General features: G+C 69.5%; 126 protein-coding genes and 1 tRNA gene (2 of these 127 only partly in view). 93 read left to right on the top strand and 34 right to left on the bottom strand.

Annotated elements, in window-relative coordinates; translation table 11 throughout:
- Positions 1–103 carry the end of a VOC family protein gene (locus OG194_RS30050; RefSeq protein WP_327403908.1) on the top strand. The gene continues 680 nt to the left of window position 1, outside the view, so the window shows 103 of its 783 coding nt (coding positions 681–783); its start codon lies beyond the left edge, outside the window; the stop codon is at positions 101–103.
- Between the two features lie 70 nt (positions 104–173).
- Here the strand turns inward: OG194_RS30050 and OG194_RS30045 are convergent, their stop codons facing one another.
- The 3 genes from OG194_RS30045 to OG194_RS30035 all read right to left on the bottom strand — a co-directional run bounded on the left by OG194_RS30045 (position 174) and on the right by OG194_RS30035 (position 4,364).
- Positions 174–1,859 carry a thiamine pyrophosphate-binding protein gene (locus tag OG194_RS30045; RefSeq protein ID WP_327403907.1) on the bottom strand — a complete coding sequence of 562 codons (1,686 nt, stop codon included), beginning with the start codon at positions 1,857–1,859 and terminating at the stop codon, positions 174–176.
- A complete protein-coding gene (speB, locus tag OG194_RS30040) occupies positions 1,856–2,824 on the bottom strand; it encodes an agmatinase (protein WP_327403906.1) in 969 nt (322 codons plus the stop codon). The genes OG194_RS30045 and speB overlap by 4 nt, the downstream gene beginning before the upstream one ends.
- Before the next feature lie 73 nt (positions 2,825–2,897).
- Positions 2,898–4,364 carry a sodium:solute symporter gene (locus tag OG194_RS30035; RefSeq protein ID WP_327403905.1) on the bottom strand — a complete coding sequence of 489 codons (1,467 nt, stop codon included), beginning with the start codon at positions 4,362–4,364 and terminating at the stop codon, positions 2,898–2,900.
- Positions 4,365–4,498: 134 nt separating this feature from the next.
- Between OG194_RS30035 and OG194_RS30030 the strand changes: the two genes are divergently transcribed.
- Entirely contained in the window at positions 4,499–6,052 is a 1,554-nt protein-coding gene (locus OG194_RS30030; RefSeq protein ID WP_327403904.1) for a PucR family transcriptional regulator, read from the top strand.
- A gap of 80 nt (positions 6,053–6,132) precedes the next feature.
- Positions 6,133–6,921 carry a phosphatase gene (locus OG194_RS30025; protein ID WP_327403903.1) on the top strand — a complete coding sequence of 263 codons (789 nt, stop codon included), beginning with the start codon at positions 6,133–6,135 and terminating at the stop codon, positions 6,919–6,921.
- Positions 6,922–6,970: 49 nt separating this feature from the next.
- Here OG194_RS30025 and OG194_RS30020 read toward each other — a convergent pair whose 3' ends face one another.
- From OG194_RS30020 to OG194_RS30005, 4 genes are all read right to left on the bottom strand, one after another.
- Complete coding sequence (locus tag OG194_RS30020; protein WP_327403902.1) at positions 6,971–7,942, bottom strand: cation diffusion facilitator family transporter; 972 nt, start codon at positions 7,940–7,942, stop codon at positions 6,971–6,973.
- A gap of 4 nt (positions 7,943–7,946) precedes the next feature.
- A complete protein-coding gene (locus OG194_RS30015) occupies positions 7,947–8,828 on the bottom strand; it encodes an acyl-CoA thioesterase (RefSeq protein ID WP_327403901.1) in 882 nt (293 codons plus the stop codon).
- A 35-nt stretch (positions 8,829–8,863) separates the two neighbouring features.
- Positions 8,864–10,021, bottom strand: coding sequence for an acyl-CoA dehydrogenase family protein (locus OG194_RS30010; RefSeq protein WP_327403900.1), 1,158 nt, complete (start codon positions 10,019–10,021; stop codon positions 8,864–8,866).
- Between the two features lie 107 nt (positions 10,022–10,128).
- Complete coding sequence (locus tag OG194_RS30005) at positions 10,129–10,725, bottom strand: SACE_7040 family transcriptional regulator (RefSeq protein ID WP_327403899.1); 597 nt, start codon at positions 10,723–10,725, stop codon at positions 10,129–10,131.
- 106 nt (positions 10,726–10,831) lie between these two features.
- Between OG194_RS30005 and OG194_RS30000 the strand changes: the two genes are divergently transcribed.
- From OG194_RS30000 to OG194_RS29985, 4 genes are all read left to right on the top strand, one after another.
- The gene (locus OG194_RS30000) at positions 10,832–12,448 is read left to right on the top strand and encodes a carboxyl transferase domain-containing protein (protein WP_327403898.1); all 1,617 of its coding nucleotides are present in this window, start codon (positions 10,832–10,834) and stop codon (positions 12,446–12,448) included.
- Positions 12,449–12,516: 68 nt separating this feature from the next.
- Positions 12,517–14,520 carry an ATP-binding protein gene (locus tag OG194_RS29995; RefSeq protein WP_327407251.1) on the top strand — a complete coding sequence of 668 codons (2,004 nt, stop codon included), beginning with the start codon at positions 12,517–12,519 and terminating at the stop codon, positions 14,518–14,520.
- Positions 14,521–14,543: 23 nt separating this feature from the next.
- Entirely contained in the window at positions 14,544–15,482 is a 939-nt protein-coding gene (locus OG194_RS29990) for a hydroxymethylglutaryl-CoA lyase (protein WP_327407250.1), read from the top strand.
- Between the two features lie 4 nt (positions 15,483–15,486).
- Positions 15,487–16,647, top strand: a complete 1,161-nt coding sequence (locus OG194_RS29985) for an acyl-CoA dehydrogenase family protein (protein WP_327403897.1) — start codon at positions 15,487–15,489, stop codon at positions 16,645–16,647.
- Positions 16,648–16,654: 7 nt separating this feature from the next.
- On the opposite strand, the gene OG194_RS29980 is transcribed toward OG194_RS29985, so the two are convergent.
- Together OG194_RS29980 and OG194_RS29975 are read right to left on the bottom strand one after the other, a co-directional pair.
- The gene (locus OG194_RS29980) at positions 16,655–17,323 is read right to left on the bottom strand and encodes a biliverdin-producing heme oxygenase (RefSeq protein WP_327403896.1); all 669 of its coding nucleotides are present in this window, start codon (positions 17,321–17,323) and stop codon (positions 16,655–16,657) included.
- Entirely contained in the window at positions 17,320–18,483 is a 1,164-nt protein-coding gene (locus OG194_RS29975) for a polyprenyl synthetase family protein (RefSeq protein WP_327403895.1), read from the bottom strand. Before OG194_RS29975 ends, OG194_RS29980 begins: the two co-directional genes overlap by 4 nt.
- Positions 18,484–18,739: 256 nt before the next feature.
- Between OG194_RS29975 and OG194_RS29970 the strand changes: the two genes are divergently transcribed.
- The 6 genes from OG194_RS29970 to OG194_RS29945 all read left to right on the top strand — a co-directional run bounded on the left by OG194_RS29970 (position 18,740) and on the right by OG194_RS29945 (position 25,926).
- Positions 18,740–19,789 carry an ABC transporter substrate-binding protein gene (locus OG194_RS29970; protein WP_327403894.1) on the top strand — a complete coding sequence of 350 codons (1,050 nt, stop codon included), beginning with the start codon at positions 18,740–18,742 and terminating at the stop codon, positions 19,787–19,789.
- Between the two features lie 109 nt (positions 19,790–19,898).
- Positions 19,899–20,732 (top strand): siderophore-interacting protein, encoded by an 834-nt coding sequence (locus tag OG194_RS29965; RefSeq protein WP_327403893.1) that lies wholly within the window; start codon positions 19,899–19,901, stop codon positions 20,730–20,732.
- A gap of 152 nt (positions 20,733–20,884) precedes the next feature.
- Complete coding sequence (gene desA / locus OG194_RS29960; protein WP_327403892.1) at positions 20,885–22,327, top strand: lysine decarboxylase DesA; 1,443 nt, start codon at positions 20,885–20,887, stop codon at positions 22,325–22,327.
- Complete coding sequence (locus tag OG194_RS29955) at positions 22,311–23,594, top strand: lysine N(6)-hydroxylase/L-ornithine N(5)-oxygenase family protein (protein WP_327403891.1); 1,284 nt, start codon at positions 22,311–22,313, stop codon at positions 23,592–23,594. The genes desA and OG194_RS29955 overlap by 17 nt, the downstream gene beginning before the upstream one ends.
- Positions 23,591–24,151, top strand: coding sequence for a GNAT family N-acetyltransferase (locus OG194_RS29950; protein WP_327403890.1), 561 nt, complete (start codon positions 23,591–23,593; stop codon positions 24,149–24,151). The genes OG194_RS29955 and OG194_RS29950 overlap by 4 nt, the downstream gene beginning before the upstream one ends.
- Complete coding sequence (locus tag OG194_RS29945) at positions 24,148–25,926, top strand: IucA/IucC family protein (protein WP_327403889.1); 1,779 nt, start codon at positions 24,148–24,150, stop codon at positions 25,924–25,926. The genes OG194_RS29950 and OG194_RS29945 overlap by 4 nt, the downstream gene beginning before the upstream one ends.
- A 71-nt stretch (positions 25,927–25,997) precedes the next feature.
- Here OG194_RS29945 and OG194_RS29940 read toward each other — a convergent pair whose 3' ends face one another.
- Entirely contained in the window at positions 25,998–27,587 is a 1,590-nt protein-coding gene (locus OG194_RS29940) for a beta-N-acetylhexosaminidase (RefSeq protein ID WP_327407249.1), read from the bottom strand.
- A gap of 95 nt (positions 27,588–27,682) precedes the next feature.
- On the opposite strand from OG194_RS29940, the gene OG194_RS29935 reads away from it, so the two are divergent.
- Positions 27,683–28,561 carry a DUF4429 domain-containing protein gene (locus OG194_RS29935; RefSeq protein WP_327403888.1) on the top strand — a complete coding sequence of 293 codons (879 nt, stop codon included), beginning with the start codon at positions 27,683–27,685 and terminating at the stop codon, positions 28,559–28,561.
- A gap of 75 nt (positions 28,562–28,636) precedes the next feature.
- On the opposite strand, the gene OG194_RS29930 is transcribed toward OG194_RS29935, so the two are convergent.
- Positions 28,637–30,217, bottom strand: coding sequence for a purple acid phosphatase family protein (locus OG194_RS29930; protein ID WP_327403887.1), 1,581 nt, complete (start codon positions 30,215–30,217; stop codon positions 28,637–28,639).
- 165 nt (positions 30,218–30,382) lie between these two features.
- On the opposite strand from OG194_RS29930, the gene OG194_RS29925 reads away from it, so the two are divergent.
- Together OG194_RS29925 and glmS are read left to right on the top strand one after the other, a co-directional pair.
- Positions 30,383–30,640 (top strand): hypothetical protein, encoded by a 258-nt coding sequence (locus OG194_RS29925; RefSeq protein WP_327403886.1) that lies wholly within the window; start codon positions 30,383–30,385, stop codon positions 30,638–30,640.
- A 12-nt stretch (positions 30,641–30,652) separates the two neighbouring features.
- Positions 30,653–32,470, top strand: coding sequence for a glutamine--fructose-6-phosphate transaminase (isomerizing) (gene glmS, locus OG194_RS29920; RefSeq protein ID WP_327403885.1), 1,818 nt, complete (start codon positions 30,653–30,655; stop codon positions 32,468–32,470).
- 118 nt (positions 32,471–32,588) lie between these two features.
- Here glmS and OG194_RS29915 read toward each other — a convergent pair whose 3' ends face one another.
- On the bottom strand, positions 32,589–33,152 hold the full coding sequence (locus OG194_RS29915) for a GPR1/FUN34/YaaH family transporter (RefSeq protein ID WP_327403884.1): 564 nt from the start codon (positions 33,150–33,152) through the stop codon (positions 32,589–32,591).
- A 117-nt stretch (positions 33,153–33,269) separates the two neighbouring features.
- Positions 33,270–33,797, bottom strand: a complete 528-nt coding sequence (locus tag OG194_RS29910) for a universal stress protein (RefSeq protein WP_019065779.1) — start codon at positions 33,795–33,797, stop codon at positions 33,270–33,272.
- Positions 33,798–34,118: 321 nt separating this feature from the next.
- On the opposite strand from OG194_RS29910, the gene OG194_RS29905 reads away from it, so the two are divergent.
- The 5 genes from OG194_RS29905 (at position 34,119) to OG194_RS29885 (ending at position 38,404) form a co-directional block, all read left to right on the top strand.
- Positions 34,119–34,463 (top strand): hypothetical protein, encoded by a 345-nt coding sequence (locus tag OG194_RS29905; protein ID WP_327403883.1) that lies wholly within the window; start codon positions 34,119–34,121, stop codon positions 34,461–34,463.
- A 386-nt stretch (positions 34,464–34,849) separates the two neighbouring features.
- Positions 34,850–36,112 (top strand): GlxA family transcriptional regulator, encoded by a 1,263-nt coding sequence (locus tag OG194_RS29900; RefSeq protein WP_327403882.1) that lies wholly within the window; start codon positions 34,850–34,852, stop codon positions 36,110–36,112.
- A 120-nt stretch (positions 36,113–36,232) separates the two neighbouring features.
- Positions 36,233–36,835 (top strand): oligoribonuclease, encoded by a 603-nt coding sequence (gene orn / locus OG194_RS29895; protein WP_327403881.1) that lies wholly within the window; start codon positions 36,233–36,235, stop codon positions 36,833–36,835.
- 82 nt (positions 36,836–36,917) lie between these two features.
- Positions 36,918–36,990 (top strand) — tRNA-His (locus tag OG194_RS29890).
- A gap of 121 nt (positions 36,991–37,111) precedes the next feature.
- On the top strand, positions 37,112–38,404 hold the full coding sequence (locus OG194_RS29885) for a site-specific integrase (protein WP_327403880.1): 1,293 nt from the start codon (positions 37,112–37,114) through the stop codon (positions 38,402–38,404).
- A 2-nt stretch (positions 38,405–38,406) separates the two neighbouring features.
- Here the strand turns inward: OG194_RS29885 and OG194_RS29880 are convergent, their stop codons facing one another.
- The gene (locus OG194_RS29880) at positions 38,407–38,685 is read right to left on the bottom strand and encodes a hypothetical protein (protein WP_327403879.1); all 279 of its coding nucleotides are present in this window, start codon (positions 38,683–38,685) and stop codon (positions 38,407–38,409) included.
- 892 nt (positions 38,686–39,577) lie between these two features.
- Positions 39,578–39,976 carry an XRE family transcriptional regulator gene (locus OG194_RS29875; RefSeq protein ID WP_327403878.1) on the bottom strand — a complete coding sequence of 133 codons (399 nt, stop codon included), beginning with the start codon at positions 39,974–39,976 and terminating at the stop codon, positions 39,578–39,580.
- Between the two features lie 266 nt (positions 39,977–40,242).
- Between OG194_RS29875 and OG194_RS29870 the strand changes: the two genes are divergently transcribed.
- From OG194_RS29870 to OG194_RS29755, 24 genes are all read left to right on the top strand, one after another.
- Positions 40,243–40,548: a helix-turn-helix domain-containing protein gene (locus tag OG194_RS29870; protein WP_327403877.1), complete on the top strand. Its 306-nt coding sequence runs from the start codon at positions 40,243–40,245 to the stop codon at positions 40,546–40,548.
- Positions 40,545–40,823 (top strand): helix-turn-helix domain-containing protein, encoded by a 279-nt coding sequence (locus OG194_RS29865; protein ID WP_327403876.1) that lies wholly within the window; start codon positions 40,545–40,547, stop codon positions 40,821–40,823. Before OG194_RS29870 ends, OG194_RS29865 begins: the two co-directional genes overlap by 4 nt.
- Positions 40,824–40,904: 81 nt before the next feature.
- Positions 40,905–41,369 carry a hypothetical protein gene (locus tag OG194_RS29860; protein ID WP_327403875.1) on the top strand — a complete coding sequence of 155 codons (465 nt, stop codon included), beginning with the start codon at positions 40,905–40,907 and terminating at the stop codon, positions 41,367–41,369.
- Positions 41,366–41,956 carry a hypothetical protein gene (locus OG194_RS29855; protein ID WP_327403874.1) on the top strand — a complete coding sequence of 197 codons (591 nt, stop codon included), beginning with the start codon at positions 41,366–41,368 and terminating at the stop codon, positions 41,954–41,956. Before OG194_RS29860 ends, OG194_RS29855 begins: the two co-directional genes overlap by 4 nt.
- A complete protein-coding gene (locus OG194_RS29850) occupies positions 41,953–42,237 on the top strand; it encodes a hypothetical protein (RefSeq protein ID WP_327403873.1) in 285 nt (94 codons plus the stop codon). The genes OG194_RS29855 and OG194_RS29850 overlap by 4 nt, the downstream gene beginning before the upstream one ends.
- A complete protein-coding gene (locus OG194_RS29845; RefSeq protein ID WP_327403872.1) occupies positions 42,237–42,842 on the top strand; it encodes a hypothetical protein in 606 nt (201 codons plus the stop codon). The genes OG194_RS29850 and OG194_RS29845 overlap by 1 nt, the downstream gene beginning before the upstream one ends.
- Entirely contained in the window at positions 42,842–43,228 is a 387-nt protein-coding gene (locus OG194_RS29840; protein ID WP_327403871.1) for a hypothetical protein, read from the top strand. The genes OG194_RS29845 and OG194_RS29840 overlap by 1 nt, the downstream gene beginning before the upstream one ends.
- 94 nt (positions 43,229–43,322) lie before the next feature.
- A complete protein-coding gene (locus tag OG194_RS29835) occupies positions 43,323–43,691 on the top strand; it encodes a hypothetical protein (RefSeq protein ID WP_327403870.1) in 369 nt (122 codons plus the stop codon).
- A gap of 6 nt (positions 43,692–43,697) precedes the next feature.
- Positions 43,698–44,150: a hypothetical protein gene (locus OG194_RS29830; RefSeq protein WP_327403869.1), complete on the top strand. Its 453-nt coding sequence runs from the start codon at positions 43,698–43,700 to the stop codon at positions 44,148–44,150.
- Positions 44,147–44,977 carry a hypothetical protein gene (locus OG194_RS29825; protein WP_327403868.1) on the top strand — a complete coding sequence of 277 codons (831 nt, stop codon included), beginning with the start codon at positions 44,147–44,149 and terminating at the stop codon, positions 44,975–44,977. The genes OG194_RS29830 and OG194_RS29825 overlap by 4 nt, the downstream gene beginning before the upstream one ends.
- A 229-nt stretch (positions 44,978–45,206) precedes the next feature.
- Positions 45,207–45,722, top strand: coding sequence for a hypothetical protein (locus OG194_RS29820; RefSeq protein WP_327403867.1), 516 nt, complete (start codon positions 45,207–45,209; stop codon positions 45,720–45,722).
- A gap of 51 nt (positions 45,723–45,773) precedes the next feature.
- Entirely contained in the window at positions 45,774–47,411 is a 1,638-nt protein-coding gene (locus OG194_RS29815) for a hypothetical protein (protein WP_327403866.1), read from the top strand.
- Positions 47,401–47,715 carry a hypothetical protein gene (locus OG194_RS29810; RefSeq protein WP_327403865.1) on the top strand — a complete coding sequence of 105 codons (315 nt, stop codon included), beginning with the start codon at positions 47,401–47,403 and terminating at the stop codon, positions 47,713–47,715. The genes OG194_RS29815 and OG194_RS29810 overlap by 11 nt, the downstream gene beginning before the upstream one ends.
- Positions 47,712–49,058 carry a hypothetical protein gene (locus OG194_RS29805; protein ID WP_327403864.1) on the top strand — a complete coding sequence of 449 codons (1,347 nt, stop codon included), beginning with the start codon at positions 47,712–47,714 and terminating at the stop codon, positions 49,056–49,058. Before OG194_RS29810 ends, OG194_RS29805 begins: the two co-directional genes overlap by 4 nt.
- Positions 49,055–49,267, top strand: a complete 213-nt coding sequence (locus OG194_RS29800) for a hypothetical protein (protein WP_327403863.1) — start codon at positions 49,055–49,057, stop codon at positions 49,265–49,267. Before OG194_RS29805 ends, OG194_RS29800 begins: the two co-directional genes overlap by 4 nt.
- A complete protein-coding gene (locus OG194_RS29795; protein WP_327403862.1) occupies positions 49,264–49,743 on the top strand; it encodes a hypothetical protein in 480 nt (159 codons plus the stop codon). The genes OG194_RS29800 and OG194_RS29795 overlap by 4 nt, the downstream gene beginning before the upstream one ends.
- Positions 49,740–50,054, top strand: coding sequence for a hypothetical protein (locus tag OG194_RS29790; RefSeq protein WP_327403861.1), 315 nt, complete (start codon positions 49,740–49,742; stop codon positions 50,052–50,054). The genes OG194_RS29795 and OG194_RS29790 overlap by 4 nt, the downstream gene beginning before the upstream one ends.
- A 99-nt stretch (positions 50,055–50,153) precedes the next feature.
- The gene (locus OG194_RS29785) at positions 50,154–50,432 is read left to right on the top strand and encodes a hypothetical protein (protein ID WP_327403860.1); all 279 of its coding nucleotides are present in this window, start codon (positions 50,154–50,156) and stop codon (positions 50,430–50,432) included.
- Positions 50,429–50,818, top strand: coding sequence for a hypothetical protein (locus OG194_RS29780; RefSeq protein WP_327403859.1), 390 nt, complete (start codon positions 50,429–50,431; stop codon positions 50,816–50,818). Before OG194_RS29785 ends, OG194_RS29780 begins: the two co-directional genes overlap by 4 nt.
- On the top strand, positions 50,815–52,212 hold the full coding sequence (locus OG194_RS29775; protein ID WP_327403858.1) for a hypothetical protein: 1,398 nt from the start codon (positions 50,815–50,817) through the stop codon (positions 52,210–52,212). Before OG194_RS29780 ends, OG194_RS29775 begins: the two co-directional genes overlap by 4 nt.
- The gene (locus OG194_RS29770) at positions 52,209–52,448 is read left to right on the top strand and encodes a hypothetical protein (protein WP_327403857.1); all 240 of its coding nucleotides are present in this window, start codon (positions 52,209–52,211) and stop codon (positions 52,446–52,448) included. The genes OG194_RS29775 and OG194_RS29770 overlap by 4 nt, the downstream gene beginning before the upstream one ends.
- Positions 52,445–53,284 carry a hypothetical protein gene (locus OG194_RS29765; RefSeq protein ID WP_327403856.1) on the top strand — a complete coding sequence of 280 codons (840 nt, stop codon included), beginning with the start codon at positions 52,445–52,447 and terminating at the stop codon, positions 53,282–53,284. Before OG194_RS29770 ends, OG194_RS29765 begins: the two co-directional genes overlap by 4 nt.
- A gap of 93 nt (positions 53,285–53,377) precedes the next feature.
- The gene (locus OG194_RS29760) at positions 53,378–53,581 is read left to right on the top strand and encodes a hypothetical protein (protein ID WP_327403855.1); all 204 of its coding nucleotides are present in this window, start codon (positions 53,378–53,380) and stop codon (positions 53,579–53,581) included.
- Positions 53,582–53,993: 412 nt separating this feature from the next.
- A complete protein-coding gene (locus OG194_RS29755; RefSeq protein ID WP_327403854.1) occupies positions 53,994–54,581 on the top strand; it encodes a hypothetical protein in 588 nt (195 codons plus the stop codon).
- A gap of 189 nt (positions 54,582–54,770) precedes the next feature.
- Here the strand turns inward: OG194_RS29755 and OG194_RS29750 are convergent, their stop codons facing one another.
- The 3 genes from OG194_RS29750 to OG194_RS29740 form a co-directional block, all read right to left on the bottom strand.
- Entirely contained in the window at positions 54,771–54,968 is a 198-nt protein-coding gene (locus OG194_RS29750) for a hypothetical protein (RefSeq protein ID WP_327403853.1), read from the bottom strand.
- Positions 54,969–55,018: 50 nt separating this feature from the next.
- Positions 55,019–55,255 carry a hypothetical protein gene (locus OG194_RS29745; protein WP_327403852.1) on the bottom strand — a complete coding sequence of 79 codons (237 nt, stop codon included), beginning with the start codon at positions 55,253–55,255 and terminating at the stop codon, positions 55,019–55,021.
- 74 nt (positions 55,256–55,329) lie between these two features.
- Positions 55,330–55,605 (bottom strand): helix-turn-helix domain-containing protein, encoded by a 276-nt coding sequence (locus OG194_RS29740; RefSeq protein WP_327403851.1) that lies wholly within the window; start codon positions 55,603–55,605, stop codon positions 55,330–55,332.
- A gap of 187 nt (positions 55,606–55,792) precedes the next feature.
- Between OG194_RS29740 and OG194_RS29735 the strand changes: the two genes are divergently transcribed.
- From OG194_RS29735 to OG194_RS29540, 40 genes are all read left to right on the top strand, one after another.
- Entirely contained in the window at positions 55,793–56,287 is a 495-nt protein-coding gene (locus OG194_RS29735) for a hypothetical protein (RefSeq protein ID WP_327403850.1), read from the top strand.
- Complete coding sequence (locus OG194_RS29730; protein WP_327403849.1) at positions 56,287–56,493, top strand: hypothetical protein; 207 nt, start codon at positions 56,287–56,289, stop codon at positions 56,491–56,493. The genes OG194_RS29735 and OG194_RS29730 overlap by 1 nt, the downstream gene beginning before the upstream one ends.
- Positions 56,494–56,646: 153 nt before the next feature.
- A complete protein-coding gene (locus tag OG194_RS29725; RefSeq protein WP_327403848.1) occupies positions 56,647–57,867 on the top strand; it encodes a DUF2637 domain-containing protein in 1,221 nt (406 codons plus the stop codon).
- On the top strand, positions 57,864–58,514 hold the full coding sequence (locus OG194_RS29720) for a hypothetical protein (protein ID WP_327403847.1): 651 nt from the start codon (positions 57,864–57,866) through the stop codon (positions 58,512–58,514). The genes OG194_RS29725 and OG194_RS29720 overlap by 4 nt, the downstream gene beginning before the upstream one ends.
- Positions 58,511–59,023 (top strand): hypothetical protein, encoded by a 513-nt coding sequence (locus OG194_RS29715; protein ID WP_327403846.1) that lies wholly within the window; start codon positions 58,511–58,513, stop codon positions 59,021–59,023. Before OG194_RS29720 ends, OG194_RS29715 begins: the two co-directional genes overlap by 4 nt.
- Positions 59,020–59,607: a hypothetical protein gene (locus OG194_RS29710; RefSeq protein ID WP_327403845.1), complete on the top strand. Its 588-nt coding sequence runs from the start codon at positions 59,020–59,022 to the stop codon at positions 59,605–59,607. The genes OG194_RS29715 and OG194_RS29710 overlap by 4 nt, the downstream gene beginning before the upstream one ends.
- A gap of 224 nt (positions 59,608–59,831) precedes the next feature.
- On the top strand, positions 59,832–60,251 hold the full coding sequence (locus tag OG194_RS29705; RefSeq protein ID WP_327403844.1) for a hypothetical protein: 420 nt from the start codon (positions 59,832–59,834) through the stop codon (positions 60,249–60,251).
- A gap of 23 nt (positions 60,252–60,274) precedes the next feature.
- Positions 60,275–60,736, top strand: coding sequence for a hypothetical protein (locus OG194_RS29700; protein WP_327403843.1), 462 nt, complete (start codon positions 60,275–60,277; stop codon positions 60,734–60,736).
- Positions 60,733–61,176, top strand: a complete 444-nt coding sequence (locus OG194_RS29695) for a DUF6941 family protein (RefSeq protein WP_327403842.1) — start codon at positions 60,733–60,735, stop codon at positions 61,174–61,176. Before OG194_RS29700 ends, OG194_RS29695 begins: the two co-directional genes overlap by 4 nt.
- Before the next feature lie 242 nt (positions 61,177–61,418).
- Complete coding sequence (locus tag OG194_RS29690) at positions 61,419–61,907, top strand: hypothetical protein (RefSeq protein WP_327403841.1); 489 nt, start codon at positions 61,419–61,421, stop codon at positions 61,905–61,907.
- Positions 61,908–61,973: 66 nt separating this feature from the next.
- On the top strand, positions 61,974–62,189 hold the full coding sequence (locus OG194_RS29685) for a helix-turn-helix domain-containing protein (protein WP_327403840.1): 216 nt from the start codon (positions 61,974–61,976) through the stop codon (positions 62,187–62,189).
- Between the two features lie 224 nt (positions 62,190–62,413).
- Positions 62,414–62,773 (top strand): hypothetical protein, encoded by a 360-nt coding sequence (locus OG194_RS29680; protein ID WP_327403839.1) that lies wholly within the window; start codon positions 62,414–62,416, stop codon positions 62,771–62,773.
- Positions 62,774–62,775: 2 nt separating this feature from the next.
- Positions 62,776–63,066: an HNH endonuclease gene (locus OG194_RS29675; RefSeq protein ID WP_327403838.1), complete on the top strand. Its 291-nt coding sequence runs from the start codon at positions 62,776–62,778 to the stop codon at positions 63,064–63,066.
- A 98-nt stretch (positions 63,067–63,164) separates the two neighbouring features.
- On the top strand, positions 63,165–64,301 hold the full coding sequence (locus OG194_RS29670; RefSeq protein ID WP_327403837.1) for a hypothetical protein: 1,137 nt from the start codon (positions 63,165–63,167) through the stop codon (positions 64,299–64,301).
- A gap of 43 nt (positions 64,302–64,344) precedes the next feature.
- A complete protein-coding gene (locus OG194_RS29665; protein ID WP_327403836.1) occupies positions 64,345–64,785 on the top strand; it encodes an AAA family ATPase in 441 nt (146 codons plus the stop codon).
- Between the two features lie 301 nt (positions 64,786–65,086).
- Positions 65,087–65,368 (top strand): hypothetical protein, encoded by a 282-nt coding sequence (locus OG194_RS29660; RefSeq protein WP_327403835.1) that lies wholly within the window; start codon positions 65,087–65,089, stop codon positions 65,366–65,368.
- Positions 65,331–66,920, top strand: a complete 1,590-nt coding sequence (locus tag OG194_RS29655) for a terminase (RefSeq protein ID WP_327403834.1) — start codon at positions 65,331–65,333, stop codon at positions 66,918–66,920. The genes OG194_RS29660 and OG194_RS29655 overlap by 38 nt, the downstream gene beginning before the upstream one ends.
- Entirely contained in the window at positions 66,914–67,153 is a 240-nt protein-coding gene (locus tag OG194_RS29650) for a hypothetical protein (RefSeq protein ID WP_327403833.1), read from the top strand. Before OG194_RS29655 ends, OG194_RS29650 begins: the two co-directional genes overlap by 7 nt.
- The gene (locus OG194_RS29645) at positions 67,150–68,478 is read left to right on the top strand and encodes a phage portal protein (protein WP_327403832.1); all 1,329 of its coding nucleotides are present in this window, start codon (positions 67,150–67,152) and stop codon (positions 68,476–68,478) included. Before OG194_RS29650 ends, OG194_RS29645 begins: the two co-directional genes overlap by 4 nt.
- Positions 68,478–69,365: an HK97 family phage prohead protease gene (locus OG194_RS29640; protein WP_327403831.1), complete on the top strand. Its 888-nt coding sequence runs from the start codon at positions 68,478–68,480 to the stop codon at positions 69,363–69,365. Before OG194_RS29645 ends, OG194_RS29640 begins: the two co-directional genes overlap by 1 nt.
- Before the next feature lie 66 nt (positions 69,366–69,431).
- A complete protein-coding gene (locus OG194_RS29635) occupies positions 69,432–70,676 on the top strand; it encodes a phage major capsid protein (RefSeq protein WP_327403830.1) in 1,245 nt (414 codons plus the stop codon).
- Positions 70,677–70,743: 67 nt separating this feature from the next.
- Positions 70,744–71,148 (top strand): hypothetical protein, encoded by a 405-nt coding sequence (locus OG194_RS29630; protein WP_327403829.1) that lies wholly within the window; start codon positions 70,744–70,746, stop codon positions 71,146–71,148.
- Positions 71,148–71,825, top strand: coding sequence for a hypothetical protein (locus OG194_RS29625; RefSeq protein WP_327403828.1), 678 nt, complete (start codon positions 71,148–71,150; stop codon positions 71,823–71,825). The genes OG194_RS29630 and OG194_RS29625 overlap by 1 nt, the downstream gene beginning before the upstream one ends.
- A gap of 12 nt (positions 71,826–71,837) precedes the next feature.
- Complete coding sequence (locus tag OG194_RS29620) at positions 71,838–72,653, top strand: hypothetical protein (RefSeq protein WP_327403827.1); 816 nt, start codon at positions 71,838–71,840, stop codon at positions 72,651–72,653.
- Positions 72,653–73,120: a hypothetical protein gene (locus tag OG194_RS29615; RefSeq protein WP_327403826.1), complete on the top strand. Its 468-nt coding sequence runs from the start codon at positions 72,653–72,655 to the stop codon at positions 73,118–73,120. Before OG194_RS29620 ends, OG194_RS29615 begins: the two co-directional genes overlap by 1 nt.
- A gap of 13 nt (positions 73,121–73,133) precedes the next feature.
- Complete coding sequence (locus OG194_RS29610) at positions 73,134–73,337, top strand: hypothetical protein (protein WP_327403825.1); 204 nt, start codon at positions 73,134–73,136, stop codon at positions 73,335–73,337.
- 3 nt (positions 73,338–73,340) lie between these two features.
- Positions 73,341–74,327, top strand: coding sequence for a phage tail tube protein (locus tag OG194_RS29605; protein ID WP_327403824.1), 987 nt, complete (start codon positions 73,341–73,343; stop codon positions 74,325–74,327).
- Positions 74,328–74,334: 7 nt separating this feature from the next.
- Positions 74,335–74,850, top strand: coding sequence for a hypothetical protein (locus OG194_RS29600; RefSeq protein ID WP_327403823.1), 516 nt, complete (start codon positions 74,335–74,337; stop codon positions 74,848–74,850).
- 11 nt (positions 74,851–74,861) lie between these two features.
- A complete protein-coding gene (locus OG194_RS29595; protein ID WP_327403822.1) occupies positions 74,862–75,422 on the top strand; it encodes a hypothetical protein in 561 nt (186 codons plus the stop codon).
- An 83-nt stretch (positions 75,423–75,505) separates the two neighbouring features.
- On the top strand, positions 75,506–79,315 hold the full coding sequence (locus OG194_RS29590) for a hypothetical protein (protein WP_327403821.1): 3,810 nt from the start codon (positions 75,506–75,508) through the stop codon (positions 79,313–79,315).
- Positions 79,316–79,319: 4 nt separating this feature from the next.
- Complete coding sequence (locus OG194_RS29585; protein ID WP_327403820.1) at positions 79,320–81,773, top strand: hypothetical protein; 2,454 nt, start codon at positions 79,320–79,322, stop codon at positions 81,771–81,773.
- 8 nt (positions 81,774–81,781) lie between these two features.
- Complete coding sequence (locus tag OG194_RS29580) at positions 81,782–82,288, top strand: hypothetical protein (protein WP_327403819.1); 507 nt, start codon at positions 81,782–81,784, stop codon at positions 82,286–82,288.
- On the top strand, positions 82,285–82,782 hold the full coding sequence (locus tag OG194_RS29575) for a hypothetical protein (RefSeq protein WP_327403818.1): 498 nt from the start codon (positions 82,285–82,287) through the stop codon (positions 82,780–82,782). The genes OG194_RS29580 and OG194_RS29575 overlap by 4 nt, the downstream gene beginning before the upstream one ends.
- A 10-nt stretch (positions 82,783–82,792) precedes the next feature.
- Positions 82,793–83,035: a hypothetical protein gene (locus tag OG194_RS29570; protein WP_327403817.1), complete on the top strand. Its 243-nt coding sequence runs from the start codon at positions 82,793–82,795 to the stop codon at positions 83,033–83,035.
- Between the two features lie 74 nt (positions 83,036–83,109).
- Entirely contained in the window at positions 83,110–84,033 is a 924-nt protein-coding gene (locus OG194_RS29565) for an N-acetylmuramoyl-L-alanine amidase (protein WP_327403816.1), read from the top strand.
- Positions 84,030–84,338 carry a hypothetical protein gene (locus tag OG194_RS29560; RefSeq protein WP_327403815.1) on the top strand — a complete coding sequence of 103 codons (309 nt, stop codon included), beginning with the start codon at positions 84,030–84,032 and terminating at the stop codon, positions 84,336–84,338. Before OG194_RS29565 ends, OG194_RS29560 begins: the two co-directional genes overlap by 4 nt.
- A gap of 59 nt (positions 84,339–84,397) precedes the next feature.
- Entirely contained in the window at positions 84,398–84,718 is a 321-nt protein-coding gene (locus OG194_RS29555; protein WP_327403814.1) for a hypothetical protein, read from the top strand.
- The gene (locus OG194_RS29550) at positions 84,718–85,185 is read left to right on the top strand and encodes a hypothetical protein (RefSeq protein WP_327403813.1); all 468 of its coding nucleotides are present in this window, start codon (positions 84,718–84,720) and stop codon (positions 85,183–85,185) included. The genes OG194_RS29555 and OG194_RS29550 overlap by 1 nt, the downstream gene beginning before the upstream one ends.
- The gene (locus OG194_RS29545; RefSeq protein WP_327403812.1) at positions 85,185–85,553 is read left to right on the top strand and encodes a hypothetical protein; all 369 of its coding nucleotides are present in this window, start codon (positions 85,185–85,187) and stop codon (positions 85,551–85,553) included. Before OG194_RS29550 ends, OG194_RS29545 begins: the two co-directional genes overlap by 1 nt.
- 89 nt (positions 85,554–85,642) lie before the next feature.
- Positions 85,643–86,305, top strand: coding sequence for an HAD family hydrolase (locus tag OG194_RS29540; RefSeq protein WP_327403811.1), 663 nt, complete (start codon positions 85,643–85,645; stop codon positions 86,303–86,305).
- Here the strand turns inward: OG194_RS29540 and OG194_RS29535 are convergent.
- Positions 86,286–87,512 carry a helix-turn-helix domain-containing protein gene (locus OG194_RS29535; RefSeq protein ID WP_327403810.1) on the bottom strand — a complete coding sequence of 409 codons (1,227 nt, stop codon included), beginning with the start codon at positions 87,510–87,512 and terminating at the stop codon, positions 86,286–86,288. The two genes, OG194_RS29540 and OG194_RS29535, sit on opposite strands and share 20 nt — an antisense overlap.
- A 187-nt stretch (positions 87,513–87,699) precedes the next feature.
- On the opposite strand from OG194_RS29535, the gene OG194_RS29530 reads away from it, so the two are divergent.
- Genes OG194_RS29530 through OG194_RS29520 form a run of 3 tightly spaced genes read left to right on the top strand, consistent with a single transcriptional unit; the run spans position 87,700 to position 89,263 of the window.
- A complete protein-coding gene (locus OG194_RS29530) occupies positions 87,700–88,089 on the top strand; it encodes a hypothetical protein (RefSeq protein WP_327403809.1) in 390 nt (129 codons plus the stop codon).
- Positions 88,086–88,484, top strand: a complete 399-nt coding sequence (locus tag OG194_RS29525; protein ID WP_327403808.1) for a DUF6415 family natural product biosynthesis protein — start codon at positions 88,086–88,088, stop codon at positions 88,482–88,484. The genes OG194_RS29530 and OG194_RS29525 overlap by 4 nt, the downstream gene beginning before the upstream one ends.
- Positions 88,481–89,263 carry a hypothetical protein gene (locus OG194_RS29520; RefSeq protein ID WP_327403807.1) on the top strand — a complete coding sequence of 261 codons (783 nt, stop codon included), beginning with the start codon at positions 88,481–88,483 and terminating at the stop codon, positions 89,261–89,263. Before OG194_RS29525 ends, OG194_RS29520 begins: the two co-directional genes overlap by 4 nt.
- A gap of 277 nt (positions 89,264–89,540) precedes the next feature.
- On the opposite strand, the gene OG194_RS29515 is transcribed toward OG194_RS29520, so the two are convergent.
- Positions 89,541–89,816 carry a helix-turn-helix domain-containing protein gene (locus OG194_RS29515; RefSeq protein WP_327403806.1) on the bottom strand — a complete coding sequence of 92 codons (276 nt, stop codon included), beginning with the start codon at positions 89,814–89,816 and terminating at the stop codon, positions 89,541–89,543.
- A gap of 463 nt (positions 89,817–90,279) precedes the next feature.
- Here OG194_RS29515 and OG194_RS29510 point away from each other — a divergent pair, with 463 nt between their 5' ends.
- The gene (locus OG194_RS29510; RefSeq protein WP_327403805.1) at positions 90,280–90,783 is read left to right on the top strand and encodes a GNAT family N-acetyltransferase; all 504 of its coding nucleotides are present in this window, start codon (positions 90,280–90,282) and stop codon (positions 90,781–90,783) included.
- Here OG194_RS29510 and OG194_RS29505 read toward each other — a convergent pair.
- From OG194_RS29505 to OG194_RS29480, 6 genes are all read right to left on the bottom strand, one after another.
- Complete coding sequence (locus OG194_RS29505) at positions 90,755–91,531, bottom strand: serine/threonine protein kinase (RefSeq protein ID WP_327403804.1); 777 nt, start codon at positions 91,529–91,531, stop codon at positions 90,755–90,757. The genes OG194_RS29510 and OG194_RS29505 overlap by 29 nt on opposite strands.
- Positions 91,528–92,583: a LacI family DNA-binding transcriptional regulator gene (locus OG194_RS29500; RefSeq protein WP_327403803.1), complete on the bottom strand. Its 1,056-nt coding sequence runs from the start codon at positions 92,581–92,583 to the stop codon at positions 91,528–91,530. The genes OG194_RS29505 and OG194_RS29500 overlap by 4 nt, the downstream gene beginning before the upstream one ends.
- 107 nt (positions 92,584–92,690) lie before the next feature.
- A complete protein-coding gene (locus OG194_RS29495) occupies positions 92,691–94,145 on the bottom strand; it encodes a GH1 family beta-glucosidase (protein WP_327403802.1) in 1,455 nt (484 codons plus the stop codon).
- A gap of 167 nt (positions 94,146–94,312) precedes the next feature.
- Positions 94,313–95,233, bottom strand: coding sequence for a carbohydrate ABC transporter permease (locus OG194_RS29490; protein ID WP_327403801.1), 921 nt, complete (start codon positions 95,231–95,233; stop codon positions 94,313–94,315).
- A 14-nt stretch (positions 95,234–95,247) separates the two neighbouring features.
- The gene (locus tag OG194_RS29485) at positions 95,248–96,240 is read right to left on the bottom strand and encodes a carbohydrate ABC transporter permease (RefSeq protein ID WP_327403800.1); all 993 of its coding nucleotides are present in this window, start codon (positions 96,238–96,240) and stop codon (positions 95,248–95,250) included.
- A gap of 281 nt (positions 96,241–96,521) precedes the next feature.
- Entirely contained in the window at positions 96,522–97,844 is a 1,323-nt protein-coding gene (locus OG194_RS29480) for an ABC transporter substrate-binding protein (RefSeq protein WP_327403799.1), read from the bottom strand.
- 492 nt (positions 97,845–98,336) lie between these two features.
- Between OG194_RS29480 and OG194_RS29475 the strand changes: the two genes are divergently transcribed.
- Together OG194_RS29475 and OG194_RS29470 are read left to right on the top strand one after the other, a co-directional pair.
- The gene (locus OG194_RS29475; RefSeq protein ID WP_327403798.1) at positions 98,337–99,404 is read left to right on the top strand and encodes a LacI family DNA-binding transcriptional regulator; all 1,068 of its coding nucleotides are present in this window, start codon (positions 98,337–98,339) and stop codon (positions 99,402–99,404) included.
- Positions 99,405–99,528: 124 nt separating this feature from the next.
- On the top strand, positions 99,529–100,953 hold the full coding sequence (locus OG194_RS29470; RefSeq protein ID WP_327403797.1) for a GH1 family beta-glucosidase: 1,425 nt from the start codon (positions 99,529–99,531) through the stop codon (positions 100,951–100,953).
- Positions 100,954–101,040: 87 nt separating this feature from the next.
- On the opposite strand, the gene OG194_RS29465 is transcribed toward OG194_RS29470, so the two are convergent.
- Positions 101,041–101,460, bottom strand: coding sequence for a PIN domain nuclease (locus OG194_RS29465; RefSeq protein WP_327403796.1), 420 nt, complete (start codon positions 101,458–101,460; stop codon positions 101,041–101,043).
- Positions 101,457–101,666: a type II toxin-antitoxin system VapB family antitoxin gene (locus tag OG194_RS29460; RefSeq protein ID WP_327403795.1), complete on the bottom strand. Its 210-nt coding sequence runs from the start codon at positions 101,664–101,666 to the stop codon at positions 101,457–101,459. The genes OG194_RS29465 and OG194_RS29460 overlap by 4 nt, the downstream gene beginning before the upstream one ends.
- A 17-nt stretch (positions 101,667–101,683) precedes the next feature.
- On the opposite strand from OG194_RS29460, the gene OG194_RS29455 reads away from it, so the two are divergent.
- Positions 101,684–102,436, top strand: coding sequence for an aromatic amino acid lyase (locus OG194_RS29455; RefSeq protein ID WP_327403794.1), 753 nt, complete (start codon positions 101,684–101,686; stop codon positions 102,434–102,436).
- A gap of 135 nt (positions 102,437–102,571) precedes the next feature.
- On the top strand, positions 102,572–103,276 hold the full coding sequence (locus tag OG194_RS29450; protein WP_327403793.1) for a hypothetical protein: 705 nt from the start codon (positions 102,572–102,574) through the stop codon (positions 103,274–103,276).
- A gap of 36 nt (positions 103,277–103,312) precedes the next feature.
- Here OG194_RS29450 and OG194_RS29445 read toward each other — a convergent pair whose 3' ends face one another.
- From OG194_RS29445 to OG194_RS29420, 6 genes are all read right to left on the bottom strand, one after another.
- Positions 103,313–104,206 carry a carbohydrate ABC transporter permease gene (locus tag OG194_RS29445; protein WP_327403792.1) on the bottom strand — a complete coding sequence of 298 codons (894 nt, stop codon included), beginning with the start codon at positions 104,204–104,206 and terminating at the stop codon, positions 103,313–103,315.
- Positions 104,203–105,183: a carbohydrate ABC transporter permease gene (locus tag OG194_RS29440; RefSeq protein ID WP_327403791.1), complete on the bottom strand. Its 981-nt coding sequence runs from the start codon at positions 105,181–105,183 to the stop codon at positions 104,203–104,205. The genes OG194_RS29445 and OG194_RS29440 overlap by 4 nt, the downstream gene beginning before the upstream one ends.
- Positions 105,180–106,478 (bottom strand): ABC transporter substrate-binding protein, encoded by a 1,299-nt coding sequence (locus OG194_RS29435; RefSeq protein ID WP_327403790.1) that lies wholly within the window; start codon positions 106,476–106,478, stop codon positions 105,180–105,182. The genes OG194_RS29440 and OG194_RS29435 overlap by 4 nt, the downstream gene beginning before the upstream one ends.
- 266 nt (positions 106,479–106,744) lie before the next feature.
- Positions 106,745–108,223: a glycoside hydrolase family 18 protein gene (locus OG194_RS29430; RefSeq protein ID WP_327403789.1), complete on the bottom strand. Its 1,479-nt coding sequence runs from the start codon at positions 108,221–108,223 to the stop codon at positions 106,745–106,747.
- Positions 108,224–108,330: 107 nt separating this feature from the next.
- On the bottom strand, positions 108,331–109,734 hold the full coding sequence (locus OG194_RS29425) for a sensor histidine kinase (RefSeq protein ID WP_327403788.1): 1,404 nt from the start codon (positions 109,732–109,734) through the stop codon (positions 108,331–108,333).
- Positions 109,731–110,267 carry the 3' portion of a response regulator transcription factor gene (locus OG194_RS29420; RefSeq protein ID WP_327403787.1) on the bottom strand. Its footprint extends 168 nt past the window's final position, so only the last 537 of its 705 coding nucleotides appear in the window; the start codon falls outside the window, past its right edge — the gene reads right to left on this strand; the stop codon is at positions 109,731–109,733. The genes OG194_RS29425 and OG194_RS29420 overlap by 4 nt, the downstream gene beginning before the upstream one ends.

The raw sequence follows: 110,267 nt of genomic DNA, 5'->3' as shown, positions 1-110,267 counted from the left end.
ACTCATGCCGGCGACGGATGTGCCCGAGGTCGGCCGGATGGCCTGGCTCGGGGACCCGTTCGGCGCGGTGTTCGCGCTGCTGAAGCCGGATCCGCGGATGTGAGGCCAGGGGGTGCGCCGCGAAAGTGTGACACTCTGCAGCGAAGTGTCACACTTTCGCAGAGAGGGTCCCGTCACCCCAGGTGCGTAGCCGCGAACATCCGCAGCACGGCAGGGAGTACGACCACCGAAGGCCCGGGCGCCGCAAGAGACTTCGCGAGGTCCTCCTCCAGCGCCTCCGGTGAGGTCCGCACCCCCCGCACCCCGAACGACTCCGCCAACGCCACGTAATCCGGGCGGGTCAGCTCCGTCGCCGTCGCCTCCCCGAACGTGTCCGTCATGTACTCGCGGAGGATGCCGTAGCCGCCGTCGTCGACGATGAGCCAGGTGACGTTCAGGTCGTACTGCTTGGCCGTGGCCAACTCCGCGATGGAGTACAGCGCGCCGCCGTCCCCCGACACCGCCAGCACCGGACGCGTCGGGTCCGCGGCGGCCGCGCCGAGCGCCGCGGGGAAGCCGTAGCCGAGGCCGCCGGCGCCCTGGGCGGAGTGGAGGTGGTTGGGGCCCTTCGCATCGAAGGCCGACCAGGCCCAGTACGCGAGGATCGTCATGTCCCAGAAAGAGGGGGAGTTGGCCGGTAGGGCCCTGCGGACGGACTCCAACACGCCCTGTTCCAGGGTCAGTTCCTGTGCGGCGATCCGCTCCCGCACGCGGCCGAGCAGCTCGGCCACCCGCCCCTCCGCCGTCGGATCCGCCCGCTCCGTCACCGTCTCCAGCAGCGCCTGCAACCCGTGCCACGCGTCCGCGTGGATGCCCAGCGCCGGGTGGTTCGACTCCAACTTGCCGAGGTCCGCCTCGATTTGGATGACCCGGCCTCGCGGTTTGAACGTGTGGTAGTTCGAGGAGAGTTCGCCGAGGCCCGAGCCCACCACCAGTACTACGTCCGCGTCCTCCAGGAAGTCCGTCGTATGGCGGTCCTCCAGCCAGGACTGGAGGGACAAGGGGTGCGTCCACGGGAACGCGCCCTTGCCGCCCGGCGTCGTCACCACCGGGGCCCGGAGTTTCTCCGCGAGCTGCCGCAGCTTCTTCGACGCGTCCGAACGGACCACTCCCCCGCCCGCGATGATCGCCGGGCGGGCCGCGCGCGACAGCAAGTCGGCTGCCACGGCGGTCAGTTCGGGGCGTGGCAGGACGTCCTCCGGTGTCGCGTCCACCGCCGTCACCACCGGGAGGAGGGTCGGAGCCAGCAGCACGTCCTGGGGGATCTCCACCCACACCGGGCCGTGCGGAGCCGTGAGCGCCGACTTCCATGCCTCCGCGATCGCGGACGGGATCTGTGACTGGGCGCGGACCGTGTGGACGGACTTCACCACACCCCTGAACGAGGCCGACTGGTCGGGCAGTTCATGCAAATACCCATGCCTGCCACCGCCCAGGCCCGCCGTCGGGATCTGGCTGCTGATCGCCAGGACGGGAGCCGAGGCCGCCCTCGCCTCCTGGAGCGCCGCCAGCGACGTCAGCGCGCCCGGGCCCGTGGACAGCAGCAGCGGTGCCGCCTCGCCCGTGATCCGGCCGTACGCGTCCGCCGCGAACCCGGCGTTGTTCTCCACCCGTAGGCCGATGTAGCGCAGGTCGGAACGGCGCAGCGCGTCGAACATGCCGAGCGCGTGCTGGCCCGGCAGGCCGAACACCGTCGTTGCGCCGAGGCCCGCCAGGGTCTCCACGACCAGGTCACCGCCGTTGCGGCCGGGGGGAGGATTCAGCGCGGCCTCCGTCTGAGCCGCCGTCGGGCGGAGTTCCAGGTCGTGGTCGTGGGTCACTTCGAACGAGCCTCGGCAATCTGACGGGACATGATCGTGATCAGGTCGTACGCGGTGTGCGACGCGGCCACCGACGTGATCTCGGCGTGGTCGTACGCCGGTGCCACCTCGACGACGTCCGCCGACACCAGGTTGCAGGATGCCAGGCCGCGCAGGATCTCCAGAAGTTCGCGGGAGGTCAGGCCGCCGGCCTCGGGTGTGCCGGTGCCGGGCGCGTGGGCCGGGTCGAGGCAGTCGATGTCGATCGAGATGTAGAGGGGGCGGTCGCCGATGCGCTGGCGCAGCTGGTCGGCGACCTCGTCGGCGCCCCGGCGGTAGACGTCCGCCGACGTGACGATGCCGAAGCCCATCTTCTCGTCGTCCTTGAGGTCCTGCTTGCCGTACAGCGGACCGCGGATACCGACGTGCGAGAGCGCCTCCGTGTCGAGGATGCCCTCCTCGACGGCCCTGCGGAACGGCGTCCCGTGCGTGTACTCGGCCCCGAAGTACGTGTCCCAGGTGTCGAGATGGGCGTCGAAGTGCAGCAGCGCCACCGGGCCGTGCTTCTTCGCCACGGACCTCAACAGCGGTAGCGCGATGGTGTGGTCGCCGCCCAGGGTCATCAACCGCGCGCCGGTGTCCAGGAGTTGGTCCGCCGCGGCCTCGATGGTCTCGACGGCCTCGTTGATGTTGAACGGGTTCGCCGCGATGTCACCGGCGTCCGCGACCTGCGCCAGCGCGAACGGGGACGCGTCCTGCGCCGGGTTGTACGGCCGCAGCAGCCGGGACGCCTCGCGGATCGCGTTGCCGCCGAAGCGCGCGCCCGGCCGGTACGAGACACCGGCGTCGAAGGGCACCCCGACCACGGCGACATCGGCGGTGCCGACCTCGTCCAGGCGCGGCAGCCGCGCGTAGGTCGCCGGTCCGGCGTACCGCGGGGTGCGGGAGGAGTCGACCGGGCCGCGGGGCGTCTCGTTGCTGGTCATGGGCGCTGCCTTCTTTCCTACGCTTCGTCGCGTATGGGATGTTCCCTGTGGTTTTGTACGCCTGACTACGATTTTACTGGTGGGCGGCGACCGGTTCGGACGTGCGTTCGGGTGCACCGCGCCCCGCGAGCCGGTCCCGCCACGCGACGAGTACGGCCGCGTCGGTCGCCGGCGTGGCGAGGGAGACGGTCACATAGGCGGCCAGAGACAGCAACAGGCCGTAGTACACAGGCTCGTTGGCGAGGATGCCGTAGGCCGCCATCAGGCCTACGACCGCGAGGCCGCCGACGATCACCGAGGCGAGCGCGCCCTGTGCGGTGCCGCGCTTCCACAGCAGGCCGCCGAGGATGGGGACGAGGAGGCCGCCGACGAGGAGGTTGTAGGCGACCGTCAGCGCCTCGACCACGTTGTTCAGCGCGATCGCCGTGACGATCACCGCTACACCCATGACGAGGATGAAGACGCGGTTGCCCCGTACTTCGTCGTGCTCCTCACCCTCTTCCCGCCGTACGGCGCCCCGCAGCCGCGACCAGATGTCGTTGTTGGCGACCGTGGCGCAGGCGATCAGCGCGCCCGACGACGTCGACATCACGGCGGCCAGGGCGGCCGCGAGCACCAACCCCCGTACCCCGACCGGGAGTTCGTCCTTGACGATGGTCGCGAAGGCGTCGTCGGGGCTGCCGAGGTTCGGGTAGAGGACCTTGGCCGCCGTGCCGATGACGGCACCCGCGACGGCGTAGACGAGGCAGTACGTGCCCGCGACCGTGCCGCCCCACTTGGCGGTCCTGTCGCTGCCCGCCGTGAACACGCGCTGCCAGATGTCCTGGCCGATGAGCATGCCGAACGTGTAGATCAGGACGTAGGTGAAGATCGTCTCGCCGCCGATGCCCAGCGGGTCGAAGTACTCGGTGGGCAGCTTCGCCTTCATCTCGCTGAAGCCGCCGGCCTTGACGACCGCGATCGGCAGGAGCAGGAGCAGCACGCCGATCGTCTTCACCACGAACTGCACCATGTCGGTGAGGGTGATGGACCACATGCCGCCGAGCGTGGAGTACGCGACGACGATCGAGCCGCCGAGGACGATCGCGAGGGTGCGGTTCATGTCGAAGAGGACGTCGAAGATCGTGGCGTAGGCGATGGTCGAGGTGACCGCCAGCATCAAGGTGTACGCCCACATGACGATGCCGGAGATGACCCCCGCGCGGCCGCCGTACCTGAGGTCGAGCATCTCCGACACCGTGTACACCTTGAGGCGGGCGATGCGGGCGGAGAAGAAGACGGAGAGGGCGAGCAGGCCGAGGCCGATGGTGAAGACCATCCAGGCGCCGGACAGGCCGTACCGGTAGCCGAGGCCGACTCCGCCGATGGTGGACGCGCCGCCGAGGACGATCGCGGCCATGGTGCCGGAGTACATGACGGGGCCCAGGCGGCGGCCCGCGACCAGGAAGTCGCTCTTGGACTTGGCGCGGCGCATGCCCCACCAGCCCATGGCCAGCATGCCGGCCAGGTAGACGACGATGACGGTGTAGTCGACGGCCATGTGGGGGCCTCCTTCGCGCACTGTCGGGGTCTTGGGGGGGGCTTGCGCCGCGACTGACCCTAGGTGGCCGGAAAGCGGCTGCGAAGTGTACGTTTCATCCATCCGAGCCCGAGGCGATGGAGGAAACATCCACCATGCCGGACCTCACGGTTCCGCCCACACCGCCCACACCGCCCGTGCTTCTCGCCGCCCTCCTGGCCCGCGAGGATCTGGGGCTGCGGCAGATCGCCGGGCCGTCCGACCCCGACACCGCGATCCACTGGGCGCACGTCTCGGAGATGCCGGACCCGTATCCGTACCTGCTGGGCGGCGAACTGCTCCTCACCGCGGGGGTCCACATCCCGGACGCGGCCGGCTCGGGCACGTACTTCGACGACTACGTGGCCCGGATCGTCGAGGCGGGTGGTGTGGCCCTCGGCTTCGGCGTCGCACCGGTCCACGACACCGTGCCGCGCGCCCTGGTCGCGGCCTGCGACCACTACGACCTCCCCCTACTGGAAGTCCCGCCGCCCACCCCGTTCTCCCGCGTCGCCCGCGCGGTCTGGCAACTGATGGCCCAGGCCCGCCTCGCCGAACTCCGCCGCGTCACCGAGGCCCAACAGAGCCTCGCCGCGGCGGCCTCCCGCCCCGATCCGGTCCCTTCGGTGCTACGGCAACTCGCCCAGCGGGTCGGCGGACGTGCCGTGCTCTACGGCCCGGACGGCACGGAGGTCGCGGCGGCGGGGCGGGGAGCGTCGGGGACGGAGGCGCGGGAGGCGTTGGCGGGGCTCGCGCGGGTCGTGCGTCCCACCGAAAGCCCCTCCCCTACGGCAAGTCCCTCCTCTACGGCCCCTACCCCCACCCCGGCCGACAGCACAACCCCGAACCGCCCCGCCCCCACCTCCGCCACCGACACCGTCCCCGGCGCCCATCTCTCGACGTACGCCCTGGGTACCGGTCAGGGTTTCGTCCTGGGTGTCGCCGCCCCGCAACGCGCCCCCGGCGACCACACCATCGCCTCCGTCGCCGCCGTACTCCTCTCCCTCCTCACCGGCGAACACCAGAGCCGCACGGGGGCGGACCGTTCGTCGGCGCTCGTACGGCTGCTGCTCGGCGCCCCGCCGGAGGACGTCGCGTCGCTGCTCGGCGGGGACCGGTGGGTCGTCGTGCACGCGCTGCCCGACACCCCCGTCCCCGATCCCGTCGCCGCGTCCGCGCTGGCCGCCGCCCTCGGTTCCACGCTGCTCGACCTGGCGCCGGACGTCGTACGGGTACTCGTCCCCGCCGACCGCGAACCAGCCCCGCAACCCGGGTGGACCCTAGGGGTCAGCGCCGCCGTCACCCCCGAGGACTGGCCCGCCGCCGACACCCAGGCGTCCCGCGCCCTGGCCCGCGCCCGGGCGACCCGCACCCCGCTGGTCCGGCACGGTTCCGCCGGCCGCGCCGGTCTCGCCGGACTGCTCCCCCACGGCGAGGCCGAGGCGCACGCCCGTACCCTGCTCGCGCCGCTCGCCGCCCACCCCGCGCTGACCGAGACCCTGCGCACCTGGCTCTCCCTGCACGGGAGTTGGGACCGTACGGCGGTCGCCCTGGCCGTGCACCGCAACACCGTGCGGCAGCGGATCGCCCGGTGCGCGGCACTGCTGGAGACGAACCTGGACGATCCGGACGTACGGATGGAGCTGTGGTTCGGCCTGCGTCACCTGTGAACGGCCACGTGTGAGTGATCCACATCCCAGCGTGCGGGACGTCGGGCACGCGCACAGCGCTCTGCTTCACAATGGGAAGCATGCCGATACCCGGGACTCCCAGCCGCGCCGAGCTCGTCGATCACCTTGTGAAGACCCGTATCGCGGGCGACGTGGCCACGCCCCGCGAGAACAACCTCTCGCACTACCGCAAGCTCGCGAACGGCGACCGCCACTACTGGTTCGGCCTGGAGCTCGGCAGCCGTTGGACCGACGAGCAGGACGTGCTCGCGGTGATGGCGGAGCGGGTGGGTGTGAACGACGATCCCGAGTACCGCTACGGCCAGGACACCATCGACCCGGAGCTGACCGTCGAGGGTCTCGACCGGCTGGCTGCCCGGTTGCGCAAGGCGGCCGACGGGCGGCAGCGGGTGCTCTTCGCGACCGGTCACCCGGGTGGCCTGCTGGACGTTCACCATGCCACGGCCGCCGCCCTGCGCACGGCCGGCTGCGAGATCGTCGTGATCCCGGACGGGCTACAGACCGAGGAGGGGTACGTCATGCAGTTCGCGGACGTGGCCGTCCTGGAGCACGGCGCGACGCTGTGGCACACGCACTCCGGTGAGCCGATGAAGGCGATCCTCACCGCCCTGGAGCGCGAGGGCCGCCCGCTGCCGGACCTGGTCGTCGCCGACCACGGCTGGGCGGGCTACGCGGGGCGGCACGGCGTCGACTCCGTGGGCTACGCCGACTCGAACGACCCCGCGCTCTTCCTCGCCGAGTCCGAGGGCACCGTCCAGGTGGCGGTCCCGCTCGACGACCACGTCGTCAGCCCCAGGTACTACGACCCGATGACGGCGTATCTGCTCGCGGAAGCGGGACTCGGCTGAGGAGGATCGGGACCCAACTCGGGACTCGACTCGGGACTCAACTCCCCCGTCACGGCCAGGGGTTGAGCCCCTCCGCCCGGCGCTGCGCGTACCCCGGTGTCGGGTCCAGATAGACCCGGTTCACCGAGGGGAACGCCTCCCGCAGTCGCTGCTCGGCCTGTTCGCAGGCCCACTCGATCTGCGCGGCACTCGACCGGTCCCGGAAGTCGATCTTCGCGGCCACCAGCGCCTCGCGCGGGCCCTGCACGAGGGTCGTCAACTCCAGTACGGCCTCGATGTGTTCGACCCCGAGCAGCTCCTCGCGGATGCGGTCCCGCATGGCCTTGGGGAGGGGGCGTCCGATGAGGAGTTCGGCGTTGGAGCGGCCGAGCACCCAGGCGACGTAGAGCAGCAGGGCGCCGATGCACAGCGAGGCGATGCCGTCCCACACCCCCGAGCCCGTGAGCTGGCCGCCGAGCAGGCCGCCGGCCGCGAGGACCAGGCCGACCAGGGCGGCGGAGTCCTCAAGGACCACGGCCTTCACGGCGGTGTCGGGGGTGTAGCGGAGGTAGCGCTTGAAGCTGGCGTCGAAGCGGGCCGCCTCGCCGCGCGCCTGGCGTACGCCCGTCCGCAGGGAGTAGCCCTCCAGGAGGAAGGCGACGCCGAGCACGATGTACGAGATGAGCGGGTCGCCGAGGTCCTCGCCGGCGACGAGGGTGTGGATGCCGTCGTAGATCGAGAAGACCGCGCCGCCGACGAAGGTGGCGACGGCGGCGAGCATCGCCCAGATGTAGCGCTCGGGGCCGTAGCCGAGGGGGTGTTCCTCGTCGGCGGGTTTGCTGCTGCGTTTGAGGGCGGTGAGGAGGAGGAGTTCGGTGACGGTGTCGGCGACCGAGTGCGCGGCCTCCGAGAGCATCGCGCTGGAGCCGCTGATGACGCCGGCGACCGCCTTGGCGAGCGCGATGCCCAGGTTGGCGACGGCCGCGACGATCACCGTGACGGTGGACTCGCCGCCGCCGTCACCTTCCTCTGTTTCTGCCATGCCCTCAGTGTTCCCGAGGAACCCGGACCACGCCCTCCTGAATGACGGAGATGGCCAGTTGACCGTCCCGCGTGTAGATCCGCGCCTGCCCGAGCCCCCGCCCGCCGGACGCCGACGGCGACTCCTGGTCGTAGAGCAGCCACTCGTCCGCGCGGAACGGCCGGTGGAACCACATCGCGTGGTCGAGGGACGCCCCTACGACATCCCCTACGGCCCAGCCGCCCCGGCCGTGCGCGAGGAGCACGGAGTCGAGGAGGGTCATGTCGGAGACGTAGGTCGCGAGTACTACGTGGAGGAGCGGATCGTCGATGGGGCCTTCGAGTTTGCCGTTGGTGCGGAACCACACCTGGGAATGCGGTTCGCGCGGTGCGCCGAACCTGCCGTACGGCGGCTCCTCGACGTACCGCAGGTCGATGGCCTCGCGGGCCTCGATGAACTTCTCGACGACCTCGGGGGCGATGTGGTCGTAGCCGCGCAGCCGGTCCTGGGAGGTGGGCAGGGTGGCCGGGTCGGGGGCGGACGGCATGGGGGCCTGGTGTTCGAGGCCGTCCTCGTGGCGCTGGAAGGACGCGGAGAGGGCGAAGATCGGCTGGCCGTGCTGGACCGCGACGACGCGGCGCGCGGTGAAGGAACGGCCGTCGTTCATGCGCTCGACGGTGTAGACGATGGGCGCGCCGGGATCGCCGGGGCGCAGGAAGTACGCGTGGAGGGAGTGGGCGAGACGGTCGGCGGAGACCGTCCGGCCGGCGGCGACCAGCGCCTGGGCCGCCACCTGTCCGCCGAAGACGCGGGGTACGACGGCGGACTGGGACTGGCCGCGGAAGATGTTCTCCTCGATCTGCTCAAGGTCGAGCAGATCGAGGAGACCCTGAAGTGCCTTGCTCATGGCACCTTTTCTACTGGCCGGTAATTTCGGGGACCTTACAGGCCCATGTCCTTTGCGATGATCGTCTTCATGATCTCGCTGGTGCCGCCGTAGATGCGGTTGACGCGGTTGTCCGCGTACAGGCGGGCGATCGGGTACTCGTTCATGAAGCCGTAGCCGCCGTGCAGCTGGAGGCAGCGGTCGATCACGCGGTGGGCGACCTCGGTGGTGAACAGCTTGGCGCTGGCCGCCTCGGCGGGGGTCAGCTCACCGGCGTCCAGGGCCTCGGTCGCGCGGTCGACGACGGCCTCGGCGGCGTCCACCTCGGCCTGGCAGGCGGCCAGTTCGAACTTGGTGTTCTGGAACGCGGCGACGGGCTGGCCGAAGACCACGCGCTCCTGGACGTACTGCTTCGCGAACCGGACGGCGGCCTTGGCCTGCGCGTACGCCCCGAAGGCGATGCCCCAGCGCTCGGAGGCGAGATTGTGGCCGAGGTAGGAGAAGCCCTTGTTCTCCTCGCCGAGGAGGTCCTCGGCCGGGACCTTCACGTCGACGAACGCCAGCTCGGCGGTGTCGGAGGTCTTCAGGCCGAGCTTGTCCAGCTTGCGGCCGACCGAGTAGCCCTCGGCCTTGGTGTCCACCACGAAGAGGGAGATGCCGTGGCGGCGGTCCTCCTTGGTGGACGGGGAGGTGCGGGCGCAGACGATCATGCGGTCGGCGTGCACGCCACCGGTGATGAAGGTCTTGGCGCCGTTGAGGACGTAGTGCGTGCCGTCCTCGGAAAGCTTGGCGGTGGTCTTCATGCCCGCGAGGTCGGAGCCGGTGCCCGGCTCGGTCATCGCGATCGCCCACATCTCCTCGCCGGAGACGAACTTCGGCAGGAACTTCTTCTTCTGCTCGTCGTTGGCGAGCAGCTTGATGTAGGGCAGGCCGAGCAGCACGTGCACACCGGAGCCGCCGAAGGAGACACCCGCGCGCGCGGTCTCCTCGTAGAGGACGGCCTCGAACTTGTACGAGTCGATGCCCGCGCCGCCGTACTCCTCGTCCACGCGGATGCCGAAGACGCCGAGCTCGGCGAGCTTGTAGTAGAAGTCGCGCGGCGCCTGGCCGGCCGCGAACCACTCGTCGTAGACGGGGACGACCTCGGCCTCGATGAAGGCCCGGAGGGTCTCCCGGAACGCCTCGTGGTCCTCGTCAAACACCGTACGGCGCACCGCCGCCACCTCCAGCTAGCCCAGGGTCCATTTCTAAGCGCTTGCTCAGAGCATCACGGTACCGGCGAGTAGGGGGAGCGTCCAGCGGAACAGCCACGTAACGCTCGTCACGCCCCCGCCGCCCCCAACGCCCCCCTCGCCATCCGGTGCAGCAACTCCGCCGTAGCCCCCCGCCCCGGCAACGACCCCGGTCGCCCCAGATGCGGGGTCGAGTTCAGCAGTCCGAACACCGAGTGGACCGCCGACCGTGCGCTGGGTTCGGTCAGGTCCGGGTACACCTCCCGGACGACCTCGACCCACAACTCCACGTACTGGCGCTGGAGTTGGCGCACCAGTTTGCGGTCGCTGTCCCGGAGGCGGTCCAGCTCGCGGTCGTGGAGGGTGATCAGGGGGCGGTCGTCGAGGGCGAAGTCGATGTGGCCCTCGATGAGGGAGTCGAGGAGCGGCTCCGCGGAGGTCACGCCCTCCGCCTCCGCCAGGCGGCGCTTCGCGCCCGTGAGCAGCTGGCCGCTGATGCCGACCAGGAGCTCGGCGAGCATCGCGTCCTTGCCGGGGAAGTGGCGGTACAGGCCGGGCCCGCTGATACCGACGGCCGCGCCTATCTCGTCGACCCCGACGCCGTGGAAACCCCGCTCGGCGAAGAGCCGCGCGGCCTCCTTGAGGATCTGCTCGCGGCGGGTGGGGGCGTCGGTTCTCGTGGTCATGGAAGCAATTCTAGACAGGGAGGTTAGCGGTCGTTAACCTGAAGGAAATGGTTAACGCTCATTAACAGTCGAGAGCGGCCGATCGCTGTGCGAGGGGACCCACGGAATGCAAGAGGCACCGGAGCTGACGAGCGCGGCCGATCCCGCGTCGGAGGCGTGGCGGGCCAACGAGGCGGCGCACCGCGCGCTGGGCGAGGAACTGCGGCAGAAGCTCGCCGCGGCCCGGCTCGGCGGCGGTGAGCGGGCCCGGGACCGGCACACCGCGCGCGGCAAGCTGCTCCCCCGCGACCGCGTCGACACGCTGCTCGACCCCGGCTCGCCCTTCCTGGAGCTGGCCCCCCTCGCCGCCGACGGGATGTACGACGGGGCCGCCCCCGCCGCCGGTGTCATCGCCGGGATCGGGCGGGTGAGTGGGCGCGAATGCGTGATCGTCGCCAATGACGCCACGGTCAAGGGCGGGACCTACTACCCGATGACCGTGAAGAAGCATCTGCGCGCCCAGGAGATCGCCCTCGAAAACCGCCTCCCCTGTATCTACCTCGTCGACTCCGGGGGCGCGTTTTTGCCCATGCAGGACGAGGTGTTCCCGGACCGGGACCACTTCGGGCGGATCTTCTACAACCAGGCCCGGATGTCGGGGGCCGGGATTCCCCAGATCGCCGCCGTGCTCGGGTCGTGTACCGCCGGAGGCGCCTACGTCCCCGCCATGAGCGACGAAGCCGTCATCGTCCGTAACCAGGGGACGATCTTCCTCGGCGGACCGCCCCTCGTGAAGGCCGCCACCGGCGAGGTCGTCACCGCCGAGGAACTGGGCGGCGGCGACGTCCACGCACGCGTGTCGGGCGTCACCGACCACCTCGCGGAGGACGACGCGCACGCCCTGCGGATCGTCCGGAACATCGCCGCCACACTCCCCGCGCGCGGGTCGCTCCCCTGGGAGGTCACCGAGTCGGTGGAGCCCAAGGTCGACCCGTACGGGATCTACGGCGCCGTCCCCGTCGACTCCCGTACCCCCTACGACGTACGGGAGATCATCGCGCGCGTGGTCGACGGCTCCCGCTTCGCCGAGTTCAAGGCCGAGTTCGGGCAGACCCTGGTCACCGGCTTCGCCCGCGTCCACGGCCACCCCGTCGGCATCGTCGCCAACAACGGCATCCTGTTCTCCGAGTCCGCCCAGAAGGGCGCCCACTTCATCGAGCTGTGCGACCAGCGCGGCATCCCCCTGGTGTTCCTCCAGAACATCTCGGGGTTCATGGTCGGCAAGGACTACGAAGCGGGCGGCATCGCCAAGCACGGCGCCAAGATGGTCACCGCCGTCGCCTGCGCGCGCGTGCCGAAGCTGACGGTCGTCGTCGGCGGCTCGTACGGCGCGGGCAACTACTCGATGTGCGGCCGGGCGTACTCCCCCCGCTTCCTGTGGATGTGGCCCGGCGCCAAGATCTCCGTCATGGGCGGCGAACAGGCCGCGTCGGTCCTCGCGACGGTGAAGCGGGACCAGTTGGAGGGGCGCGGGGAGTCCTGGCCGGCCGAGGACGAGGACGCCTTCAAGGACCCGATCCGGCAGCAGTACGAGCGCCAGGGCAACGCCTACTACGCCACCGCCCGGCTCTGGGACGACGGGGTCATCGACCCGACGGAGACCCGCCAGGTGCTGGGTCTGGCCCTGACCGCCTGTGCCAACGCGCCGCTGGGAGACCCCCAGTTCGGCGTCTTCCGGATGTGATGAGGATGCCCGAGATGGTCGACACATTCGAGACGCCCGAGACGCCCGAGGTACCCGAGGTCCCCGCGATGTTCGAGACGGTCCTCGTGGCCAACCGGGGCGAGATCGCGGTCCGCGTCATCCGCACCCTGCGCTCGCTCGGCGTGCGCTCGGTGGCCGTCTTCTCCGACGCCGACGCGGACGCCCGGCACGTCCGCGAGGCCGACACGGCGGTACGGCTCGGCCCGGCACCGGCCGCCGAGAGCTACCTGTCCGTGGAGCGACTCCTGGAGGCGGCGGCCCGCTCCGGCGCACAGGCCGTGCACCCGGGCTACGGCTTCCTCGCCGAGAACGCGGCCTTCGCGCGCGCGTGCGCCGACGCCGGGCTGGTCTTCATCGGTCCCCCGGCCGACGCGATCGCCCTCATGGGCGACAAGATCCGCGCCAAGGAGACGGTGGAGGCGGCCGGGGTCCCGGTCGTCCCCGGCGGCCGTGACCCCGAACTGGCCAAGGCGGCACACGAGTTGGGTGCCCCCGTCCTCCTCAAGCCGTCAGCGGGTGGTGGCGGCAAGGGCATGCGCCTGGTCCGCGACCTCACCGTCCTGGAGGAGGAGATCGCCGCCGCCCGCCGCGAGGCCCGCGCCTCCTTCGGCGACGACACCCTCCTGGTCGAGCGCTGGGTCGACCGCCCCCGCCACATCGAGATCCAGATCCTGGCCGACGGCCACGGCAACGTCGTCCACCTCGGCGAACGCGAGTGCTCCTTGCAGCGCCGCCACCAGAAGGTCGTGGAGGAGGCACCCAGCGTGCTCCTCGACTCCGCCACCCGCGCGGCGATGGGCGAGGCCGCGGTGCAGGCGGCCCGCTCGTGCGGGTACGCGGGCGCGGGCACGGTCGAGTTCATCGTGCCGGGCAACGACCCGTCGTCGTACTACTTCATGGAGATGAACACCCGCCTCCAAGTGGAGCACCCGGTAACGGAGTTGGTGACCGGCCTCGACCTCGTGGAGTGGCAGCTGCGGGTGGCGGCGGGCGAGCGGCTGCCCTTCGCACAGGACGACATCACCCTCACCGGGCACGCGATCGAGGCCCGCATCTGCGCCGAGACCGTGTCCGTCAAAGAGGGCGCGCGCGGGTTCCTCCCCTCCGGCGGCACCGTCCTGAAACTGAACGAACCCTCGGGCGACGGCATCCGCACCGACTCCGGCCTCTCCGAAGGCACCGAGGTCGGCAGTCTCTACGACCCGATGCTCTCCAAGGTCATCGCCTACGGCCCCGACCGCGCGACCGCCCTCAGGAAACTCCGGGCCGCCCTCGCGGACACGGTGACGCTGGGCGTGCCGACGAACGCCGGTTTCCTACGGCGGCTGCTGGCCCATCCGGCGGTCGTGGCGGGCGAGTTGGACACCGGGCTCGTCGAGCGGGAGGCGGACGGACTGGTGCCCGGTGAGGTACCGGTGGAGGTCTACGCGGCGGCGGCGCTGCTGCGGCACGCGGCGCTCTCGCCCGCGCGGGGCTCCGGCTGGGCCGACCCGTTCGCCGCCACGGACGGCTGGCGGCTGGGCGGGGAGCGGGCCTGGACGGCGCACCCGCTCCAGGTGCCGGGCCACGACCCGGTGACCGTGCGCGTCCGCCGCACACCCGAGGGCGGGACCGAACTACTGCCGGACGGCGCCGAGAAGCCGCTCGACGGGTCCGGCCGGTCCGGGCCCGACGGCCGGTTCGTCCTACGGCTCGACGGACTCGTCCACACCTTCACCGCCCTGCCGGACGGCACCTGGCTGGGCCGGGACGGGGACGCGTGGCAGGTGCGGGACCACGATCCGGTGGCCGCGTCCCTCAGCGGGGCCGACCGGTCCGGTGCCGGTTCGCTGACCGCGCCGATGCCGGGGACGGTGACCGTGGTGAAGGTCGCCGTAGGAGACCAAGTGGCCGCGGGGCAGAGCCTGTTGGTGGTGGAGGCGATGAAGATGGAGCACGTCGTCTCCGCGCCGCACGCCGGCACCGTCGCCGAACTCGATGTGACGCCGGGCGCGACGGTCGCCATGGACCAGGTGCTGGCGGTCGTCACACCTGCGGAGGAGGACCAGTGACACCCGGACCAGAGACACTCCCGATGGTCGTACCGGCCCCCGATCTGCCCGCCCGGGTGCGCATCCACGAGGTGGGCGCGCGGGACGGGTTGCAGAACGAGAAGGCGACCGTGCCCACGGAGGTGAAGGCCGAGTTCGTGCGGCGGCTGGCCGACGCGGGCCTGACCACGATCGAGGCGACCAGCTTCGTCCACCCCAAGTGGGTGCCCCAACTGGCCGACGCCGAGCAGCTGTTCCCGCTCGTGCGGGACCTGCCGGGCGTGCACCTCCCCGTCCTCGTGCCGAACGCCCGCGGACTCGACCGGGCCCTGGACCTGAAGGCGACCCGCGTCGCCGTCTTCGCCAGCGCCACCGAGTCCTTCGCCAAGGCCAACCTCAACCGCACGGTGGACGAGTCGCTTGCCGTGTTCGCCCCGGTCGTGGCCCGCGCCAAGGACGAGGGCGCCCATGTGCGCGGCTACGTCTCCATGTGCTTCGGCGATCCCTGGGAGGGCGCGGTCCCTATCGCTCAAGTGGTGCGTGTGTGCCGGGCGTTGGTCGACATGGGCTGCGACGAACTGAGCCTCGGCGACACGATCGGGGTGGCGACTCCCGGACACGTCCTGGAACTTCTCGCCGCGCTCAACGAACAGCACGTCCCCACCGACGCGTTGGGCGTGCACTTCCACGACACCTACGGCCAGGCGCTCGCCAACACCCTGGCCGCCCTCCAGCACGGCGTCACCACCGTGGACGCCTCCGCGGGCGGCCTCGGCGGCTGCCCGTTCGCCAAGTCCGCCACCGGCAACCTCGCCACCGAAGACCTCGTGTGGATGCTCCAGGGTCTCGGCATCGACTCCGGAGTCGACCTCGCCCGTCTCACCGCCACCAGCGTGTGGATGGCCGAACAACTGGGCCGACCCAGCCCGTCCCGCACCGTCCGCGCCCTCGGTAAAACAGCACAGCCCCACAAGGAGCAGTGACCGCATGGACCACCGTCTCTCCCCCGAGCTGGAAGAACTCCGCCGCACGGTCGAGGAGTTCGCGCACGACGTCGTCGCACCGAAGATCGGCGACTTCTACGAGCGGCACGAGTTCCCGTACGAGATCGTCCGCGAGATGGGCCGCATGGGCCTGTTCGGGCTGCCGTTCCCCGAGGAGTACGGCGGGATGGGCGGCGACTATCTGGCGCTCGGCCTCGTCCTTGAGGAACTGGCCCGGGTCGACTCGTCGGTCGCGATCACCCTGGAGGCCGGGGTGTCACTGGGCGCGATGCCCATCCACCTCTTCGGCACCGACGCCCAGAAGGCGGAGTGGCTGCCCCGGCTGTGCTCCGGCGAGATCCTCGGCGCCTTCGGGCTGACCGAGCCGGACGGCGGCTCCGACGCGGGCGCGACCCGGACGACGGCACGCCTGGACCCGGACACCGACGAATGGGTGATCAACGGTTCCAAGTGCTTCATCACCAACTCCGGTACGGACATCACGGGTCTGGTGACGGTCACCGCGGTCACCGGCCGCAAGCCCGACGGCAAGCCGCTGATCTCCTCGATCATCGTGCCGTCCGGAACCCCCGGCTTCACCGTCGCGGCGCCGTACTCGAAGGTCGGCTGGAACGCCTCCGACACCCGCGAGCTGTCCTTCGCGGACGTCCGGGTCCCGGCGGCGAACCTGCTCGGCGAACTCGGCCGCGGCTACGCCCAGTTCCTGCGCATCCTGGACGAGGGCCGTATCGCCATCGCGGCGCTGGCCACCGGTCTCGCGCAGGGCTGTGTCGACGAGTCGGTGAAGTACGCCAAGGAACGGCACGCGTTCGGGCGGCCGATCGGCGCCAACCAGGCCATCCAGTTCAAGATCGCCGACATGGAGATGAAGGCCCACACCTCCCGGCTGTCCTGGCGCGACGCGGCCTCCCGCCTGGTCGCCGGCGAGCCCTTCAAGAAGGAGGCGGCCCTCGCCAAGCTGTACTCCTCGACCATCGCCGTGGACAACGCCCGCGACGCCACCCAGGTGCACGGCGGCTACGGCTTCATGAACGAGTACCCGGTGGCCCGTATGTGGCGCGACTCCAAGATCCTGGAGATCGGCGAGGGCACCAGCGAGGTCCAACGGATGCTGATCGCCCGCGAGTTGGGCCTCGCGGGCTGACAGCCGGCTAAACGTGCTCAGGTGCCGGGACGCCCAGGCCTGCCGACAACTCCCCTGAGATCAGGGCGATATGCCGGTAGGCCCGTTCGGCGGCGGCCAACACCTGTTCCTGTACGACGGGTTCGCCGAGCACGCGGTCGAGGCGCTCGGTGAGGGCCGCCCAACGGGTGCGGTCGCCGCTGCCGTAGTACGAGGCACCGTTCCCGTCCCTGAGCCGGTACGCCTCGGTGACGTAGCGGCACAGGAACATCGCGCCGAGGGTGGAGCCCTCCAACACGTAGAGGAATCCGAGGAGTTCGCGTGGTTCGGTGGCGGCGGTGCGCCGGATCTCCTCGGCGAACTCCTCGGCGGCCGGGCCGGGTTCGGGGAGGACGCCCCGGGTGGCGGCGAAGTGGTGCAGGTCGCGTTCGACGAGGGGGAGCTTGACGAGGTCCGGCGACCACACCGAGGCGACGGACGGGCAGGTGGCGCGGGCGAGTTCGGCCTCCAGCACCGACAACACCGCGCGGTAGGCGGCGAGTTGGCCGACGTAGCGGTCGAGCGGGAGGGTGCCGGCGAGCATCGCGGTGGCGAACCCCGTGCGTTCCAGGGCCTCGTGCCAGGCGCGGGTGCCGCTCCTCAGCCGCTGGGTCGCAGTCCCCGCGCTCTTACTCGCGTCGGTGCCCGTGTCCGTCATACGCCGCTCCGCTGTCGGACCGTCGCGAGCAGACGGTCGATGAGGTGGCCCTTGCGTTCGATCGTCACGTCGAAGTAGGCGGCGCTGCGCTCGGAGCGGCACACGCCGTGCACCGCGTCCTTCGCGGCGCGCTTGAGGGCCACGGCCTCCTCGGCGAGCGCGAGGAGCGTGCGCTCCAGGTGGGGGTGACCGAGAACGTACGGTTTGAAGTCCTCGCGCGGGCTCCCGGCCGGTACGTCGTCGAGGAGTTCCAGGAAGACCCGGTTGCCCAGGCCGTCGAAGTCCTCGTGGGTGTTGGCGCCGCCGAACTCGGGCACGAAGTCGGTCAGGTCGTTGAACAACTGGCTGGCCAGGCCCAGTTGGCGCATCGCGCCGTCCAGGGCGAGCCGGTCGTCCTCAACCACGCGCAGCCCCGCGACCGCCGCGTCGAGCGGCATCCAGAACAGGGTTCCGGTCTTCAGCGCGGCCGTCGACTCCCAGAAGTCGACCCGTGTGGCGCGCGGCGCGGCCAGCAGCTCCGCGCGCGTGAGCGCCGTACGCGAGGACATGTCGACGGCCTGCCCGGTGAAGCCGCTGCCGACCGAGCGCACCAGGCTGTCCACGACGGCGGGGTCGGCCGCGTGCCGCAGCGCGGACATGATCAGCCAGGCGCCGGTGTTGAGGGCGAGCGGGGTGCCGTGGGTGGCGTGGAGGGCGGGTTCGCCGTAGCGGACGTCGCTGTCGTCCTGGATGTCGTCGAGGGCGACGGCGGCCTTCAGGAGAATCCTTACGGCAACTGCCGTGCGGCGGATCACCGCGAGGTCGGAAGCGGTGTCCGCGTTCTCGGGGGACCCGTCTGCCTTCTCGGGGAACCCTTCGGCCTCCCCGGGGAACCCCCGGTAGTTGCGGTACGCCCAATAGACCATCGAGGGCCGCAGCGGGGCCCGGCCGCCGGGCGCTCCGGCCGTGGGGGGCAACGCCTGCTGGCCCACTTTCGACCCGAGGGCGTCGGCGACCGGTTCGTACAGGGCGCGGCGCAGGGCCGTGTCGTAGACGGTGACCGCCGCCTCCCGCGCCGGGGCGGTCAGCGCGTCGAGGAACTCGGCGAGGTCGTCCTCCAGCCGGGCCGCATCGCTCCGGACCACCGCTTCCACGTCCGTCACATCCATCGTGGTAGCCACTCCACCTCCGCAGACGACCGAACAACAGTGCGCAGATCCCCGTAGAAGGAGCGTGATCACAACGGCCGGACGAGACAAGGCGGTTGAAAGCCAAATCGCATAGGACATGGGCTCATAAGCCCGGCACAGGACAGCCACAGCGCGCATACAGACCCGGGCGGCGGCCACCCTGCCCATTGGACAGGTAGTGAGGTTAGGCTAACCTACCTTCGAATTGTCCGGCGGGCGCTCCCGCCCTGTTCGAAAGCAGCCACACATGTCCAACGCCCGTGCCACTCACCTCTCCCGCCGCGGCATCCTCGCCGCGGGCGGCGCCCTCGGCCTCGGTGCCGTGCTCGCAGCCTGCGGCGACGAAGACGCGAAAAGCGGTGGCTCGGACAAGGAGACGACGGCCGCCAAGTCCGGCCCCTGGGCCTTCAAGGACGACCGCGGCACCACCGCGAAGACCGACAAGATCCCGGCGAACATCGTCTCGTTCATCGGCGTCGCCGCCGCGCTGCACGACTACGGCATCGAGTCCAAGGGCGTCTTCGGACCGACGAAGCTGAAGGACGGCAAGGCCGACGTGCAGGCCGGCGACCTCGACATCAGCAAGGTCACCGTCATCGGCAACGAGTGGGGCCAGTTCAACATCGAGAAGTACGCGGCCCTCTCCCCCGACGTCCTCATCACCACGATGTTCGACTCGGCCGGAACGCTCTGGTACGTCCCGGAGGAGTCGAAGAAGAAGATCCTCGCCGTGGGCGCGCCGACCGTCGGTATCTCGGTGTACGACGTGCAGCTGCCGACGCCGTTGCAGCGGATGCTGGAGCTTGCCAAGTCCCTTGGTGCGGACACCACTTCCGCTACGATCACCGCGGCCAAGAAGCGGTTCGAGGACGCGGCTGCACGGCTGCGGGCCGCGGCCAAGGCCAAGCCGGACATCAAGGTTCTCGTGGGGTCCGCGAGCCAGGACATCTTCTACGTCTCCGGGTCGAACCTCTCCGTCGACCTGGAGTACTTCAAGGCGCTCGGTGTGAACTTCGTCGAACCGTCCGCTGCCGCGTTGAAGGCGAGCGGTGGGTGGTACGAGAACCTGAGCTGGGAGAACGTCGACAAGTACGGGGCGGACGTCATCATGATGGACAACCGGACGTCGGCGGTTCAGCCCGCGGACATTACCGAGGGCACGTGGAAGAAGCTCCCCGCTGTCAAGGCCGGGCAGGTCATCGCGCGTAATCCTGAGCCGATTCTGTCGTACGCCAAGTGTGCGCCGCTGCTTGAGGATCTCGCGAAGGCCATTGAGAACGCGAAGAAGGTCAGCTGATTTAGGGGCGGTTGCGCTTTGTGGGGAGCTGCGGGCCGTGTGTGGCTGGTCGCGCAGTTCCCCGCGCCCCTAAGGGATTGCCCCTGACCTCCGATTGAGGAGTTGCCCCATGACTACGGCCGTTGCCGCGCCCTTCCGCTTCTTTTCACTCCAGGTTGTGCGGACGGAGCGGCTCGGGCCGTCTCTGGTCCGGGTCACCTTCGCGGGGGACGATCTGGCCTACTTCTTCTCCGACGGGTGTGATCAGTCCCTGTCGCTCTTTCTTCCCCAACCCGGTCAGGTGGAGCCCGCTGTTCCGTACGAGCTCGGGGACGGGTGGTGGCAGGGCTGGCGTGAACTCCCGGACGGCGTACGGGCCGTGATGCGGTCGTACACCCTGCGCGCGTTGCGCCGCTGCCCCGACGAGATCGACATCGACTTCGTGCTGCACGAACCCGCCGGGCCCGCCTCCCGTTGGGCGTCGTGTGCCTCCGCCGGTGATCGGGTCGTGCTGCTCGGGCCGGCTGTCGCGGACAATCGGGCGATTCGGTTCCGGCCGCCGGAGGATGCCGATCTGGTGGTCGTGTGGGGCGATGAGACCGCCGTGCCGGCCGCTTCGGCGATTCTGGAGGGGCTGCCCGCGGGGACCCGTGCGCGGGTGTGGCTGGAAGTCCAACATGCCGGGGATATTCAGGACTTGGCTACCGACGCCGATGCCGAGGTCACCTGGCTGGTGCGTGAGAACCAGGGCGTCGAGGGGTCCCCCATGACCCTCGGCGCCCTTCGGGATGCCCAACTCCCGCCCGCCGAGCGGCCGTACGTGTGGATCGCGGGCGAGGCCGGTCAAGTGAAGGCGCTGCGGCGGCACTTCGTGGGTGAGCGTGGGTTCGACCGGCGGCGGGTGACCTTTGTCGGGTACTGGCGGCAGGGGCTCAGCGAGGAGCAGTTGCGCGACGCCGGGTGACGGTGTGAGGGGCCACTGATGCGTGAGTGACGGCTGTCACGGGAGCGGTGGGTTTCGTGGACATTAAGTTAGGTTAGGCTTACCTAAGTTTATGTTGCGGAACCCCGCCGCTCACCTGTCCCGCACGGACTTCCCCACCGGAGGACCCTCACATGCGCTCGCACCTGCTCAATGACACGACTGCGGAGCACTACCGCCGCTCCGTGACGGAAGGCGTGGAGCGGGTGGCGGCCAAACTCGCCACCACCGAACGACCGTTCACCGGCGTCACGGTCGACGCCCTCTCCCCCCTCATCGACCGGATCGACCTCGACCGCCCGCTCCACGACACCGGCGCGGTGCTGGACGAGCTGGACGAGGTCTATCTGCGTGACGCGATCTACTTCCACCACCCCCGCTACCTCGCCCACCTCAACTGCCCGGTCGTCATCCCGGCGGTGCTCGGCGAGGCGGTGCTCTCCGCCGTCAACTCCTCCCTGGACACCTGGGACCAGTCGGCCGGCGGCACGCTCATCGAGCGGAAACTGATCGACTGGACGAACGAGCGGATCGGCCTCGGGCCGCACGCCGACGGGGTGTTCACCTCCGGCGGCAGCCAGTCCAACCTCCAGGCGCTGCTGCTGGCCCGCGAGGAGGCCAAGACCGACAGCCTGGCCAAACTGCGCATCTTCGCCTCCGAGGTGAGCCACTTCAGCGTGAAGAAGTCGGCGAAACTGCTCGGCCTCGGGCAGGACTCCGTCGTGTCGATACCCGTCGGCGCCGACAAGCGCATGCGAACGGTCGCGCTCGCCCGCGAGTTGGAGCGCTGCAAGGACGCCGGGCTGGTGCCCATGGCTGTGGTCGCCACGGCCGGCACCACCGACTTCGGCTCCATCGACCCGCTGCCCGAAGTCGCCGCCCTGTGCGAGCAGTTCGGGGTGTGGATGCACGTCGACGCGGCCTACGGCTGCGGTCTGCTCGCCTCGCTGAAGTACCGGGACCGGATCGACGGCATCGAGCGCGCCGACTCGGTCACCGTGGACTACCACAAGTCCTTCTTCCAGCCGGTGAGTTCGTCCGCCCTGCTGGTCCGCGACGCCGACACCCTGCGCCACGCGACCTACCACGCGGAGTACCTCAACCCGCGCCGCGCGGTGCAGGAGCGCATCCCCAACCAGGTCGACAAGTCCCTCCAGACCACCCGCCGCTTCGACGCGCTCAAGCTGTGGATGACGCTGCGCGTGATGGGCGCCGACGGTGTCGGCCAACTCTTCGACGAGGTCTGCGACCTGGCCGAGGAGGGGTGGAGGCTGCTGGCCGCCGACCCGCGCTTCGACGTCGTGGTCGCGCCCTCGCTGTCCACCCTGGTCTACCGCTACATCCCGGCCGCCGTCACCGACCCGGCCGAGATCGACCGCGCCAACCTGTACGCCCGCAAGGCCCTGTTCGCCTCCGGTGACGCGGTGGTCGCGGGCACCAAGGTGGCGGGCCGCCACTACCTGAAGTTCACCCTGCTCAACCCCGAGACGACGGCCGACGACATCGCCGCCGTCCTCGACCTGATCGCCGGCCACGCCGAGCAGTACCTGGGAGAGTCCCTTGACCGCGCATCCTGAACCCGCCATCAAGACCTACGACTTCGTGGGCATCGGGCTCGGACCCTTCAACCTCGGCCTCGCCTGCCTCACCGAGCCCATCGCCGAACTCGACGGAATCTTCCTGGACTCGAAGCCCGACTTCGAGTGGCACGCCGGCATGTTCCTCGACGGCGCCCACCTCCAGACCCCGTTCATGTCGGACCTGGTCACCCTCGCCGACCCGACCTCGCCGTACTCCTTCCTCAACTACCTGAAGGAGAAGGGGCGTCTGTACCCCTTCTACATCCGCGAGAACTTCTACCCGCTGCGCGTCGAGTACGACGACTACTGCCGCTGGGCCGCCAACAAACTCACCAACGTGCGCTTCAGCACGACGGTGAGCGAGGTGACGTACGAGGAACAGGGCGAGGTCTACGCCGTCCAGACCACGGCCGGTGACGTGTTCCGCGCCCGGCATCTGGTCCTGGGCACCGGTACCCCGCCGTATCTCCCGGAGGCCGTCGCGGGGTTGGGCGGGGACTTCATCCACAACTCCCGGTACATGCAGCACAAAGCGGAGTTGCAGGCCAAGGAGTCGATCACGCTGGTCGGCAGCGGGCAGTCCGCCGCCGAGATCTACTACGACCTGCTCGCCGAGATCGACGTCCACGGCTACGAGTTGAACTGGGTGACGCGCTCGCCGCGCTTCTTCCCGCTGGAGTACACGAAACTCACGCTGGAGATGACCTCCCCGGAGTACATCGACTACTTCCATGCCCTGCCGGAGCAGACCCGCTACCGCCTCACGGCCGAGCAGAAGGGCCTCTTCAAGGGCATCGACGGCGACCTCGTCAACGAGATCTTCGACCTGCTGTACCAGAAGAAGGTCGGCGGGCCCGTTCCCACCCGGCTGCTCACCAACTCCTCGCTGGACAGCGCCACTTACCGCGACGGCGTCTACGAACTCGGTCTCCGCCAGGAGGAGCAGGAGAAGGACTACACCCTGCGCTCCCAGGGCCTGATCCTCGCCACCGGCTACAGGTACGCCGAGCCGGAGTTCCTCAAGCCCGTCCACGAGCGGCTGCGCTACGACAGTCGGGGCAACTTCGACATCGCGCGCAACTACTCGATCGACACCACGGGCCGGGGCGTCTTCCTCCAGAACGCGGGCGTCCACGCGCACAGCATCACGTCCCCGGACCTGGGCATGGGCGCGTACCGCAACTCGTACATCATCCGTGAGCTGCTCGGCACCGAGTACTACCCGGTCGAACAGACCATCGCGTTCCAGGAGTTCGCAGTATGAGCACCCTCACCAAAACAGGCACCTTCACCTTCCGCCCCCTCGACCCGCTCCAGGACGCCGAGTTGCTGCACCGGTGGCTCACCCATCCCAAGGCCGCGTTCTGGATGATGCAGGACGCGAAACTGGAGGACGTCGAGCGCGCGTACATGGAGATCGCGGCCGACGAGCACCAGCACGCGCTGCTCGGGCTCCAGGACGGTGTCCCCGTCTTCCTGATGGAGTACTACGACCCCCGTCACCGCGAACTGGTCGGCCTGTACGAGCCGTTGCCCGGTGACGTCGGCATGCACTTCCTGACGCCGGCCACCGGGGCGCCCGTCCACGGCTTCACCCGTGCGGTGATCACCGCCGTGCTGGCCCGGCTCTTCGAGGACCCGGCCGTCGAACGTGTCGTCGTGGAACCGGACGTGTCCAACACCGCCGTGCACGCCCTGAACGAGGCGGTCGGGTTCGTGCCCGAGCGTGAGATCCAAAAGCCGGAGAAGAAAGCCTTGTTGAGCTTCTGCACACGGGAACAGTTCTTGACGGCGACAGCCGCTACGGCGGTGTCCGCATGAGCCTCGCCGACGCCGTCGCCCATCTCTCCCCCGAGCGCTGGGAGAAGGCCAACCGCCTCCTCATCCGCAAGGCCCTCGCCGAGTTCGCGCACGAGCGGCTGATCACACCTGAACTGGCCGAGCAGGACGGCGACTTGTACGTCGTCCGCAGTGACGACGGTCTGACCCGCTACCGGTTCACCGCCACCCGGCACGCCCTCGACCACTGGCAGGTCGACGCCGACTCGATCACCCGTCACCGCGACGGCGCCGAACTCCCGCTCGCCGCCCTGGAGTTCTTCATCGAGCTGAAGCAGGCGCTCGGGCTGAGCGAGGAGATCCTGCCGGTCTACCTGGAGGAGATCTCCTCCACCCTCTCCGGCACCTGCTACAAGCTCACCAAGCCGCAGATCCCGGTCGCCGAGCTGGTGAAGAGCGACTTCCAGGCCATCGAGACGGGGATGACCGAGGGCCACCCCTGCTTCGTCGCCAACAACGGCCGGCTCGGCTTCGGCATCCACGAGTACCTCTCGTACGCCCCCGAGACCGCGAGCCCGGTCCGCCTGGTGTGGCTGGCCGCGCACCGCTCGCGTGCGGCGTTCACGGCGGGCGTGGGCATCGAGTACGAGTCCTTCCTGAGGGAGGAGCTGGGAAGTGTGACGCTGAACCGTTTCCGCGACACACTTTCCGAAAGGGGTCTCGACCCCGACGACTTCCTCCTCATCCCCGTCCACCCCTGGCAGTGGTGGAACAAGCTCAGCGTCACCTTCGCCGCCGAGATCGCCCGCGGTCACCTCGTGTGTCTCGGCGAGGGCGACGACGAGTACCTCGCCCAGCAGTCCATCCGGACCTTCTTCAACAAGTCCCACCCCGAGAAGCACTACGTGAAGACGGCCCTGTCCGTCATCAACATGGGCTTCATGCGCGGACTGTCGGCCGCCTACATGGAGGCGACCCCGGCGATCAACGACTGGCTCGCCCAACTCATCGACAACGACCCGGTGTTGAAGTCCACCGGCCTGTCGATCATCCGCGAGCAGGCCGCCGTCGGCTACCGGCACCTGGAGTACGAGGCCGCGACCGACCGCTACTCGCCGTACCGCAAGATGCTCGCCGCCCTGTGGCGCGAGAGCCCGGTCTCCTCGCTCCAGGACGGCGAGTCCCTCGCGACGATGGCCTCGCTGGTGCACCTGGACCACGAGGGCGCGTCCTTCGCCGGCGCGCTGATCGAGCGCTCGGGACTGGCCCCGGTGGAGTGGCTGCGGCGGTATCTGCGGGCGTACTTCACCCCGCTGCTGCACAGCTTCTACGCCTACGACCTGGTGTTCATGCCGCACGGCGAGAACGTCATCCTCGTCCTGAAGGACGGTGTCGTCGAGCGCGCGATCTACAAGGACATCGCCGAGGAGATCGCCGTCATGGACCCGGACGCGGTGCTGCCGCCGACGGTGGAGCGGCTGCGGGTCGAGGTCCCCGAGGACAAGAAACTGCTCTCGATCTTCACCGACGTCTTCGACTGCTTCTTCCGCTTCCTCGCCGCCGGCCTGGCCGCCGAGGGCGTCCTGGCGGAGGACGACTTCTGGCGTACGGTCGCGGACGTCACCCGCGAGTACCAGGACGCGGCACCCGAACTCGCCGACAAGTTCCGGCAGTACGACATGTTCGCGCCCGAGTTCTCGCTGTCCTGCCTCAACCGCCTCCAGCTGCGCGACAACAAGCAGATGGTGGACCTGGCGGACCCGTCCGGCGCGCTCCAGCTCGTCGGCACCCTGAAGAACCCGATCGCCGGGTTCTGACACCACAAGCGGGCGGGCACCCCGGGGTACGGTCCCCCGGGGTGCCCGCCCTATGTACAGATACTGCTCAACTACTGTGCGGGCCAAGGCACTTGGGGCGACCGGTAGTAGTCGATCCCCAGCGCGTCCCAGCGCGGGGCCTGTGCCGCGAGCCGCACCTTGTACGTGTCCCAGTCGTGCGTCGAGGCCGGCGACCAGCCCAGCTCGGCCACGCCCGGCAGCCTCGGGAAGGCCATGTAGTCGATGTTCGCGCTGGTCACGATGGTCTCCGACCACAGCGGCGCCTCGACGCCCCGGATCGCCGAACTCGGCACCCCGGCAAGGTAGTTGCCCGGGTCCCAGTCGTAGGACCGCTTGACCTCGACGAGCCCCGCCCAGTCCTGGCCGAGCGGGGTGTCCTCGGTGTACTTCATGTCGAGGTAGACCCGGTCGGCGGGCGAGAGGATCAACCCGGTGCCGTTCTTCGCGGCCTCGGCGACCTGCGCCTTCTCGGCCGCGTCGGTGTCGTCGAGACCCCAGTACTGGGCGAGCGCGCCCTTCACGGGGTGGGCGCCGGTGATCTGGTGCCAGGCGATCACCGTCTTGCCGTACTTGGTGACGATCGGCTGCACCCGGTCCATGAACTTGACGTAGTCCTCGTGGCTGGTGGACTGCGCCTCGTCGCCGCCGATGTGGATATAGCGGCCCGGGGTGATCGCGGCCAGCTCACGGACCACGTCGTCCACGAAGCGGTACGTGAGGTCCTTGCCGACGCACAGCGAGCTGAAGCCGACGTCCGTGCCCGTGTAGAGCGGGGGCGCGACGCCGTCGCAGTTCAGGTCGGCGTAGGAGGCGAGGGCCGCGTTCGTGTGGCCCGGCATGTCGATCTCCGGGACCACCTCCAGGAAGCGCGAGGAGGCGTAGCGGACGATCTCCTTGTAGTCGTCCTTCGTGTAGTGGCCGCCGGTGCCGCCGCCGACCTCCGTCGAGCCGCCGTAAGTCGCCAGGCGGGGCCAGGAGTTGATCGCGATGCGCCAGCCCTGGTCGTCACTGAGGTGCAGATGCAGGGTGTTGATCTTGTAGAGCGCCAACTCGTCGATGTAGTGCTTGACTTGGGCCACGGTGAAGAAGTGCCGGGAGACGTCGAGCATCGCGCCGCGGTAGGCGTAGCGCGGGGAGTCCTCGATGGTGCCGCCCGCGATCTGCCAGGGGCCGCGCTGCACGGAGTTCTTCTCGACGGCGGCGGGCAGGAGTTGGCGCAGGGTCTGCACGCCGTGGAAGAGTCCCGCGGGCCTGCTCGCGGTGATGGTGACCCCCGAGACCCCACTGACGAGCCGGTAGCCCTCGGCGCCGAACGTGCCCTTGGCCAGGCGGAGTTGGATGCCGCCCTTGCCGCGCGAGGTGACCGGCAGCCGGTAGCCGGTGGAGGGGCGCAGGATGCCCGCGAGGTACGCGCCGACCTGGCGCGACTCCCGGGTGTCGTCGACGCGGATACGGGTGCTGCTCGTGATCTTGTACGGATGCCCGGCAGGGGTGACCTTGGCGGGCGCCGGGACCACCCGGCCCAGCGGGGTGGCGGTGGCGGGCGCGGCGGAGGGTGCGGCGCCGACGACGGACACGCTCGCGGCGGCGACGAGCAGCAGCGAACCGAGGAGGCGGGTCGTTCTGTGGCGCTGTCTCACAAGGCGTCTCACGAGCGGTCCCTTCCTTTGAACTTCCTTTGAGCCCGGACAGGTACAGACCATTCTGTCGCCTGACCGGTGGAAGAATCCCTCCCATGGCGGAAATCATCCAGAAGGACGGCACCTGGATCTTCGACGGCGACGCCCTGCGGCTGACTCCCGGACGGGACAAGAACGTCGGCCTGTTCCGCAAGACACTCGGCGAACTCGTCGTCCCCTTGGGCGCGTTGGCGGGCGTCTCCTTCGAGCAGGGCCGGAAGTCCGGGCGGCTGAGACTGCGACTGCGGGACGGCGCCGACCCGCTGCTGCACGCCACCGGCGGCCGACTCACCGAGGGCGACGACCCCTATCAGCTCCCCGTCGAATCGGACCGGTACGGCGTCGCCGAGTACTTCGTGGACGAGGTCCGCAACGCCCTGCTGCTCGACCAGGTACCGGCCGACCCGGTGGACACGTACCTGCTGCCGGGCCCCGCCGTACCGCTCTCGGTGTCCGCCGGGGACGGCACGGCGAGCTTCGACGGCGAGCGCGTCCGGCTGGAGTGGAACTGGAAGACCGAGGACGCCAAGTCCGCCGCCGGCGCCCGCACGCTCGCCGTCACCGACCTCGTCGGCGTGGAGTGGCGTCCGTCGGCCGGGCTGGAGAACGGCTACATCCGCTTCTCGGTGCGCCACGCGCCGACCAAGGCGCCGCCCAAGTACGACCCCAACTCCGTGGAGTTGTGGGGCTTCAGGAAGGACCCGCTGATGGCCCTGGTCGCCGCGGCCGTACAGGCGCGCCTGCCGCACCCGGCCGCCGAGACGGACGTACGACCTGAACGGCCGGAGCCCGTACGGCAGTTGGCGGCCGCGACGGAGGACGGGCATGACGCGCTGCTGCGGCGGTTGCGGGAACTCGGTGAGCTGCACCGGGACGGGGTGCTCACGGACGAGGAGTTCGCGCTGGCCAAACAGGCGGTCCTCAAACGGATGTGACCATCCGGGAGTCGAGGACCGCCTGTCGGGTGAGTCGCGCCCTGCCTTCCGGACACAACTCGGACTATTTCAGGGTTACTTGGCCTTGCGGGCGACCGTGAAGCGGTCGATCTCGGCGCCGGTCTCGGCGATGCCGCGGACCGTCAGGGTCGCCGTACGGCCCTTGTGGGCGGGCTGGACGTCGACGCGCAGGAACGAGTAGTTGAGGTAGCGGACGCGCGACCAGGCGACCGTCTCGTTGACCTTGCCGTCCTTCGTGTTGACGAAGGCGGCGACCGAGTCGAGGTCGGCGACGTGGCCCTCGTAGGAGTCCGGGGCGGAGAACGCGTACAGGCTGCGGCCGGCCGCGCCCGCGGTCACGTAGACGACACCCTCGGTCTCCGGGTACGCCGTGCCGCCGATCGGCAGCTTCTTGACGACCGCGTTCTTCTTGATGACGTCGGTGCGCTCGTACTGGTGGTTGTGGCCGTTGATGACCAGGTCCACCGTGTACTTCTCGAACAGCGGCACCCACTCGTTGCGCACTCCCCCCTCCGAGGAGTGCGCGGTGGAGGTGCAGTACGCGCAGTGGTGGAAGAAGATCACCACGAAGTCGATGTCACGGGACGCGCGGTACTTCTTGAGCTGCGCCTCCAGCCACTTGGTCTGGGTGCCGCCGGAGATGCCGAGGTTGGCCGGGATCTCGAAGGACACGTCGTTGGCGTCCAGCGAGATGACCGCCGTGTTGCCGTAGACGAAGGAGTAGACGCCCGGCAGGTTCGCCTTGTCGGGGCCGTTGTCCGGCAGGTTCCAGCGGGCGTCCTCGCCGCCGTAGCCGTTGGGCGAGTACCAGGCCTCCATGTCGTGGTTGCCGTAGGCGGGCATCCACGGCACGGACTTGGCGACCGACTCGGTCTGCGCGAGGAACTGGTCCCAGGTGCGCGAGTCGAAGCCGGCGTCGGCGGTCTGGCCCGCGCCCGCCGGGTCGGCGTAGCAGATGTCGCCGGCGTGCAGGTGGAAGGCCGGGTTCTGGCCCAGCAGCAGGCTGTTGTTGGCCAGGCCGTGGTAGCCGACGCCCTCGTCGCCGAAGGCGGTGAAGGTGAACGGCACGGCGCGGTCGGGGGCGGTGGTGAAGGTGCCCAGGGTGCCGAGCAGGTGGGCCTCGGCCGGGTCGAAGCCCGCGTGGCCGACGCCGTAGTAGTAGGTCTTGCCCGGGCGCAGGTGGGTCAGCTTGGCGTGCAGGTAGTACTGGGTGTGGTCGCCGCTCGCGCCGACGCCCGCCGGGGTGTACAGCGAGCGCACCTCGGCCTCGATCTTGTGGGAGAGGTCCCAGGGGTGCGCGCCGATCCGGACGAACGGCTTCTTGACGTTGGTCGGGACCTGCCAGGAGACCGTCACCTCCGTGCTCGGGTCGTTGCCGAAGGCGAGGTGCCGGCCGAACGGGGAGACGAGGGCCCCGTTCACCGACTCGGTCGCCGGGGTGGTCCTGGTGGTGGCGGCGGCCTGGGTGGGGACGGCCGCCTGGGCGATGCCGCCCGGTACGAACACGCCACCCGCGACGGCGCCGAGCGTGACGGCACCGCCTCTGATCATCGTGCGCCGCGAGAATTTCGAGCGCAGGTACTCGTGCTGCTCCGCCATGCTCATGCGTTCAGCGAGCTCCGCGGGTACGCCCATACGAGGAATGTCCATGGCGTCTGAAACTCGTCGACATGGGCAACGGTGCGCAAGACACAGGATGGACAGCTTACGAACAGAGCCCCATAAGACTTTCAACAGCCCGTTGCCCGATATCGGGCAGGATTCTTGCAAACCTCCCTTCGGTACCCCAGGATCATCCAGGTGCACGACGAACTCGTTGATCATCTGACGCGCTCCTCACCCCTCAACCGGGGCGAGGCACTGCGGGTGATCCAGGACGTGCTCGCCTACTTCGACGAGACGACCGAGGTCTACGTCCGTCGCCGCCACCGCGAGCTCCAGGCCCAGGGCCTGGTCAACGCGACGATCTTCGACCGGATCGAGGCGGACCTGAAATACCGGGCGGTCGCGCCGCCGGAGCTCACGCTCAGGCAGTTGCGCCGCATCGTCTACGGCTAGGAATCCTTATACATGTGCGGAATCGTCGGATACATCGGCAAGCGTGACGTCGCCCCGCTGCTGCTGGAGGGCCTGCAACGGCTGGAGTACCGCGGCTACGACTCGGCGGGCATCGTCGTGACGACCCCCAAGACGGCCGGCCTGAAGATGGTCAAGGCCAAGGGCCGGGTCCGTGACCTGGAGGCCAAGGTCCCGGCACGCTTCAAGGGCACCACCGGCATCGCCCACACCCGCTGGGCCACGCACGGCGCCCCCTCCGACGTGAACGCCCACCCGCACCTGTCCGCCGACAGCAAGGTCGCCGTAGTCCACAACGGCATCATCGACAACGCGTCCGACCTCCGGAAGAAGCTGGAGGCGGACGGCGTCGAGTTCCTCTCCGAGACGGACACCGAGGTCCTCACCCACCTCATCGCCCGCTCGCAGCAGGAGAAGCTGGAGGACAAGGTCCGCGACGCCCTCCGGGTGATCGAGGGGACGTACGGCATCGCCGTTCTGCACGCCGACTTCCCCGACCGCATCGTGGTGGCTCGAAACGGCTCCCCGGTGGTCCTCGGGATCGGCGAGAAGGAGATGTTCGTAGCCTCGGACATCGCCGCACTGGTGACGCACACGCGCCAGATAGTGACGCTGGACGACGGCGAGATGGCCACCCTCAAGGCCGACGACTTCCGGACATACACGACCGAGGGCACCCGCACCACGTCCGAGCCCACCACCGTCGAGTGGGAGGCCGCCTCCTACGACATGGGCGGCCACGACACCTACATGCACAAGGAGATCTTCGAGCAGGCCGACGCCGTGGACCGCGTGCTGCGCGGCCGCATCGACGACCGCTTCTCCACGGTGCACCTCGGCGGCCTGAACCTGGACGCCCGCGAGGCCCGGCAGATCCGCCGCGTCAAGATTCTCGGCTGCGGCACCTCGTACCACGCGGGCATGATCGGCGCCCAGATGATCGAGGAGCTGGCCCGCATCCCCGCGGACGCCGAGCCAGCCTCCGAATTCCGGTACCGCAACGCGGTCGTCGACCCCGACACCCTCTACATCGCGGTCTCCCAGTCCGGCGAGACGTACGACGTCCTGGCGGCGGTCCAGGAGCTGAAGCGCAAGGGCGCCCGCGTACTCGGCGTGGTCAACGTCGTGGGCTCGGCGATCGCCCGCGAGGCGGACGGCGGCATGTACGTGCACGCGGGCCCCGAGGTCTGCGTCGTCTCGACCAAGTGCTTCACCAACACCACAGTCGCGTTCGCCCTGTTGGCCCTGCACCTCGGCCGCACCCGCGACCTCTCGGTCCGCGACGGCAAGCGCATCATCGAGGGCCTGCGCAAGCTCCCGGCCCAGATCACCGAGATCCTGGACCAGGAGGAGGAGATCAAGAAGCTGGCCGCCGAATACGCCGAGGCCCACTCGATGCTCTTCATCGGCCGGGTCCGCGGCTACCCGGTGGCCCGCGAGGCCTCCCTGAAGCTCAAGGAGGTCTCGTACATCCACGCCGAGGCCTACCCCGCCTCGGAGTTGAAGCACGGCCCCCTCGCCCTCATCGAGCCGGCCCTCCCCACGGTCGCGATCGTCCCCAACGACGACCTCCTGGAGAAGAACCGCGCCGCCCTGGAGGAGATCAAGGCCCGCAGCGGCCGCATCCTGGCGGTGGCCCACCAGCACCAGGAAAAGGCCGACCAGACGATCGTGGTCCCGAAGAATGAGGACGAACTGGATCCCATCCTGATGGGCATCCCGCTCCAACTCCTCGCCTACCACACGGCGTTGGCACTCGGCCGCGACATCGACAAGCCGAGGAACCTCGCGAAGTCGGTCACGGTGGAGTAGAGCGCCCCAAAGGGGCGCGGGGAACTGCGCGACCAGCCCCCACGCACCGAAGCGGCCGACGAACAGAAAGGCCCCCCACGTGTTGCCTCACACACGCGGGGGGCCTCCCTGTTACCGGTCAGCTGGTGGCCGTCACGCCCCGACCAGCCGCCCGCCGAGGAAGAACCGTCGGCCAGTGCGCAAGCGCAGCCGTCGCCGAGTACCAGGCAACAGCCCCCGCAGCGACACCGAACCACCCCCCGACCTTCCCCAGCCCGTCGTTCCCGGCGAACTGAGCGATCGCGAGCAGCACGAGGGAGACGAAGAACAACCCGTAGGTCCCCTGGGTGAGTTGATCCCCACCCGCGAGGGTCACGGAGAGGGCGACGAGGGCGAACAGGACCAGGAACAACCCCGCCGCGTTGTCCGAGGCGGAGCCCCCCGCGGAGACGGCCCAGGTGAACCAGAGCGCGCCGAACGCCGTGAACGCCGTACCGGCAGCCGTGTCGCCCTCGCGGAACGCGAGCAGTCCGACGACGAAGAGGGCAACTCCGCCCACGTAGTGGGCCAGTGACACGGCGTCAGCCGTGGAGACCCCGTCGATGACATTCGTGTACCCGAGCCCGAACGCCAACAGGGTGATTCCCAGGGCGAGTCGGCCGACGATCGAGGTGGTGCTTCCCGCAGAGACGTCATTGTCCACGGCGGGCTCCCTTCATGCATGTGCGTTGGTGCGGTGTGACCGATATATGCCCTTCACAAGGACACAAACACCTCTGCACAACAGGGAATTCAGGAGCGATCCGGCCGGGCCACGGACCTACGGGATGACGACGACGGGTCGTTGCGCCCGCTTCGCGAGCCGCCCCGCGACGGACCCGAAGATGCGCCCGACGATGCCGTGGGTCGAGCCGACGACGATCGCGTCCGCCTCGTACTCCCGCCCCACCTCTTCGAGTTCATGGCAGATGTCGCCACCCCGCTCGACAAGGATCCAGGGCACTTCCGCCAAGTACTCGGCGCACGCCAGCTCCAGACCCAGCACCTCGGTGCGGTGGTCCGGCACATCGACGAAGACCGGTGGCTCGCAGCCCGCCCACACCGTGGTGGGCAGCCGGTTGGCTACATGCACGATGACCAGGCCCGAGCCCGAGCGATGGGCCATGCCGATCGCGTAGGCGAGGGCACGCTCACTGGACGTGGAGCCGTCGAAGCCGACGACCACTCCGTGCTTGAAGGCTGGATCGCAGGAATGACGTGGCTGTTCCGCCGCCAGGGGCTCGGCCGCCGTGGGATCGGCGACGGGGCGCTTGCGGTCCGCTGGTTCGAAAGATTCGTGACCGGCCATGGGTGTCTCGGCTTTTTGATCCTCTTGGGAGGGGACAACAGGGTGCGGCGGAGCTGTGTCCGGGAATCATCTTCCCAACCCCATACCCCCAAGGGTACGGCGGCACTCCTCCTTAGCCCATATCCCGCACATGCTCCGGCGGAGTTCCCCGGAGCATGCACGAGGGGGCGCCCGTAACGCAATGGTTGCTGCCCCGTACAGGCGGTTTGCACAGGATTCACTTATCCGCGGGCGTCCGTGTCCCTCCATGGACTGCCCTACAGTGACCGACGCATCGAACACGCGTTGAACCCGGCGAGCCGCCGCCCCAGGGAGCACGCCATGTCCGGACACCGCACGACCTCCGAGGCACACCCCAGCCACGACAGCGCCACCGACGTGGTCCGCTGGGCGGTCTTCAGCTGTGTCCTCGTCCCCGTGGTCCTCCTCTGGTACGGCACCTCGTTCGCCGGCGCCACCGGTACGGCCCTGGGTCTCGCGGCCGTCACCGCCGCCTGCCGGGTGCTGCTGCGCCGCTCCGAACAGGGCGAGGCCAGGCTGCTGCCCGAGGAGCAGGCACCACCACTGGCCGAAGAACACTCCTCGCACCGCGGCCACCGTCACCGGGCCCCGGCGGGGGCGCACAGGGGCGGGCGGCACGCCGGGGGAAGTGCACCGGTCGACTGACCGGTTTCCGCGCACGCGCCCGACGCTTTTCAGCCAACTTCCGGCCACCGGGCATCTGTTGTCCGAACCACCCCCCAACCCCCGTTCCACCTGCACCGAAAGGGTCTGGGGGGCCTTGCGCACCCTACGGGGATTGGCCACTAAGACGAGGCGCACTTCCCTGCACGGCCCACGAGTGCAACGCTTCGTGATCGAATGCTTCACGCCAAGTTGCCATGTCGACAATGTGCCGGTTGCCGAACTGGTCACCCCGGCACCACTGGACACAGTAGATTCGATCTTGACGTCTTACGGCGGGGGACTCGTGCAGGACCGAGGGGAAACGTGCTGGAGCGACAAGCCCGACAAGATAGGGGCGACGCGACCACCGAGGGGGGCTTAGCAGTATGAGCCACGACTCCACTGCCGCGCCGGAAGCCGCGGCCCGGAAACTTTCCGGGCGACGCCGCAAGGAGATCGTCGCGGTGCTGCTGTTCAGCGGCGGCCCCATCTTCGAGAGTTCCATACCGCTGTCGGTGTTCGGAATCGACCGGCAGGACGCCGGAGTTCCGCGCTACCGCCTTCTTGTGTGCGGTGGCGAAGAAGGGCCGTTGCGCACGACCGGCGGGCTGGAACTCACCACACCGCACGGCCTGGAGGCGATCTCACGGGCGGGCACCGTCGTCGTGCCGGCCTGGCGGTCGATCACCTCGCCGCCGCCGGAGGAGGCACTCGACGCGATCCGCCGTGCGCACGAAGAAGGGGCCCGCATCGTCGGCCTGTGCACCGGCGCCTTCGTGCTGGCCGCGGCGGGCCTGCTGGACGGCCGTCCCGCGACCACCCACTGGATGTACGCGCCGACGCTGGCCAAGCGCTATCCGTCGGTGCACGTCGATCCGAGGGAACTCTTCGTCGACGACGGGGACGTGCTGACGTCCGCCGGTACGGCGGCCGGAATCGACCTCTGTCTCCACATCGTGCGGACGGACCACGGCAACGAGGCGGCCGGCGCGCTCGCCCGGCGCCTGGTGGTCCCACCGCGCCGAAGCGGCGGTCAGGAGCGCTACCTCGATCGGTCTTTACCAGAGGAGATCGGCGCCGACCCGCTCGCGGAGGTCGTCGCCTGGGCGCTGGAGCACCTCCACGAACAGTTCGACGTGGAGACGCTGGCGGCACGCGCATACATGAGCAGGCGTACGTTCGACCGCCGCTTCCGCTCGCTCACCGGGAGCGCTCCCCTGCAATGGCTGATCACGCAGCGGGTGCTCCAGGCGCAGCGCCTGCTGGAGACGTCGGACTACTCGGTGGACGAGGTCGCGGGGCGCTGCGGCTTCCGCTCGCCGGTGGCTCTGCGCGGCCATTTCCGGCGCCAGTTGGGCTCGTCGCCCGCCGCCTACCGGGCCGCGTACCGCGCCCGCAGGCCCCAGGGCGACAAGCAGGTGGACAGCGACGGCGCTCCCGGCCAGCCCGGCGGTCCGGCGTCCCTGGGTCCGGCCGGGCTGCCGCCCGCGCTGCACCCGGACGGCCCGGTCCCGATGCAGACCCGTCGTACGGCGGCCAGCGCGCTGTCGGCGACGGCGTCCGCGTCGGCCTCCGCCGAGGGGAACGGCCGTGAGGCGTACGCCACAAGCCGGGCCGCGAGTCTGCCCGGCCAGCGGAGCGCTACGTAGCAACCGCACGCCCCCGGAGGTCTCTCGCAGGAGATCTCCGGGGGTTTCCGCATGTACCGGCGGCACAAGGTCAGCGCACGGTCGGCTCAGCCGGGCGGCACGCACCTTAAGGTTAGACACATGAACGATCGCATGGTGTGGATCGACTGCGAGATGACCGGCCTCTCGCTGTCAGACGACGCTCTCATCGAGGTGGCCGCCCTCGTCACCGACTCCGAGCTGAACGTGCTCGGCGAAGGGGTGGACATCGTCATCCGCCCGCCGGACCAGGCGCTGGAGACGATGCCGGACGTAGTACGCCAGATGCACACCGCATCCGGCCTGCTCGACGAGTTGGCCGGCGGTACGACGCTGGCCGACGCGGAGGAGCTGGTCCTGGCGTACATCCGGGAGCACGTCAAGGAGCCGGGCAAGGCCCCGCTGTGCGGCAACTCGGTCGGCACCGACCGCGGTTTCCTGCTCCGTGACATGCCGACCCTGGAGGAGTACCTCCACTACCGCATCGTGGACGTGTCCTCGGTGAAGGAGCTGGCGCGGCGCTGGTACCCGCGGGCGTACTTCAACAGCCCCGAGAAGAAGGGCAATCACCGCGCCCTCGCCGACATCCGCGAGTCCATCGCCGAGCTGCGCTACTACCGCGAGGCGATCTTCGTCCCGCAGCCCGGGCCGGACTCGGAAACCGCCCGCACGATCGCCGCGAAGCACGTCCTGCCCACCTCGTAAAAGGCGTGCGCGAGCACCCCTTCGGACCCTGTACACTTTTTCTCGGCCGGTCGGAAACTTACAGAGTGAACGACCGGGCATGGTGGGTGTAGCTCAGCTGGTAGAGCACCTGGTTGTGGTCCAGGAAGTCGCGGGTTCAAGTCCCGTCACTCACCCTGAATGATCAAGGGCTGACCTGTGAAAACGGGTCAGCCCTTCGTCGTGTCCGCTCCTTTGGGAACATCACGGGAACAAGGCCCCTCCCGGAGGCACCCTTTCGCGCCTTATCGTCCACGCATGGCAAGCATCGTGGAACGCCCCAAGAAGGGCGGCGAGAGCACCTTCCAGGTGAAGTGGCGGCAGGACGGCAGTTGGCAGACCGAGAACTTCGGCGGTGACGGCGGCGAGGACCAGGCGGCGGAGTTCAAGAAGCTCGTCGAAGCGCATGGCAACAAGTGGCCCTACGGCTGGGTCCGCGGCAAGGGGTTCGTCGAGCCCGAGACGCACCCCGACGACGTTCCCCTCCTGGCGTGGGCGCACCGCTACGTCGACCGCCTCACCGGTGTCACAGCGCGGACCAAGTCGGACTACCACCGGGACATCGACAACCACTTCGCCACTCGGCGTCACACGGGCCCGGACGGCGTCGAGCGCGCCTACGGCGGGGTCGTGCACACCCTCCGGGACGGGCGTGTCCTCGAGGCGACCGTCTGCAACGTCACCGAGGACGATCTGCAGGACTGGGTGCGCGTGAACGAGGAAGGCATGCGTGACCCGCACAAGCCGGACGAGTGGCTGATCGCGAAGGCCAGCCCCAAGTCCATCCGCAACTGGCACGGCCTCCTGTTCTGCGTCTTCCAGGCAGCTGTCGACGGGGTGCAACCGCTGCGTACGGCGAACCCCTGCGCCAAGACCCGGCTGCCGCGTACCGACGATCAGACCGAGGAGGAGATGACGTTCCTCGAGCACGAGGAGTACGCGTTGATCAGCCGCGAACTCCGGTCGTTCGACCCGCGCGCGGCGGACCTCGCCGACTTCCTCGTGGGTACGGGGCTGCGCTGGGGCGAGATCACCGCGCTGCAGGTTCGGGACGTGAACACACGGAAGAAGACGATCAGCATCCAGCGCGCGTGGCGCCGGCAGGAGGACAACACCTTCCAGGTCGGTCCGCCCAAGACGAAGAAGGCCCGACGGACCTTGGCCCTGTCCGCCGGGCAGATGGAATTGTTGCGGCACCACATGCTCGGCGGACAGCCCGAGCAGTGGATCTTCCGAGGCCGCGACGGTGCGGCCTGGCGGCACTCGAACTTCTACAACCGGAAGTGGAAGCGGGCCCTCGACGGAGCGGTCAAGAAGGGGCTGACGAAGCGGCCACGCATGCACGATCTGCGGCACACGCATGTGGCGTGGCTGATCGGTGCGAACATTCCACTGCCGGCGATCCAGGCGCGGCTGGGCCACGAGTCGATCACGACGACGGTGGACCGGTACGGGCACCTGGTGCGGGCCCTCGACGGCGAGATCGCCGCCGCCGTCGAGGCCGCCATGGCGCTGCCTGAGCCGCGCTTGCACCTTCAGAGGGTGGTCTAGCGCTATCCGGGCTGCGGTGGCCGCCAGTTCTGGCACCACAGCCCGGAGCGCACGATGTGGTTGAGCTCGGCGACCATCTCCTGGCCGGCCTGGTGGGAGATGTGGCCGTGGACGACGAGCCACGCAAAGTGGCCTTCCGTCTCTACGGGCATGACGGCTCGCCCTACGGGCAGCGAGTCAACGTAGTGGATGTCGATCTGCATGTGAGGGGTTGGTGGGCTGACGGCCTCGGGACGATCAGCGTTCCCGAACTGCCTGGCTGCCGCGTCGTCGTCTGCCATGAGCGAGGCCCCCTAGCCGCGGCACGCCCATACATTCGTTCTGGTGTTCGAACGCATGGACGAATGTGTCCGTTATCGCCACCCAGGCGGATCAATGACGATGCCACACCGCTCAGGCTGTGACCAGAGTGAATCAAGTGGTAGCCGAAAGTAGTACTAAACGTTCCAGCCCTGGCCAGAGCTTCGGCGGCTATACCGACAACGGCACTGCGGGCGGCGTCGGGACGGGTGTCGCGTCGGACGTGGGCAGCGGTTTGCCCCTGTCGTACCAGTGCTGCAACCACAGGCCATCGCCCGCGATCCGTTCAAGGATCGCGTTCATGGCGTCCCGAAGAGCGTGGGTGCACTGGCCGTCACGCACGAGCCAGATACAACTCCCTTCCTCCTCAACGGGCGCCACGTAGCACTGACCGGGCATGGCGCGCGCAGGAACGATTTCCCACCGGGAGACAGCTATCCCTAGCCCTTCGACAGGCTCCTGCATTCGCCCCTCATGGGTCCATCGCTGCCGCCACAGCCCGTCACCGACTTGATGTCTGGTTATCCAGTTGAGTTCCCAGACGAGAGGGCCCCGCACATGGAGCGGATGCAGGTAGATGCTGGCCATCGCGCCTGGTCGATCTTCAACGTGGATGAGCTCGCCCGGCGGTATTCGCCCCGGCTGGGCAACGTGGTACACGGCCGACGTGTACTGGTCCGGCATGGCGCCCCCTGTCACGCGCGCCGCCACTGGCTCAACGCCAGTACGCAGCACCTTCGGTCACTTCCACCCCCCAGGCGGAGCACCATTAGACACTGACCGACACTTTCAGCCAATAGGCATTCCACGGTGAGTAACCGTCACGCGCCAACAGGGCAGAGGAGCAAGGGAGTTGGCGCGGAAAAGTTCTGGTCAGTCGCGCTTCAGCTTGCGCCAGGACGACATGAGCACCTTGACGCGCTCCCTGTCCTCCGGGGTCATATCGCGATAGTCGTGCACCAGGGCGCGGACGTCACCGTCATCGCTCCAGACGGTGTCGACACGCCAGAATTGCGCGCCTGCAGCTTCCTGGACGAGCCCGAGCGGCACCTGCAGACCCGCATGCAGTCCGGCGAGACGGGCATAGTCGGGGATGTCGCGCAGAATGCCCTTCTCAAGGCGGTCGATCCAGTTGTGATCGACGACCGGTCCGGCCTGCGGCTCGTCAGGGTTGATGCACCGCTCCGCGAGGGCGCGCAGGGAGAGCCCAAGCTCCGCTCGTCGTGTGCGGACGAGATCCGAGAGATCCGTCCGTGCCGCCTGCTCCACCATGGGGATCATCCTGCCACTCCGAATCGCGTACTGGGTGCGGGGTGTCCACGTGACTGGTGATACGTGAGTGATGAGTTGCCTGTTCAGCGCGCCCTTGTGTATCCGGTCCAAGACAAAGTGTCCACGAGGTTAGACGCCCACCGCTAGGGCGCGTTCGGGTCATTGGCGAATTCTTACCGCGCTGTCTCAGGAGATAGACAACTTGTCCATCTCGTGCCACACTCCTGATGTCTCACCAGCGAGACAAGTTGTCACACGAGGTGGACATGATCCAAGAACTGCCCATGTTCCAACTGTTTGACCGCGACGAATGCGCCGGCCGCACGTTCCTGCGGCTGCTCATGGAACGCACCGGTGACGGTCAGAAGGTCACCGTCCGGGATCTGGCCGAGGCCGCTGGCGTCTCGCGCAGCCTGATCGGCAACTTGCTGACCGGAAAGACCAAGCAGCTTCCGTACGACGCGGCCCTCCGGGCGGCCGAGCGACTCGGTGTCGACGGAGATGTCCTCTGGGTTCAGGCGGCCCGCAGTGTCCGGTCGCGCGAATCGCCCCGCACCAGGGTCAACGCATGAGGCGGCATACGTACCCCGAGGCCGCGAGCATCCTCCGCGTCGAGGAGTCGTGGCTGCGCCGGCACATCAAGAAGCTCCCGCACAGCAAGAAGGGCCGCGTCGTCACGTTCTCGGATGCCGACCTCCAGCGCATCGACGACGTGCTCTTCCACCACGAGCCAGCGACAGGCCCTCTGGCCGTCACCCCCGCGCCCCCGTCGGGCGCCAGCTCCCACCCCATGAGCTACCTGCGCCCGCTGCCGAGCCGCGGCCGCGCGCTGGAGAACGCCAGCTGAAACGAAAGCGGGGCCGACCCGGACGCGACCCGGATCAGCCCCACAAAGCCGATCACCTCACCACTGTGAAATGAGGTTCACGTGGAACAGGCTACTGCCACCACGACCACCGCTCCCCCGAGAACGGACACCTTCGCCCACGCCCATGCCGTGGCCGGCATCGTCGTCGCCGAACTCGGCGCGGACCAGCTGCCTTTCGCGCTGGAGCTGGAGGAGGACTTCCCCTCCGGCTGGCGCATCCACCTGAAGTTCCGCCAGAGCAGGGCCGAGGGACTCCTGGCCTTCGCCTCCCTCGTCGACGTCCCCGTCACCCGCGCGTTCGTCGAGTACGGCGTCCACTTTGAGGTTCTCGTGCGCATCAAGGACGTCGAGGTCCGTGGTAGCGCGCTCGTATCCCCGGACGTGGCTGCGCGGCTGGAGGGCGAGCCGACGCCCGTCGACCCGATGCCCGAGCCTGAGGCCGCACCGCCGGTTCCGCTCGGCGCCAGCGTCGTCGCCGCGGTACCCGCCGTCACACCGATCACGGTCGCGGACGGTGAAGAGTGACTGGGGTCCCGCGGGACATCCCGCTCAAGCTGCACTCGGCCATCGAGATGGCGAGCGCCCTCCTTGATCTGCCGTTGACCGCAACGCAGCGCGAGGCCTTGGCGCTTGAGCTGACCGGGCCCGTGCGCGCCCTGGTCGCCAAGGCCCTCGCGGCCGTCGGTGACGACGGCCCGGTCCGGTACGCGGTCATCGACAGTGAACTCGCCCTGAGAGATGGGGAGTTCGAGGAGTCTACGTTCGCCGGGTGCGTGAGGCGCGTCGGCCTGGACGTCGATCTCGACTCGCCTGCCGTGGTCTTGGGCGAGCGTCTGCGCTCGACTCAGCACGACGTCGTGAGCACCGAGGTACCCGACAGCACCACCCTGGGCATCACCGTACGGCCGCAGTCCCTGGACTGCTGGCGCTGGTGGTTGGGCAGCCTCGGTGTCGCGCCCAGCGAGGTCACGACCGACGGCAACACGGCGATCGGTGCCGGCTCCTGCAAGGGCGTGACCGTGAACCTGCGCGGCGAGGGCGTACCCGACCTCCTCGTGGACCGCGCCGCTCCCCGGCTCATGGGCGTGATCGCCGAACCGGTCGCACCGTGACCGGGCCCGCGAGCACCGTCGAGTGGTTCGTCTGCAGCGGGATCGGCTGCTGCACCGGCGTGGTCCTGCTCGGCCTGGTGAAGCTCGCGCTCGACACCGACGGCGAGCTGGCCACCAAGTCCGTTCACGACGCGCCCCGGCCCGCCGCATACCAGCCGCCCCCGGCCCTGCCCGTCCGCGCTCCCGTGCGCTCGCCGCGACACGCCGCCCCGCTCGTCCTGGTCGAGACCCAACCCATCCGCGTGCTGCACAACGCACGCCACGCCAAGAAGGCCGCCTGATGTTGATCGAGGAAACCTACTTCGGGTGGGCCCCGTACGCCCACGCCCTGGGGTGCGCCAACCCGACCTGGGACGAGGTGCAGGTCCGCCGCGACGAGGGCCTCCGCCCCGGCGCCACCGACGACCAGGCCCACACCTGCACCAACGACATCTGCTCGCACACCAACACGTTCGGGCGCGTGCAGCTGCGGCTGCTGTGCCGGAACTGCGACACCGTGCACACCATCACCGGTGAGGGACTCACCGAGGCCCGCTCCACCACCCAGCACACCGGCTGGGGCCAGGCCCCGCGCCAGGTCGGCGACGTGTGGCTGTGGCCCGACGGCACCACCCTCCCCGGCAGCCAGCCGCACCAGTACCTGGTCACCCTCCAGCCCCAGACCATCACCCGGGCGACCCTGTACGGGATCATCACCGGCCACTTCGGCTCCGAGGGCGAGCCTCTCTGGATCGCCGGCGCGGTTCCCGACGAGGCCGGCGCGCACCAGGTCTCCCTCACCCGCTGGCGCCACACCTCCCGCGGCCTGGCCGCGCTCGAGGACGCCGCCGCCTGGATCACCGGCGTGGCGTTCGGCGCTCAGCGCCCGCTGGAGGTGGCCGTCTGATGGCCGAGCCGTCCCGCTCCCTGTCCAAGGCTGCCGACCAGGTCCGCCAGTTCAACCACACCTCGCGCAGCGCCGCGAAGAACTGGGAGTACCCCAGCCACTCGTACTCCGCGCTCGGGAGCCTGGCTCAGCTCGTGCGGATGCTGCCGCAGGCCATCGAGCAGACCATCCGCCCCGTGATGCACACCTATGAGCACGGCCGCGTCCTGATCGACAACGGAGGCGACGCCGACCAGGCCGTACGGGATCTGACGCAGGCCTTGTCCGACGCCCTCTCCAGCTCCGAGGCGCTGGCAGTGGCGGTGGACCGCATGCACTCGGCGACCTCGCCCATGGGGCTGGACATCACCGGCATCCCGGAGTTCGCCGAAAACGGTGACAGCTGATGCCCGCCGCGTACGTGCTGCTCACCCTGGCGTTCGCCTTCGCCGTGGTCATGGTGTCGTGGGCTGCCCTGGTTGGTCCGGGCGGTGAGCGCTGATGCCCACGCGTGCACAGCGTCCGCGCCTGCCCGAGACCAGCAAGGGCCAGCTCAAAGCGGCTCTGGCCTGGAACGAGGGCCTCACCGGCACGCCACGGCAGTCCGATGAAACCCCCGTCGTAGAGGTCTGCACGGTCGACGCGTGCGGCAGCGCGGTCACCGACTCCGACCGTCCGTCCACTGACATGGTCCAGGTCCTCGGCTCAGCCGACGGCGCGGTCGCTCACTGGTACTGCGACGGTCGGTGCTCGGCGATCGCCCGCGCCCGCGCCGAGATTCGCGCCATCCCGATGCGCCCCGGCACCGAGCCCGCCACCCCCCTGCGACGGGGCCGGCCTCCGCGCCACGCCCTCCTGGCCAGGCGGTGAGCGGCGATGTCCTCACGTATCGACGTCATCGCCGCCGTCCTGCGTCACCCCGCACCCGTACGGAACCCCATGGCGTACGAGCTGCGCGGCTCGGTCGTGCAGCTGCTCGGGCCCGGCACCACGGACCCGACCTGGACGGCCACCCCCGAGGTGCTCGCCGCAGCGGTCGATGCCGGTCTCGCCCGGGCGGAGCGGAAGGAGAAGGACATCCCCGTTGGCACTGCCGACGTGAAGGGGACGACGTCCACTGCTGCCGCTCACGCCCTGGTTCTCGAGTCCGACGGCCTCGACCTCATCGGCATCTGCCGGTGCGGCCGGCCGATCGGCCGCACGCCGCTCACCCGGTCCGTCGACGGCCTGGTCGGCGTGTGGGAGCGGCACTGCGCCCAAGCCGCCGACACCGCATGGGCCAACGCCCTCGCTGCCCTGCCCGCCACCACTCCGATCGGAGCGTCATGACCGACGCCACCCCGTCCTTGGTTCCCGCGGCCCCGACCGCCGAGGAGATCGAGTCCGCGACCCGCATCCTGATGCGGGCCTGGTCGCCCGGCACCCTCCTGCCGGGCGACCCCAGCTACGACACCGCCGACGATGGCATCGACCCGGACGAGTACTGCGGCTGCGGCGGTACCGACGAAGACGGCGAGTCCCACTGCAACTGCGGGGGCGGCTGCGTCTGCGACAGCTGCGCGTACTACCGCTACGCCCGTAACAAGGTCTGCTCGGTCAAGGGCTGCGGCAAGACGCCGGCCTTTCGCGTGGTGCGCTTCGGCCTGGTCGACCAGCACGTCCAGGAGCCCACCGAGAAGGGCGCAGTCTGCCCCCACCCTGAGGGCGCCGACCACTTCTGCACGTCGACCACGGTCTACGTCGAGGCCGGACCCATGGTGCAGGAGTTCGACTACCAGCCCGCGTGCAGCACCGCCCACGCCGTCCAGCTCCGTGACAGCTATCGCCAGCACAGCCAGCAGTACAACCGCGGCGACCGCGACCACTACCGCCTCGAAGCCTGGACCTACACCCCGCACTTCACCGAACTACCCGCCCCACTCCCGCAGTTGCGCGAACACCTCCGCAGCGCCCACGACAACATCACCTGGGCAATCAGGCACCACGCCTCCTTGGGGATCCCCGACACGTGGCTGGACTCGGTCCGCCGCAACCTCGCGCTCGCCGCCTGGAACGCCCGCCGCGAACTCGAACAGCCCGCCGCGGACGACGACATCGACGACGAGCCGAGCACGCCGGTGCAAGAAGAGCCCGACTGGGGCCAAGGCCCGTGGTGAGACGCGGTAAACCGCCCCCCTGCGAGTGGCTGGCCTCGCCGGTCCACGCCCTCACCTACGCCCGGCTCTACCCGTCCGGTTGGTGGTGCGCCCGTCACACCCCCAACCGGCAGGCCGGTCGCCCCGATCCCCCGCCAGGCCCCGGCTGGCCCGTCTATCGCCAGCCCCCGCATGGCACCGATCCCGAGGTCGCCGCCCCCACCGGCACCGATCCCGAACAGGAACCGTCATGACGCCTACCCCTGCCGACCTCGCTCGCCGCATCCCCGTCAAGCCCGGCCCGCCCACGACCGCGCCTTCGAATCCGTCCACCACTGCGGCGCGGCCCGCGAAGCCGTCCTCGAAGAGGGCACTCACTGCGGAGGAGGCCATCGCCCCGGGCCGCCTTGGCCCCGACGAGCGCTTCAAGTCGACGTTCCACCTCGGGCTCCTGCGTAGCGGCATGCTCCCCGAGGCCCGCCTCGTGGGCTTCACACTGCTCTGGTACGCCCACCACCGCACCGGCCGCATCAGCCCCAACTTCCAGCCCAGCGCCGAGCAGCTCGCCTCGGACACCGGACTGAATACCGCCAGTGTCGGCGTGCAACTGGAGGTTCTCCGCCAGCGCGGCTGGCTGCGCCTCACCCCGATCGCCGAGGGCCCACGCACCGGCCTTCCGCGGTTCGAGCTGACGATCCCCGCCCTGCACCTCCAGCGGATCCGCGCGCACCGCGCCGAACTGCGGTTGCGCGACCAGTCCAGCTGACCGCGCATCCAGCCGCACCGCCCCAGCCAACTCCCCTGAGAGAAGAGCCAGTTGTCCGCCGCCGCGCTCGCAGCCCACCCGGCTGCACCGCACGCCCAGCCGCACCCCGCGGCCCCGGGTGTGCGGCCGCGCGCCGGCGGACACACGGTCAAGGTCCCCCTGCGCCTGGTCGTAGGTGCTCAGTACGCGGATGCCGCCCTGAGCGTCTACGTCAAGATCGCAGCCCTGTCCCTCCGCCCGGAGGGCTGCACCGCCAAGGTCGCCGTCATCGCCGAGTACCTCGGCATGAGCAAGTCCGCTGCCGAGCGCGGCCTCGGCCAGCTCGTACGGCCCGACATCATCGACGGCCTGGTCGAAGTCCCCACCGTACGGCGCACGTTGCGCGGCGGCCGCGGCCAGTCCGCGCACCGCGTCACACGGCCCATCGCGGAGAACGACGGCGAGCTGTGGGTGCGCATCCCGGTGCGCGCCGCCGAGGCCCTGAGCCCGCGCCTCCTACGCGTGTACGCGCTCCTCGCCTACGCGACCGCCCGCCGCATCCCGGTCACCGCCGCCGAACTCGGCGAGCAGCTGCACCACCACACCGGCAAGCGCGCCGGCGAACACCTCGGCGAGCGCCAGGCCCGCCGACTGGTCGACGAACTCGACGCCACCGGCTGGCTCACCGTGCGCCGCCGCGAGGGCGAGCAGGGCCGCCACGCCTACGAGACCCACCGCCACCCGCTCCATCCCGTCCCGGCCGCGCCCGCCATCGGCCAACAGTCCCCGGACGCCGAGCAGTTGCCGCTGTGGGGGCCGACGGCTCCGGTCATTCATGACGGATCCGGTTCGGATCTTGGTGACGGATCCCTCGCGTCTAGGGAAGACCACCTAACTGACCGACGTCCTGAGACGAAGCTGGGTGGGGGTATCCGCCGTAGGCGATCTCACCGTGAGTGGGTCGCGTGCCCTGTGGATAACCGCGTGCCGGACACCTTCGGCCCGGGTGATCGCGTGCTGCGCACGGATGACGAGACCTCGTCCTCGAGCCCGGCCCCCGGCCGCGCCCCGTACACCGGCCCCGTTCTGCAGCTGTCTCCCCGGATCTGGCGGGTCCTCGCCCCCGTCCACCATGAACTGCCCGGCATCCGGCCGTTCGTGCTGCGGCGGATCGCCCGCGAGATCGGCCGCCAGCTCGACAACCCGGGCGGCAGCGAGCAGCGGCTGACCGACCGGATCACCCGCCGCTACGCCACCACCACCGAGATCCGCGACGTGGGCCGCTGGCTGCTCGGCGCCGCGCTGCTGCGGCACGGCTGTGGCCAACCCGACTGCGAGACCGGCGTGCTGTGGCCGACCGGTGCGGACTGCGAGACCTGCGCCCTCAACCGGCAGGTCGAGGCCGCGCGTGCCCGGCGGAATGCCGAGCTCGCCGAGAGCGCACGACGCCTCGAAGAGCGGCGGCAAGCCCGGCTTCAGGAGGTCGTCGGCGCCGAGGTGGTTGACGCCGGACCGGTAGGGCCACTGCCGCCGAAGAAGACGTACCGCGACCGGGAGCGCGCGAGCGACGAGGAGATCCGGGCGGCGATCGCCGAACACGGGTCCGTCGCTGCCCTCCACATCTACGGACATCTGCGGGCGCTGCCGCTCCTGGCGGCCCCTCCCCTCTCCAACGAGCCCGGATGCGACCGGAGGACTCATGCCCAGTGACCACGACATCGCCCGTTGCGACGACTGCCTGGCCCGGATCCGGTGGGCGATCACCGTGAACGGCCGGCGCCAGGCGATCGACGCCGACACCGACCCCAAGGGGAACCTGGCCGCGCACGTGGACGGCACCGGCACCTTGAAGGTCCGCGTGCTCAGCAATGAGCGGCCGACCCTTGAGCACGCCGAGTGGCAGGCCATGCCGCACGCTGCGACCTGCCCGAGCCCGCGCCAGCCGCGGCTCCGGGCCGCCTCGAGGACCCGGCGCCCCGTCGTACGGCCTACCGCCTGGTGGTCGGTCCGATGACGCAGAGCGCGGACCACCGGCGGCCGGGCCCGAGCGAGATCCGGGCGCTGCTGGGCGACGGCAAGATCTCCAACCTGGCGGTCGCCCGCCAGCTCGGCGTCGGTGTGCGGGCCGTCGCCCGCGTACGCAAGGACGCCCGTCTGCCGGTCGCACCGCGCAGCGCCTGGACGCGGGCCCCGCACCCCAAGGACAGCGAGATCCGAAGCCTGCTCGGCGAGGGGCACACCGACGCGGAGACCAGGCGTCGTACCGGTGCGGACGTCTCGACCGTCGCCCGCATCCGCAAGGACGGCGGGTACGGTCCGGCGACCATCACCCGTCGGGGCACACGGCTGCACCCGAAGGACGCGCAGATCCGCCAGCTCATCAACGAGGGGCTGAGCAGTGCCGCCGTCGCCCGGCAGGTCGGCGCCGACCGTGCCGCGGTCCGTCGCATCCGCGCCGAGATGGGCGTGCCGTCCCCGCCGCTGCAGCCGCTGACCCTCGACGAGAAGTGGGAGGAGCGCACGCGGCCTGTCGAGGGTGGCCACCTGGAGTGGACCGGTGAGCGGGGCACCGTCAGCGGGACGCCGCTGCTGCGCTACCGGGAGCAGACCTACACGGCGGCCGCGGTCGCGTTCCGTCGGCGGACCGGGACAGACCCGGTCGGTCAGGTGAAGGCGGACTGCGGGCTGCACCAGTGCGTCGCCCCCGACCATGTCGAGGACGAGCCCGGCCGGCTGGCCAAGCGCGAGGAGATCCGCCGTCTGAAGGGGTTCGGCGATCGGCCGGATGTCTGCCCTGGCGGCCACGACCAGGGCGTTCACGGTCGGCTGGAGGGGGACGGGCGCGCGTACTGCGAGGCCTGCAAGCGCGACGCGAGGAAGCACCCCGAGGCGAAGCGCGCGGCCCGGGCCAGTGCCCGGGAAGTCCTCCGGCAGCGCATCGAGGCGATGCTCCGTGAGGACATCCCCCAGGCGCACATCGCCAGCGAGCTCGGCGTTGCGGCGGCCACTGTGCAGGGTGTCCGTGAGGCGCTCGGACTGCCGGCGCCGAGGCCCGGGCGGCGGGAGCGGTACGCCTCCGTAGCGGAAGCGTTCCACGCCAGCACGCAGCTCCTCGAGGACGGTCACCGCCGGTGGACGGGGGGCGCGGCCCCGTACGTGTGCTTACGCGAGCAGCGGCTCGCGGCCTCCCCTGTCTCCTTCGAACTCCACCACGGTCGGCCGCCGGTCGGCCGAGCACGGCCGAGTTGCGGCGTGAACGGCTGCCTGGCCGGCAGCCACCTCGCCGACCGGCCGATGCGAGAAGCCAACCGGCGGGCCGACCGGGCATTCGCCTCGATCTTCGGAGAGGCGCCGTGAGCGAGCCCATCGAATGCGCGCTGTGCCATCAGCCCGTCCGGTCCGCAGCCTCCCGTACCCGGCGGATCGGCGGGGGCTGCTGGCGGAAGTTGCGACCGGACCAGCGAGCCGCGATCCGCGCCGACCCCTTCCGCGTCCGGGCGATCCTCGTCCGGCCCGCGCCCACCACTGACGGGCAACTCGCCCTCGACATACGGGAGATCCCTTGACCAGCGAAGACACCAAGCTCGTGGCCATCGACGGCAACGACGCTCTGGCCGCCGTCCTCGACGCGGTCGCCGCCGAACGAGGCCGGCAGGACAACCAGTGGGGCGAGCAGAACCACCCCGACGGCACCGCCGCCGACTTCACCGCCCGAGCCATGCGGGACAGCGCTCGCGTTGTCTGCGAGTCCAAGGCCAAGCGCGGCGCCCTCACATGGGCCGACGTCCTGGACGAGGAGTACTGGGAGGCCCGCGCCGAGACCGACCCGGCGCGGCTGCGCGCCGAGCTGGTCCAAGTCGCTGCCGTCGCCGTCGCCTGGATCGAAGCCATCGACCGACGCACGGGAGCCCGGCCCGCCCTCCTCCAGGCGGTCGCCGAGCAACTGCCTGCCGACGCCCCGCAGCGTGCCGCCGACACCCTCGCCGCCATGCCGGGCCCGCCCTCCGCGGCCGAAGACACCACTGGGGAGCTGCGGTCATGAGAGTCCCCACCCTGCCCGGCCTCCTCGTCCTGGCCGCCCTCGGCTGCCTGGCCCTGGGGTTGATCACGTTCGCTGCGGCCGGCGTCCTCTGCCTGCGCGAGGCCTTCCGCAAAGCCCATGCCAACGTCGCCGCCGCACTCTCCGCCGTCGGCACGCTGTCAGCGCCCGAGGCGCTGCGCGAGATGGCCGAGACCCTGCGGTACATCGACCCCACCGGGTTCCGCGAAGCGGCCGAGTGCTGCGAAGCCCGAGCCCTCGCCCTAGAAAGCACCGCGCAGTTGGCTGCCCCGTTCGGACGTGGTGGGAGGTGACCCGATGATCACCACCATCGTGGGCGCGGTCTGCCCCGTCCTCTCCCTCGCCGCTCTCGCCGGCGTGATCGTCGTCGCCCTGCGCGCCCGGGGGCAGCAGTGACCGCCCTCATGGCCGAACTCGCCCGCGCTCGGGACGAGTTGCGTACGTGGCTCCGCAAGGGAGTGAAGGGCACGCACGCCGACGAGCGGGGGGAGCAGCTGATCGACGGCCACCAGTCCGCCATCAAGGACGTCCTCGCGCACCGGCTGGCCGAGCAGCAGCGCGACCACCTCCGCAGCCAGGGCTATGACCTGGCCTGCGTGTGCGGTGGCTGTGCGTGCTGCGTCGCCCGCGAGTGCATCGACCTCATCGACCCGGAGGTACGGCCGCTGTGACACCACACCAGCGCACCGCCCTCGGCTGCCGCATCGCCTCGGTCGCCCTCGCCGTCAGCACGTACTGGATGGCGACCGAGCAGGAGTGGCTGCTGTCCTTCGGCCTACTGTCCGGCTCCGCGTCCCTCGCCCTCGTCGGAGGCCGCTGCCAGGCACTGCACTTCGCCGAGCGAGCCCGGCACCAGCGGGCCCGCCGCGCAGCTACTGGATCCGCCGAACTGCCCGTGCCGTGCTGCTCGTTCTGGCGGCACTCCGACGGCGCCGTCCACGGCCCCGACTGCACCCGGCCGCAAGCCGCGCGCCGGGACGGCTACCGCCTCGACTCGCGCAGCCGCGCCGCGTTCGACGAGATCACCGCCCGCTACGACGACCGGAGCTCAGCATGACCGACGACCGCCACGACCAGGCCCAGGAAGAGTTCGGACCGCTCGACCACCGGCGCATGCTCGACCTTCGGCTGTTCCCGCCGATCGAGGTCACCGCCCCGGGCCCGCGTGAAGTGCCGGCGGCGCTGCGCGGCCCGGCCTGGCAGCCGCAGGAGCAGCCCCCCGTGTACGAGCAGCCCGCCACCCAGTGGAACGGCGAACCGTGCACCGCACGCCGCATCACCGCCATCGTCGCCGACAACGGCAACTTCCCCATGTACTGGGCCCGCCACCTCGTCGGTACCCGCCGCGCCATCGTCGAAGTCACCTACGGCGGCGCCACGTTCTACCTCGACGACGAGGACGGCTCCGGCTGGAACAAGGTCACCCACGGTGGCTCGCCGCACTGGACGCACAACAACATCACCATCGACCCGGACAGCATCCAGTCGCGCGCCCAGACCGACCTCCTCAAGATGGCCGTCGAAAGCGGGGCGACCGGTGTGGCCGAGCTCCGCCCACACCACGATGAGCTGGCCGACGCCTGCCGCCCTGTCGAGGTCGACGGCGAGACCGTGCGGGTCCACGGCTCCGGCCAGTTCACCGAGCAGGACCAGGAGCTCGTCGCCGACGTCGTCCGGGCAGGGAAGCGGAAGTTCGCCAAGGAAGCGCTCACCACCGACGCCTCCTTCCTGCGTGAGCACATCGCCGAGGCCCTCTTCGACGCCGACAGCCAGGTCGGTCCCTACCGAACGGTGCACTCGGACACCAAGGACGAGTACCGGAGGCTTGCCGAGGCGGCGTTGGCCGTCGTCCTCCCGCACGGCAAGTTCCTCGGCGACCGGCTGCACGATACCGAGGAGCAGCTGCTCGCCGCGCGCACGGAGGCCGAGCGATGGATCGCGTTCATCCAGCGCGGCATGGACACCCACATGCAGTTCAGCGTGCTCAGGCCGGACGGCATCGCCGAGCAACTCCCGTGCGCCGACTGGTGCTACGCCTGCCGCATCGAGCAGGCCGAGGCGTTCACGACCGCCGTGGCCGAGCTGATCGCCGCGCACGAGGGCGATGAGTGGGCCAGTCAGTCCGCCACAACGGCGCTCCGGGAGCTCTTCACCTGCACGTCCGTCCCGTCCTCGGTGGACGACTCCGGCCCTACATCCGACGAGCTAGTCCACTCCCCCGAAGAGCAGCTGGTCAGCGCCCCGCCGTTGGTGGGCGACCGGTTCCGGCTCCAGGCGGACGGCAGCTGGGCCGCCGATGTCGGCGGGGGCACCCTCACCGTGGTCGCCGACATGTCCGGGGAACGCCGCGAGCAGCTGCTCGCCCTCCTCGACGCCTACTGCCAGGCCATCGAGGAGAACCGCCTCACACCGGAGCAGGCCCGCGCCGACATCGGTATGCCCGGCACATGACCGCCCTCGCCTTTCCCACCGGCCGGCCCTTCCGTCTGCACCTGACCCACCGGGTGTTCGACGGATGGGAGCTGGCCGACGGCCAGGCCGTCGCCCTTGAGGACCCCGACCTCGGGATCACCGCCAGCGCGGCCTCGGTCGACGACCTCCTCCGCGGCTACGGCGGTGGCCGCATCGAGTGGCTCCGCCCGCCTCCCACCCGGCACCACCAGCAGGAAGGCCGGTCTCCTTCATGATCTGCACCCTGTGCACCACGCACGACCTCAAGTACGGCGTCCTGTGCGCGAGTTGCACCCTCGCCCTGCAGGACCGTCTGGCACGGCTGCCCCGGATGTGGGCGTCTCTGGAGGCCTGGCTCGCCCCCGGCAGCACGGGCACCGCTCAGTACGGTGGCCGCGTCCGGCGTGCCGAAGCCCCGCTGCCGCTGAACCAGGAGGTCCTCGACCTGCGCGCAGCTGGCGGGATCGCCGGCGTCCTGGAGGACTGGCGGGACGCAGTCCACGACACTCGCGGCCTGCCCACCGCACCGCGCACCGGAGCCCTCGCGCGACGCGTCAGCACCGCGGCCGCCGACCTGATCGCCAGCCTCTACTTCATCGCTCTCTGGGACCAGGGCGTCCAGCTCGGGCGTGAGGTCGAGCAGCTCGTGGGGCGCGTCCGCGCTGTCGCCGAGCCCGGCCGTGACCCGGACGAGCCGACGTTCCTGGGCTACTGCATCGCCATCGACCTGTCCGGGGTGGTGTGCGGCAGCAGGCTCTACGCGGACATGGCCCAGACCGTGCAGTGCCAGTGGTGCCTGTGCCTGTATCCCCCAGACCGGTGGCTGCAGCTCCGTCTCTTGCAGCCCGGAAACACTCCAGCCAAGGAGGACCAGGACGTCGAGGAGCCGCGGATCAGCAAGGTCGCTGAGGGCACGGCCGAGCGCCTGGAGCGGGCTTGGACATCGGGGCGCAGCGGCGGACGCTGGAGCAGGTGCACGACGGCGGCGGCCGGATCGACTTCCACGGAGGTATGGGTCGGCTGCCGGTCGCACACTGCACGGGCTTTGGAAGGGGCTGGGGAGAGGGAGTGATCGCGGCCAGACCCTGCACCAGGGGAACAGTGTCAGTGTCGTGCCGCACAATGGCGTACGGGCGCGGGGCCCGAGTGATTGGAAACCTGCGCCATGCGCACAGTTGCAGTCGCGTTCTACGGCGGCCCCTTCGACGGCGAGATCATGCACTGGCCCGCGAGCGAGACCCTCGACTGGGTCCTGTTCATCAAGCCGGACCACGCCCCCGGGGTACGGGCGATCTACCTGCTCCACTCGATCCGCCTGGATGCCGAGCGGTGCGCCAGGTACGTCTACGAAGGCTCCATCCCTGGCTGACTCAGCACAAGGTCGCTGACTCCCGCGCTGAGTCAGCGACCTGATTCTCCTAGAGACGCGTCTCGTCCTTCCGCTGCTTGACCGTGAAGTCAGCTTCACCGAAAAGGGCAATTCACATGACGGAGCGCTTGCTTATTCTGCGGAATTAGCATGTACATGCACCCGCAAGTTTGTGATATCCAGCACAGGCCCGGAATTATAGATAGATCTACCACCTCCACGTCGACAGTCAAGATGCCACTACGTGCAGGGCTTTATTTGTATACAGCCTTTCGCAATGCGCGTAGAGCCAGCACCCTCCGGAAATGGTCTAAACCGCCCTCTCGGGTGTCACCACCAATTAACACTCGCCATACGTGTCCGTGACGTGCACTCTGATCCTCCCCGCTGGTCCCACAGAGGCAAGGACAAGATGAAGACCGGGCACAAAATTGCAATTGCTGGCGCAGTCATCGTAGCCGCCGGAACGATCATCGCCCCGCAGCTCATCAGTGACGACGGCGACAAGAAGGAGCCGAACACGTCGGTGAGCGGCGACTTGAGCGGCAACGGCGACGGCCCCCGCTGCCAGGGAGCCAAGGTCAACTGCCCCCAGGGGAGCCAGCCCATCCCTGAGAACACCTACCGGACGGACAAGGCCCCGAGCAAGGTGGGCCCATGGGCCTACAAGGTCGTCCGCACGGTGACTCAAGCTGGCGACGAGGGACTGATGGTGAGGACCTGCAACGTCAGCGACTGCCCCGGACCGGATTCCGCGCGCCAGGTCGGACTCGTCCGACTCCACCACACGGTCTGGGTTGAATGCTGGAAGGACTCCGGCTTTGACGGCGGCGAAGGCCAGGGCATTACCAAGTGGTACAAGGTCAAGTGGCCGACCGACCAGCCTCACTCGACCCCCGACCTCGAAAGTTCGAGGGAGGACAAGTACACGGCCTGGATGTACAGCGGCTACATGGAGCCGTCAGGACACAATGGGAAGATTCCCGAGTGTAGTAGCTAGCCTCGTTCGGCCAGCATGAAACCGGGAGCCTGAATTCCGCTTGACGGACCAGGCTGGACCGGAACACGAAAGGGCGGCCCGGAGACTCCGGGTCGCCCTTTCCTATGCAGGCACCTCGGTAAGCATCACCCGCAACAATAGTCATCAATTTACTCAAACGACACAGTGTCACCATTCCTGGCGGGGTGCTCAGCGCGTCCAGAATTCCGGACCGCCGCCCCGCCAGTCGATCCACTCCGCGCGGACCACGTCCATCTCGTCCGCGTCCTGGAGGCCGGCCGTCTGGAGCAGCGCCGCCACATCGTGCACCGAGAACGCGCGGCCGAGGATCTGGCCGCCCGCCTGGACGCGCCGGCCGCCCTCCTCGTCGGGCGGGTACACGGTCACCGGGGTCACACCTCCAGCCTCGCCCGGGGGCCGGGGGGTCGCGCGCTGGGCTACTCCGCAGGGTCCTGCTCGGCGTGCCGTACAGCCGCCTTCACAGCCTGCTCGACCTCGTACCGGTTCTCGCCGGACCCCGTCGCATGCTCGGTGATCGCGGCCTGGATCGCCTCGGAAGCTTTGAACCAGGCCCGCCACTGCTCGTCGTACTCGTCGCCAATGAGGCCGGCGAGCTTGGCGCGTTCGGTCTCCGCGGCACGTTCGAGCAGGATCAGGTGTTCGATGTCTGTCACGTGCACGGAGTGTAGGTCGGACAGCAGCGAGCCCCCGACCGGCGCGCGGACAGGGGCTCAGCGTGCGCTGCGGACTACTCCTCCGACACTGTCGCGCGGGGGCGATCCTTACCCGACCCCGTGTAGCCCCGCTCGATGTCCTGCACCGTGGCCAGCCCGATCCCGAGCGCCTTCGCGATCTTCCGATACGAGACCGGCGGATCCTGAGCGCGCATGTCGAGCACCACCTGGCGGCGCATCTCCCGCCACCTCTTCCCCCGCGCAGACTGGTCGGCCATCACTTCACCGATCGCTTTCGCGCGCTGCTCCGGGTCGGTCATCGCCTCCACGGCATCCATGGCGTCGATCACGCGCTGAGCCTCCTCGGTCACACCCGGCCTCATCTCATTCGGGCGGGCCGCTTGCCTCGACTGTACGGGGCCCCGTACAGTCTCAGGAAGTAGCCCGAGCTACTAAGCACAACGGCCCTGTCCCGCTGAGTTGGCGCTCCGGGACAGGGCCAGGCCCACCTCAACCATCACGAAAAGGCAGGCCCTGATGGGACACGCTACCGACCAGCCCCCGGAGCAGCACAGCCCAGAACCCACGAACCGGAACCTGTCCACGGACGAACTGGTGCGGCAGATGCTCGTCGAGATGGCTGAACGCCTCGAGGCCAACCGGCCCGACGTGACGCTCACCCCGACCGGGCGGATCGCGATCATCCAGGCGACGACCATGAGTCCGAACTTCTCCAGCGCCCTGCGGGCCAAGGCGCCCGACGTCGAGAAGCCGATCACTCGCGCCGCCTACGCGCAGTTGCTCCGAGCCGCGGCCGATCCGGATCAGCCCAGCCTCCTCGACCGGTACGCCGCCGCCAGCCAGCGCTGTCGTCAGATCGGACAGCAGGTCGGTCTCCGCCGCTGCGACGAGGACCCGGAGTGGCGCGCGGCGGAGCGTGAGGCCGAGGCCCTCTGGAAGATCGGCCTCGCGGCCGGCCATACCAGGGACGAGCTCATCGCTGCCAGCAAGCCGTCCGGGCAGTCGACCTGATGGGGCTCTTCTCTCGCGGTAGGCAGAGCAGCCGCAGCTACCCCGCTGCCGGAGTCTCCGTCACCGGCGGCGCCGGACGCTTCCGTCGTGCCAAGACGACCGGCGCCCGCAAGGCCGGAGCCGACGCCGAGAAGTGGGAGCGCGCCGAGCGGCAACGCAGTCAACGCGGCGGCTGGCGAGTTACGGACTGGAACCGCGATGGGTGAGCGCTTCTGGAACGGCGTCGCCATCGCCGCATCCCTCGTGGTTGGCACCTTCGCCGTCGTCTGGATGAGCACCCACTGACCCACCCAAGCCGCCGCCCCCGGGCCCCCGACCGGGGGCGGCCCTCTTCCCGCATCACGCATCAGGGAGCCACTGTGAAGACCCCCACCGGCTACCGCCCCACCCTCACAACTCTCCAGCACAGACTGGTCGTTGCCGTCACCTCCGGTGCCGCTGTCATCGCCGGGATCGGATTCGTCGGCTCGTACGCGGCCGTCCGCCGCCTCGCGGAGTCGAAGCACTTCGGTACGTTCGCCGTGGTCTTCCCGATCGGCATCGACGCCGGAATCCTGGTGCTGCTCGCCCTCGACCTGCTCCTCACCTGGCTCCGCATCCCGTTCCCCCTGCTGCGCCAGACAGCATGGCTACTGACGGTCGCCACGATCGCGTTCAACGGCGCCTCAGCCTGGCCCTCGCCGCTCGGCGTGGGCATGCACGCAGTGATCCCGATCCTGTTCATCGTCACCGTCGAGGCGGCCCGGCACGCGATCGGCCGGATCGCCGACATCACCGCCGACAAGCACATGGAGAGCGTGCGCCTGATCCGCTGGCTCCTCGCGCCCGTGCCGACGTTCCTCCTCTGGCGCCGGATGAAGGTGTGGGAGCTGCGCTCCTACGACCATGTGATCAAGCTGGAGCGGGACCGCCTCGTCGAGCGTGCCCGACTGCGCTCCCGGTACGGACCGAAGTGGAGGAGCAAGGCGCCGGTCGAGGTCGTCATGGCGCTGCGGCTCACGCGGTACGGGCGGGATCTCGCTCCGGTCTCGGGCGTCCTCAACATCGAGCATGAGCCGTCCGGCTCACCCACAGCCGCGCTCGAACTGCCCCCGGCTCAGCTCACCGTGAGCCGCGAGCCCGAGCCTGAGCCGGTTGAGCCCGAGCCCCGTGAGCCTGAGCCGGTCGACTACGAAACGACCGTCGTCACCGCGCTCCACGTCACCGGCGGTGAGCCGCACCCTGTGCCGACCGATCCCGTGCAACCCCTCGTGCAGCCCTCTGACCAGCAGGGCTCACGTGAGCCGGGCTTGAGCCCGGCTGAGCCGCTCGTCGTGAGCCGCGCTGAGCCCGCCGGTGAGCCGGGCGAGCCGGGCGAGCTGAGCCGTGAGCCCGAGCGTGAGCCGAGCGGTGAACCAGTCGGCTCAGGGGACGGCGAGATCGAGCAGCAGATCGCCGAACTGGCTCACCGGCTCAGGGCGGGAGAGGGGCTCACCAAGACGACTGCGGCTCAACTCCTCGGCGTGAGCCCGGCCACCGCCGGACGGCGGCTCACCATCGCCCGCGCTCGGATCGGCGAGGGGACGGGCTTCTACCCGTGAGCCGCGATCCCGGACCCGACGAGCGCCGCGTGCGCTACCTCCTGGCCCGGCTCGACGCCCGCCCCTTCGGACACTCCAACGACAGGACCACCGCTATGAGCGACCAGCCCATCACTCCGACCCGGATCATCCCCGCCGGCGTACCGCTCCCGGCCCGCCCGCCGCAGCCCGGCGAAGTCCCGCCCTGGCGCACCCCGACACCAGCCACCGCGGCGCCCCCACCACCGCCGCCACCGCCACCCATCCCGCGTCCCCCGGACCCGGCCGAGGTGGTCGTCCGCCACGTCCACGAGGTCCTGCTCGTCACCTCCGAGCCCGAGGAGCGAGTGCCCCGCCTGTGGGAACGGCTCTGGGACCACCTGTTCACCTGGCGCATGCTCGTCGCGATCCTCGCCGCGCTCATGCCCTGGGCCAACGGCCGCAGCCCCGTCGGGATCTGGGCCCACACCGTCCACCAGGCCCGCACGGAGGCCGGCATCCCCGCCGCGTACATCATCGCCGGGGTCGCCCTCGGCGCGGCCTGGGCCCTGGACCGGCACACCGGGCGCGCCCTGCCGCGCTTCCTGTTCGTGACCGCCCTGATCGGCGCCTTCGGCGTCTTCGACTGGTTCGACGCGATCACCCTGCTCACCGGAGTATCCCGATGAACGGCACCACCACCCTCACCCTGGGCGGCCTCCTCGCCGCGCTGCTCGTCCTGACCGCCAACCTGTATCCGTGGTGGACCGGTACCCGCGAGATGAAGCAACTCACCGCGTTCGGCAAGGGGTTCCTCGCCGCCGCCTGCGCCGCAGCCTGCCCCGGCGGCATCCTCGGCTGGGCCCACACCCACACCGGCACCGTCGCCAACGGCGCCGGAGAACGAGCCAGCAGCACGGCCGCCGGCACCTCCTCCGCCACCGGATTGACCAGCGGGCAGCTCGTCGGACTCGGCGCGACCGGCGCGGTCGTCGCAGTCCTGGTCGTCTTCCTCGTCGTCCTCTCGTACAAGGGCGCCGGCAAGAAGGACAAGAAGCGCATCGTCGGCGGCGCCTTCGTCGGCTCCGTCCTGCTGCTCACCGCGGGCGTGGCCGGTGCTCTGTCCTGGTTGCCCGGCGCGCTCAACGGTGCCGGCGACGCTGTGGTCGCCGCCGTGAAGGGATCGGGCCTCCTGTGAGCCGCCTCGCCGGCATGGCCGAACGGCTGACCACCGGCTCCACCACCGTGGCGCGCCGCGTCGCCGCAGCAACAGCGGCCTGGGTCACGCGAGGACGCCGCGAAGACCTCACCGGCTGGCGCGCCGCCCTCGGCTGCTGGGCCCGGATCGTCGGCCTCACCCTCGCTCTGTACCTGCTGTGGCGCCTCCTGCGCGCCGTGCCGATCCTGCTGTCGCTGCTCAGTGCCGTGTGGGTCGTCGCGGCCTGGCGAGCGGGGAAGTCCTCCGAGGCCGCCGCCGAACACGATGGCGGCGCCCCTGCCGCACCCCCGGAAGAGGCCGTCCGCACCCTGCTGCTGGCCGTGATGGGGGATGGCGACGCGGTGCACCTCCGGACGGTCCTCGCGCACCTCCAGGAGCACGGCCAGTGGGAGGGCCGCCGGGTCACCGATCTGCGGCTCCATCTCACGCGCCTGAACATCCCCGTCGACCGCGGCGTCAAGGTGGCAGGCATCCCCACCTGGGGGGTCCGCCGCAGGGACATCGAAGCCCCTTCCCCTGCTGGCAATCAGGAGACGTCTACCGAGCCGTCTACCGCCGCCTGACCTGCACATCTACCGCGTCATCTACCGCCGTCTACCGGCCATCTCCCTGCTCTTCTACCGCCCCAGGAGGTCCACTCCGCGATCAACAGTGACCGTCAGCTCAAGATCGCCCCACGATTCGCCATGATCGCTCAGGCCCTTCACGCGGATCCCCGGCGTGGCTGAGGCATCAGCAGTTATTCACCCAAGGCGCCAGCGTCACGGTGTCCGGTACCTTAAGCGTCGTGACGGATGTTCTGGTGGGGGATCTGATGGTTGCGCGGTTTGCTCCGTATAGCGCTGAAAAGATCAAGGAAAAAGCGGAGCGGGACTACGAGCGGCTGCGTCTTGAGGGGAAGACTCCGTTCTATGGGATCTCGACCTATGCCATCGTCCGTCCGGACGAGCAGACGAGCGTCGACGACCTGATCACCCGCATCTGCCACGCGAACGTGGTCAACGGCAAACGAGTCATCAACGGCAGGAAAGTTGCCGTAACTACGCGGCGACATCTTGAGGCAGAGGGGTTCCGAGTGGAACGCTCAGAGCCCCCGATGCATCATCATGACGTGATCCTGGGCAACGAACTGCGCGAAATGGACACTAAGAGGTTGGAAGCCATCCTGCTCGCTGACGTGAGGAAGGTCCCAACATGGGACAGCTAATCGAAATCGCCACACGCCCCCGTGTGCGTATCGAGATCGACCTGAACTCGCGCAACGAAGAAGGTCTCGTTCCGGCGTACCTGGAGGATGCGGACGGCTACGTCACGATCGGCGACACCGTCACGGCCTTCGAGTCTGAAGACGGGGTCGCTGCGCCTGCGGTCGTGAGGAAGGTTGCGCACGGATTCGCTTACCTCGATGTCGACTGGGACGCGATGACCGATGACGTTGCGCAGCCTGTCGCACACGCTGTCACGCCCGGGGCTGAGAACTTGAGCGCGACATCGTCGGGCGCCAGCTGGGTGCGAGTCACGATGATCAGGAAGGTGGTTACCCCCATCCTCGTGAGCGCCGCAGCAGTTGCCGCAGCGACCACCGGAGCCGTACTCGGCTCTCCGGGTGCCACACCGAACTCGACGGCCGCGCCGAACTCCGTATCAACGCGTGACGTGATCACAGTCATGGAAGCAGGAGACACAGCGTGAAGCTCAACATGGCAGCCCTCTGCGACCGGGCTACGGTCAGGGAAGGGCTGCTGCACATCCTCGGAGCGGGGGTGACGCAGACATCCCTCGTCCTACCGACCGCCCCTGACCTGGACCTCGCCATCCTGATCCGCGCTGAGACATGGCACGACCTTTCCGGTATGCACCACGTATCGGTCACCGTGCGACACGAAGATGGAGCCGAGGCCGGCCAAGTGCTGCTGGGTTGGGAAGCGCCCCAGGTCGAAACGCAGGATGACTCTGCCGCACCGAACCAGCCTTTGCCGCAGTTGCCTCTCGTCGTACCGCTGCGGAGCATCATGCTGACCCAGCAGGGAGAGCACCTTGTGAGCCTGCAGGTCGACGGCTCCGAGCTCGCCGCCCTGTCCTTCAACGTCACCAAGGCCGAATTGCCCGGCGTTACCGTTCAGCTCCGATGACGCAGAAGGCCCCGTCGTCACCGACGGGGCCTTCTGCGTTGCCCCACGGCACCCCCGAGAACCCGCTCACCTCGTCGTCGTCCTGGGCAACTGCTCGGCTGCTAGACCACTCCGCGACTGGCAACGCCGCTCCACCACCGAAAGACCGCATTCCGTGTCACAGCTACATCAACGCGCCTCCACACGGCCATCGCGCGGCGGATGATGACCCCTCAGCATCCGAACGCCCGTGGGGGGACACCGTGTTGTTCAGCCGAGACCCAGAGAAGGCCGCGCAGAGACAAGCGCGGAAGGAAGAGAAGCGCCGCGAGCGCGACGAGTGGACGGCCAAACGGAAGGCCGAGAAGGACGCCCTCGCCGAGTGGCGCGTCACCCACCCCGCCGAGAAGACCCTGAACCTCGCCTGCATGATGCGGTCCTGGCCCGGCTCCAAGTTCGGCGAGACCTCTCTCGGCCCTGTCCTCGGCGGCCAAGCCGAGTTCGTCGACGCCGGCGCGCACAAGGCCTGGACGGCGACCCGACTCGCCGGAGGCGTCGTCACCGGAGGCGCCTCCCTCGTCGCCGGCCGCAAGAACAAGGGCGCCGCCGTCATCAACGTCACCTTCGGCAACGGCGCCGCCCAGACGTACAACGTCACCCCGGAGAACGCCACGCTCCGGGCGGCCAACCAGTACGTCACCGCCTTCAACGCGCTCGCCGGCCAGCTCTCCAACGAGGCCGCCCAGCCGTAAGACGGACTAGGGGCGCCCGAGTCCACCACGCTGCGCCTCGGACGCCCCTGCTGCACCATGGACCCCATGGAGTACGCATCCCTGCCACCCGGCCAACTCACCACCTCCCAGGCCGCGATGGCCTGCGGCGTGAAGCCCGACACCATTCGGGACTGGGTCCGCCGAGGCGTTCTGAAGCGCGCTGGCGGCTCACCCCGCCGCCCCATCTACCGCGTCGACGACATCCTCGCTGCGCAGCAGGCGCCCAAGCCAACCCGAGCAGGTCAACGCGCCCAGCAGTAAACCCTGCTTGACGTGCGACGATCCGTGCGCCACGATCTTGCCGAACAACCATGTCCAAAAACGGACACCAGAACGCACCACGAAGGCCCCGGATACGGCGAGATCCGGGGCCTTCGTCGTGCCCGCGCCCGCCGTACGACAGCCGCTCAGGCCGGTGCTCAGTTCCTGGGGTTGGGAGCACCGGCAGCCGTACGGCGGGCGCCCCTCGCCACGAGGAGCACCTCATGCCCGACGCGCCGCCCGTCAACTTCGACCGCGCCACCGCCTTGGGCATCGCCCAGCACTGGGCCTTCAGCCACGCCCACGAAGCCCAAGACCGCTACGACCAGGCCGAGACGCTCCGCGCCCGCGCCGAGGAGACCGGCGTCAGCGGGGCACTGCCGGCCGAGGCCTACGCGCTCGCCAACCGCTCCCGCGTCATGGCCGAGACCTGGTCCCACGTCGCCACCGCCCTCGCCACCCCGGCGACTACCGACGGCCAACCAGCCATCTACGAGCTGCACGTGGCCATCGACCCCACCAACGTGCACCAGGTCCTCCGCCGCGCAACCACCGCCGACGTCCACGGCGCCACCCCGCTGTAGCCGTGGCCGCCAACCCGAGGAACGGCCGGCCCTACCGCACCCTCTGCACCAAGCAGCGCGCCCTACTCCTGCCCTGCTGGTGGTGCGGCGGCCCCATCCGCTACGACATCACCGGCCGCCTCGCGCAGCGCCACCGCGACGCCTTCACCCTCGACCACGCGCGGCCGCTGTCAAAGGGCGGCAACCTCCTCGACCCCGCCAACGCCCGCTCGGCACACCGGCGTTGCAACAGCGCCCGCGGCAACCGCACCGACGCCGCCCGCCAGCCCGTCCGCTCCTCACGGAGGTGGTGACGCGGCACAGCACGCACCCCAGGGACGACAGAAGCAGGATTACCTGACTGACGGTAATTCGATCGGCCCTGTCCCCTATGCGAGCTAAAGTGCGGTGCGTGACCGATGACAGCCAAGCCGAGCCAGACGATCAGCAGCCTGAGCCCGCATCTGATGAGACGCCCCACGAGCACGCTCAAGGCGAAGGCGGAGACACCGGCACAGCGGGCTTCCGGATCGCTCCCGGCTACACCGAGCTCGACCTAAGCGGCATCCTCCGCGTACAGGCCATGACCCAGGAGATCAACGCCCGGGTAACGGAGATGACCCGCATGAACGTTGATGCTCTTCGGGCCATCGGGCGGATGCGCCTTCGAGTGCCGGTGCTCCCTCAATGGACCGTCCGGGTGCCCGAGCTCCCCGACTTCCAGCGCTTTCAGGTCGACTTGGCTGAGCGAATGCGGGAGGCCGCCCGCATCAGCTTCACGATGCCCCAGTTCGAGTTCGGCGCGGACCTCGGGCGCATCCTCAACTCTGGCGTACCCACCTGGCTTGCGAACGTGCGCATGCTCATCGAGCGCCTCGAGCAGGTCATTCCGGAGAACCTTCGCGGCCTCCGCTCTGGGCACTTCGAGGACGTCTTCCGCATCAACGTTGAGGACGGCACGTCCCTTGCCTGGGCGCCGAGGCGCAGCATCATCGACGAGCTCCTCCAAGCAGCGGATATGGACGCCCGCAGCACCGTCCTCGTTGCCCACGCAGTCGAGATCGCCGACGATGTCGAGGCATCCCTTGCTCAAGTCGTCCTGCCCGAGCATCAGATACTGCGGTCGCTCCTCCTCGAGGCGGCTGGCGCCCTCCGCCTTGGCCTTTACGGGCCGGCACAAGCCGCTGCATCCAACGCCTTCGACACCATCATGAACGTCAGGATGCTCAATTTCCTCGCCTACAGCGGCAATCAGAACAGGAACCTGACCCGGATCCACTTCCGACCCGGCGGTGGCACAGACTGGGAGGCCGTGACCTTCGCCGAGCTTGAGCTCGTACTCGTAGGGGGAGGCATCGCCACTGCCTTCGAGCGCTGGACTGCCGGCTGCGGACTCGCATCGTTCAACCGCAACGGAAGCGTCCACCACGTAGACGACGGCGCCTACTGCCCCGCTCATGCCGTGCGCGCCCTCCTGGTTGCCCAAGCAACGCTGCGCTGGCTCGACACTGCAATCGCCGAGGAACGCGGGGAGCAGGACGCCGCCTGACTGATCCCCGCCAGCGTCCACAGGGGAAGGACGGTGACACGCAGTGCTGTACGTCGTCACCGGCCCGCCGGCCGCAGGCAAGTCCACGTTGATCGAGTCCCGCGCCAAGCCGCGCGACATCGTCATCGACCTGGACCGCATCACCCGCGCCCTCACCGGCCCCGGTGCACCCCAGTGGAACCACGAACCGATCGCGTCCAAGGTCGCGATGCGCGCCCGCTACGCAGCCATCGACGAGGCGGTCAAGCACCTCGAGTCCACCGACGTGTACCTGATCCACACCATGCCCACTGACACCTGGCTGGCCCGGTACCGACGACTCGGTGCCGAGATCATCACCGTCGACCCGGGCGAGCAAGTGGTGCGTGAGCGCGTGCGTGCGATGCGATCAAGCGCGATGGAACGCGTCGTCACCCGCTGGTACCGGAGCTACGGCGGAGGCAAGAGCCGGCCAGCCACCGCGCAGTCGTCGCGGGAGTGGTGACGCATCGCCACCCCTGCCCGGCCCATCACGGAGTGCTACGCCACGGCCCGTTCGGGACGCTCCGCGCGACGCGTCCATGATCGTCCGAGCGGTCGGGGGAGAGAGTGGATCAAAACTTCAACGTCTTCCCGGGCGACCCCAAACGCCCTTGTCGCCCGGTTCTCTCCCCGCGCCGCGCGGTAATCACCGCGAACCGAGTTCGACCCCATTAGCGGCCATGATCACGATCGCGAGCCTGTCACTTTCCGTGACCGCCGCCCGCCGTCACGCTCCGTGATGGCTCGTCAGATCGGAGGCGATCATGGCCGAGCCCGGAGCGAAGCGAGTCCGTGCCGGCGCCGTCGCCAAAGCCACCCGCGCAGAACTCGATGACCTCGGCGTCTCTCCTGATTCGAACGCCTCGGCCGCCGCCGCGACACGCCTCGCGAAGATCATGGACTCGTCGGTGGACCCCAAGGAGATCGCGGCAGTCGCCCGTGAACTGCGCCAGGCCATGCACGTAGTGCGAGCGCTGGCGCCTCCGAAGGACAGGGGGGACATCGTCGATGAGCTCGCTTCTCGCCGCCCCCGCCACAGCGCGTAACAGGCCCGACCCGATCGGCTGCCAGAGCCCGCGCATCATCTCCACCCCGCACTACCGGCGCATCGAGACCGGCCGCTGGAGCGGCATCGAGGACCAGGCCGCGCTCGACTTCCGCTCTCCCGCTGGTCAGGAGGCCGTCGAGCTGGCTGCGGACGCCAAGCTGAAGTTGGACCCGTGGCAGCAACTCGGCCTGCACCACAGCCTCGCCGAGGACGACGAGGGCCGGTGGACCTCCTTCGAGGTCGTCCAGAACGTCACACGGCAGAACGGCAAGGGCGGCTACCTCGAGGCCCGGACGATCGCCGGCGTCATGCTGTTCGGCGACAAGCTGGTCATCCACACCGCGCACGAGTTCAAGACCGCACGCGAGTCCTTCCGCCGACTGGACCAGATGATCGAGGGCTCGTACGCCCTCAGCCGCCGTGTGAAGCGCGTCCTGCGCAGCCACGGCGAGGAGGGCTTCGAGTTCCACAACGGCGCCAGGATTCTGTTCCTGGCGCGTACGGGCAGCTCGGGCCGTGGCTTCTCCGGCGACCTGGTCGTGATGGACGAGGCCATGTCCCTGCGTGCCGCGCCGATCGGCGCGCTCCTTCCCATCATGTCCGCGCGGCGCAACCCCCAGCTCGTCTACACCTGCTCGGCCGGTATCGGCCAGGAGAGCGAGCAGCTGGGGCTGCTGCGGGCCAGGGCGCTGGCGGACAAGCCGGAGCCGGACGAGTCGCTGACGTACCTGGAGTGGTCCGCCGAGCTGCACACGCGGGAGTGCCCGCGGGACGAGGACGGGCGGATTGTGTGTGCCGAGCACGACCACCGTGAGGACGTACGGACGTGGCAGCGGGTGAACCCTGCGCTGGGGATCCGGATCCGGGTGCAGGCCGTACGGCGCGAGTTCGCGACGATGCGCGCGGACCTGTTCGACCGTGAGCGGCTCGGCGTGGGCGAGTACCCGGCGCAGGCCGAGGAGACGTGGCAGGTCATCGCCGAGGCCGCGTGGCGGGCGCTGCGCGTGCGTCAGTCCGGTCTGGCGGACCCTGTGGGTTTCGCCATCGACACGAACCCTGATCGGTCCTGGTCGGCCATCAGTGTCGCCGGCGGAACGGCCGACGACGGTCGGCATGTCGAGGTGGTGGACCACCGGCCTGGTACGGACTGGGTGGTTGAGCGTGCTGCCGAGCTGGACGAGAAGTGGTCACCGTGCGTGTGGGTGATCGACGAAGGCGGCCCGGCTGGATCGCTGGCTCCGCTGCTGCGGAAGAAGCTCGCCGAGCGAGGCCGTGACCACCTGATCGTGGCGCCGAAGGTCCGTGAACTCACGCAGGCCACCGGGCAGTTCTACGACCGCGTGCAGGACCAGAGCCTGCAGCACCTGGACCAGGCGCCCATGGCGACCGCGCTGAGCGGCGCGACGAAGCGTGATGTCGGCGATGCGTGGCTGTGGTCGCGACGGGGCGACGGCATTGACGTGTGCCCGCTGGTGGCTGGGACGTACGCGCTGTGGGGCTGGGAGCAGTACCACGACGTGGAGCCGGAAGGGGCGCCGAACCTGTGGTGAAGAAGGAGCCGGCCGAGCCGGAGGCCCGTACGGACGGCAGTGAACTGCTGGTCCTCGAGGTGGTGTTCGTCCTCGTCGCGGTCGCCGGGCTGGCGCTGTGGAACATTCCCGCCGCGCTGGTCGTGGCTGGGGTGCTGGGGGTGCTGGCCTGCGAGCGCGCCATGGCGCGGGCCGACAGACGTGCTGCTGAGGGGCAGCGCGGCGGGGAAGCGGCGGGAGGTGAGCGGACGTGAGCGGGCTATTCGGACTGTTCGACGGGCGGACAGAGCGAGGGCTGGAGAGCCCGGCCCAGCCGCTCACCTCCGCCGCGCTGAGCGAGTTCCTCGGTGGTGTCGGGCCGTCGGATGCCGGTGTGCCGGTGACGGAGACGTCGGCGCTGCGAACGCCTGCTGTGTGGCGGGCGGTCAACGTGATCGCGGGTGTGTCGTCGGCGCTGCCGATGCCGACGTACAAGGTCGGCACGAAGCAGCGGCAGACGTCTGACCTGCTGACCAACCCTCACCCTGACTTGACCCCTGTGGAGTTGTGGCGCTTCGCGTACACGTACCGCGTGCTGTGGGGCAACGGCTACATCCAGAAGATCCGCGACGGCGCCCGTCAGATCCGTGAGCTGTGGCCGATCTCCTCGAGCCGCGTGCAGGTCGAGCGGGAGAGGCCCTCCGACGAGAACCCTTCGGGGAAGTGGTTCTGGGTCACGGACGACTGGGGCGCCGTTCACCGGCGATCTCCGTACGACATCCTCCACATCCCGGGCCTGGGCTACGACGGGCTCACCGGCTGCTCGCCCGTGCGGATGGCGTCGCAGGGCATCGGCCTGGCGCAGGCCGCCGAGAAGTCCGCGGCCCGGCTGTTCGGCTCCGGGAACCTCGTCGGCGGTGTGCTGCAGACGGAGCAGCGCCTCGACCAGGACCAGGCCGCCCGGCTCAAGGAGCGTTGGAAGGCCCGGATGTCCGGGGTCCACAACAGTCATGAGATCGCGGTGCTGGACAGCGGGGCGTCCTTCAAGCCCGTCGCGATGCCCAACGTGGACGCCCAGTTCCTGGAGTCCCGGGAGTTCGAGAACGCCGAGATCGCGAGGATCTTCGGCGTGCCGCTCTTCCTGCTCATGGAGACCAGCAAGTCCACGAGCTGGGGCACCGGGTTGGAGCAGCAGGCGCAGGGCTGGGTGACGTTCGACCTCAATCCGACCTGGCTGACGCCGACCGAGCAGCGTGTGACGAAGGAGTTGCTGCCGTCGTCGCAGTACGCGAAGTACCAGATGGGCGGGCTGCTGCGCGGCGACTCCGCGGCCCGGGCCACGTTCTACCGAGCGATGCGCGACGTCGGCGCCTACTCGGCGAACGACATCCTCGATCTCGAGGACAAGCCGCCGCTCGAGGGGCCCGAGGGCGACCTGCGGCTGCAGCCGCTCTACATGGCGCCGCTCGGCTCCAACCCCCTTGCTCCGGACGGCAGTCCGTCCGCAGGAGCCGGGTCGAACAGAGCGCGGGCAGCCGCGCTGATGCTGGAGGCGCAGCGGCTGCTGGCGGCCCCTGACGAGACAGAGGAGGGACTCTGATGAGGACTCTGACGAGAACGACGACCGAGGAGCGCCGCCGCCTGCCTCTGTCGACGGCAGACGTAGTGATCCGGGCCATCGAGGGCGACACCGCCGACGAGCGGTTCCACGGTTACGCGGCGAAGTTCGACAGCCGTACAGCGATCGGGAATCCCCTGCGCTGGGGGTTCTACGAGGAGATCGCGCCGGGCGCGTTCACCAAGACCCTGCAGGAGGGCGACGCCCGGTTCCTCATCGACCACGACTCTTACCACGTGGTGTCGCGGGTCACGGCCGGCACGCTTTCCCTGGCGGAGGACGCGATCGGCCTGCCGGTCGACTCGGCCCTGGACACGGCCTTGTCGTACGTCAACGACCTGAAGGCCAACGTCCGCAACGGCAACATCACCGGCATGTCCTTCGGGTTCTACGTCCTCAAGGACCAGTGGTCGGTGGAGAGTATCGACACCTCCGAGGGGCCCGTCGAGGTCGAGGTGCGGCGCATCCTTGAGGTGCGGCTCATCGAGGTCAGCGCGGTCGCGTTCCCCGCGTACGAGGACACCGAAGCGGAGCTCGCGTCGGTCGCCTCGGCGCTCGTCAGCCGCGGCGACCAGGCGGCGATCGAGCAGCGTGCACGGTTCCGCCCGGAGCTGCGGGATCTCCTGCAGTTGGTCGGCAGCGACCGAAGCGACCAGGCCGCGAAGGACGCCACAACGGAAGTACCAGAACTCAAGCAGGTCGAGAGCGAGCCGGGTGAGTCCACTCGCGAGACCAGCACACCGGAGACCGCACCCGCGGACACGGAAGGAACCGAGCCGGCGGAGACCACTCGGACCGTCCAGGACGCGCGCGCCATCCGCATGAGGGGGCTCGCCGCACGCTACGGCCTGCCGCACGCCTCCTCGTAACCCACACTCACCCCGAGGCCCTGACCACCCTGGTCAGGGCCTCTCGCATGCCTGGGAAGGACAGACATGCCCACACAGCTCGACAGGCTGATCGAAGAGCAGAACACGACGTGGCAGCGGATGCAGGACATCCAGACCCTCGCCGAGACCGAGAGCCGCGACTGGACGGCCGAGGAGCGCGCCAACTGGGACAAGGCCGAGGCACGGCTGACCGAGGTGTCCAGCGACATCGAGCGCCTCAACAAGATGGCCGCGCTCGACAAGATCGACCGGTCCGGGGTCATCACCACGACCGGCAAGCCCGAGGACCGCCGCGGCGGCGACGGCGAGGAGCAGGCGCAGCGGTACGCCGCAGCGTTCTCCACCTACCTGCGCGGCGGCATGGACCGCCTCACTTCCGAGCAGCGCAACATGATGATGGACCAGCAGGTCGACCTGCGGGCTATGGGCGGGAACACCGACATCGGTGGCGGGTTCACCGTCCCGGACGAGTTCCGCAACATCATGACCGAGACGATGAAGGCCTTCGGCGGTGTCTTCGGTCTGGCCGAGATCATCACGACGACGACCGGCGCGGACCTGAACTGGCCCACCAACGACGACACCTCCAACGAGGGCGAGATCCTCGGCGAGAACGTGGCCGCGGGCGAGCAGGACATCCAGCTCGGCGGCAAGAAGCTGAAGGCCTACACGTTCAGCTCGAAGCAGGTCCGGCTGTCCCTGCAGCTCCTGCAGGACTCGGCGTTCGGCCTGGAGACGTGGGTGCCGAAGAAGCTCGGCGAGCGCATCGGCCGCCGCGCCGCCCGGGCCTGGACCACCGGCACCGGGGTGGACCAGCCCGAGGGCATCACCACCAACGCCACCGTCGGCAAGACCGGCGCGGGCGGCCAGGTCACGTCGATCATCTACGACGACCTGGTCGACATCGAGCACTCCGTCGACGTCGCCTACCGCGCCAGCGCGCAGTACCTGATGCACGACCTGATGCTCAAGGTCATCCGGAAGCTCAAGGACACCCAGGGCCGGCCGCTGTGGCAGCCGATCCCGGCCCCGGGCTTCCCGGCCACGATCAATGGGTTCACGTACAACATCGACAACTCGATGCCCGTGCCCGCGGCCAGCGCCAAGAGCATCGCGTTCGGTGACTTCAAGGCCGGCTACCTGATCCGCCAGGTCCTCGACGTCCAGACGCTCCGCCTGGTCGAGCGCTACGCCGAGTACCTCCAGGTCGCGTTCCTCGGCTTCTCCCGCATGGACGGCATGATCAACGACTCGTCGGCGATCCGCCTCTACCAGCACCCCGCCAGCTGACCAACTCCGCTCACGGGCCCAGGACTTCGCGCCTGGGCCCGTCTGCGTTCACAGAGAGGAGCGCGTCGTGAGGGACGCGTACGCAAACGTCACCGTCCGGGAGACCCTGGCGATCGTCGCCCGCACCGCTTCGGCGAACGGCACCGGCGTGGACCGGGCCGCCAGCGGGATCATGTTCCAGGACGCCGCGATCATCGTCCACACCGGGACGATCACCGACGGCACGCACGCCATCGACGTGCAGGAGTCCGACGACAACACGACCTTCACGTCGGTCGCGGCGGCCGAGCTGCAGGGCACGGAGCCGAGCATCGGCGCGACGGACGACAACAAGATGTACGTCGTCGGCTACAAGGGCACCAAGCGCTACCTGCGCGCCGCGGTGACCGCGTCGGGCACCACGTCGGGCGGTATCTACGGGGCGTCGGTGCTGCTGGCCAACCCGCGTAACGCGCCGGTGGTGCAGCCCTGATGAGGCGCATCCGCGTACTCGAGGCGATCGCCGGGTCCGACTTCTCGTGGGCTCCCGGCGATGTCGTCGAGGTGAGCGAGGAGGAAGCCGCCTCGTGGGCGGACGGGCACCGCGCCGTCCTCGCCGACGACGGCCAGGAGCAGGGCGGCGAACCGCAACCGTCGGCGGTGCACCAGGAGCCGCTCGTCGTCGGCGAGGACGGCGAACCGCTCGAGGTCCTCGCCTCGACACTCGAGGAGATCGAGCCGTCGGGCGGTGTCGAGGGTGGCCCTCGGTGGGTGCGCTGGTCGGTCACCGTCCGGCTGCCCGTCCCGGTTGTACCGGACGACGAGCAGCCTGCGGTCCCGGAGGATCCGGCAGACCTTGAGAACGAGGACCCCGAGCAGGAGCCCGCCGAGGTCCCTGCGACGGCGACGCCGTTCGATCCGGTCGAGCACACCAACAAGCAGGTGCTCGCCTATCTCGACACCGTCGGGGAGCAGGAGGCACTGCGCGTGCTCGATCTCGAAGTCCTGGGCGAGAACCGTGCAGGCATCGGCAAGAACCGCGAGCAGGTCCTCGAAGCCGCGCGGGCACGCGACGCCGCGTCCGGCGACAGCCAGACCGGGGCCGAGCAGGCCGCGGACTATTCCCGCGGCGGAGGCGGGGAGCCCTCGCCCGAGACCCGCTCCTGGTAGAGGAGGTGTGCGGTGCCGTACGACCTCGGCGCGACTGCGCGCCTGACCGCCGAGTGCCGGGACCCGGGCGGCGTCCTCGTCACCGCGGCGACCGCCGTGGTGACCGTGACGCTGCCCGACGGCGCCCTCGCCACCCCCACGCCCGCGGAGACCGCGACGGTCGGCCTGTACCAGGCCGACTACGTCACGGAAACTCCCGGACGGCACACGGTGCGCTGGCTGTTCACCACCCCGGCGCACGCGTACACGGACAGCTTCGACGTCCGCGACGAGGCGCCTCCCACGGTCCTGTCCCTGACCGACGCCAAGAACCTGCTCAAGAAGGAGGGGTCAGCCGACGACCCGCTGGTGCGGTTCTGGCTGGAGGCCACCACCCGCGCCGTCGAATACTTCGTCGGACCCGTCGTCGTGCGCACGGTGACCGAGGACCACCAGGTCGGCCTCGCCCCGGCGATCGCCCTGCGCAAGGCCCCGGCCATCGCCCTGCAGTCCGTCACTTCCCTACGTGACGGCGGCTCCGGGTACGACACCGCCGCCCTCCATCTGGACCCGGCCACCGGCCTGGTGACCCGGAGAGACGGCGGCCTGCTCCAAGGCCCGCTGCAGTTCGTCTACAGCGCGGGCCGGCCGGTCATCACCGGCAACATCCTCGGCGCCGCGCAGCTGATCCTTCAGCACCTGTGGCGCACCCTGGCCGGTCCCGGCCGGCCGCAGCGCGGGGGTGACGACTTCGACGTCACCGAGCCCATCCCTGGCCTCGGCTACGCGATCCCCAACCGGGCGAAGCAGCTGCTCAGCCCGGACGACGACGGACCAGGAATCGCCTGATGCCCGCGACTTCAGCACTGCCCGGCGCGATCACTCAGCTCCTGGTCATCCTGCGGGAGCCTGCCATCGACAACGTCGACGTCATCGACGGGCCACCCGTCAACGACGTCCAGACGCAGGACTTCATCGCCGTCGGCTGGGTGCCCGACGGCGACCAGGCCGCCGAGTTGCAGCAGAGCTTCAATTCGGCCGGCGCCCGGACCAAGGACGAGACCTTCGGGATCAGCGGCTGGATCGACTGCTGGAGCGGCGACACCGACTTCCCCGCCGTACGGGCCCGGGTGTTCGAGTTGCTCGCCGAGATCGAGCAACGCCTCCGCGCCACGGACCTGCATCCCGAGGCGCCGACCCTCAACGGGTCGGTGCTGTGGGCGGAACTCTCGGCCGGCGTACTGCGCCAGTCCCACACCGATCAGGGCGCACGGGCCGCCCTGGGCTTCACGGTGACCTGCCATGCCCGGATCTGAGGAGGAGCAACCCATGTCGCGAGTGCGCTACCTGGGGCACGAGCAGGTGACCGTGCCCGAGCTGGGCCGGACCGTCGAGCCGGACGAAGTCGTCGAAGTCCCCGACGACCGCTACGAGGGCTACATCTGCCAGCCCTCGAACTGGGAGCCGGTCGAGGAGCCCAAGGCGGCAGCCTCGAAGAAGCCCGCGGCCAAGACGCCGCAGAAGGAGAGCTGAGTCATGGCCATCGGATCGGGTCTCGGCGCCCAGATCGGGATGATCGCCGAGGGAAGCTACGGCACGTTCGCCGCTCCGACCAAGTTCATCGAGTTCACGAAGGAGTCACTGGTCCTCAAGAAGACGACGGCTCAGTCGGCCGGCATCGCGGCCGGCCGGCTGCTCCCTCTGTCCTCCCGCCGCGTGCTGACGCGCAGGGAGGTCCAGGGCACCCTGGAGATGGAGATCGCCAACAAAAATATGGGGCTCATCCTCCAGACCCTGATGGGTACTTCGGTCACCCCCGTGCAGCAGGCCGCATCGACCGCTTACTTGCAGACCCACCTCCTGGCCAGTGTCGCGGGCAAGTCCTTGGTCATCCAGAAGGGGGTGCCTCTCACCAGCGGGACCGTCACGGACAAGACGATGCTCGGCTGCAAGATCACGTCGGGCGAGTTCTCGTGTGAGGTCGGCGGCATGCTGACCGGCAGTTTCGAGATCGACGGCAAGGACTGCGACGAGACGCAGACTCTCGCCGTGGCCAGCTACTCGGCGATGTCGCCCTTCCACTTCGGTCAGATGGGCCTCAAGACGGGATCGTTCGGCACCGAGACGGCGCTCGACGGCATCCGCAAGGTGAGCTGCAAGATCGAGCGTCCACAGGACGTCGAACGCTTCTACGCGAATCAGTCGGCGCTGAAGAAGGAGCCGATCGAGAACGACCAGGTCAAGATCACCGGCAGCCTGGAGTCGGACTACGTCGCCACCACGCTGGACGACCTGCACACCAGCGACGGCGCGACCAGCCTGGTGTGGGAGTTCATCGGTCCGATCATCGCGAGCACGTATGCGGAGACGTTCCGGATCACCCTGCCCGCGATCAAGCTGGACGAAGGGCCGCCGGCCGTCGACGGTTTCGGTGTCGTGAAACCGACGTTCAACTTCACTGGCCTGTACGACGGCACCAACCTCCCCAAGATCGAATACATGTCGACCGACGTCACCTTGTGAGGCAGCGGTGGTCCGCGACATCCGGATCACTGGCACCGGCCAGCTGCTCGAGCTCGCGGCGCGGCTGCGCCGGGCCGGTCACGAGAACATCCGCCAGAGCTACATCCGCCGTATCCGCCGCGCGGCCGAGCCGCTGCGCACGGACCTGCAGGACGCCGTACGACGTCAGTCCCTTCAGTCCACCGGGCGGGGCGCCGGCAAGCGCTCCGGCCCATCTCCGACGACCCGCCCGTTCCGCGAGGCCATCGCCCAGGCCATCCGGATCAGCGTCCGGACGACAGGCAACCCCGGCGCCAAGGTCTGGTTGGACAAAGGGCTTCTCCCGCCGGACATCCCGGTCGGCGTGGTGAACCAGATGAACGACACCGGCAAGCTGCGCCACCCGGTGTTCGGCAACAAGAAGCGCTGGTCCACGCAGTCCGCCGAGCGCGGCTTCTGGGACAAGACCGTGCGCGCACACACCGACCGCATAACCACCGAGGTCCAGCGCGTTGCCGACGACGTGCGCCGGCGCCTGGAATAGGAGCACCCAAGTTGATCGTCATCTACACGCCCAAGGGCGGCGAGCCGGAGCAGTACGACGCCAGCAGTCTGAGGGTGTCGGAGGCGTCGATCGTGCAGCGCACCGTCGACATGAAGTGGCAGGAGATCCTCGCCGGGCTGGGAGGCGATGACCTGGAGGCGATGCGGGGCGTCGTCTGGGTCATCAGGAAGCGCTCGGAACCGTCCCTGCGCTGGGGTGACTTCGACCCCGGTGTGCTGGAGATGACCTCCCGCATGGACGACGACGAGATCGAGCGGTGGATCACCAACGCGGTCGCGAACGCCGACGAGGACCTGGAGTGGGAGACCATCCAGACCATCATCGACCGGCGTCTGGACGAGGTGGCCGCCAACCCTGAGCGCGCCCGCGCGGTCCTGGCCGCGCAGGCGCCGGACCCAAAAGCGGAGCCTCCCGAGCCGGACAGCGAGAGCGAGCAGGAGCCGACGACGGAGGGCTCAAGCTCGAGCCCGACATCGTCCGAGCCCGTGACGGCTATCTCGGGCTCTTCGCGCACCTCCTCCACATCTCGCCGCAAGGGGTCGACGACCTGAGCGTCGGCGACTTCTACAACCTGTGCTGCTGGATCGACCGGCACCAGGCCGCGCAGCAGACACAAGCCGGGGGGTAGCACTCCATGCCGTCCATGACCTTCATCCTCGACGGCCGCGACCACCTCAGCCGGATCCTGGACCGGGCAGGCGACGCGAGCGACCGGCTCGGCCGCCGAATGCTCACCGCGTCCATCAACGGCGACGCGGCCATGCGGCGTCTCACGGACAGCACCAGCCGGAGACTGGCCGGACTGCAGCGGGACAGCGAGGCTGGCGGCAAAGCCGTTGAGGAACTCGGCAAGGTCACCAAGCTCCTTGCCCCGGCCGCCATCCCCGCCGCCGCCTCGCTGGCACCGATCGCGGCCGGGGCGGGCACGGTCGCCGTAGCCACGCTCGCAATGACCGCCGCGATCATCCCGCAGATCGGCGCGCTCTCCGACGCGGCCGAGTCCGAGAAGAAGTACCAGGACGCGGTTGCGAAGAGCGGTGCCAGGTCGCAGGAGGCGATCGCCGCCCACACCGAGTACCTGGCCTCGGTCAGTAAGCTCCCGCCGGAGACGCGAGAGGCGGCGGCAGCACTCGGCGTCCTGAAGGACACATACCAGGACTGGTCGGACTCGCTGGCCGGCGACACGATGCCGGCGGTCACCAAGGGCATCGAGATCCTCAACTCGCTGCTGCCCAAGACCGAGGGCTTGGTCAAGGCGACGAGCGCCGAGACCGACCGGTTCATGACGATCGTCGGCGGCGAGATGGCCTCGCCCGGCCTGGACAGTCTCAACTCGAAATTCACGTCGTTCGCGCAGAAGACCCTGCACAACGTCAACGACGAGCTGGTACACCTGCTCCGCACAGGGAACGCAGGCGAAGTCGGGGGCAAGGCACGGGAGTTCATGGACTGGGCGCACGCCCAGGGCCCGGCCGTGGCGAGCGTCTTGATGAGCGTGGCGAGCGCGCTGATTCATGTCCTCGACGGGGCAACCGGCGTAGGTGTCGGCCTGCTCCAGGTGGTCGAGGTCGCGGCTCATCTCGTCGGCGCCGTACCGCCGGGCATGATCGCGACGTTCCTGCAGCTCGCGCTCGCGTTGAAGGTGACGAAGGCGGCGGCGCTCGGCATGGCCGCGGGCCGCAACGCGCTGGCTCTGTTCGGCGGGCAGCTCGTTGCGATGCGCACAGCCGCCGCGGCGACGCCCGGCGGTCTGGCCGCGGCGCGTGCCGCGATCATGGCCCTGTCCACCACCGCGAAGGTCGCTGTCGCGGGTACGGCTCTCGGGCTGCTGGTCGTTCTCTTGACCCAGTTGTCGCAGAACTCGCGGCAGGCGCCGCCGGACGTCGACAAGCTCACCAACTCGCTGCGTCAGTTGGGCTCGACCGGGGCGGTGACCGGCGAGGCGGCGCGCGCGTTCGGTAACGATCTGGACGGCCTGCACAGCAAGGTCGCCGCGCTCACCGACCCGAGCACGACGGACAAGGTGCAGCAGTTCCTGGTGGGCTGGACCGGGTGGGACTCCACCCCGGTCAAGGACGCCAAGGACAACATCGACTCCATCGACAAGGCGCTCGCCGGGCTCGTGTCGAACGGCCAGTCGGACCTGGCGGCGGCCGCGCTCAAGCGGCTCACCGCCGAGTACGGCAAGGGCGGCCGGGACACCAGCAAGTTCACGTCGCAGCTCAACGACTACAACGACGCGCTCGGCGACTCGGCGTTCGAGCAAGGCCTCGCGGCCGACTCGATGGGCCTTTTCGGCGCGCAGGCCCAGAGTGTCCAGACCAAGCTCAACGCCCAGAAGCAGAGCGCGGACGGGTTGCGGCAGAGCATCCAGGCCCTCAACGACGTGCAGAGGGCCGGCCTCGGCGGCATGATCGGCTTCGAGGCGTCCATCGACGCCGCGAGCAAGGCGGCGCGGGACAACGCCGGCGCCTTGTCAATGTCGAACGGCGTCCTCAACCTGGGCTCAGAGAAAGCCCGCACGGCCGCCACCGCCCTGCAGGACCTGGCGGACAAGACCGACTCGGCGGCGGCGAGCGCTCGGGAGTCGGGCTCCTCGTGGGAGACCGCCAACGGGATCTACACGCGCGGCAGGGCGGCGCTGGTCAAATCCGCCGAAGCGATGGGCCTCACGAAGGCCGAGGCCTCGGCGCTTGCCGACCAGATCCTGAAGATCCCGAACAAGACCACCACCTTCAAGATGGACAAGGAGGACGCGCAGAACGACCTCACCGCGTTCAACGCGGCCGTGAAGGCCTCGCCGGGCACGAAATCGGTGACGCTGAAAGCGCTCAGCGCGTCGGGCGAACAGGTGCTGGAGCAGTTCGGCCTGAAGGTCAAGCGACTGCCCAACGGCAGCGTGACGGTCAGCACGAAGGGCGGCGCGCTCTCCGCGATCGCCAACATCGCGGCGGCGCTGCGGGGGCTGAACGGGAAGAGCGCCACGACGTGGGTCTACCACAACGTGCGTACGACGTACTCGACGGCGGGCAGCGTCTCGGGCGGCAAGTCCGTCCACGGCATGGTCGGCGCGACCGGCGGTCTGTTCACGGGGGCCGGGTTCCGGCACCGCGGGTACAGCGACGGCGGCCTGGTCGGCGGCCCCGGCACGGAGACGTCCGACTCGATCTTCGCGCCGTGGCTATCGAAGAACGAGTTCGTCGTCAACGCCCGCCGCACCCGGCAGTACCTGCCGCTGCTGAAGGCTCTCAACTCCGGCAAGCTGTCGCTCGGTTCGCTGACCGGTACCGGCGGTACGGCGGATGCCGGGATGGAGGCCGGCCGCGGCCTGGCCGCAGGTATGGCCGGGGCGACCGCGCTCGTCAACAGCGCGGCCCGGACGATGGCGTCCGGAGTGGAAGCCGGCATCAGGGACGAGCTGGAGATCCGCTCGCCGTCGAAGAAGACGAAAGCCTTGGCGGCGGACACCGGCAAGGGCTTCATCATCGGCCTGACTGGCACCCAGGCCAAGATCAAGTCCGTGTCGGCCGACCTGGTCAAGGACATCAAGACGGCTTTCTCCGGGAAGAAGGAGTCCGGCCTGGTCAAGATGGTGGACCAGGACACCAAGAAGCTCCTGACCCTGGCGGCCAAGCGGGACAAGGTCGCCGCGACGATCGCCGCGGCGAAGGCCTACGCGTCCGACGTCACCAAGAACGCGCGCGAGGGCGCAGGCCTGTCCAACCTGGGCCTGGAGCCAGAGCAGGTCTCCGCTGGGAGCATCAAGGCCGGCCTGTCGTCGAAGCTGGCTCAGGTCAAGCAGTTCACGAAGTACATCGACATCCTCGCCAAGAAGGGCCTGAGCAAAGGCCTGTTGAGGCAGATCCTCGACATGGGCCCCGACGCGGGCTACGCCTACGCGAGCGCTCTCGTCGGCGCGGACAAGGGAACCTTCAACTCGATCAACTCCCTCCAGTCCCAGCTCGACAAGTCCACGACGACGCTCGGCCAGGTCGGCGCGGACCGGCTGTACGACAGCGGCAAGAACGCCAGCAAAGGCTTCCTCACAGGCCTCCTCTCCCAGGAGGGGGACCTGGAGAAGGCCATGGAGAAGCTGGCCAAGTCGATGCAGAAGAGTCTGAAGAAGGCTCTCGGCATCAAATCGCCCGCGACCAAGATGATCCCGCACGGGATCAACACCGCCCGCGGTGTGGCCGTCGGTGTCATCGCGGGCCTGCCGCACGTCGACCGCGCCATGGAGACGATGGCCGGCCGTATGACGGGACGTCCCGCAGTCGCCGGCCGCCCCGCCGTCGCAGGTGCGGGCGGCGGCGTCGTCTACAACGTGCAGGTCGACGTGCACGAGGCCATGGACCCGGTCGCCGTGGGCCGTGAACTCCAGCGTGTCCTGGTGCAGTTCGGCCGCGCTCAAGGCGCCACCGTCTCGCTGAAGGTAGGGGGGTGATCGCGTGGCCCTGTTCGCCGAGATGGGCTGGGGCGGACTGATCCAGTACCCCGCCACGATCACGTGGACGGACATCAGCACCTACGTGGACACGGTCACGGGGGTGACCATCACCAGGGGGGCCTCCGACGAACTGTCGGATACCCAGCCGGGCACAGCCAGCCTGCGGCTGGACAACCAGGACGGCCGCTTCACCCCGGGCTACTCGGCGTCGCCCTACTCGCCGTACGTGCGGCGCAACGCGCCGATCCGGATCAGCGTGTCGGTCATGCCCACGCTGACCGGGTCCGCGCCCTACCCGCTCGCGATGCTGGGGGACGCGTTCGACGACGGCCGGGTCAACTCCACCCTCTGGGTGACGAACACGGGCGGGGCCGGTGTCGAGACCAGCGAGGCCCGTCTGCGGATCATGATGGCCCCGGGCGTCGACACGAGCTTCACCAGCAGCAGGCAGTGGAAGCTGCAGGGCAGCAAGCTCACCGCGAAGCTCGCGGCCGTGCCCGCGCTCAACGGCAGCTCCAACTGCGCGGCCAGCATGTGGGTCAACTCGGCCACCTCCGGGACGCGGCTGGGCTGGCGGTACGACGCAGGCACCGGCTTCCTGGCCGCCATGACGCAGACCGGATTCTCGGACGCCACCCCGACCAACTTGACGTACAGCGCGATCGACCACGCGTGGGTGCGGGTGCGGGAGTCGGCCGGCACCGTGTACTGGGAGACGTCCGGTGACGGCTACGTGTGGACGACCCGCCGCACCCTGGCCACCCCGGCCTGGGTCACGACCGACACCGTGGCGGCGGACTTCCCCACCACGCGCACCGGCGGCACCTCCGGGTTTATCGAGTGGGCGCTGGTCGGCGCCGAGATCAGGCCCCGCTTCTACGGCGTGGTCAACGAGTTCCCCGTCGACCTCGAAGGCCTGAGCAGTCACGTCTCGGTCACGTGCACCGATCTGTTCAAGCGGCTCAACAGGCTGCCCACCCTGCGGTCGATGTTGACGGAGGAGATCGCCAACTTCTTCCCCGACGCGTACTACCCGCTCACTGAGCCGGACGATTCAACCAGTGCCGGCGACGTGTCCGGCAACGGACTGTCGTCGATGGCCATCACTCAGGTCTCGACCGGCGGCACGCTCACCATGGGCACCGACACCGGGCCGGACGCCACCGGCGACAGCACCCCCACGCTCACCCCGTCCACCGCCACCGCCGGGCTGTATCTGACGGTCGACCTGGGCGCGGCCACCCAACAGGCACTCTCTGCCAACCGGTTCTCCGTCGAAGGCTGGTTCAAGACCACGACCACCGGCCGGGCAATCCTCGGCTTGTACTCACCGGACCTGCAGTGCGTACAGGTCGTATCGCTCTCGGCCAGCGGCGCCCTGCAGATCGAATGGACCGACTCCGGATCCAGCACCCTCACCGTGACAACGGTCGATGGCACGAGCGGCCTGGCCGACGGCCGCTGGCATCACTTCGAGTGGGACCAGACCCTCAGCGGAAGCGTCTCCGTCGACGGCGTCGGCGTCGACGCGTCCGTCCCGGTCACGGACGGATTCGACCAGCGGTTCCTGCACATCGGCGGATACCGCGGCACGCGGCTGTGGTCCGGATCCCTCGCCCACGTCGCGCTGTACGCACGCCCCTCGATCGGCAGCGTCCTCGCCACCCACTACGCCTCCGGGATGACCGGGAACGCAGGCGAGAGCGCGGACACCCGGATCGCCCGGTTCTGCTCGTACGTGGGCCTGGTCGACGTCATCGTCCAGGGATCCACCTTCGACCCGATCGCGTCCCAAGGACCAGGCGGTACCGGCGCGGTGGCACGGATGCGGGAAGTGGAGAGCACCGAGTCGGCCAAGCTGTTCGCGGCCCGCGACCAATACCTGATGACCTTCCAGTCCCGCGACTGGCGCTACAACCCGTCGACTGCCGGCGAGAGCTTCACCATCGCCTACGCCGACCTGGAGACCAAGAGCGTCGGGCTGGCCGACGACGACCAGAAACTGATCAACAGCCTGGAAGCGTCCCGGCCCGGCGGCGCCACACAGAAGGTGACCGCGCCCGCGAGCATCCTGGCGTTCGGCGTCTACGACCCAGGCTCCCTGTCCATCCTCAAGACCTCGGACAACTCCGTACTGGACGCCGCGTACTGGCGAGTGTCCCGCTACGCCAACCCGGGCCCGGAACTGCGCGAGGTGCCGATCGAGGCCTACACGATGTCCAACTACCTGGCCATCCTCGCCGCCGACATCAGCTCCTACTTCTCCGTCACGTCGATGCCCGCGCAGGCGCCGTTCTCCTCGGTGCGCGTCACGGTTGAGGGCTACACCGAGACGATCAAAGAGCGCAGCCACTTGATCCAGTTCCACACCAGCACCACCAACGGCGATTCCGTGTGGGTGCTGGACGACACCACGTACAGCGTCCTCGACTCGACGACCCGTCTCGCCTACTAGGAGCCCGCATGCCGATCGCCGTCATCCGGGCGGAGACGTTCTACCTTCCCCCGTCCAACCAGCCCGGGACCTGGGATCTCGTGGCCCCCGCCGAACGGGTGTTCCGCTGGGTCGAGCTGCGCCAGCAGCGCCGCCTCGTCCCACCGGACGGGTACGTGATCGGGCAGAGCATCTACGCCCGCATCAACCACAACCGGTGGGTGGCCGACTGCCCCTGCGGCTCCGCGCAGGTCGTCACCCCCGCCGACCAGCGCATGGCCTGCACCGAGTGCGGCTACGGCTGGGTCCGGCTGATCTACCCCGACGACCCGGCCGCGGCCGAAGCCAGCGTCGCGGACGAACTCCCGCACGAGCGGAACTGGTGGCACCCCGACGACCCGTCATGGGACCGGCCGCCCGCCCCGGCGGAGCCTGAGCCCGAGGGCATGGAGCTGGCGAACGCTCTCGCCTCCGCAGTGCTGGCCGGCACCCCGCCGACGTCGCTCGCATCCGTGGCCGAGGAGGCATCCCGATGACATTCGCCCCCAGGACCTGGGTCGTCGGCGAAGTGGTCAGCGCGGCCCTGATGAACCAGGAGATCCGCGACCAGTTCAACAGCGTTTTCGCCGCATGGTCGACGTACACCCCGAACTGGACCGCGATCACCACCAACCCGGTCCTCGGCAACGGAACCCTCGTCGGCCGGTACATGAAGATCGGCCGCACCGTGATCGCCCACGTCAACCTGACGATGGGCAGCACCACCACCTACGGCTCCGGCGGCTACAGCTTCGACCTGCCTGCCGCCGCGTCCAACGCGGGCGCCGCCTACATCGGCAACGCACATCTGCTGGCCGGGCCCCGGTGGGGCGGGCAGGTCGTGATCAGCCCCACCGCGACCACAACGTCGCCGTTCATGTCGACCAACGCAACGACGACCAGCCTGTCGCAGCTGGCCGCGACCGTGCCGGTCACCCTCGCCTCCACCCACCAGCTGCGGATGACCGCGGTCTACGAAGCCGCCGCCTGAGGAGCCCCGCATGGACTTCACGACTCCCGTGCCCATAGGCACCGCCACCAGCCCGCTGTACCAGGTCACCGTCAACGACAACGGCCAGGACGGCGGCTCCACCACCCAGCTCGTCGTCTCCGGATTCCCGCCCGCCGCCGACCTCACCGCCGCCGACACCGCAGTCCGGGCGCTGGCCGAGGCCTATGCCGCGGCCGCCGACTACCAGGTCGTCAGCATCAGCCGGATCACGGTCACCAGCGCCGACCTGTAGCCCGACGCACGTCCCCACACCGTCCGCCCCGAGCCAGCTGGCCGGGGCTTTTCTCATGCCCCGAGGAGGGCCGCATGGCCACACCCCTGTCCGCAACCTCGCTACTCACCGTGTTGAGAGCCGAGGGCCTGACCATTCACGAGCACGCCGGTTGGAAGACCCACAACCGGGACTCGGCGACCGGCAAGACCTTCGGTCCCGTGATCGGCGTGCTGATCCACCACACGGCCGGGCACGGTGACAAGGAGATCTGCTACAACGGCAGATCCGATCTGCCCGGTCCGCTCTGCCACTCCTGGCTGGGCAAGACCGAGGGCCTGTGGATGATCGGCTCCGGCCGCGCCAACCACGCGGGCCTGGTCGACCTCGACGTCCTCAACGCGCTGCGCGCCGAGAAGTCCCCGCTACCGCACGACGACCAGGCCAACGCCGACGGCAACGACGTCCTGTACGGCCTGGAGATCGAGAACCTCGGCAACGGCAAGGACCCCTACCCGACGGACCAGTACCGGCAGGCCGTGCTCTGGGCCACGGCCCTGTGCCGGGCGCACGGCTGGACGGAACGTTCCGTCGCCGGGCACAAGGAAGTCCAGCCGGGCAAGATCGACCCCAGCTTCGACATGGACGACTTCCGGGCCGACGTGAAGAAGCAACTCGCCACGAAGCCGGGCGGAAGCCCGGCCACGCCAACCACGCCGAGTAGGCCGCGTGTTGATCTGTCGCAGCTCATCGCCGCGGCGAAGGCCGACCCGTCCGCGAAGCAGGGCCACGTCACCTATATGACGGGGACGAACCTGACCGAGGCCGCCCTGGTGAAGCTGGGCTACCTCGCCAAGACCTACGCAGGCGACGGCTCGTTCGGTTCGACCACCGTCGCCGCGTACGCGAAGTGGCAGCGCCACCTCGGCTACACCGGCGACGACGCCAACGGCATCCCCGGCAAGACCTCCCTCGGCAAGCTCGGTTCCCAGACTGGGCTGTTCACCGTCGTGGCGTGATGAGCCACGACCGCGGTACCCCACCGTCCGACTGGCCCGGCCTGGAGATGACCGTCACCCGGCTGACGGACGACATCTACTTCGGGTGGCTCGCCCAGGAGAGCAACCCGACGTTCTGGCACTGGTGCCGGTCCCTGGAGGGCGTACCCGAGGACCGCAAGGTGCACGACGGCTGCTGGGTAGCCGCGGGTACCGGCGCGCACACCCTCGTCTCCCGCGAACCACTGCACCTCGAACCGTCTCTGCTGTGGTCCTGCTGCGGCCTGCACGGCTGGGTGCGCAACGGCGAGTGGATCCACGTCTGATCGTGCCCCGGACCTCAACGTCCGGGGCCAACTCCCCATCACAGAAAGGTGGCTGGCCCATGCCTGCCTCGCTCTTCCCGTCCGTCATGCGGACCCTCGTCCCGCTCATCGCCGGGTGGCTGCTCACGCTCGCAGTCCGCGCCGGCGTCACCATCGACTCGGAGAAGGTCACCAGCGCGGTGACTGTCACCCTGGTCCTCGCCTACTACGTGGCGTTCCGCCTCCTCGAGTTCATCGGTACCCGGCTGCGCGGCAACGGGCTACAGCGCGTAGCGGGGTTCCTCCTCGGCTGGGCGCGGCCGCCGGCCTACCCCGACACCGGCGGCGCGCTGCCCCCGATCACCAACACCTCGGCGTACAGCAGCCGCCTGGACAGCTGATGGTGCGCCTGGCGCAGAGCGCGGGCCGGCGCCTGGGGCTGCTCGGCGCCGGGCTCCTCGCGGTCGGATGCTTCTGGATCAACTGGGGGATCGGCCTCCTCGGCGACCCGAGGTACGGGACCGTACGCGGGGCGGCCGCGCTCACGTCGATCGCGCCGATGTGCGTGTGGGCGTGGGCGTGGATCGGGTCAGGCCTGTTGTCCTGCGCGGCGGCCGTCCTGCCCAATCGCAGGGACTGGATGGGGCTGATCCCCGCCACGGGCATACCGATCATCTGGGCGTTCGCCTACTGCTCGGCCCGCGCGCTGGGCGAGTTCCCGCAGGGCGTGACGAACGGGCTGACGTGGCTGGTCGGGCCGACACTCCTGGTGATCCTGACGATCGCGGTCCGCCGGTACGTGAGTCTGTTGCGGGAGGTGGCGCAGCTGCGGCGCACAGCCGCGCGTACGGCGAGAGAGGGGGCGTAGTGGACGGAGGGGACGGCACCCTGTTCGGGCTGCTGTCGATCCTGGCGGGGTCGGTCACGTCGATCGTCATCGCTCTGGTCACCCGCTCGAAGGGCGGCGAACTGGATACCGGACCGTCAGCACCAGCGCTCGCGCCCGCGATGGAAGACGATCCCGACGACGCCGACCTCACGACGGTGGAGGGCATCGCCCGCATGGTCGTACGGCAGGGGCGCCGGATCCGCCAGCTCGAAGCTGCCAGCGCCACCGACCGAGCACGCATCGGCGCCCTCTACCGGTACATGCTGGTGCTGAAGAGCACGATCACCCGGCTCGGTGCTCCGGTACCGGAGCCGGACCCCAGAGACGCAGACCTGATCGAACACTGACGACGGCCGCCACCACTGACGAACCGAAAGGCCCCCTCTCGCCTCAGGGCGGGAGGGGGCCTTTCGGTGCGCCCGGCTACGCTGCCGCCATGATTCGTGCAGTGATGTTCGATGTCGGTGAGTGCCTGGTAGACGAGACCCGGGAGTACGGGACCTGGGCCGATTGGCTCAGCGTGCCGCGGCACACCTTCCACGCGATGTTCGGCGCGGTCATCGCGCAGGGCCGCGACTACCGCGAGACATTCCAGGAGTTCCAGCCGGGCTTCGACCTCTACGCCGAACGTGAGCGCCGCGCGGAGGCCGGGAAGCCGGAGCACTTCGGCGAGGACGACCTGTACGCAGACGTCCGCCCGGCGCTGATGCAACTCCGCGCCGACGGCCTCTGGTTGGGTATCGCCGGGAACCAGACCGTCCGTGCGGGCCGCATTTTGCGCGAGCTGTTCACGAACGATGTGGACCTGATCGGCACCTCGGACGACTGGGGCGCGAGCAAGCCGGACATCGCGTTCTTCGACCGCGTTGCCGAGGTTGTGCCGTTCGAGGTCGAGGAGATCCTCTACGTGGGGGACCGCGTCGATAACGACCTCCGGCCGGCCGTCGCGGTTGGCATGCCGACCGCGCTCGTACGCCGCGGTCCGTGGGCGACGATCCAGTGGAACACCCAGGAAGCGAAGGAGCTCCCCACCTTTCGGGTGGAGAGCCTCCTCGAACTGTCCGGTCTCATCAGCCAGTTCAACGGGACAGCGCGCTGACCGTCGTCGACCAACCGTAGAGACGCTCGTCGAGGTCGTGGACGCACTTCTCGTGCTGGTGCGGCGCAAGGGTGCGCCGCACCTCGCGCACCCGGTCCATACCCATTGCGTACCAGGTCCGTTCGAGCTGGTCGAGCGCTCGTACGGCGTAGCGGCATGCCTCGCCCGGGTGCCCGGCTGCGGCCTCAACGGCGGCAAGGTCGCCAAGAATGACAGTCGTCTGCTTCTCCTCGCTCGGATCGAGTGTGTCGAGCACTCCGAGAAGGGTTTCCCTCGCCTGGGGTAGGTGCCCGGCCTTCAACTGCGTGTTGCCTTTGAAGGCCGCGAGCCGAACAGGGCTGAACCAGTCCAGCCAGTCCGGGCTTTGGTGCTCGGAGCCAGCGCTGAGTATGTCTTCGGCGTGCCCGATCAGATGGAGTGCGGTGCGCGTGTTGCCACACCGGGTCTCGCACTCCGCCTCAACAGCGTCCAGCCAGGCGAGCAGTTCTGCGGAAGCGGTACCTCGGCGGGCGTATGTGCGCGCGGCGACCATCCGCTCGACTGCCCTGTCGCGATCGCCTTCCCACGCGGGGATGAACGCGGTGTGGGCGAGGATCGCCGCTCCGAGTAGCGGATCGTCGGCTTCACCCGCAGCTTGGAGCGCGAGCAGCAAAGTACTCCCGGCCCGGTCGGCGTCCCGCATGTCGAAAAATTCGATGCGCCCCGCGAGCAGGTAGGACTCTGCGAGTGCTGACGCAACGGTCCGCCGAGTCTGGCCGGCGGTCTCCGTGAGCAGGGCGCAACCAAGGGAGCCGTGGGCCTGCGCGGCAGGGTGCAGCGTGGCAGGAGCAACAGACCAGTACAGGCGCCGGTGGGATCGAGTGACGGCCTGGAAGTCTGCGGCCACCGTGGCGGGTTGCACAGTGACGGTCTGCGTCGGGACTGCGGCCAGCCCGACTACGGCGGCCGTGGCCGCGAGAACGGAGCGGCGGCCGCGATCGGGGTGGACAGTGTTCGGCGGGGTGAAGCCCAACGATTCAAGGTCCTGACCGAGTTCGCGCGTGAGAGCCTGCGCTTGGTCCGGCTGCGGCCACGGCGGGTCCTCGGACGCCCAGCGTCGTACCTGACGGACGCCAACGCCGAGGGCATCGGCGAGCGCCTGTTGCGATCCGAATCCGGCCGCCAGCATGGCCGCCTTGAGCCGGGTGTTGCCTGCGGGCCGTGGCACTGGTGTACCTCCATGTCGAGCGCTGCGGACAGTGTCACCTGGAGTCCGCTGTCTGGCTACCCGTCACCCCGTAGGGCTAACGAAAGTCCCATTCGATGCACTGAGAAGACCTATTGAAGTCCTCGTTTCTTGCCTCAAGGAGGACCACTCTGAAGCACACCTGATCGCCGTGCTTCGAGGAGCCACGATGCCGACCACACATTTGCCCACCGCAGCGGGGTGCACCCTGCAAGACGCGGGCCAGGCCTGGGATGTGATCCGCGTACCGCGCCAGCTCGGCGTCGCCGCAATGGCCATCCTGGGGACCCGCTGCGGCGCCGTACTTGAGTACCCGCCCAGCGAGGTCGTCTACTACTTCGTCGCGCGCGGCACCGCCGCCGAGTGGGCGGTCGAAGGCACACAGGCGATGGGTAAGGGCGGCACCCTCACGATCCCGCCGCCCCGTTGCACGGCGGGATCAGGCCCGCACTGGCGAGTCTGCCCCGGGGACGGCGACTGGATCACCGACGCACACGCTCTCCGGGCTGCTCTTGAAGACTGCTCGCCGTCCATCAGCGGAGCGGAGCGGTCGGCATGAGCACCCTGGTGGTTACCACGCCCCCGGACATCCGGGCCATTCGAGGCAGTATCGAGCTCGTGCTCGCCGCGGACATCCCCCGGTCGGACCCCAACGACCCCGAGTCCCGAGACGCGCCGGAGAAGCGCTTCTCCGGCGCCGAACTGGAGACGTTCGCATCCACGTACCGAGCGCACATCGAGACGCTCATCCCTGCCGTCCAGGCCTGGGCCGAGCAGCTCCCCGAGCGCCACCCCAACCGCGTATCAGCCCTGTTGTGTGTCGGCCAGGTACAGCTGATGCGCCTGGGTCTGGGGCCGGGCGACACGGACGCGATCAGAGGGTCGATCGCATCCCGGCTGGCCCGCCTAGTGCGCACTCTGTGCGGCCACTACGACAGGCTGGTGCCGCGATGACCATTGCCTCGCCCACGACCGTCGTCTACAACCCGGCGGACCCGATCCGCAGCGCCGCCGCCCTCGTCAACCACCAGCTCGACCAGCTCCGGCTCGGCGAGCACTGGGTGCAGACCGGCACACAGGGCAGATCGCCCATCGTGTCCCGGCAGATCCCGCCAGGACACGGCTGGTGCCGGGCCATCGGCCTCCACCAGGCTCTCTGGCCGGCCACCTCCGACCTGTGCGTCGAGGTCGACTGGTACCCCGACCACGACATCCCCCCATCCGAGCAGGACGAGCACTGGCAGACCAGGCTGGCAGTGGTCACGGCCGGACTCGAATCCCTCGGCTACGCGGTCCGGACGCCCGGTCCGCGCCGGACACCTGGCGTCGATCGGTACCAGCCGCTGATCGCAGCCCGGTTGCCGGTCGGCGCGACCCTGGCACCCAGCCCCGCCGACGGCTGGGACCACCTGGAGGTGCACCCCACCTACAAGTGGCCCGAACGCGATCCGAGCTGGCGTCTCCACAAGGTTCTGGGGGACAGCCACCTGGAGAGCTACGTCAGCCGCACTCTGGAAACCCACCACTGGCCGCCGTACTCCACCGGCGCGTGGATGGTCATGTGGACTGGCGGCCGGACCGCCTCCGCGGACGAGTGGCACAGCGCCATCGCCCGGGTGCGCCGCGTCCTGCGTATCGCTGGCTACGGCCTCCTGGACCACCGCCGTCCTTGGAACCCCGCCGTCGACCAACGGCCGTACGTGATCGCCTACCTCCGCGAGGTGCCCCAGTGACCGTCACCTCCACCGCCGCGCAAGGGGAGGAGCGGGTTGATGCCGAAACCTCTTTGATCGACCGGTTCCGTCGGGCTGAGCAGTCCGGTGGACGCGCGGCGGGGCGCTGCTGGCTGGAGCGCCCGGACGGGGGTGCGCACTGCAGCAGGCTGCCGCACAGCGACCGGCGGCACGTCGACTACTACAACGGGCGCACATCTCTCACTGACACCAGAGGAATCGAGTGGCACGAATAGCTCCGCTCCCGGTCGCGCCGCCGACCGCGCCGGGAGCGGGATTACGCGGCCGTCCCCGGGCCCCCGTCGGGGGCGGCCGCCAGTCGTACGAGCTCGGCGAGTTCGACGCCCATTGCGTCAGCGATACGGATCAGGGTGTCGAGGAGGGGCGACGCTCGGCCACCCTCGATCCGGCTGTACGTAGCGACGTCGATCCCAGCTCGCCCGCACACGTCGGGCTGGCTGAGGTTGTGGGCCTCGCGCACATGACGGATTTGCTCCCCCACCTGGCGGCGGCGGGCGAGGACCCGATCGTCGGGTGGAGTTGGACGAGACACCCGTCAACGCTCGCGACCCCATGATCAGCAAGGAATAGGGTCGACCCTAATTTGTGTGATCTTGAAAGGGAGTGGGCACGAACCCAGAGCACACCCCCTTCACCCACGGCCCTCCCGTGTCAGCCCCCCCAGGCGGACGGGAGGGACCGCCGGCGCCCCCGCCTCGCGCGGGGGCGCTGTCGTTTCCCGTGAGGTTCGGTAAGGCCGTTCTGCACTCAGTGGGCGCCCGCCCTGCGACACTGCAAGACCGACCCGTTCCCACGGGAACAGAGGGGGGTTTCCAGTGACATCGAGCGACACCGAGTGACACCGAACGCGTCCGTTTTGACCCGAGATTCCGCATCTCCGCAGGTCAGTCATGTAACAAAATCAGGTTCAAGTCCCGTCACTCACCCTGAGTAATCAGCCGGTGGCCTCGGAAACGAGGCCACCGGCTGATTCGTTTTCCAGGAGCCTGCCTGCCATGGACACCGAACTCATCAGCACCGCCCGCCTGGATCTCGTCCCGCTGAGCACGGCCCACGCGGCGGACATGGCCACGGTCCTGTCCTCCCCCGCCCTCCACACCTACATCGGCGGCGAACCCCTCTCCCCCGACGCCCTGCGGACCCGCTACGACCGCCTCGCCGCGGGCTCCCTCGACCCGGCCACCGTCTGGTGCAACTGGGTACTACGCCTGCGGGTGGAGAACCGCCTGGTGGGCACGGTCCAGGCAACGGTCACGGAGGAGGGTTCGGTCGCGGAGATCGCCTGGGTGGTCGGGCCCTCCTGGCAGGGCCGAGGCCTGGCGAGCGAGGCGGCGCGGGGCCTGGTGTCGTGGCTTGGAGAACAGGCGGTCTCTACGGTCGTGGCGCACATCCACCCCGACCACCGGGCATCCGCGGCGGTCGCCACGGCGGCGGGCCTGACGCCGACCGACGAGTGGCAGGACGGCGAGATCAGGTGGCGGCGCGCCACGCGTCCGTGAACTCCCTTACGCCCACGAACCGTTCGGCGGGATCAACACGGGTAGCCCTTTCCAGCACGGCGAGTTGACCCGCCGTACCCCGCCAGGCGCGCTCGGCGTCACCCGCGTCGAGGAGGAGGCGGGCGGTGCGGCCGAGGGCGTAGACCGTCGTACGGATGTCGATGCGAGCGCCGTGGTGCCATTCCTCGGGGGCCATGAAGCGGGCCGAGCCCGGGAGCCGGTCGCTCTGGAGGACGAAGGGGCCGGGGCGGTACTCGTCGAGGTCGATGAGGTGGAGGACGTCGGCGCCGAAGTCGTAGAGGAACGCGCCGTCGTAGAGATCGACCGCCACCATCCCCGCGGCCTCCACGGCGAGATGCGCGTCCAGCACGCGGTCGACCGCGCGGAGGACGGAGGCGAGGGGCAGGGCGCGGAAGCGGGCGCGGGCGGGGCCGTAGAGGGTCTCGCCGTGAATCCAGGGCATGACGACCGCCGTACGGCCACTGTCCGCCACGGTGATCCGATGCAGCTGCGGGACGATCGCCTGGTGTCGTACGGCTCGGTGGAAGGTCCAGGCTCCGTCAAGTGAGGCCTGGGCGGCGGGAGTTGTCGCCTCCTTCACGAACCAGCGTTCCCCGTCCGGGAGTTGAACGCCGTAGGAGACGCACCCGGAGTCCTGTTCGCGGAAGGCTCGGAACACCTCGCCCACTGTTCGGAGGTAGGGCTCGACGGCGGGCAACTCGCGCGGCCAGTCGGCGTCGCCGGTCACGACGACGCCCGCGTCACCAACTCCGTTGCCAGTACGGCATGTTGTCGTTCCGGGCTCCGGGGTGTCGCCGGGCGGCGGTTCGCGATTTCCGCGAGGAGGAGGTCGATCATCGCTCGGCCCATTTCCTCGATCGGCTGGCGGACGCTGGTGAGGGGTGGGTCCATGTGGCGGGCTATGGCCGAGTCGTCGTAGCCGACGAGGGCCACGTCGTCCGGAATGCGCAGGCCCTCCTCGCGGAGGACCTGGCGGGCGCCCGCCGCCATCACGTCCGAGCCGGCGAAGACCGCGTCGACGTCGGGGCGGCGGGCGAGCAGTTCCTTCATCGCCCGGCGGCCGCCCTCCTCGGTGAAGTCGCCCGGCTGGATGAGGTGTTCGTCCACCTCGTGGCCCGCGTCCAGCAGTGCCTCGCGGTAGCCGGCGACGCGGCGCTGGGCGCCGTACACGTCGAGGAGGCCGGTGATGTGGGCGATGTGGGTGCGGCCGCGGGACAGGAGGTGTTCCACGGCCGAGCGGGCGCCCCCGTAGTTGTCGGAGTCGACCGAGGTCAGGGGCTCGGCGGCCGACCGCGGGCCGCTGATCACCGCCGGGATCTCCAGCGCGGCCAGCAGGTCCGGCAGCGGGTCGTCCGCGTGGACCGAGACGAGCAGGACGCCGTCCACGCGGTGTGCGGCCAGGTACTGGGCGAGGCGCTGCCGCTCCCGGTCGCTGCCCGCGAAGATGAGCAGCAACTGCATCTCCGTGTCGGACAGTTGGGTGCCGACACCCTTGAGCATGTCCGAGAAGTACGGTTCCGCGAAGAAGCGGGTCTCCGGCTCGGGGACGACGAGGGCGATCGCGTCCGTGCGGTTGGCGGCCAGCGCCCGGGCCGCCGTGTTCGGGACGTAGTCGAGTTCCGCGACCGCCGCCTCGACGGCGGCGCGGGTCGCGTCGCTGACCCTGGGCGAGCCGTTGATCACCCGGGAGACCGTGCCGCGGCCCACACCGGCACGGGCGGCGACCTCCTCCAGGGTCGGCCGCCTGCCGCCCCGGTTCCGCCCACCGCTGACCGCCATGGTCGCCGCCTTCCGTTCGCAGCTTTCAGGCCAGGAATGTAACAGTCGAGGCCGGACGCCCCGCCCTCCATCGTCCCTCGTCGACCGGGGTCAGCGCCCGCCGGGCCTCACCCGTCCTCACCGGCCGTCGGCAGCGCGTTGCCCCGGATCACCCCGGCGTACCAGTGGGCGCTCGCCTTGGGGATGCGGCGCTGCGTGGAGTAGTCGACGTAGACGGCGCCGAAGCGCTTCGAATAGCCGTAGGACCATTCGAAGTTGTCGAGCAGGGACCAGAGGAAGTAGCCGCGGACATCCGCTCCGTCGGCGACCGCCCGGCGGACGGCGTCCAGGTGGGCGTGCAGGTAGGCGATCCGCTGCGGGTCGTTCACCACGCCCTCGGGGGAGACGTAGTCGTCGAACGCGGCGCCGTTCTCCGTGACCATCAGCGGCAGCCCGGGGTGGGACGCGGCCAGGTCGGTCAGGAGGGTGTGCAGGCCGCTGGGGTCGATCGCCCAGTTCATCGCCGTGAGGTGGTCGTTGGCGAGGTGGAAGTCCACGTTCTCGGAGCCCGTCCACGGTGTGTGGTCGCTCGCGCCGTGGCCGTCGTTCTTGGTGGTGCCGTCGCCGGTGCCGGCCGAGACGACGGTCGGCGCGTAGTAGTTGACGCCGAGCACGTCGATGGGCCGGGAGATCTCGGCCAGGTCGCCGTCGCGCACGAGTTCCGCCCAGTCGACGAGGTGCGCGGTGTCGGCGCGCAGGTCCTCGGGGTAGGCGCCGTCGAGCAGGGGGCCGGTGAAGATCCGGTTGCCGACCGCGTCGATACGGCGGGCGGCCTCCGCGTCCTCGGGGCTGCCGGTGAGCGGGCGCACCTGGTGCAGGTTGAGGGTGATGGAGGTCTGCGCGGAGGCCGGCAGGACCTCGCGCAGCGCCCCGACCGCCAGGCCGTGCCCCAGGTTGAGGTGGTGCGCGGCGCGCAGGGTGGCCGCCGGGTCGGTGCGGCCGGGGGCGTGCACGCCGGAGCCGTAGCCCAGGAACGCGCTGCACCAGGGCTCGTTGAGGGTGGTCCACAGGCCGACGCGGTCTCCCAGGGCCCGGCCCATGATCTCGGCGTAGTCGGCGAAGCGGTGCGCGGTGTCGCGCTGCGGCCAGCCGCCCGCGTCCTCCAGCTCCTGCGGCAGGTCCCAGTGGTAGAGGGTGGCGACGGGGGTGATGCCGGCCGCGAGGAGTTCGTCGGCGAGCCGGCGGTAGAAGTCGAGACCGCGCTCCACGGCGGGCCCGCGGCCGGTCGGCTGGACCCGGGACCAGGAGACGGAGAACCGGTACGCCTTCAGGCCGAGGTCCTTCATCAGCGCCACGTCGTCGCGGTACCGGTGGTAGTGGTCGGCGGCGATGTCACCGGTGTCGCCGTTGCGCACCTTCCCGGGCGTGTGGCTGAAGGTGTCCCAGATGGAGGGGGTCCGGCCGTCCTCTGCGGCGGCGCCCTCCACCTGGTAGGCGGCGGTGGCGGCACCCCAGACGAAGCCCGGGGGGAAGGAGGTGACGGAGGCCGGCTCGGCCTTGGTTTCCTGTCGTACGGCAGTCATGTGAGCGCTCCCGAAGTGGAGTGGGTAAAAGCCGGACGGTGGTCCGGCGGTGCGGGGGGAAGCGGACGGGGCACGACGACGGGCGCCCGGCCGGGTACGGCCCGCGTGCGGAGCGGGCCGTACGGGACGGTGAACAGGGCTTGCGCGAGAGGCGGTTGACGTCGGCGTCAGCCCTTGACGGCGCCCGCCATGATGCCTCCGATGATCTGCTTGCCGAAGATCACGAACACCAGCAGCAGCGGCAGGGTGCTGATCAGCGCCCCGGCCATGACGATGCTCTGGTCGGGGGTGTAGGAGGCGCTGAGCTGGCCGAGCGCGACCTGGATGGTGGGGTTGTCCTGGTTCAGGGCGAGGAAGGGCCAGAAGAAGTCGTTCCACGCCTGCACGAAGGTGAGCATCCCGAGCACCATCATCGCGGGGCGGGCGGCGGGCAGGACCACGTTCCACACGATGCGGATGTTGGTCGCGCCGTCCACCTTGGCCGCCTCGATGAGCTCGTAGGGCAGTGCCTCCAGCAGGTACTGGCGCATGAAGAAGACGCCGAAGGCACCGACGAGGGTCGGGAAGATCACCGACTCCAGTTTTCCGCCCCAGCCGATGTCCGCCATCATCATGAACAGCGGTACGACGCTGAGTTGGGGCGGGATCGTCAGGGTCGCGATGACCGCGGTCATCAGGGCGCCGCGACCGCGGAAGCGCATCTTGGCGAAGGCGTAACCGGCGAGGGTGCAGAAGAACAGCGTGGCCGCGGTGATGGAGCCGGCCACGACGACGGTGTTGACGATGGCCTTCCCCAGGTGGGCCTGGTCCCAGGCCGACTGGAGGTTGCTCCACAGCCGGCCGCCCGGCAGGAGCGGCGGCGGGCTGTCGAGGACCCGCTGCTGGTCGTGCGAGGCGGCCACCAGTGTCCAGTACAGCGGGAAGACCGAGCCCAGGCCGACGATGATCAGGGCCGCGTAGGTGAACGGGCCGCCCTTGAGCTGCTGGCCGGCGCCGATCTTGAAACGTCGGCGGCCCGTGCCCGGGGTGACGGGGAGTGGCGCGGGATCGAGGTCCGGCGCGGTGGGGGTGGGACTGGTCGTGGTCATCGATATCGCTCCCGTCACGCCGCGCTCTTGCGCAGGACCCGGCCGACGATCAGGTTGATCAGGGCAATGAGCAGCAGCAGGACGAGCATGGCCCAGGCGACGGCCGCGGCCGGGCCCAAGTGCCCCAGCTTCCAGCCGTAGTTGAAGAGATAGATGCTGAGCGTCTCGTACTGGTGCTCGCTGCCTCCGGTGGAGCCGAGCGTGCCGCCCTGCAACAGCAGCGGCTCACCGAACAGCTGCATGGAACCGATGGTCGAGATGACGATCGTGAACAGGATCGTCGGCCGCAGCGAGGGGATGGTCACCTTGCGGAACTGCTGCCAGCGCGTCGCCCCGTCGATCGAGGCCGCCTCGTACAGGTCCGTGGGCACGGCCTGCATGGCCGCCAGATAGATCAGGGTGTTGTAGCCGGTCCAGCGCCAGATCACGATGGCCGAGATGGCGAACTTGGACGACCACTCCCCGTTGCCCCAGTCGGTGTTGCCGATGCCGACGAAGTGCAGCACCCAGTTGAGCAGGCCGCCGTCGGCCCGGAAGACCAGGGCGAAGACGAGGGCCGCGGTCGCCACCGAGGTGGCGTACGGGGTGAGGATCACCGTCCGCCAGAACGTGCTGGCGCGCAGCTTGTAGTTGAGCAGGTGGGCCAGGCCCAGGGCCATCAGGAGCTGCGGGACGGTCGAGATGACGCCGATGACGAAGGTGTTGGTGACCGCGGTCCAGAACTCGGAGTCCTGGAGGATCTTGGCGAAGTTGTCCCAGCCGACCCACTCGGACTGGCTCAGGCTCGTCATCTCCACCCGGTGCATGGCTATCCAGCCCGTGTACAGCATCGGGTAGAGGCCGAAGGCACCGAAGATGAGGAAGAAGGGGGCGATGTACGCGTACGGCGACGCCTTGTCGTCGAGGCGCCACAGGCGGGTACGCCACACGCTCGGTTCTTTCGACACGGCGCCGACCCCGCCGGGTGGCGGGGTGGGGGCACCCCGTGTGGGGGTTGTGGTTGCCACGGAGGGAGTCCTTCCCTGGATCTCGGCCGGGGGGTACGGGCAGGGGGCGGGCGCGGGGCCGGGCACCCGGCCCGGGGCACGTCGTCGAACTCGGGTCGCCGGTCCGGCGGACACGGTGCGGCGGCGTCCGGTGAGTGTGCGCCGAACACCGCGGAAAAGACCGGCACTTGACGCGCGGGGCCGGTGCGGTCGGCCCCGCGCCTACGGCGGGAGCCGCCGCGCGGCCCCACGCACGGAGCGCGGTGCGGGCGGCCGCCGGGCCGCCCGCACCGCGGCCTGTGTCAGCCGATCACCTTGTCGATCGAGTCGGTCGCGGCCTTCCACGCCTTGGCGGGCTTGGTGCCCCGCTGCTCCATGTTGTTGATCTGCGTGGAGATCGTGTCCTTGATCGTGCCGTCCTTCGCGCCGAGCACGGCCTCGGGGATGGCCTTCGCCTCGTCGGCGTAGATCTGGCCGATCGGGGCGTTGTTGAAGTACGGCAGCGTCGCGTTCTTCACGCTGGCGAGGTCGTAGGCGCCCTTGTTCGACGGGAAGACGCCGATCGCCTTGAACACGGCGGCCTGCTGCGCGGGAGAGGTCAGCCACTTGACCAGGTCGGTGGCCGCCTTGACGTTCTTGCCGCTCTTGGGCACGGCCAGGAAGGAGCCGCCCCAGTTGGCCGCGCTGGTACCGGGCGCACGGGCGATGTCCCACTTGCCCTTGTAGGCGTCACCGGCGTTGGTGGAGATCTGGCCGGCCATCCAGGCGGGGCACGCCACGGTGGCCACGGTGCCCTTGCGCAGCGCCGCCGTCCAGGCGTCGGTGAACTGGGGCAGACCCTCGGTCAGCTTCTTGGACGCGGCTTCCGCGGCCAGGTTCCAGCCCTGCTGCACGGCGGGGCTGTTCTTGTAGATCGCCTTGCCGGAAGCGTCGTAGTACTGCTCCGCGGAGGAACCCACGACCGCGTTGTACATGGCGCTCGCGGAGTCCATGAAGTACGTGCCCTTGGGCGCCTTCGCCTTGAACTTCTCGCCGAGCTTGAGGTAGTCCTCCCAGCCGCCCGCGACGGCCTTGGCGACCGAGTCACGGTCGCTCGGCAGGCCCGCCGCCTTGAAGAGGTCCGAGCGGTAGCACAGGGACATCGGGCCGATGTCGGTGCCGGCGCCGATGACCGAACCGTCCGACGCGGTGGCCTGCTTCTCCTTCCAGGAGACCCAGTCGCTCACGTTGATCGTCTTGCTCAGGTCGGCGAACTTGGCCGCCTGGGTGTCGACGACCTCCTTGATCCGGCCGACCTCGATGCCCTGGACGTCCGAGAGGCCACTGCTCGTGTTCAGCTGCTGAAGAAGCTTCGGGTAGTAGTCCTGCTCGTTGGCGGTGGTGTTCTCCTTGACCGTGATGTTCGGGTGCAGCTTGTGGTACTGGGCGAACAGGCCGGCTTCCTTGTAGCCGAACTGCCCGAAGTCGGCCACCGTGAGAGTGATGTTCCCGTTCGAGTCCTTGGCGTCCGAGGAGCTGTCGTCGCTGCTGCAGCCGGTCAGCAGCAGGGCGGAGGCCGTCAGGACCGTCGTGGTCAGGGCCGCTGCTCTGCGGCCGTGGCCGCCGCCGGTACGGGTGATGCGCATTCCACTACTCCTTGTTCCAGTGGGGAACGGGGTCTCAGGAATCGGACCGCCGAGGCTCGGCGATCCGGACCTGCCCTCTCGTTTCGAGCAGCGGCCAGCCCACAGCACGGGACGTGCGGTGAAAAGGTGCTGGTCAACGGTGTGCCATGCGAGATAGAGGGACGGGCCGTTGGTGGTTTCGTCCACACGGAAGGAAGTCCCCGAGGTTCCGTGGGACCGCTCCCACGCGGCATGCCGGAAGACTCCTTCGTGCCGGGCCGGGTGTCAAGACTTGAAAACGGCGTTGTTGCGCAAGCGTGTTCCGCACGTCACGTGAATGTGTCGCTCCACCAGGCGTCACCGACCGGTCACGGACCGGCCCCGCACAGGATTCACGCAGGTGATCCAAGGGTCCGTCGCGCGAGCCCGGCGCCCGCGTCCTCCGTCCGGGCCGTCGCCCGATTTTCTGGGCAAGAATGAGGCAAGTCCCCACTGATCGCCGGAAGGTGAACGATGAGCCCTGCCGAACAGCCGCCCCCGCGCGCGGACGTCCGGCGCCCGACGCTCAACGCCGTGGCCGCGCTCGCCGGCGTCGGCCGCGGCACGGTCTCCCGGGTCATCAACGGCTCCCCCAAGGTGAGCGCCCCCACCCGCGCGGCCGTGGAGCGGGCGATCGACGAACTCGGCTACGTCCCCAACCCCGCCGCCCGCTCCCTGGCCACCCGCCGTACCGACTCGGTCGCCGTGCTCGTCCCCGAGGGCGAGGACCGGCTCTTCTCCGAGCCCTACTTCTCGGGGATCATCCGCGGCGTGTCCGCTCAACTCGCCATCGCGCAGATGCAGTTGCTGCTGGTACTGACACCGGACGAGAAGGAGTACGCGCGGCTGGCCACCTACCTGTCGGCACACCGGGTGGACGGCGTGCTGATCCTCGCGGTCCACAGCGGCGACACGCTGCCCGACCGGCTGCACGAACTCGCCGTGCCGACCGTGCTCGCCGGCCGGCGCGGCCACGGGGAGCCCCTGGGGCACGTCCGCGCGGACAACAACGGCGGTGCCAGGATCGCGGTCGAGCACCTGCTGGCCAAGGGCCGCCGGGCCATCGCCACCATCACGGGCCCCCTGGACATGGACGCCGCCCAGGCCCGACTCGACGGCTACCGCGAGGCGTTGGAGAGCGCGGGCCTCACCGTCGACGAGGACCTGATCGCGTACGGCGACTTCCGCGAGGAGGGCGGACGCGCGGCCATGCGGGAGCTGCTGCGCCGGCGACCCGGGCTCGACGCCGTCTTCGCCGCGTCCGACGTGATGGCGTCGGGTGCCGTGCTGGAACTACGCGCGTCGGACCGACGGGTGCCTGATGACGTGGCCGTCGTCGGCTTCGACGACTCGATCGTGGCCCGGCACATCGATCCCCCGCTGACCAGCGTCCGCCAGCCGCTGGAGGAGATGGGCCGCACCATGGCGAGCCTTCTGCTGGACGAGATCGCCCGACGCGGGGGCGCTCACCGCCACGAGGTCGGCGGCGATCACCGCCAAGTGGTCCTGCCGACGCGGCTGGTGGTACGGGAGTCGGCCTGAGCGGTGTCCTCGGCGGGAGCGATGTCCTCGGCGACCGTGCGCACACATCGGGAGGAGCGACCCCTTTGCTCATGGGAGCGCTCCCATGCATAATGGGCGCCACTCGACCCATGGGAGCGATTCCATGCCCGACCTGACACCCCTGCCCTTTCCCCCTGCCTTCCTGTGGGGAGCCGCGACCTCCGCCTACCAGATCGAGGGGGCGGTGCGGGAGGGCGGCCGTACGCCGTCGATCTGGGACACGTTCAGTCATACGCCGGGCCGTACGGCGGGCGGTGATCACGCCGACGTCACTGTCGACCACTACCACCGCTACCGCGACGACGTGGCGCTGATGGCGGACCTGGGCCTGACGGCGTACCGCTTCTCGGTCTCGTGGCCGCGGGTGCAGCCGACCGGCCGGGGCCCGGCGGTCCAGGTGGGCCTGGACTTCTACCGCCGCCTGGTCGACGAGTTGCTCGCGCACGGCATCAAGCCGGCGCTGACCCTCTACCACTGGGATCTGCCGCAGGAGTTGGAGGACGCGGGCGGCTGGCCGGAGCGCGACACGGCGTACCGGTTCGCCGAGTACGCGCAGATCGTGGGCGAGGCGCTGGGCGACCGCGTAGAGCGGTGGACCACGCTCAACGAGCCCTGGTGCAGCGCGTTCCTGGGCTACGGCTCGGGGGTGCACGCGCCGGGCCGTACGGACGCGGGCGCTTCGCTTCGGGCGGCCCATCACCTCAACCTGGCGCACGGGCTGGCGACTTCGGCGCTGCGCACGTCGATGCCGGCGGGGAACTCCGTGGCGGTGAGCCTCAACTCCGCGGTGGTCAGGCCCGCTTCACTGTCCCCGGCGGACATGGCGGCGACCCGGAAGATCGACGACCTGGCCAACGGGGTGTTCCACGGGCCGATGCTGCACGGCTCGTATCCGCAGTCCCTCTTCGAGGCGACGAGGTCGGTCACGGACTGGTCGTACGTCCGGGACGGCGACCTGACGCTCATTCACCAGCCGCTGGACGCACTGGGGTTGAACTACTACACACCGGCACTGGTGGAGGCGGCGGAGTCGGCCCCGGCGGGTCCGCGGGCCGACGGCCACGGCCTGAGCGCGTACTCCCCCTGGCCGGGCGCGGACGACGTGGCGTTCCTCCAGACCCCGGGCGAGCGCACGGAGATGGGCTGGACGATCGACCCGACGGGCCTCTACGACCTGATCATGCGCTACGCCAGGGAGGCCCCTGGCCTGCCGTTGTATGTGACCGAGAACGGCGCGGCCTACGACGACAAGCCCGACCCCGAGGGCAACGTCCACGACCCGGAGCGGATCGCCTACCTCCACGGCCACCTGTCGGCGGTGCGGCGCGCGATCACGGACGGCGCGGACGTGCGCGGCTACTACCTGTGGTCCCTGATGGACAACTTCGAGTGGGCGTACGGCTACGGGAAGCGCTTCGGGGCGGTGTACGTGGACTACGCGACGCTGGCGCGCACGCCGAAGTCGAGCGCGCGGTGGTACGGCGAGGCGGCTCGGACGGGGGCGCTGCCTTCGGTGCCGGGGGTCTGACCGACGGGGGTCCGGGGGACGGGGCGCGGCATGCCATGGGGGGCGTGCCGCGCCTCGGCGGCGTGGGGTGGGGTGGGGTGGGGTGGGTCAGAGATTGCCCGGGGGTGCCAACCACTGGGTCGACTGTCCGGTGACCGAGGCGATGGTCTCGAAGTCGTTGTCGTAGTGCAGCACGGTCAGCCCCTGGAGTTCGGCGGTCGCGGCGACGAGCAGGTCGACCGCGCCCGCGGACCGGTGCCGCCCCTTCTCGGTGAGTTCCCGTTGCACGTCCCATGCTCGGGTCACGGCCCGGTCGTCCAGGGGAGTCCAGCAGAAAAGCGTATCGAGGTCGTCGACCAAGGCGGCCCGGTCCTCGGCGTTCTTGGCGCTGTACAGGAACTCGATCTCGGTGAGTGGGCAGCGGGCGATCAGGCCCTCCGCCAAGGGCTTTTCCCACAGGGTCCGCGCCGGCAGTTTCAGGATGCGGACCAGGGCGCTGGTGTCGATGAGGTAGGCGGCCGGGCTCATCGACGGTAGTTCTCCTTGTCCAGCAACAGGTCGAAGTCCCCCGCGTCAGCGCGGGCCGCGAGGCGGGCCAGGGCAAGCGCACGCTTCTTGCGTTCGACGCCCTCCTTGAGCGCGGCGGTGACCGTGTCCTTCTTGGTCTTGGTCCCGAACGCTATGGCTGCCTCGGCCAGGAGTTCCTCGTCGATGTCGATCAGGGTCTTGGTCATGGAGACCTCCTGGATATATGAATCGAGTTCGAGTATATCCACAACGCCGGCGATCAGCGCTTCCCCAGCGACGGAAAGTCAGCGTCGCTCGGGTCCTGAGGCTTGCGGCTTTCGGTGCCGGCCAGTGCCGGGACCGAGGGGCTCCGACCCCGGCCCCTGCGCCGGGGCCTCGATCTTCCCACCCCGAGGGCGAGGACGGGGAGGCGCTGAGCGGGGCGAACTGCGACAGCACGTACGTCGGCATCCAGGCCGACACCATGGTCAACGCGATGACGGTGCTGGCCAAGGTCTCCGAGCGCCGTACCGACCGCATGGTCAACAGCAACTTCAGCGAGCTGCCCGCCTTCCTGGTCCGCGAACCCGGCCTCGACAGCGGCTACATGATCGCCCAGTACACGGCCGCCGCCCTGACCATGGAGCTGCGCGGCCTGGCGGTGCCCGCGTCCGCGGACAACGTCACCACGTCGGCCAACCAGGAGGACGCGGTCGGCAACGCCTATCTCGCCGCCCTGAAGGCCTACCGCGCGACGCGCAAACTCGGCTACGTCATAGCCATCGAGCTGATGTGCGCCGTCCAGGCCCTCGACCTCCTCGCCCCGCTCGCGCCCTCACCGGCCGCGGAGGCGCTGCGCGCGAGAATCCGGGAGACCGTCCCGACCGTCGACGAGGACCGCGTCTTCCACACCGACATCGAGCACATCGCCGAACTCGTCCGGAACGGGGATGTGTTGAGGGCCGTAGAAGGCGTCGTGGGGGCGCTGCGCCGCTGAGGCCGGGCCGAAGGGCCGAGAACCCCGCCGTCCTTCACAGCCGCCGCTCAGGCGCCGTCCAGCGGCCTCTCAGCCCCGAGGCGTCTGATCTTCCTGTACGGGGTGATCCGATCCCGGCGCGGACGGGAGGACGTCATGTTTTTCATCGTGTTGGTGCTGCTGGCCCTGATCGTCGGCGGTGCCGTCGCCTTCGGCAAGAGGCAGGCGGGCGGCGGGAGTTCGCGGTTCGGCGGCAGCGGCCACACCTCCGGCTCCGCCGCGCAGGCCTACGACGCCGACGCCGGGGCCGAGGCCACCCGGTGGGTGGAGCGGCTGGGCGGGAGTCTGTCGACGCTGGACGCAGGCGACAACACCGCCGCCCGGCAGGCGCTCGCCGATGCCACCGAGCGGCTCCGTGCCGCGGAGGGTCAACTCGCCGTCGCCTACTCGCCGATGCAGTACGGGCTGGTGACGCAGACCGCCGTCGAGGGGCTGCATCACATCCGGACCGCCCGTGGCGCGCTGGGACTCGACCCGGGGCCCGAGTTGCCCGCGCAGGGGGCCGGTGGGCAGGTCACGGTGGGCGGGCAGACGTACACCGCGTCCGCGCGGCCCGGGGCGGGCACGCCGTACTACTACCCCGGCGGGGTCGTCAACGGCCGTTCCATGGCCGGGGGTTGGTACAGCACGCCCTGGTGGAAGACCGCGCTCGTCGCGGGTGCCGCCGGGGTCGGGGGCATGCTGCTCGCGGACGCGCTGTTCGACGGGTTCCACCATCACGGGCCGCACGGCGGGATGTTCGGCGGCGGCCCGGGCGGACCCGGCGGGTTCGGGGGCTTCGGCGGGCCCGGGCCGTTCTGAGTCGCCCGGGCCGTTCTCCTTCAACTGAGGAGCGCGTCAGCCCTTGTTGGCGCCCAGTGTGAGGCCGCTGACGAACTGGCGCTGGAGTGCGAAGTACACGATCAGCGTGGGGATCGCGGTGAGCAGGGCGCCGGCGGCGACCAGGTTGGGGTCGGTGAAGTACTGGCCGGAGAGGTTGTTCAGGGCGGAGGTGATCGGCATGTTCTCGCCGGTCGAGATCAGCACGATCGCCCAGAAGAAGTCGTTGTAGATCCAGATGGAGAGCAGGGTGGCCAGGGCCGCCATCGCCGGCTTGCACAGCGGCAGCACGATCTGCCAGTACATCCGCCACACCGACGCGCCGTCGACCAGCGCCGCCTCGGTCAGCTCGTGCGGCAGCATCCGCATGTAGTTGCTCAACACGAAGGCGCAGAAGCCCGATTGGAACGCCACGTGGATGAGGACCAGGCCGAGCGCGGAGTCGTAGAGCTTGCCGCTCATCGTGATGCCGGGCAGGTCGATCAGCAGGTACAGGCGGTACAGCGGGGTGATGATGACCTGCTGGGGCAGCAGGTTGCCGGCCGTGAAGACCAGCAGCAGGAAGATGTTGAGCCGGAAGTCGAAGCGGCTGACGTAGAACGCGACCATCGACGCCAGCAGCAGCGTGAGCAGCACGGCCGGGACCGCGATGATCAGGGTGTTGACGAAGTAGTGCGTCATGTCGGACTGCTCGAACGCGTTCTTGAAGTTGTCGAGGTTCAGCGTGTCCGGCCAGGAGACGTACCCCTTGTTGCTGGTCTCGGAGTACGGGCGCAGGGCCGCGTAGACCGCCCACAGCAGCGGGGCGAGCCAGGCCAGCGAGGTGACGACGAGGAACGTGTGCAGCAGGACCCGGGCCGGGCGCAGCGGGGTGCGCTGCTTCACGCCGAGCGCGGCGGTGGGGGTGGTCATGCGCGCCGCTCCTTCCGGAAGGTCGCGATCAGGTACGGAATGATGACCACGAGGGAGATGACCAGCAGGACGACGGCGATCGCCGACCCGTAACCGATCCGGCTGGACTCGCCGATGATGTTGTTGGTGATCAGGATCGACAGCAACTCGGTGCCCTGGGCGCCCTTGTTGAAGACGTAGACCAGGTCGAAGGCGCGCAGCGACTCGATGATCGTGACGACCAGGACGACCGTGTTGGTGGGCCGCAGCGTCGGGAAGATGACGTTCTTGAACGTCTGCCACTCGTTCGCCCCGTCGAGGGCCGAGGCTTCCTTCAGCGACGGGTCCACGCCCTTCAGGCCGGCCAGGTACAGGATCATCATGTAGCCCGCGTGCCGCCAGGACGCGGCGATCAGGACGGCCCACAGGTTGAGCTTGGGATCGCCGATCCAGTCGATGTAGTGGCCGGGTTTGTTGGCCCCGATGAGGCTGTTGATCAGGCCGGTGTCGGGGTTGTAGATGAGCTGCCAGACGAAGCCGGTGACCGCCAGCGACATCACGACCGGCAGGAAGAACGCGGTCTGGTAGACGCGGCTGAACCGGATCTTCTTGTCCAGCTGCACGGCCAGGAACAGGCCGAAGGGCGTCGGCAGCAGGATGAGCACGACGAACCAGATGACGTTGTGCTCAAGTGCGGGCCAGAACTGCGGGTTGTCGTTGAACAGCTCCTTGAAGTTGGCCAGGCCGACCCACTTGATCGAGCCGAAGCCGATGCCGTCCCAGCTGGTGAAGGCCAGGAGGATGGAGGCGAGGGCGGTGACCCAGACAAGGGCCACGTGCAGGACCGTCGGCACGCCCGCCATGAAGGCGAGCGTGATGCGGTCACGGCGGGTCAGCAGGCGCTTGGCGCCCCGCGGGACCCGCTTCTTCTCAGGCGCGGGGCCCGGAGGCGGAACGGCGTCCGCCTCCGGGCTCGTCGTAGTCGTCTCGGAGATCATGAGGAGGCGAAGATCGTCTTCTTCTGGCGCTCGATCGAGGTCAGCAGACTGTCGACGCCCTTGGGGTTCTGGAGGAACTTCTGCAGTCCGGGCTGCATCACCGTCGAGGTGAAGTCCGGCCGGGAGTCGCGGTCCATGAACTGGGTGAGGCTCTTGGCGGCGCCGATCATGTCGAACGCCTTCTTCTGAAGCGGCGAGTACGCGGAGGTGTCGGCCTTGCTGGAGGCGGCCACCACGCTCGGGTCGGTCTTGAGGTACAGCTGCTCGGCCGCCGGGCTGCCCAGGTACTCCAGGAGCTTGACGACACCGTCGTGGTTCTTCGGGGCCTTGCTGACCATGTAGCCGTCGGTGGGTGCCTCGACGGTGTCCTGGCCGTACGCGGAGTTGATCTCCGGGAAGGCGAAGAAGTCGAGGTCGTCGAGGTCGGCCTTGACGGTGAACTGCTGGGCCACGAAGGAGCCCAGGAGGTACATGCCGGACTTCTTCGACACCACGCCCTGTGCCGCGTCCTGCCAGGTGCGGCCCATGAAGCCGTCCTGGTGGTACGGGAGGAGCTCGGCCCAGTGGTCGAAGACCGCCTTGACCTTCGGGTCGGTCCACGCCTCCTTGCCCGCCATCAGGGACTTGTGGAAGTCGTAGCCGTTGAGGCGGAAGTTGATCTGGTCGAAGGTGCCCATCGCCGGCCAGGCGTCCTTGTCGCCGAAGGCGATCGGGACCAGGCCGTCGCTCTTCATCTTCTTGCAGAGGGCGACCAGTTCGTCCCAGGTGGTGGGGACGGTGTAGCCCTTCGCCGTGAAGACGCTCTTGCGGTAGAAGATCGCCCACGGGTACGTGGTCATCGGCACGAAGTAGTACTTGCCGTCCTCGCCCTTGCTGAGCTGCTTCATCGCGTCGGGGAAGTTGTCACCGATCTTCGCCCAGACGTCGTCGATGGACGTGGCGAGCTTCTTGGCCGCGAAGAACTGCATGCGGTACCCGGCGAACCAGTTGAACACGTCGTCCGGCGTGCCCTGGAGGTAGGAGTTGATCTGCTCCTGGAAGGTGTTGTGGTCCTTCGTGTTGACCTTGACGGTGATGCCGGACGTCTTCTTGAAGTCCGCGTAGACGCTCGCGAACGCCTTCTTCGGCACCGCGTCGGACGCGTTGGAGCCGACGGTGACGGTCTTCGGGTCGGACGAGCTGCCACTGCCGCCACAGGCGCTCAGCAGGGGTATGCCGGCGCCGAGCACGGCAGCGCCGCCTATGCCGCGCAGGACGGAGCGGCGACTGGCGGCGGGGAGGGAGAAGTCGGGCATGAACGGCTCCTGACGGACAAGGTTCGGCCGGAATGCGCCACGGCCCAAGGTCTTCGTAACCGACCAGAAACCAACGCGACCAAACACGGTGGCGTAATAACAGTCCTATGTCTGGTCATGCGTCAACACCCGCCGCCTTCATTTGTCGAAACGTAATCGACACTCGCGAGCAAAAGGAGCGAACGCGTGACCGAGTGGCCACACGTCCGCTCCGGGGAGGCCGGGGCCACGGGGACCACGAGGGGTTCCCGGGGCCCGTGGGGCACCTACTGGAAGACGGAGAACGCCTTGGTGAAGGCGGACGGGGCCTGGACGACCGAGCTGCACGTCGCGTCCGCACCGGGCTTGGCACCGCCGGGGCACTGCTTGTCACGGGTCGCGGACCACATCGAGAGGCCACCCAGACCCTTCGCCTTCGCGAAGGCCGCCAGCCCGTTCGCGTCCTCGACCGTGAAGACCTCCGATGAAACGTCGTTGACACCGATCATCGGGGTCACTGCAACCGCTTTCCATGCAGCACTGTCCGAGAGCCCGAGAACACTCTTGACTTGGGCTTGTGTAGCAGTAGCCGCTTGCTGTGAGTACGTTCCCATATTTCCGCTGTACGCCGGTCCGTAGTCCATGGCCATGATGTTGACCGTATTGATCTTGACGCCGTTGGACTTGGCATTGGACAACAGGTTGACCCCGTCCTGGGTCAGCCCCTCGGGCATCACGGGGAGCGTGTAGGAGACGTCCAGGTTCGGGTGCTGCTGCTGGAGCTTGGCTATCGCCTGGGCGCGGATCGTGTTCGCCGCCGTGTTGGGCAGCGCGCCGCCCTCGATGTCGAAGTCGACCTTGGTGAGGCCGTACGCGTCCACGACCTTGCCGTACGCCGTCGCCAGCGCGCTCGCCGAACCGCACGTCGTCGCCAGCTCGGAGCCGGACGCGCCGCCGAAGGAGACCCGCACGTCGCCGCCCTTGGCGCGCAGCGCGCCTATCTGCGCGGCCACCCCGTCGCTGCCGAGGTCCGAGACCCCGCCCCACTTCGGGGTGCAGCCGCCGCCGTCGGTGATGAAGGCGAGGTTGTAGTTCTTCACGCCGGTCGCGGTGACGTTGGCCAGCAGGTCGAAGGCGGGGTAGAGGGAGGTGTCGACGTAGGGGGCGAAGCCCGCGCTGCCGGCCGTCGTGCCGGTGCCGGTGGTCGTGGTCGGGGAGGCGGTGGGGGTCGCCGTGGGCTTGGGGGTGGTTGTGGCCGTGGGCTTGGAGGTCGGGGAGGCGGTCGGCTTGGGCGTCGGCGACGAGGTCGTCGGGCGGCCGGTCGGCTCGGGGGTCGCGGTGCCGTCCGCCGAGCACTGGGCGTTGTCGATGAGACAACCGGTCGGCTGGCCCGTGCCGTTGACCACGAAACCGACCGTGACCGACTCGCCGGCCGCGAGACCGTCCGTGTCCCACTTCGGCGGCTTCACGGTGACGCGCTGCCCGTTCACGCTCGACTCGGCGTTCCACAGCGAGCTGAGCTTCGAGCCGGACGGCAGGTCGAACTCCAGCGTCCAGTCCTTCTTCGTGGCCCCGGTCGTGTTGGTGACGACGTACTGCGCGGTGTACCCCGTCGACCACTCGCTGGTTCTCGTGTAGGCCGCGCCGACGCTCGCCGCCTGGGCGATGCCGGTCAGCATGATCGCGCCGCCACCGACCACCGCGGCGGCGACCGCTCCGCCGATCACCTTGTTCCTGTTGCTGATCCTGCGCCGGTGCGTGCTCATCGCGTGCCTGCTTTCGCCGTACGGGGGTGGGGTGCGGCAGCACGCTAGCGATCCGGAACCGGGCAAAGCTCCTGATCCGGGCGGGGGTTGGCGATCTTAGGGTGCGCTTAAGGGAGGGATCGGGAACGGTTAAAGGTAGAGACCAATTTCCCGCGCCGACGCCGTCGTACGGCTCCTCGATGCCCGTTGCGCTCCGGCTCCCGCCCGTCCAGCTGGATCCAGATCCGCACCTCGGTGCCGCCGAGCATCGAGGAGCCGATGCGGACGTCCCCGCCGGTCGACTCGGCGAGCCTGCGCACGATGTCCAGGCCGAGCCCGGTCGACCCGGCGCTGCCGGAGCCGCGCCCGCGGGCCATCGCCGCCTCTGGGTCGCGGATGCCGGAGCCCGCGTCGGAGACGAGCACGATCACCGCGTCCTCGCTGTTGTGCACGTCGACCGCGAAGGCCGTGCCCTCGGCCGTGTGCCGGAACACATTGCCGAGCAGCGCGTCGAGGGCGGCGACCAGGTCGGCCCGGGCCACGGGTATCCGCACCGGCCGCTCCACCCCGGCGACCCGTACCTTGCGGCCCTCGTCCTCGGCGAGCGCGGACCAGAACCGCATCCGCTCGCGCACCACCTCGGCCGCGTCGCACCCGGCACCGGGCCCGGCCGCCACGGTCTGCGGCTTGGCCTCGCGCGCGGTCCGGATGATCGTGTCGACCTCCCGCTCCAACTGCGCGACGGCGGTCCGCGTCTGCTCGGCGGCGGGCCCGTCCCCGAGCGAGGCCGCGTTCAGCCGCAGCACGGTGAGGGGTGTGCGCAGCCGGTGCGACAGATCGGCCGCCAACTCCCGCTCGTTCGCCAGCAGTTGTACGACCTGGTCGGCCATGGAGTTGAACGCGACCGCCGCGAGCCGCAGTTCGGTCGGCCCCTCCTCGGGCACCCGTGCCCCCAGCTTCCCCTCCCCCAGTTCGTGCGCGCCCTCGACGAGGCGCTGCGCGGGCTGCACCATCCGTACGCCCAGCCGGTCGGCGACCGCGACGGAACCGACGATCAGCGCGAGGCCGACCCCGGCGAGCACCGCCCAGGCCGTACCGACACCGTTGCTGACCTCGGACTCCGGGACGTACACCTCGACGACGGATATCTCACCGGAGCTGAGCGCCACCGGCTGGAGCAGGACGGAACCGCCGGGCACCTCGGTGGTGGAGGCGCGGCCCAGCTTCCGTACGGTCGCGATGTCCTTGCCGGCGGCGCGCCGCAGCCCGATGTCGAGGGCGGCCTTCCCCTCCCCCGCCGGTATGTGGACGGCCATCCCGGAGTCCGCGCCCGCGGAGGCGACGACCTTCTCCAGCTGGTCCCGGTCGGTGGTGATGGACAGCGCGGGGGCGACGGCGGCGGCCTCCCGCTCGGCGTTCGAGAAGGCGCGGTCGCGGGCCATCTCCTTGATGACCAGGCCGAGCGGCACCGCGAAGGCCACGACGACCATCGCCGCGATCGCCAGACAGACCCTGACCAGCGCCCACCTCATCGCGGCGGCTCCGCTCCCGGTGGCTCCAGCTTCACGCCGACGCCCCGCAGGGTGTGCAGATAGCGCGGCTGAGCCGCCGTCTCCCCCAACTTCCTTCGCAGCCAGGACAGATGGACGTCGATGGTCTGGTCGTCGCCGTACGACTGCTGCCACACCTCGGCGAGGAGCTCTTTGCGCGGTACGACGACACCGGGGCGTCCCGCGAGGAAGGCGAGGAGGTCGAACTCGCGCCGGGTGAGGTCGAGTCGGACGCCGTCCAGCTCGGCCTGGCGGCGCAACGGGTCGACGGTGAGGCCGCCCACGCGGATGACGGTCGACGGGGGTGCCTCACCGGTGGTGGCACGGGAACGCCGTAGAACGGCGGACATGCGGGCGGAGAGATGGTCGACCGAGAAGGGCTTGGTGAGGTAGTCGTCCGCGCCCGCGTTGAGCAGCCGGACGATCTCGCTCTCGTCGTCCCGGGCGGTGGCGATGATCACGGGTACGTCAGTGATCCCGCGCAGCATCTTCAGCGCCTCGGACCCGTCCAGGTC

Source organism: Streptomyces sp. NBC_01288, from assembly GCF_035982055.1.
Classification (GTDB): domain Bacteria; phylum Actinomycetota; class Actinomycetes; order Streptomycetales; family Streptomycetaceae; genus Streptomyces.
The sequence above is the reverse complement of the archived record's forward strand: the minus strand, read 5'-3'. Positions and strand labels throughout refer to the sequence as shown.

Bases quoted from the DNA above. Each gene is read 5' to 3' on its own strand.
- OG194_RS29440 (WP_327403791.1), bottom strand. From the start codon at position 105,183: ATGATCTCCGAGACGACTACGACGAGCCCGGAGGCGGACGCCGTTCCG.
- OG194_RS29715 (WP_327403846.1), top strand. From the start codon at position 58,511: ATGAACGGCACCACCACCCTCACCCTGGGCGGCCTCCTCGCCGCGCTG.
- OG194_RS29825 (WP_327403868.1), top strand. From the start codon at position 44,147: ATGACCGACGCCACCCCGTCCTTGGTTCCCGCGGCCCCGACCGCCGAG.
- OG194_RS29455 (WP_327403794.1), top strand. From the start codon at position 101,684: ATGAATCGAGTTCGAGTATATCCACAACGCCGGCGATCAGCGCTTCCC.
- OG194_RS29950 (WP_327403890.1), top strand. From the start codon at position 23,591: ATGAGCACCCTCACCAAAACAGGCACCTTCACCTTCCGCCCCCTCGAC.
- OG194_RS29840 (WP_327403871.1), top strand. From the start codon at position 42,842: ATGGCCGAGCCGTCCCGCTCCCTGTCCAAGGCTGCCGACCAGGTCCGC.
- OG194_RS29905 (WP_327403883.1), top strand. From the start codon at position 34,119: ATGTCCGGACACCGCACGACCTCCGAGGCACACCCCAGCCACGACAGC.
- OG194_RS29510 (WP_327403805.1), top strand. From the start codon at position 90,280: ATGGACACCGAACTCATCAGCACCGCCCGCCTGGATCTCGTCCCGCTG.
- OG194_RS29495 (WP_327403802.1), bottom strand. From the start codon at position 94,145: ATGACTGCCGTACGACAGGAAACCAAGGCCGAGCCGGCCTCCGTCACC.
- OG194_RS29810 (WP_327403865.1), top strand. From the start codon at position 47,401: ATGCCCAGTGACCACGACATCGCCCGTTGCGACGACTGCCTGGCCCGG.
- OG194_RS29845 (WP_327403872.1), top strand. From the start codon at position 42,237: ATGTTGATCGAGGAAACCTACTTCGGGTGGGCCCCGTACGCCCACGCC.
- OG194_RS29755 (WP_327403854.1), top strand. From the start codon at position 53,994: ATGAAGACCGGGCACAAAATTGCAATTGCTGGCGCAGTCATCGTAGCC.
- OG194_RS29790 (WP_327403861.1), top strand. From the start codon at position 49,740: ATGAGAGTCCCCACCCTGCCCGGCCTCCTCGTCCTGGCCGCCCTCGGC.
- orn (WP_327403881.1), top strand. From the start codon at position 36,233: ATGAACGATCGCATGGTGTGGATCGACTGCGAGATGACCGGCCTCTCG.
- OG194_RS29490 (WP_327403801.1), bottom strand. From the start codon at position 95,233: ATGACCACGACCAGTCCCACCCCCACCGCGCCGGACCTCGATCCCGCG.
- OG194_RS30005 (WP_327403899.1), bottom strand. From the start codon at position 10,725: ATGACCACGAGAACCGACGCCCCCACCCGCCGCGAGCAGATCCTCAAG.
- OG194_RS30015 (WP_327403901.1), bottom strand. From the start codon at position 8,828: ATGAGCAAGGCACTTCAGGGTCTCCTCGATCTGCTCGACCTTGAGCAG.
- OG194_RS29530 (WP_327403809.1), top strand. From the start codon at position 87,700: ATGCCGACCACACATTTGCCCACCGCAGCGGGGTGCACCCTGCAAGAC.
- OG194_RS29765 (WP_327403856.1), top strand. From the start codon at position 52,445: ATGATCTGCACCCTGTGCACCACGCACGACCTCAAGTACGGCGTCCTG.
- OG194_RS29820 (WP_327403867.1), top strand. From the start codon at position 45,207: ATGACGCCTACCCCTGCCGACCTCGCTCGCCGCATCCCCGTCAAGCCC.
- OG194_RS29470 (WP_327403797.1), top strand. From the start codon at position 99,529: ATGCCCGACCTGACACCCCTGCCCTTTCCCCCTGCCTTCCTGTGGGGA.
- OG194_RS29735 (WP_327403850.1), top strand. From the start codon at position 55,793: ATGGGACACGCTACCGACCAGCCCCCGGAGCAGCACAGCCCAGAACCC.
- OG194_RS30020 (WP_327403902.1), bottom strand. From the start codon at position 7,942: ATGGCAGAAACAGAGGAAGGTGACGGCGGCGGCGAGTCCACCGTCACG.
- OG194_RS29500 (WP_327403803.1), bottom strand. From the start codon at position 92,583: ATGGCGGTCAGCGGTGGGCGGAACCGGGGCGGCAGGCGGCCGACCCTG.
- OG194_RS29480 (WP_327403799.1), bottom strand. From the start codon at position 97,844: ATGCGCATCACCCGTACCGGCGGCGGCCACGGCCGCAGAGCAGCGGCC.
- OG194_RS29830 (WP_327403869.1), top strand. From the start codon at position 43,698: ATGTCCTCACGTATCGACGTCATCGCCGCCGTCCTGCGTCACCCCGCA.
- OG194_RS29465 (WP_327403796.1), bottom strand. From the start codon at position 101,460: ATGAGCCCGGCCGCCTACCTCATCGACACCAGCGCCCTGGTCCGCATC.
- OG194_RS29540 (WP_327403811.1), top strand. From the start codon at position 85,643: ATGATTCGTGCAGTGATGTTCGATGTCGGTGAGTGCCTGGTAGACGAG.
- OG194_RS29990 (WP_327407250.1), top strand. From the start codon at position 14,544: ATGGTCGTACCGGCCCCCGATCTGCCCGCCCGGGTGCGCATCCACGAG.
- speB (WP_327403906.1), bottom strand. From the start codon at position 2,824: ATGACCAGCAACGAGACGCCCCGCGGCCCGGTCGACTCCTCCCGCACC.
- OG194_RS29555 (WP_327403814.1), top strand. From the start codon at position 84,398: ATGCCTGCCTCGCTCTTCCCGTCCGTCATGCGGACCCTCGTCCCGCTC.
- OG194_RS29660 (WP_327403835.1), top strand. From the start codon at position 65,087: ATGGCCGAGCCCGGAGCGAAGCGAGTCCGTGCCGGCGCCGTCGCCAAA.
- OG194_RS29640 (WP_327403831.1), top strand. From the start codon at position 68,478: ATGAGGACTCTGACGAGAACGACGACCGAGGAGCGCCGCCGCCTGCCT.
- OG194_RS29525 (WP_327403808.1), top strand. From the start codon at position 88,086: ATGAGCACCCTGGTGGTTACCACGCCCCCGGACATCCGGGCCATTCGA.
- OG194_RS29435 (WP_327403790.1), bottom strand. From the start codon at position 106,478: ATGCCCGACTTCTCCCTCCCCGCCGCCAGTCGCCGCTCCGTCCTGCGC.
- OG194_RS29450 (WP_327403793.1), top strand. From the start codon at position 102,572: ATGTTTTTCATCGTGTTGGTGCTGCTGGCCCTGATCGTCGGCGGTGCC.
- OG194_RS29590 (WP_327403821.1), top strand. From the start codon at position 75,506: ATGCCGTCCATGACCTTCATCCTCGACGGCCGCGACCACCTCAGCCGG.
- OG194_RS29655 (WP_327403834.1), top strand. From the start codon at position 65,331: ATGAGCTCGCTTCTCGCCGCCCCCGCCACAGCGCGTAACAGGCCCGAC.
- OG194_RS29910 (WP_019065779.1), bottom strand. From the start codon at position 33,797: ATGGCCGGTCACGAATCTTTCGAACCAGCGGACCGCAAGCGCCCCGTC.
- OG194_RS29625 (WP_327403828.1), top strand. From the start codon at position 71,148: ATGAGGCGCATCCGCGTACTCGAGGCGATCGCCGGGTCCGACTTCTCG.
- OG194_RS30030 (WP_327403904.1), top strand. From the start codon at position 4,499: ATGCCGGACCTCACGGTTCCGCCCACACCGCCCACACCGCCCGTGCTT.
- OG194_RS29885 (WP_327403880.1), top strand. From the start codon at position 37,112: ATGGCAAGCATCGTGGAACGCCCCAAGAAGGGCGGCGAGAGCACCTTC.
- OG194_RS29970 (WP_327403894.1), top strand. From the start codon at position 18,740: ATGTCCAACGCCCGTGCCACTCACCTCTCCCGCCGCGGCATCCTCGCC.
- OG194_RS29565 (WP_327403816.1), top strand. From the start codon at position 83,110: ATGGCCACACCCCTGTCCGCAACCTCGCTACTCACCGTGTTGAGAGCC.
- OG194_RS29805 (WP_327403864.1), top strand. From the start codon at position 47,712: ATGACGCAGAGCGCGGACCACCGGCGGCCGGGCCCGAGCGAGATCCGG.
- OG194_RS29580 (WP_327403819.1), top strand. From the start codon at position 81,782: ATGCCGATCGCCGTCATCCGGGCGGAGACGTTCTACCTTCCCCCGTCC.
- OG194_RS29570 (WP_327403817.1), top strand. From the start codon at position 82,793: ATGGACTTCACGACTCCCGTGCCCATAGGCACCGCCACCAGCCCGCTG.
- OG194_RS29770 (WP_327403857.1), top strand. From the start codon at position 52,209: ATGACCGCCCTCGCCTTTCCCACCGGCCGGCCCTTCCGTCTGCACCTG.
- OG194_RS29520 (WP_327403807.1), top strand. From the start codon at position 88,481: ATGACCATTGCCTCGCCCACGACCGTCGTCTACAACCCGGCGGACCCG.
- OG194_RS30000 (WP_327403898.1), top strand. From the start codon at position 10,832: ATGCAAGAGGCACCGGAGCTGACGAGCGCGGCCGATCCCGCGTCGGAG.
- OG194_RS29935 (WP_327403888.1), top strand. From the start codon at position 27,683: ATGGCGGAAATCATCCAGAAGGACGGCACCTGGATCTTCGACGGCGAC.
- OG194_RS29870 (WP_327403877.1), top strand. From the start codon at position 40,243: ATGATCCAAGAACTGCCCATGTTCCAACTGTTTGACCGCGACGAATGC.
- glmS (WP_327403885.1), top strand. From the start codon at position 30,653: ATGTGCGGAATCGTCGGATACATCGGCAAGCGTGACGTCGCCCCGCTG.
- OG194_RS29985 (WP_327403897.1), top strand. From the start codon at position 15,487: ATGGACCACCGTCTCTCCCCCGAGCTGGAAGAACTCCGCCGCACGGTC.
- OG194_RS29900 (WP_327403882.1), top strand. From the start codon at position 34,850: ATGAGCCACGACTCCACTGCCGCGCCGGAAGCCGCGGCCCGGAAACTT.
- OG194_RS29930 (WP_327403887.1), bottom strand. From the start codon at position 30,217: ATGGGCGTACCCGCGGAGCTCGCTGAACGCATGAGCATGGCGGAGCAG.
- OG194_RS30025 (WP_327403903.1), top strand. From the start codon at position 6,133: ATGCCGATACCCGGGACTCCCAGCCGCGCCGAGCTCGTCGATCACCTT.
- desA (WP_327403892.1), top strand. From the start codon at position 20,885: ATGCGCTCGCACCTGCTCAATGACACGACTGCGGAGCACTACCGCCGC.
- OG194_RS29965 (WP_327403893.1), top strand. From the start codon at position 19,899: ATGACTACGGCCGTTGCCGCGCCCTTCCGCTTCTTTTCACTCCAGGTT.
- OG194_RS29445 (WP_327403792.1), bottom strand. From the start codon at position 104,206: ATGACCACCCCCACCGCCGCGCTCGGCGTGAAGCAGCGCACCCCGCTG.
- OG194_RS29875 (WP_327403878.1), bottom strand. From the start codon at position 39,976: ATGGTGGAGCAGGCGGCACGGACGGATCTCTCGGATCTCGTCCGCACA.
- OG194_RS29425 (WP_327403788.1), bottom strand. From the start codon at position 109,734: ATGAGGTGGGCGCTGGTCAGGGTCTGTCTGGCGATCGCGGCGATGGTC.
- OG194_RS29865 (WP_327403876.1), top strand. From the start codon at position 40,545: ATGAGGCGGCATACGTACCCCGAGGCCGCGAGCATCCTCCGCGTCGAG.
- OG194_RS29685 (WP_327403840.1), top strand. From the start codon at position 61,974: ATGGAGTACGCATCCCTGCCACCCGGCCAACTCACCACCTCCCAGGCC.
- OG194_RS29730 (WP_327403849.1), top strand. From the start codon at position 56,287: ATGGGGCTCTTCTCTCGCGGTAGGCAGAGCAGCCGCAGCTACCCCGCT.
- OG194_RS29680 (WP_327403839.1), top strand. From the start codon at position 62,414: ATGCCCGACGCGCCGCCCGTCAACTTCGACCGCGCCACCGCCTTGGGC.
- OG194_RS29605 (WP_327403824.1), top strand. From the start codon at position 73,341: ATGGCCATCGGATCGGGTCTCGGCGCCCAGATCGGGATGATCGCCGAG.
- OG194_RS29475 (WP_327403798.1), top strand. From the start codon at position 98,337: ATGAGCCCTGCCGAACAGCCGCCCCCGCGCGCGGACGTCCGGCGCCCG.
- OG194_RS29980 (WP_327403896.1), bottom strand. From the start codon at position 17,323: ATGACGGACACGGGCACCGACGCGAGTAAGAGCGCGGGGACTGCGACC.
- OG194_RS29995 (WP_327407251.1), top strand. From the start codon at position 12,517: ATGTTCGAGACGGTCCTCGTGGCCAACCGGGGCGAGATCGCGGTCCGC.
- OG194_RS29550 (WP_327403813.1), top strand. From the start codon at position 84,718: ATGGTGCGCCTGGCGCAGAGCGCGGGCCGGCGCCTGGGGCTGCTCGGC.
- OG194_RS29775 (WP_327403858.1), top strand. From the start codon at position 50,815: ATGACCGACGACCGCCACGACCAGGCCCAGGAAGAGTTCGGACCGCTC.
- OG194_RS29615 (WP_327403826.1), top strand. From the start codon at position 72,653: ATGCCCGCGACTTCAGCACTGCCCGGCGCGATCACTCAGCTCCTGGTC.
- OG194_RS29760 (WP_327403855.1), top strand. From the start codon at position 53,378: ATGCGCACAGTTGCAGTCGCGTTCTACGGCGGCCCCTTCGACGGCGAG.
- OG194_RS29460 (WP_327403795.1), bottom strand. From the start codon at position 101,666: ATGACCAAGACCCTGATCGACATCGACGAGGAACTCCTGGCCGAGGCA.
- OG194_RS29880 (WP_327403879.1), bottom strand. From the start codon at position 38,685: ATGGCAGACGACGACGCGGCAGCCAGGCAGTTCGGGAACGCTGATCGT.
- OG194_RS30035 (WP_327403905.1), bottom strand. From the start codon at position 4,364: ATGGCCGTCGACTACACCGTCATCGTCGTCTACCTGGCCGGCATGCTG.
- OG194_RS29610 (WP_327403825.1), top strand. From the start codon at position 73,134: ATGTCGCGAGTGCGCTACCTGGGGCACGAGCAGGTGACCGTGCCCGAG.
- OG194_RS29945 (WP_327403889.1), top strand. From the start codon at position 24,148: ATGAGCCTCGCCGACGCCGTCGCCCATCTCTCCCCCGAGCGCTGGGAG.
- OG194_RS29635 (WP_327403830.1), top strand. From the start codon at position 69,432: ATGCCCACACAGCTCGACAGGCTGATCGAAGAGCAGAACACGACGTGG.
- OG194_RS29575 (WP_327403818.1), top strand. From the start codon at position 82,285: ATGACATTCGCCCCCAGGACCTGGGTCGTCGGCGAAGTGGTCAGCGCG.
- OG194_RS29835 (WP_327403870.1), top strand. From the start codon at position 43,323: ATGCCCACGCGTGCACAGCGTCCGCGCCTGCCCGAGACCAGCAAGGGC.
- OG194_RS29430 (WP_327403789.1), bottom strand. From the start codon at position 108,223: ATGAGCACGCACCGGCGCAGGATCAGCAACAGGAACAAGGTGATCGGC.